Origin of the sequence: Celerinatantimonas sediminis (assembly GCF_046054195.1) — a bacterium.
Taxonomy (GTDB): domain Bacteria; phylum Pseudomonadota; class Gammaproteobacteria; order Enterobacterales; family Celerinatantimonadaceae; genus Celerinatantimonas.
In genome coordinates this window covers 287,866-403,208 of the sequence record NZ_JBEQCS010000001.1, presented here as the reverse complement: position 1 = coordinate 403,208, position 115,343 = coordinate 287,866, and the positions used below count along the sequence as shown (strand labels likewise).

The 115,343-nt window shown below is 44.4% G+C and carries 109 protein-coding genes and 5 tRNA genes (2 of these 114 only partly in view); 53 read left to right on the top strand and 61 right to left on the bottom strand.

Annotated elements, in window-relative coordinates; all coding sequences use genetic code 11:
* From fusA to argC, 44 genes are all read right to left on the bottom strand, one after another.
* Positions 1–1,121 carry the 5' portion of an elongation factor G gene (gene fusA / locus ABTQ23_RS01920; RefSeq protein WP_408613926.1) on the bottom strand. 979 nt of this gene lie to the left of the window's left edge, so the window shows 1,121 of its 2,100 coding nt (coding positions 1–1,121); the start codon lies at positions 1,119–1,121; the stop codon falls past the left edge of the window.
* 83 nt (positions 1,122–1,204) lie between these two features.
* Positions 1,205–1,675, bottom strand: coding sequence for a 30S ribosomal protein S7 (gene rpsG, locus ABTQ23_RS01915; RefSeq protein WP_408613925.1), 471 nt, complete (start codon positions 1,673–1,675; stop codon positions 1,205–1,207).
* Between the two features lie 92 nt (positions 1,676–1,767).
* A complete protein-coding gene (gene rpsL, locus ABTQ23_RS01910) occupies positions 1,768–2,142 on the bottom strand; it encodes a 30S ribosomal protein S12 (protein WP_131912226.1) in 375 nt (124 codons plus the stop codon).
* 240 nt (positions 2,143–2,382) lie between these two features.
* On the bottom strand, positions 2,383–2,664 hold the full coding sequence (gene tusB, locus ABTQ23_RS01905; protein WP_408613924.1) for a sulfurtransferase complex subunit TusB: 282 nt from the start codon (positions 2,662–2,664) through the stop codon (positions 2,383–2,385).
* Positions 2,664–3,020 (bottom strand): sulfurtransferase complex subunit TusC, encoded by a 357-nt coding sequence (gene tusC, locus ABTQ23_RS01900; RefSeq protein WP_408613923.1) that lies wholly within the window; start codon positions 3,018–3,020, stop codon positions 2,664–2,666. The genes tusB and tusC overlap by 1 nt, the downstream gene beginning before the upstream one ends.
* Positions 3,017–3,400: a sulfurtransferase complex subunit TusD gene (gene tusD, locus ABTQ23_RS01895; RefSeq protein ID WP_408613922.1), complete on the bottom strand. Its 384-nt coding sequence runs from the start codon at positions 3,398–3,400 to the stop codon at positions 3,017–3,019. Before tusD ends, tusC begins: the two co-directional genes overlap by 4 nt.
* Positions 3,400–3,783: a RidA family protein gene (locus tag ABTQ23_RS01890; protein ID WP_408613921.1), complete on the bottom strand. Its 384-nt coding sequence runs from the start codon at positions 3,781–3,783 to the stop codon at positions 3,400–3,402. The genes tusD and ABTQ23_RS01890 overlap by 1 nt, the downstream gene beginning before the upstream one ends.
* Before the next feature lie 139 nt (positions 3,784–3,922).
* Positions 3,923–8,122 carry a DNA-directed RNA polymerase subunit beta' gene (gene rpoC, locus ABTQ23_RS01885; RefSeq protein ID WP_408613920.1) on the bottom strand — a complete coding sequence of 1,400 codons (4,200 nt, stop codon included), beginning with the start codon at positions 8,120–8,122 and terminating at the stop codon, positions 3,923–3,925.
* Between the two features lie 80 nt (positions 8,123–8,202).
* Entirely contained in the window at positions 8,203–12,234 is a 4,032-nt protein-coding gene (rpoB, locus tag ABTQ23_RS01880; protein WP_408613919.1) for a DNA-directed RNA polymerase subunit beta, read from the bottom strand.
* 224 nt (positions 12,235–12,458) lie between these two features.
* A complete protein-coding gene (gene rplL, locus ABTQ23_RS01875; RefSeq protein WP_408613918.1) occupies positions 12,459–12,827 on the bottom strand; it encodes a 50S ribosomal protein L7/L12 in 369 nt (122 codons plus the stop codon).
* Positions 12,828–12,884: 57 nt separating this feature from the next.
* Complete coding sequence (rplJ, locus tag ABTQ23_RS01870) at positions 12,885–13,379, bottom strand: 50S ribosomal protein L10 (RefSeq protein WP_408613917.1); 495 nt, start codon at positions 13,377–13,379, stop codon at positions 12,885–12,887.
* 256 nt (positions 13,380–13,635) lie between these two features.
* Complete coding sequence (rplA, locus tag ABTQ23_RS01865) at positions 13,636–14,337, bottom strand: 50S ribosomal protein L1 (RefSeq protein ID WP_408613916.1); 702 nt, start codon at positions 14,335–14,337, stop codon at positions 13,636–13,638.
* Between the two features lie 4 nt (positions 14,338–14,341).
* Positions 14,342–14,770 carry a 50S ribosomal protein L11 gene (gene rplK, locus ABTQ23_RS01860; protein WP_408613915.1) on the bottom strand — a complete coding sequence of 143 codons (429 nt, stop codon included), beginning with the start codon at positions 14,768–14,770 and terminating at the stop codon, positions 14,342–14,344.
* Between the two features lie 125 nt (positions 14,771–14,895).
* Positions 14,896–15,441 (bottom strand): transcription termination/antitermination protein NusG, encoded by a 546-nt coding sequence (nusG, locus tag ABTQ23_RS01855; protein ID WP_408613914.1) that lies wholly within the window; start codon positions 15,439–15,441, stop codon positions 14,896–14,898.
* On the bottom strand, positions 15,442–15,822 hold the full coding sequence (gene secE / locus ABTQ23_RS01850) for a preprotein translocase subunit SecE (RefSeq protein ID WP_408613913.1): 381 nt from the start codon (positions 15,820–15,822) through the stop codon (positions 15,442–15,444).
* Positions 15,823–15,921: 99 nt separating this feature from the next.
* A tRNA-Trp gene (locus ABTQ23_RS01845) sits at positions 15,922–15,998 on the bottom strand.
* A gap of 155 nt (positions 15,999–16,153) precedes the next feature.
* Positions 16,154–16,537, bottom strand: a complete 384-nt coding sequence (gene gloA2, locus ABTQ23_RS01840; RefSeq protein WP_408613912.1) for an SMU1112c/YaeR family gloxylase I-like metalloprotein — start codon at positions 16,535–16,537, stop codon at positions 16,154–16,156.
* A 24-nt stretch (positions 16,538–16,561) separates the two neighbouring features.
* Positions 16,562–16,978 carry a hypothetical protein gene (locus ABTQ23_RS01835; RefSeq protein WP_408613911.1) on the bottom strand — a complete coding sequence of 139 codons (417 nt, stop codon included), beginning with the start codon at positions 16,976–16,978 and terminating at the stop codon, positions 16,562–16,564.
* 80 nt (positions 16,979–17,058) lie between these two features.
* Positions 17,059–17,982: a hypothetical protein gene (locus ABTQ23_RS01830; protein WP_408613910.1), complete on the bottom strand. Its 924-nt coding sequence runs from the start codon at positions 17,980–17,982 to the stop codon at positions 17,059–17,061.
* Positions 17,983–18,296: 314 nt separating this feature from the next.
* Complete coding sequence (gene tuf, locus ABTQ23_RS01825) at positions 18,297–19,481, bottom strand: elongation factor Tu (RefSeq protein WP_408613909.1); 1,185 nt, start codon at positions 19,479–19,481, stop codon at positions 18,297–18,299.
* Between the two features lie 95 nt (positions 19,482–19,576).
* Positions 19,577–19,652 (bottom strand) — tRNA-Thr (locus ABTQ23_RS01820).
* A gap of 2 nt (positions 19,653–19,654) precedes the next feature.
* A tRNA-Gly gene (locus tag ABTQ23_RS01815) sits at positions 19,655–19,729 on the bottom strand.
* Positions 19,730–19,767: 38 nt separating this feature from the next.
* Positions 19,768–19,851: transfer RNA gene (locus ABTQ23_RS01810), tRNA-Tyr, on the bottom strand.
* An 18-nt stretch (positions 19,852–19,869) separates the two neighbouring features.
* Positions 19,870–19,945: transfer RNA gene (locus ABTQ23_RS01805), tRNA-Thr, on the bottom strand.
* Positions 19,946–20,054: 109 nt separating this feature from the next.
* Positions 20,055–21,014 (bottom strand): bifunctional biotin--[acetyl-CoA-carboxylase] ligase/biotin operon repressor BirA, encoded by a 960-nt coding sequence (gene birA, locus ABTQ23_RS01800; protein WP_408613908.1) that lies wholly within the window; start codon positions 21,012–21,014, stop codon positions 20,055–20,057.
* Positions 21,001–22,041 (bottom strand): UDP-N-acetylmuramate dehydrogenase, encoded by a 1,041-nt coding sequence (murB, locus tag ABTQ23_RS01795; RefSeq protein WP_408613907.1) that lies wholly within the window; start codon positions 22,039–22,041, stop codon positions 21,001–21,003. Before murB ends, birA begins: the two co-directional genes overlap by 14 nt.
* Before the next feature lie 47 nt (positions 22,042–22,088).
* Positions 22,089–23,027: a type I pantothenate kinase gene (gene coaA, locus ABTQ23_RS01790; RefSeq protein WP_408613906.1), complete on the bottom strand. Its 939-nt coding sequence runs from the start codon at positions 23,025–23,027 to the stop codon at positions 22,089–22,091.
* A 156-nt stretch (positions 23,028–23,183) separates the two neighbouring features.
* Positions 23,184–23,432, bottom strand: a complete 249-nt coding sequence (gene rpsQ, locus ABTQ23_RS01785) for a 30S ribosomal protein S17 (protein WP_408613905.1) — start codon at positions 23,430–23,432, stop codon at positions 23,184–23,186.
* A complete protein-coding gene (rpmC, locus tag ABTQ23_RS01780; RefSeq protein WP_408613904.1) occupies positions 23,433–23,624 on the bottom strand; it encodes a 50S ribosomal protein L29 in 192 nt (63 codons plus the stop codon).
* Positions 23,624–24,034: a 50S ribosomal protein L16 gene (rplP, locus tag ABTQ23_RS01775; protein ID WP_408613902.1), complete on the bottom strand. Its 411-nt coding sequence runs from the start codon at positions 24,032–24,034 to the stop codon at positions 23,624–23,626. Before rplP ends, rpmC begins: the two co-directional genes overlap by 1 nt.
* Positions 24,035–24,045: 11 nt before the next feature.
* Positions 24,046–24,738 (bottom strand): 30S ribosomal protein S3, encoded by a 693-nt coding sequence (rpsC, locus tag ABTQ23_RS01770; RefSeq protein ID WP_131912206.1) that lies wholly within the window; start codon positions 24,736–24,738, stop codon positions 24,046–24,048.
* Positions 24,739–24,748: 10 nt separating this feature from the next.
* Positions 24,749–25,081 (bottom strand): 50S ribosomal protein L22, encoded by a 333-nt coding sequence (gene rplV / locus ABTQ23_RS01765; RefSeq protein WP_408613901.1) that lies wholly within the window; start codon positions 25,079–25,081, stop codon positions 24,749–24,751.
* 10 nt (positions 25,082–25,091) lie between these two features.
* Positions 25,092–25,370 (bottom strand): 30S ribosomal protein S19, encoded by a 279-nt coding sequence (gene rpsS / locus ABTQ23_RS01760; protein ID WP_131912204.1) that lies wholly within the window; start codon positions 25,368–25,370, stop codon positions 25,092–25,094.
* Positions 25,371–25,381: 11 nt separating this feature from the next.
* Positions 25,382–26,212 (bottom strand): 50S ribosomal protein L2, encoded by an 831-nt coding sequence (rplB, locus tag ABTQ23_RS01755; RefSeq protein ID WP_408613900.1) that lies wholly within the window; start codon positions 26,210–26,212, stop codon positions 25,382–25,384.
* Between the two features lie 15 nt (positions 26,213–26,227).
* Complete coding sequence (gene rplW, locus ABTQ23_RS01750; protein ID WP_408613899.1) at positions 26,228–26,530, bottom strand: 50S ribosomal protein L23; 303 nt, start codon at positions 26,528–26,530, stop codon at positions 26,228–26,230.
* Positions 26,527–27,132, bottom strand: coding sequence for a 50S ribosomal protein L4 (rplD, locus tag ABTQ23_RS01745; protein WP_408613897.1), 606 nt, complete (start codon positions 27,130–27,132; stop codon positions 26,527–26,529). The genes rplW and rplD overlap by 4 nt, the downstream gene beginning before the upstream one ends.
* A 17-nt stretch (positions 27,133–27,149) precedes the next feature.
* Complete coding sequence (gene rplC / locus ABTQ23_RS01740; protein WP_408613895.1) at positions 27,150–27,785, bottom strand: 50S ribosomal protein L3; 636 nt, start codon at positions 27,783–27,785, stop codon at positions 27,150–27,152.
* 30 nt (positions 27,786–27,815) lie between these two features.
* Positions 27,816–28,127: a 30S ribosomal protein S10 gene (rpsJ, locus tag ABTQ23_RS01735; RefSeq protein WP_005307944.1), complete on the bottom strand. Its 312-nt coding sequence runs from the start codon at positions 28,125–28,127 to the stop codon at positions 27,816–27,818.
* A 273-nt stretch (positions 28,128–28,400) separates the two neighbouring features.
* Entirely contained in the window at positions 28,401–29,588 is a 1,188-nt protein-coding gene (locus ABTQ23_RS01730; RefSeq protein ID WP_408613891.1) for a sugar transporter, read from the bottom strand.
* Between the two features lie 242 nt (positions 29,589–29,830).
* Positions 29,831–31,711: an argininosuccinate lyase gene (gene argH / locus ABTQ23_RS01725; RefSeq protein ID WP_408613890.1), complete on the bottom strand. Its 1,881-nt coding sequence runs from the start codon at positions 31,709–31,711 to the stop codon at positions 29,831–29,833.
* A 66-nt stretch (positions 31,712–31,777) separates the two neighbouring features.
* Positions 31,778–32,980 (bottom strand): argininosuccinate synthase, encoded by a 1,203-nt coding sequence (locus ABTQ23_RS01720; protein ID WP_408613889.1) that lies wholly within the window; start codon positions 32,978–32,980, stop codon positions 31,778–31,780.
* Positions 32,981–32,983: 3 nt separating this feature from the next.
* Entirely contained in the window at positions 32,984–33,904 is a 921-nt protein-coding gene (locus tag ABTQ23_RS01715; protein ID WP_408614049.1) for an ornithine carbamoyltransferase, read from the bottom strand.
* A 27-nt stretch (positions 33,905–33,931) separates the two neighbouring features.
* Complete coding sequence (gene argB / locus ABTQ23_RS01710; protein ID WP_408613888.1) at positions 33,932–34,720, bottom strand: acetylglutamate kinase; 789 nt, start codon at positions 34,718–34,720, stop codon at positions 33,932–33,934.
* Positions 34,714–35,757 (bottom strand): N-acetyl-gamma-glutamyl-phosphate reductase, encoded by a 1,044-nt coding sequence (gene argC, locus ABTQ23_RS01705; protein WP_408613887.1) that lies wholly within the window; start codon positions 35,755–35,757, stop codon positions 34,714–34,716. The genes argB and argC overlap by 7 nt, the downstream gene beginning before the upstream one ends.
* Before the next feature lie 684 nt (positions 35,758–36,441).
* Between argC and ppc the strand changes: the two genes are divergently transcribed.
* A complete protein-coding gene (ppc, locus tag ABTQ23_RS01700; protein ID WP_408613886.1) occupies positions 36,442–39,075 on the top strand; it encodes a phosphoenolpyruvate carboxylase in 2,634 nt (877 codons plus the stop codon).
* A gap of 250 nt (positions 39,076–39,325) precedes the next feature.
* On the opposite strand, the gene ribA is transcribed toward ppc, so the two are convergent.
* Both ribA and metF read right to left on the bottom strand, forming a co-directional pair.
* Complete coding sequence (gene ribA / locus ABTQ23_RS01695) at positions 39,326–39,934, bottom strand: GTP cyclohydrolase II (protein WP_408613885.1); 609 nt, start codon at positions 39,932–39,934, stop codon at positions 39,326–39,328.
* Positions 39,935–39,986: 52 nt separating this feature from the next.
* Positions 39,987–40,886, bottom strand: a complete 900-nt coding sequence (metF, locus tag ABTQ23_RS01690; RefSeq protein WP_408613884.1) for a methylenetetrahydrofolate reductase — start codon at positions 40,884–40,886, stop codon at positions 39,987–39,989.
* 360 nt (positions 40,887–41,246) lie between these two features.
* Between metF and ABTQ23_RS01685 the strand changes: the two genes are divergently transcribed.
* The 3 genes from ABTQ23_RS01685 (at position 41,247) to ABTQ23_RS01675 (ending at position 42,978) form a co-directional block, all read left to right on the top strand.
* Complete coding sequence (locus ABTQ23_RS01685) at positions 41,247–41,969, top strand: hypothetical protein (protein ID WP_408613883.1); 723 nt, start codon at positions 41,247–41,249, stop codon at positions 41,967–41,969.
* 26 nt (positions 41,970–41,995) lie between these two features.
* Positions 41,996–42,241 carry a hypothetical protein gene (locus ABTQ23_RS01680; RefSeq protein ID WP_408613882.1) on the top strand — a complete coding sequence of 82 codons (246 nt, stop codon included), beginning with the start codon at positions 41,996–41,998 and terminating at the stop codon, positions 42,239–42,241.
* A 137-nt stretch (positions 42,242–42,378) separates the two neighbouring features.
* Complete coding sequence (locus ABTQ23_RS01675) at positions 42,379–42,978, top strand: YhgN family NAAT transporter (RefSeq protein WP_408613881.1); 600 nt, start codon at positions 42,379–42,381, stop codon at positions 42,976–42,978.
* A gap of 34 nt (positions 42,979–43,012) precedes the next feature.
* Here the strand turns inward: ABTQ23_RS01675 and ABTQ23_RS01670 are convergent, their stop codons facing one another.
* Both ABTQ23_RS01670 and rsmD read right to left on the bottom strand, forming a co-directional pair.
* Positions 43,013–43,267 (bottom strand): DUF1145 domain-containing protein, encoded by a 255-nt coding sequence (locus ABTQ23_RS01670; RefSeq protein ID WP_408613880.1) that lies wholly within the window; start codon positions 43,265–43,267, stop codon positions 43,013–43,015.
* A gap of 17 nt (positions 43,268–43,284) precedes the next feature.
* A complete protein-coding gene (gene rsmD, locus ABTQ23_RS01665) occupies positions 43,285–43,860 on the bottom strand; it encodes a 16S rRNA (guanine(966)-N(2))-methyltransferase RsmD (RefSeq protein WP_408613879.1) in 576 nt (191 codons plus the stop codon).
* 264 nt (positions 43,861–44,124) lie between these two features.
* On the opposite strand from rsmD, the gene ftsY reads away from it, so the two are divergent.
* Genes ftsY through ftsX form a run of 3 tightly spaced genes read left to right on the top strand, consistent with a single transcriptional unit; the run spans position 44,125 to position 47,306 of the window.
* Positions 44,125–45,651 carry a signal recognition particle-docking protein FtsY gene (gene ftsY, locus ABTQ23_RS01660; protein WP_408613878.1) on the top strand — a complete coding sequence of 509 codons (1,527 nt, stop codon included), beginning with the start codon at positions 44,125–44,127 and terminating at the stop codon, positions 45,649–45,651.
* Positions 45,652–45,675: 24 nt separating this feature from the next.
* Positions 45,676–46,347 (top strand): cell division ATP-binding protein FtsE, encoded by a 672-nt coding sequence (ftsE, locus tag ABTQ23_RS01655; protein WP_408613877.1) that lies wholly within the window; start codon positions 45,676–45,678, stop codon positions 46,345–46,347.
* Positions 46,344–47,306: a permease-like cell division protein FtsX gene (ftsX, locus tag ABTQ23_RS01650; RefSeq protein ID WP_408613876.1), complete on the top strand. Its 963-nt coding sequence runs from the start codon at positions 46,344–46,346 to the stop codon at positions 47,304–47,306. The genes ftsE and ftsX overlap by 4 nt, the downstream gene beginning before the upstream one ends.
* A 38-nt stretch (positions 47,307–47,344) precedes the next feature.
* On the opposite strand, the gene ABTQ23_RS01645 is transcribed toward ftsX, so the two are convergent.
* Positions 47,345–48,142, bottom strand: a complete 798-nt coding sequence (locus ABTQ23_RS01645) for a DODA-type extradiol aromatic ring-opening family dioxygenase (protein ID WP_408613875.1) — start codon at positions 48,140–48,142, stop codon at positions 47,345–47,347.
* Between the two features lie 239 nt (positions 48,143–48,381).
* Between ABTQ23_RS01645 and manA the strand changes: the two genes are divergently transcribed.
* The gene (manA, locus tag ABTQ23_RS01640) at positions 48,382–49,584 is read left to right on the top strand and encodes a mannose-6-phosphate isomerase, class I (protein WP_408614048.1); all 1,203 of its coding nucleotides are present in this window, start codon (positions 48,382–48,384) and stop codon (positions 49,582–49,584) included.
* 416 nt (positions 49,585–50,000) lie between these two features.
* Positions 50,001–51,287 carry an ammonium transporter AmtB gene (gene amtB / locus ABTQ23_RS01635; protein WP_408613874.1) on the top strand — a complete coding sequence of 429 codons (1,287 nt, stop codon included), beginning with the start codon at positions 50,001–50,003 and terminating at the stop codon, positions 51,285–51,287.
* A gap of 40 nt (positions 51,288–51,327) precedes the next feature.
* Here amtB and ABTQ23_RS01630 read toward each other — a convergent pair whose 3' ends face one another.
* The gene (locus ABTQ23_RS01630; RefSeq protein ID WP_408613873.1) at positions 51,328–52,215 is read right to left on the bottom strand and encodes a LysR family transcriptional regulator; all 888 of its coding nucleotides are present in this window, start codon (positions 52,213–52,215) and stop codon (positions 51,328–51,330) included.
* Between the two features lie 131 nt (positions 52,216–52,346).
* Between ABTQ23_RS01630 and ABTQ23_RS01625 the strand changes: the two genes are divergently transcribed.
* On the top strand, positions 52,347–53,291 hold the full coding sequence (locus ABTQ23_RS01625; protein ID WP_408613872.1) for a glutathione S-transferase family protein: 945 nt from the start codon (positions 52,347–52,349) through the stop codon (positions 53,289–53,291).
* Positions 53,292–53,383: 92 nt separating this feature from the next.
* On the opposite strand, the gene ABTQ23_RS01620 is transcribed toward ABTQ23_RS01625, so the two are convergent.
* The 5 genes from ABTQ23_RS01620 to ABTQ23_RS01600 all read right to left on the bottom strand — a co-directional run bounded on the left by ABTQ23_RS01620 (position 53,384) and on the right by ABTQ23_RS01600 (position 64,769).
* Positions 53,384–54,937, bottom strand: a complete 1,554-nt coding sequence (locus ABTQ23_RS01620) for an OpgD/OpgG family glucan biosynthesis protein (protein WP_408613871.1) — start codon at positions 54,935–54,937, stop codon at positions 53,384–53,386.
* A 193-nt stretch (positions 54,938–55,130) separates the two neighbouring features.
* A complete protein-coding gene (gene recD / locus ABTQ23_RS01615; protein WP_408613870.1) occupies positions 55,131–56,948 on the bottom strand; it encodes an exodeoxyribonuclease V subunit alpha in 1,818 nt (605 codons plus the stop codon).
* Positions 56,945–60,487: an exodeoxyribonuclease V subunit beta gene (recB, locus tag ABTQ23_RS01610; protein WP_408613869.1), complete on the bottom strand. Its 3,543-nt coding sequence runs from the start codon at positions 60,485–60,487 to the stop codon at positions 56,945–56,947. The genes recD and recB overlap by 4 nt, the downstream gene beginning before the upstream one ends.
* Complete coding sequence (gene recC, locus ABTQ23_RS01605) at positions 60,477–63,767, bottom strand: exodeoxyribonuclease V subunit gamma (RefSeq protein ID WP_408613868.1); 3,291 nt, start codon at positions 63,765–63,767, stop codon at positions 60,477–60,479. Before recC ends, recB begins: the two co-directional genes overlap by 11 nt.
* Before the next feature lie 111 nt (positions 63,768–63,878).
* Positions 63,879–64,769 (bottom strand): transporter, encoded by an 891-nt coding sequence (locus tag ABTQ23_RS01600; protein WP_408613867.1) that lies wholly within the window; start codon positions 64,767–64,769, stop codon positions 63,879–63,881.
* Positions 64,770–65,342: 573 nt separating this feature from the next.
* On the opposite strand from ABTQ23_RS01600, the gene ABTQ23_RS01595 reads away from it, so the two are divergent.
* The 25 genes from ABTQ23_RS01595 (at position 65,343) to ABTQ23_RS01475 (ending at position 90,401) form a co-directional block, all read left to right on the top strand.
* Entirely contained in the window at positions 65,343–65,666 is a 324-nt protein-coding gene (locus tag ABTQ23_RS01595; RefSeq protein ID WP_408613866.1) for a hypothetical protein, read from the top strand.
* 605 nt (positions 65,667–66,271) lie between these two features.
* Complete coding sequence (locus tag ABTQ23_RS01590) at positions 66,272–66,790, top strand: Hcp family type VI secretion system effector (RefSeq protein ID WP_408613865.1); 519 nt, start codon at positions 66,272–66,274, stop codon at positions 66,788–66,790.
* A gap of 165 nt (positions 66,791–66,955) precedes the next feature.
* Positions 66,956–69,022, top strand: coding sequence for a type VI secretion system Vgr family protein (locus tag ABTQ23_RS01585; RefSeq protein WP_408613864.1), 2,067 nt, complete (start codon positions 66,956–66,958; stop codon positions 69,020–69,022).
* Positions 69,019–69,882, top strand: a complete 864-nt coding sequence (locus ABTQ23_RS01580) for a DUF4123 domain-containing protein (RefSeq protein WP_408613863.1) — start codon at positions 69,019–69,021, stop codon at positions 69,880–69,882. The genes ABTQ23_RS01585 and ABTQ23_RS01580 overlap by 4 nt, the downstream gene beginning before the upstream one ends.
* Positions 69,879–73,331: a T6SS effector BTH_I2691 family protein gene (locus ABTQ23_RS01575; protein WP_408613862.1), complete on the top strand. Its 3,453-nt coding sequence runs from the start codon at positions 69,879–69,881 to the stop codon at positions 73,329–73,331. The genes ABTQ23_RS01580 and ABTQ23_RS01575 overlap by 4 nt, the downstream gene beginning before the upstream one ends.
* Positions 73,328–74,032 (top strand): immunity protein TsiV2 protein, encoded by a 705-nt coding sequence (locus tag ABTQ23_RS01570; RefSeq protein WP_408613861.1) that lies wholly within the window; start codon positions 73,328–73,330, stop codon positions 74,030–74,032. The genes ABTQ23_RS01575 and ABTQ23_RS01570 overlap by 4 nt, the downstream gene beginning before the upstream one ends.
* Before the next feature lie 203 nt (positions 74,033–74,235).
* Positions 74,236–74,967: an immunity protein TsiV2 protein gene (locus tag ABTQ23_RS01565; protein WP_408613860.1), complete on the top strand. Its 732-nt coding sequence runs from the start codon at positions 74,236–74,238 to the stop codon at positions 74,965–74,967.
* Between the two features lie 183 nt (positions 74,968–75,150).
* Positions 75,151–75,858 (top strand): immunity protein TsiV2 protein, encoded by a 708-nt coding sequence (locus tag ABTQ23_RS01560; RefSeq protein ID WP_408613859.1) that lies wholly within the window; start codon positions 75,151–75,153, stop codon positions 75,856–75,858.
* A gap of 71 nt (positions 75,859–75,929) precedes the next feature.
* Positions 75,930–76,658, top strand: coding sequence for an immunity protein TsiV2 protein (locus ABTQ23_RS01555; protein ID WP_408613858.1), 729 nt, complete (start codon positions 75,930–75,932; stop codon positions 76,656–76,658).
* A 210-nt stretch (positions 76,659–76,868) separates the two neighbouring features.
* Positions 76,869–77,573, top strand: coding sequence for an immunity protein TsiV2 protein (locus ABTQ23_RS01550; protein WP_408613857.1), 705 nt, complete (start codon positions 76,869–76,871; stop codon positions 77,571–77,573).
* Positions 77,574–77,645: 72 nt separating this feature from the next.
* Positions 77,646–78,380 (top strand): immunity protein TsiV2 protein, encoded by a 735-nt coding sequence (locus ABTQ23_RS01545; protein WP_408613856.1) that lies wholly within the window; start codon positions 77,646–77,648, stop codon positions 78,378–78,380.
* 29 nt (positions 78,381–78,409) lie between these two features.
* The gene (locus ABTQ23_RS01540; protein ID WP_408613855.1) at positions 78,410–79,114 is read left to right on the top strand and encodes an immunity protein TsiV2 protein; all 705 of its coding nucleotides are present in this window, start codon (positions 78,410–78,412) and stop codon (positions 79,112–79,114) included.
* A 207-nt stretch (positions 79,115–79,321) separates the two neighbouring features.
* The gene (locus ABTQ23_RS01535; RefSeq protein ID WP_408613854.1) at positions 79,322–80,053 is read left to right on the top strand and encodes an immunity protein TsiV2 protein; all 732 of its coding nucleotides are present in this window, start codon (positions 79,322–79,324) and stop codon (positions 80,051–80,053) included.
* 185 nt (positions 80,054–80,238) lie between these two features.
* The gene (locus ABTQ23_RS01530) at positions 80,239–80,946 is read left to right on the top strand and encodes an immunity protein TsiV2 protein (protein ID WP_408613853.1); all 708 of its coding nucleotides are present in this window, start codon (positions 80,239–80,241) and stop codon (positions 80,944–80,946) included.
* A 137-nt stretch (positions 80,947–81,083) separates the two neighbouring features.
* The gene (locus tag ABTQ23_RS01525; protein WP_408613852.1) at positions 81,084–81,815 is read left to right on the top strand and encodes an immunity protein TsiV2 protein; all 732 of its coding nucleotides are present in this window, start codon (positions 81,084–81,086) and stop codon (positions 81,813–81,815) included.
* Positions 81,816–82,003: 188 nt separating this feature from the next.
* The gene (locus ABTQ23_RS01520; protein ID WP_408613851.1) at positions 82,004–82,711 is read left to right on the top strand and encodes an immunity protein TsiV2 protein; all 708 of its coding nucleotides are present in this window, start codon (positions 82,004–82,006) and stop codon (positions 82,709–82,711) included.
* A 72-nt stretch (positions 82,712–82,783) separates the two neighbouring features.
* A complete protein-coding gene (locus tag ABTQ23_RS01515; protein ID WP_408613850.1) occupies positions 82,784–83,509 on the top strand; it encodes an immunity protein TsiV2 protein in 726 nt (241 codons plus the stop codon).
* Between the two features lie 29 nt (positions 83,510–83,538).
* A complete protein-coding gene (locus tag ABTQ23_RS01510; RefSeq protein ID WP_408613849.1) occupies positions 83,539–84,243 on the top strand; it encodes an immunity protein TsiV2 protein in 705 nt (234 codons plus the stop codon).
* 71 nt (positions 84,244–84,314) lie between these two features.
* Positions 84,315–85,043, top strand: a complete 729-nt coding sequence (locus ABTQ23_RS01505; RefSeq protein WP_408613848.1) for an immunity protein TsiV2 protein — start codon at positions 84,315–84,317, stop codon at positions 85,041–85,043.
* Between the two features lie 203 nt (positions 85,044–85,246).
* On the top strand, positions 85,247–85,951 hold the full coding sequence (locus ABTQ23_RS01500) for an immunity protein TsiV2 protein (RefSeq protein WP_408613847.1): 705 nt from the start codon (positions 85,247–85,249) through the stop codon (positions 85,949–85,951).
* 163 nt (positions 85,952–86,114) lie between these two features.
* A complete protein-coding gene (locus ABTQ23_RS01495; RefSeq protein WP_408613846.1) occupies positions 86,115–86,903 on the top strand; it encodes a DUF2931 family protein in 789 nt (262 codons plus the stop codon).
* Positions 86,904–87,051: 148 nt separating this feature from the next.
* Entirely contained in the window at positions 87,052–87,756 is a 705-nt protein-coding gene (locus ABTQ23_RS01490) for an immunity protein TsiV2 protein (protein ID WP_408613845.1), read from the top strand.
* Positions 87,757–87,961: 205 nt separating this feature from the next.
* Entirely contained in the window at positions 87,962–88,693 is a 732-nt protein-coding gene (locus tag ABTQ23_RS01485) for an immunity protein TsiV2 protein (protein WP_408613844.1), read from the top strand.
* 184 nt (positions 88,694–88,877) lie between these two features.
* Positions 88,878–89,585, top strand: a complete 708-nt coding sequence (locus ABTQ23_RS01480) for an immunity protein TsiV2 protein (RefSeq protein ID WP_408613843.1) — start codon at positions 88,878–88,880, stop codon at positions 89,583–89,585.
* Between the two features lie 84 nt (positions 89,586–89,669).
* A complete protein-coding gene (locus ABTQ23_RS01475; RefSeq protein WP_408613842.1) occupies positions 89,670–90,401 on the top strand; it encodes an immunity protein TsiV2 protein in 732 nt (243 codons plus the stop codon).
* Between the two features lie 262 nt (positions 90,402–90,663).
* Here the strand turns inward: ABTQ23_RS01475 and ABTQ23_RS01470 are convergent, their stop codons facing one another.
* Positions 90,664–91,293: a LysE family translocator gene (locus ABTQ23_RS01470; RefSeq protein ID WP_408614047.1), complete on the bottom strand. Its 630-nt coding sequence runs from the start codon at positions 91,291–91,293 to the stop codon at positions 90,664–90,666.
* Positions 91,294–91,446: 153 nt separating this feature from the next.
* Here ABTQ23_RS01470 and ABTQ23_RS01465 point away from each other — a divergent pair, with 153 nt between their 5' ends.
* Positions 91,447–92,970 carry a YifB family Mg chelatase-like AAA ATPase gene (locus ABTQ23_RS01465; protein WP_408613841.1) on the top strand — a complete coding sequence of 508 codons (1,524 nt, stop codon included), beginning with the start codon at positions 91,447–91,449 and terminating at the stop codon, positions 92,968–92,970.
* Here ABTQ23_RS01465 and ABTQ23_RS01460 read toward each other — a convergent pair whose 3' ends face one another.
* Positions 92,971–93,663, bottom strand: a complete 693-nt coding sequence (locus ABTQ23_RS01460) for a GntR family transcriptional regulator (RefSeq protein WP_408613840.1) — start codon at positions 93,661–93,663, stop codon at positions 92,971–92,973.
* A 223-nt stretch (positions 93,664–93,886) separates the two neighbouring features.
* Here ABTQ23_RS01460 and ABTQ23_RS01455 point away from each other — a divergent pair, with 223 nt between their 5' ends.
* The 7 genes from ABTQ23_RS01455 to ABTQ23_RS01425 all read left to right on the top strand — a co-directional run bounded on the left by ABTQ23_RS01455 (position 93,887) and on the right by ABTQ23_RS01425 (position 101,683).
* Positions 93,887–94,378, top strand: coding sequence for a DUF6515 family protein (locus ABTQ23_RS01455; protein WP_408613839.1), 492 nt, complete (start codon positions 93,887–93,889; stop codon positions 94,376–94,378).
* A 584-nt stretch (positions 94,379–94,962) separates the two neighbouring features.
* Positions 94,963–96,615, top strand: a complete 1,653-nt coding sequence (gene ilvG, locus ABTQ23_RS01450; protein ID WP_408613838.1) for an acetolactate synthase 2 catalytic subunit — start codon at positions 94,963–94,965, stop codon at positions 96,613–96,615.
* Positions 96,612–96,869 (top strand): acetolactate synthase 2 small subunit, encoded by a 258-nt coding sequence (ilvM, locus tag ABTQ23_RS01445; protein WP_131911261.1) that lies wholly within the window; start codon positions 96,612–96,614, stop codon positions 96,867–96,869. Before ilvG ends, ilvM begins: the two co-directional genes overlap by 4 nt.
* 11 nt (positions 96,870–96,880) lie before the next feature.
* Positions 96,881–97,807, top strand: a complete 927-nt coding sequence (locus ABTQ23_RS01440) for a branched-chain amino acid transaminase (protein WP_408613837.1) — start codon at positions 96,881–96,883, stop codon at positions 97,805–97,807.
* A 71-nt stretch (positions 97,808–97,878) separates the two neighbouring features.
* Entirely contained in the window at positions 97,879–99,717 is a 1,839-nt protein-coding gene (ilvD, locus tag ABTQ23_RS01435) for a dihydroxy-acid dehydratase (protein WP_408613836.1), read from the top strand.
* Between the two features lie 49 nt (positions 99,718–99,766).
* Positions 99,767–101,293 carry a threonine ammonia-lyase, biosynthetic gene (ilvA, locus tag ABTQ23_RS01430; RefSeq protein ID WP_408613835.1) on the top strand — a complete coding sequence of 509 codons (1,527 nt, stop codon included), beginning with the start codon at positions 99,767–99,769 and terminating at the stop codon, positions 101,291–101,293.
* Positions 101,294–101,365: 72 nt separating this feature from the next.
* The gene (locus ABTQ23_RS01425; protein WP_408613834.1) at positions 101,366–101,683 is read left to right on the top strand and encodes a hypothetical protein; all 318 of its coding nucleotides are present in this window, start codon (positions 101,366–101,368) and stop codon (positions 101,681–101,683) included.
* On the opposite strand, the gene ABTQ23_RS01420 is transcribed toward ABTQ23_RS01425, so the two are convergent.
* Positions 101,680–101,958, bottom strand: a complete 279-nt coding sequence (locus ABTQ23_RS01420) for a hypothetical protein (RefSeq protein WP_408613833.1) — start codon at positions 101,956–101,958, stop codon at positions 101,680–101,682. The genes ABTQ23_RS01425 and ABTQ23_RS01420 overlap by 4 nt on opposite strands.
* A 386-nt stretch (positions 101,959–102,344) precedes the next feature.
* Between ABTQ23_RS01420 and ABTQ23_RS01415 the strand changes: the two genes are divergently transcribed.
* A complete protein-coding gene (locus ABTQ23_RS01415) occupies positions 102,345–103,310 on the top strand; it encodes a DMT family transporter (protein ID WP_408613832.1) in 966 nt (321 codons plus the stop codon).
* Positions 103,311–103,385: 75 nt separating this feature from the next.
* On the opposite strand, the gene ABTQ23_RS01410 is transcribed toward ABTQ23_RS01415, so the two are convergent.
* Complete coding sequence (locus ABTQ23_RS01410) at positions 103,386–103,682, bottom strand: hypothetical protein (protein ID WP_408613831.1); 297 nt, start codon at positions 103,680–103,682, stop codon at positions 103,386–103,388.
* A gap of 233 nt (positions 103,683–103,915) precedes the next feature.
* Between ABTQ23_RS01410 and ABTQ23_RS01405 the strand changes: the two genes are divergently transcribed.
* On the top strand, positions 103,916–104,440 hold the full coding sequence (locus ABTQ23_RS01405) for a hypothetical protein (RefSeq protein WP_408613830.1): 525 nt from the start codon (positions 103,916–103,918) through the stop codon (positions 104,438–104,440).
* 118 nt (positions 104,441–104,558) lie between these two features.
* Entirely contained in the window at positions 104,559–105,128 is a 570-nt protein-coding gene (locus tag ABTQ23_RS01400; RefSeq protein WP_408613829.1) for a GNAT family N-acetyltransferase, read from the top strand.
* 81 nt (positions 105,129–105,209) lie between these two features.
* Here ABTQ23_RS01400 and ABTQ23_RS01395 read toward each other — a convergent pair whose 3' ends face one another.
* Both ABTQ23_RS01395 and ABTQ23_RS01390 read right to left on the bottom strand, forming a co-directional pair.
* On the bottom strand, positions 105,210–106,346 hold the full coding sequence (locus ABTQ23_RS01395) for a glycerate kinase (RefSeq protein ID WP_408613828.1): 1,137 nt from the start codon (positions 106,344–106,346) through the stop codon (positions 105,210–105,212).
* A gap of 89 nt (positions 106,347–106,435) precedes the next feature.
* The gene (locus ABTQ23_RS01390) at positions 106,436–107,332 is read right to left on the bottom strand and encodes a LysR family transcriptional regulator ArgP (RefSeq protein ID WP_408613827.1); all 897 of its coding nucleotides are present in this window, start codon (positions 107,330–107,332) and stop codon (positions 106,436–106,438) included.
* A gap of 81 nt (positions 107,333–107,413) precedes the next feature.
* Between ABTQ23_RS01390 and ABTQ23_RS01385 the strand changes: the two genes are divergently transcribed.
* From ABTQ23_RS01385 to rep, 7 genes are all read left to right on the top strand, one after another.
* Positions 107,414–108,052 (top strand): LysE/ArgO family amino acid transporter, encoded by a 639-nt coding sequence (locus ABTQ23_RS01385; RefSeq protein WP_408613826.1) that lies wholly within the window; start codon positions 107,414–107,416, stop codon positions 108,050–108,052.
* Positions 108,053–108,115: 63 nt separating this feature from the next.
* On the top strand, positions 108,116–108,739 hold the full coding sequence (locus ABTQ23_RS01380) for a DUF1007 family protein (protein WP_408613825.1): 624 nt from the start codon (positions 108,116–108,118) through the stop codon (positions 108,737–108,739).
* Entirely contained in the window at positions 108,736–109,707 is a 972-nt protein-coding gene (locus ABTQ23_RS01375) for a nickel/cobalt transporter (RefSeq protein ID WP_408613824.1), read from the top strand. Before ABTQ23_RS01380 ends, ABTQ23_RS01375 begins: the two co-directional genes overlap by 4 nt.
* Before the next feature lie 127 nt (positions 109,708–109,834).
* Positions 109,835–110,200 carry a DUF2750 domain-containing protein gene (locus ABTQ23_RS01370; protein ID WP_408613823.1) on the top strand — a complete coding sequence of 122 codons (366 nt, stop codon included), beginning with the start codon at positions 109,835–109,837 and terminating at the stop codon, positions 110,198–110,200.
* 18 nt (positions 110,201–110,218) lie between these two features.
* Positions 110,219–111,154, top strand: a complete 936-nt coding sequence (ylqF, locus tag ABTQ23_RS01365; RefSeq protein ID WP_408613822.1) for a ribosome biogenesis GTPase YlqF — start codon at positions 110,219–110,221, stop codon at positions 111,152–111,154.
* Between the two features lie 245 nt (positions 111,155–111,399).
* On the top strand, positions 111,400–113,247 hold the full coding sequence (locus ABTQ23_RS01360) for a methyl-accepting chemotaxis protein (protein ID WP_408613821.1): 1,848 nt from the start codon (positions 111,400–111,402) through the stop codon (positions 113,245–113,247).
* 137 nt (positions 113,248–113,384) lie between these two features.
* Positions 113,385–115,343, top strand: partial view of a DNA helicase Rep gene (gene rep / locus ABTQ23_RS01355; RefSeq protein WP_408613819.1) — the 5' portion only. 57 nt of this gene lie beyond the right edge of the window; only the first 1,959 of its 2,016 coding nucleotides appear in the window; its start codon is at positions 113,385–113,387; its stop codon lies beyond the right edge, outside the window.

Sequence of the window (115,343 nt, the reverse complement as noted above, 5' to 3'; positions counted from 1 at the left end):
GACTTAATTTCTTTACGATCATTTGAGTGCATCTGCACCAAACGACCAATACGTTCACGTTTAAGTTTAACCGAGTTATAAACTTGGTCACCCGAGTTCACAACCCCTGAATAGACGCGCAAGAAGGTTAGTGTACCAACAAACGGGTCTGTGGCAATTTTAAACGCCAACGCAGAAAATGGTTCGTCATCTTTAGCATGACGTTCGACGGGGTTACCGTCTTCGTCTTCACCTTTAATTGATGGGACATCAATTGGCGAAGGCATAAATTCAATCACGGCATCCAGTACAGCTTGAACACCTTTGTTTTTAAATGCACTACCACATGTTGCGACCACGATTTCGTTATTTAACGTGCGGATACGCAAACCTGTTTTAATTTCATCTTCTGATAGATCACCTTCTTCAAGGTATTTTTCCATCAGTTCTTCATTGGCTTCTGCGGCAGATTCAACCATGTACTCGCGCATTTTTTCGGCTTTTTCAGCCAATTCAGCAGGAATATCAGAGTAGGTAAAGGTCATCCCACGGTCTTCTTCATTCCAGTTGATCGCCTTCATTTTCATCAGGTCAATCACGCCGACAAATGCATCTTCAGCACCAATATTGAGCTGAATAGGCACACAGGTTGCACCCAAGCGATGACGAATTTGATCACAAACACGATCAAAGTCAGCTCCGGCACGGTCCATTTTATTGACGAACACCATCCGAGGAACATGATACTTATCAGCCTGACGCCATACAGTTTCAGACTGCGGTTCAACACCTGAAGCACCACAGAAAACCACGACAGCACCGTCAAGCACACGCAATGAACGTTCTACTTCAATAGTAAAGTCTACGTGTCCGGGAGTGTCGATAATGTTGATTCGGTGACGAGGGAACTGTGCCTGCATACCTTGCCAGAAGGTAGTCGTGGCAGCAGAAGTAATGGTAATACCACGTTCCTGCTCTTGTTCCATCCAGTCCATGGTGGCAGCGCCATCGTGTACCTCACCAATCTTGTGAGACAGACCTGTGTAAAACAGGATACGTTCTGTCGTGGTAGTTTTACCAGCATCCACGTGAGCAACGATACCGAGATTACGGTAGAGCTCGATTGGAGTTGTGCGAGCCATTTTATCCTCTTACTAAGGGCAACCCCTTAGAAAAAATGCGATAAAGAAAAAGGCGGCAGCATGGAACTGCCGCGACAAGGAAATTACCAACGGTAATGAGCAAACGCTTTGTTTGCATCAGCCATACGGTGAACGTCTTCACGTTTCTTAACCGCAGAACCTTTGTTTTCAGCTGCGTCTAGGATTTCTCCAGCCAGACGCTGAGCCATAGATTTTTCACCACGTTTACGTGCTGCATCAACCATCCAGCGCATACCCAAGGTATTACGACGAATTGGGCGAACTTCAACTGGAACTTGGTATGTAGAACCACCAACACGGCGAGATTTAACTTCCACCGCTGGGCGCACGTTTTCCAGAGCTACTTCAAAAATTTCTTGGTGGCTTTTGCCTGATTTCTCAGCTGCAATATCCAGCGCACCGTATACAATTTTTTCAGAAATAGATTTTTTACCGTCAACCATTACTACGTTGACAAATTTAGCCAACAATTCTGATCCGAATTTAGGATCTGGCAGAATTTTACGTTGACCGATGACGCGACGTCTAGGCATCTTAGTATTCTCCGATATGCTTCAGGTTACCCCAAAACGAAAATTAAAAAACTTCGCAAAATGAATGTTTGGCCTTACTTAACGGAGAACCATTAAGATTTTGGCCGTTTCGCACCGTATTTAGAACGACCTTGACGACGGTCATTTACGCCAGCACAGTCTAATGCGCCGCGAACAGTGTGATAACGAACACCTGGTAAGTCTTTAACACGACCACCACGAATCAGAATAACTGAGTGTTCCTGCAAGTTGTGGCCTTCACCACCAATGTATGAAGTTACTTCATAGCCATTAGTTAAGCGAACACGTGCAACTTTACGCAGTGCTGAGTTAGGTTTTTTTGGTGTAGTGGTATATACACGAGTACATACACCACGACGTTGTGGGCACGCTTGCAAAGCCGGTACGTTGTTTTTAACAACTTTAGGGCTACGCGATTTGCGAACCAACTGGTTAATAGTTGCCATTGAAAATAGCTCCTGGTTCAAATTTTTTAAACATGTGAAAAATCCCCCGCAATTAGCGGGAGGCGAAATTTTATTCGCTTAAGCTAACAGAGTCAAGATATACGGCACGCTTTAATGAGTGATATCACAGGCAACAGAGCCACTTATTCACAAAACATCAAGGACCTTGGTTATGTGCTCTTTTAGAAAGCTAATTTTACTGCCAATTTAAGCTCTCGTCATGATATTTCACAGCCTTTGTCACCACGTTAGTGATTTATCATGCTCGGTGCTTAAGCTAACCCATTTGGCCATGTCCGCACTCTGATATGGTGCCTTAATATGAAGGCCGCGGGCATCTGTGTCATCAATGAGAATAAAGACTTGGTTTTGCTCGGCCAGTTTTTTGAGCGCTAAGATGAGATATTGCGTGAGGTAGACACCATCTTCGATTAATAGCAGCACGTCTTCTTTACCCATTTGGCAAAGGCAGCGCTCTAAATCGCTGCTCGGATAATGGCTATCGCGGTAAATATGCAGCATCAAAACCTCACTATCAGTGCGTTTTCTCTAAGCAATTTTGCAACGCCGGCATCATCAATCACTTGAACATCAATACTCAGCAAAGATGGCTCAACAGCGCGCGATAAAAGATCGCTCTCACTCACGTAGCAGTTTTCAATATCATAAAGGCTGAGCATGCCGTAAGTCGGCTCAATGTGACGCTGTAAAATAGCCTGTGGCTGTTGGCCTTTTAATAATTGCCAAACACCATCGCCTTCAAACAACACGCTTATCTGCTCACAAACCGCGGAAGCGGCTAACACTGCATCGAGTCCTTCTCGAGCAAACGAGCTGCCATGAGGGGCATGAGTAAGGATAAATAGCATCGATTTCATAGCTGCATGACCCTATCAGCTTGCTGCATAGCAATCGTCATTTCGGCAAGACCGGCCACCTGAAACGGTTCATGAATATTAAACATCGCGTGTTTTGCTTGCGATGAATCAATATAACCACGCCGCGCACCGGCACTCACGCACACTAATAGCTGACATTTAGTTTGCTCACAGAGCTCACACCAGAGCTTATAGATATCATTTTCATCAGATGCTGGTGACAAAAAGCTGTTTGCGTTGGATGTGCCATCTAAATAAAAGAACACTGACTTAAGAATATGCCCTTGCTCAGACACAGCTTTAGCAAAACGCAAAGCACTGGCACTACCTTGTTGACCGTAGGCCGCACTCGTCACCAGCAATGTATAGGTCAATGACATTATTTTAAGCAGGCAATCGCTTCAACTTCGACCAGAACATCTTTTGGTAAGCGCGAGACTTCAACACAAGAGCGCGCTGGCGGAGTTTCCTTGAAGTATGTTCCATAGACTTCGTTAAATGCAGCGAAGTTATTCATGTCACTTAAAAAACACGTTGTTTTAACCACAGTTGAGTGGTCGGCACCCCCTGCTTCTAAAACGGCCATCAGGTTATCTAACACCTGTTTTGCCTGTTCTTTAATACCACCTTCGACCAAAGTCATGGTTTTTGGATCAAGCGGAATTTGGCCTGAAGCATAAACAATCCCATCAACTTTAGTTCCCTGTGAATACGGTCCGATTGCAGCAGGTGCATCATCGGTAGATATAATCTGTTTTCCCATAATAAATTCCTAACATTATCAATGTTGCTAAAAAGTTAGTCTGTGCAGCTTCAGTGCTGTTGTCAATAACTAGCCACACAAAACAATAAGGCGACCCGAAGGCCGCCTTAAGCAATTAAAACCAATAAAAGGTTGTGCGTTATTCGCCCTGATCGGCTGCGTTAAGCAAGTCTGCCAGATTCTGTTCTGCTTCATCAGCAGTAATCTGTGGTGCTGGTTCGTTGCGGCTACGGCGTTGCTGATGATAAGCAAAGCCAGTACCTGCTGGAATCAATCGACCAACAATAACGTTTTCTTTCAGGCCGCGCAGTTCATCCTGTTTACCGCTTACTGCAGCTTCAGTCAATACGCGAGTAGTTTCCTGGAACGATGCCGCTGAGATAAATGACTCAGTTGACAGCGATGCTTTGGTAATACCCAACAGTTCGCGTTGGAAAGTTGCGCCCTGTTTGCCTTCAGACTCTAGACGACGGTTTTCGATGTTAACGCGTGCCACTTCAACCTGTTCACCAGGTAAGAAGTTACTATCACCAGCATTGCTGATGATACATTTACGCAGCATCTGACGAACGATCGTTTCAATGTGTTTATCATTGATTTTCACGCCCTGCAGACGGTAAACGTCTTGCACTTCGTTGACGATATAAGCAGACACCGCATGGATACCACGCAGACGCAAGATATCGTGTGGTGATTCTGGACCATCGGCAATTACTTCACCTTTCTGGACTTTTTCACCTTCGAACACGTTCAGGTTACGCCATTTAGGAATCATTTCCTCGTATGGGTCACCATCGGTCGGGGTAATAACCAGACGACGTTTACCTTTAGTTTCTTTACCGAAGCTAATTGTACCGTCGATTTCCGCCAGAATAGCTGGTTCTTTTGGCTGACGAGCTTCGAACAAGTCGGCAACTCGTGGCAGACCACCGGTAATATCTTTAGTACCGCCAGATTCCTGAGGAATACGGGCCAGTGCATCACCAATGCTAACCTGCGCACCATCTTCGAGGTTTACAATCGCTTTACCTGGCAAGAAGTATGATGCAACCACATCAGTACCAGGGATCAACAGATCTTTGCCATCGTCATCAACCATTTTCACCATTGGACGCATTTCTTTACCTGCGCCAGAGCGTTCGTTAGCATCCATCACGACGATGCTAGACAAACCTGTCAGCTCATCGGTTTGGCGACTAATGGTTACGCCTTCAATCATATCAACAAATTTAATATGACCTGCTACTTCAGTGATAATTGGGTGAGTATGTGGGTCCCAGTTAGCAACGATATCGCCTGCTTTAACTTCACCGCCATCTTGCGCTTCAAGGATACTACCGTAAGTCAGTTTATGACTTTCTTTAGTACGACCCATTTCATCGATGATGGTCAGTTCAGTTGAACGCGATGTGATAACCACTTTACCTTCAGCGTTTTTCACATATTTGGCGTTGTGCAGTTTCACAGAACCAGAGTTTTTCACCTGAATGTTACTTTCTGCTGCCGCACGAGATGCCGCACCACCGATGTGGAACGTACGCATGGTCAGCTGTGTACCAGGTTCACCGATTGACTGTGCGGCAACAACCCCAACAGCTTCACCAATACCAACCTGATGACCACGAGCCAAGTCACGGCCATAACATTTAGCACAAACACCGTAGTCAACCTGACAGCTAATGACCGAGCGAACTTTAACGTGATCAACTGAGTTAGTTTCTAAAATATCACACAGTTTTTCATCAAGCAGAGTGTTACGCTCAACCAAGACTTCATTATCTGTACCTGGTTTGATAACGTCTTCAGCAACCACACGACCCAGTACACGTTCACGCAATGGTTCAACTACGTCACCGCCTTCAATTAACGGAGTCATCGTTACGCCATCGTGAGTACCACAATCGTCTTCAACGATGACTAAGTCTTGAGCAACGTCAACCAGACGACGAGTCAGATAACCAGAGTTCGCTGTTTTCAGTGCCGTATCGGCCAAACCTTTACGAGCACCGTGGGTTGAGATGAAGTACTGCAGTACGTTCAGACCTTCACGGAAGTTCGCAATAATTGGCGTTTCAATAATAGAGCCATCAGGTTTTGCCATCAGACCACGCATACCAGCGAGCTGACGGATCTGAGCGGCACTACCACGAGCCCCAGAGTCGGCCATCATATAAATACTGTTAAACGAGTCTTGGGTTTCCTCTGCACCGTCACGGTTAATCACTGTTTCGGTTGAAAGGTTAGCCATCATCGCTTTAGACAATTTATCGTTGGCAGTTGCCCAGATATCGATCGCTTTGTTATAGCGTTCGCCTGCTGTTACCAAACCGCTTTGGAACTGTTCTTGAATTTCAGTTACTTCAGCTTCTGCATCACCAATAATCTGTGCTTTTTCTGGTGGGATTTCCATATCGTTAATACCGATAGAAATACCAGACAGCGTTGCATAGTGATAACCGGTGTACATCAATTGGTCAGCAAAAATAACCGACGCTTTAAGGCCCAGTCGACGATAACAAACGTTGATCAATTTTGAGATCTGTTTTTTACCCAGTGCTTTGTCCAGCAGTGAGAAAGGCAGACCATCAGGGAAAATCAGCCACATAATGGCACGACCAACGGTGGTGTCTTTTAATTCAATTTTTTCAATACGTGAACCGTCTTCAGCCACTTCGACTTCACGGATACGTACTTTGACTCGCGCATGCAAGTCAACCACGCCGGCACGATAAAGCTTCTCAGCTTCTTTCGGACCTTCGAGGTACATCCCTTCACCTTTAACGTTAATTTTCGGGCGAGTTGCATAGTACAAGCCCAAGACAACGTCCTGAGAAGGAACAATAATTGGATCACCGTTTGCTGGTGACAACACGTTGTTCGTTGCCATCATCAATGTACGGGCTTCAAGCTGAGCTTCCAACGTCAATGGAACGTGGACAGCCATCTGGTCACCATCGAAGTCGGCGTTATACGCAGCACACACCAATGGGTGCAACTGCATTGCTTTACCTTCAATCAGCACCGGTTCGAAAGCCTGAATACCCAAACGGTGCAATGTTGGTGCACGGTTGAGCATGACCGGATGTTCGCGGATAACTTCTTCTAAGATATCCCAAACTTCACCACCTTCGCGTTCGACCATTTTCTTAGCCGCTTTGATGGTAGTGGCAAGGCCACGAGCTTCGAGTTTGCCGTAGATAAATGGTTTGAACAGTTCAAGTGCCATTTTCTTAGGCAGACCACACTGATGCAAACGCAGGTATGGACCAACCGTAATCACTGAACGGCCAGAGTAATCCACACGTTTACCCAGTAAGTTCTGACGGAAACGACCTTGTTTACCTTTGATCATATCGGCCAAAGATTTCAGAGGACGTTTGTTAGAACCTGTAATCGCACGACCACGACGACCATTATCCAGCAGTGCATCAACGGCTTCTTGCAGCATACGTTTTTCGTTGCGCACGATAATATCAGGAGCCGCCAAGTCCAACAGTCGTTTCAGACGGTTGTTACGGTTAATCACGCGGCGATACAGATCGTTCAAATCAGACGTTGCAAAACGACCGCCATCCAGTGGCACCAATGGACGCAGATCAGGTGGCAATACAGGCAGAACGGTCAAGATCATCCATTCTGGTTTGTTGCCAGACTGATCAAACGCTTCCATTAATTTCAGGCGTTTAGTCAGTTTTTTACGTTTCGTTTCAGAGTTAGTTGAACCCAACTCTTCACGCATAACTTCGATTTCTTTAGCCAAGTCAATCTGGCGCAGCAAATCAAGTACCGCTTCGGCACCCATTTTTGCTTCGAATTCGTCACCGTATTCTTCTAATGAATCAAGGTACTGTTCTTCAGTAAGCATCTGACCACGTTCAAGCGTCGTCATGCCTGGTTCAGTCACTACAAATGATTCAAAATACAGAACACGTTCAATGTCACGCAGTGTCATATCCAGCAGCAAACCGATGCGTGATGGCAGCGATTTCAAGAACCAGATATGTGCAACTGGCGAAGCCAGTTCAATGTGGCCCATACGTTCACGACGAACTTTGGATTGAGTTACCTCAACACCACATTTTTCACAAATTACACCACGGTGTTTCAGGCGTTTGTACTTCCCACACAAACACTCGTAATCTTTTACCGGACCAAAAATCCGGGCACAGAACAGACCGTCGCGTTCAGGCTTAAAAGTCCGGTAGTTAATCGTTTCCGGTTTTTTTACTTCACCGAATGACCAGCTACGGATCTGATCTGGTGAAGCCAGACCAATTTTGATCCCTTCAAACTCTTCGGTCTTATTTTGTTGCTTAAGAAACTTAAGTAAGTCTTTCACGTTTCTCTCCAGTGTGGAGTCAAACCTAGCGGGAGGTGCAAGCACGCTCCCACAAAATTGATTCACCCGTTAAACGACGGCTATTCTTGATCCAGCTCGATGTTGATACCGAGCGAACGGATCTCTTTGAGCAATACGTTAAATGATTCTGGAATACCTGGTTCCATTTTATGGTTACCATCAACGATATTCTTATACATCTTCGTACGACCGTTCACGTCATCTGATTTAACAGTCAGCATTTCCTGCAACGTATAAGCTGCACCGTATGCTTCCAGAGCCCACACTTCCATCTCACCGAAGCGCTGACCACCGAACTGAGCTTTACCACCCAGAGGCTGCTGAGTAACCAGACTGTATGAACCTGTTGAACGTGCATGCATTTTATCATCCACCAAGTGGTTCAATTTCAGCATGTACATGTAGCCAACAGTGGTCTGGCGTTCAAATGGCATACCAGTACGACCATCGTACAATTGGATCTGACCAGAATCTGGAATATCAGCTAAACGAAGCAGTTCTTTAATCTCTGGTTCATGGGCACCATCAAACGCAGGGGTTGCCATTGGCACACCTTTACGCAGGTTCTGCGCCAGAGTCAGTAGCTCTTCATCGCTGTATTCATCCAAGTTAACCTGCTGACGAGTATGACCTAAGTCGTATACTTTCTGGATGAACTCACGGATTTTCGCCAGTTCAATGCCACGTTGATCTTTAAGCATTGCATCAATTTTCTCACCGACGCCTTTCGCCGCCATACCCAAGTGGGTTTCGAGAATCTGACCAATGTTCATACGTGATGGTACCCCAAGTGGGTTCAACACGATGTCAACCGGACGACCAGTTTCGTCATAAGGCATATCTTCACGAGGTACGATAATTGAAACCACACCTTTGTTACCGTGACGACCCGCCATTTTATCCCCAGGCTGAATCCGACGTTTCACGGCCAGATAAACTTTAACGATTTTCAGCACACCTGGTGCTAAATCATCACCTTGGGTAATTTTGCGACGTTTAATATCGAGTTTTTTCTCAAAATCAGCTTTGAGCTCATCGTACTGCTGAGCAATCTGTTCCAGATGAGTCTGGGCATCTTCATCGATAAGGGCGATTTCAAACCAGTCAGCTGGTTTCATGCGACCTAAATCGGCTTCAGATTTGCCAGCACCTAACAACACTGATTTAGCACGAGCTAAAATCCCTTCTTCAAAGATTTTAAACTCTTCTGTCAAGTCTTTCTTCGCTTCGCGCAGCTGTGCATCCTGAATATCGATTGCACGTTTATCTTTTTCAACGCCATCACGAGTGAAGACCTGGATATCAATCACGGTTCCGTAAGTTGAGTTCGGTACACGCAGTGATGTATCTTTCACATCAGATGCTTTTTCACCGAAAATCGCTCGCAACAGTTTTTCTTCCGGAGTCAGCTGGGTCTCACCTTTAGGTGTAACTTTACCAACTAAAATATCGCCCGGTTTCACTTCTGCGCCGACATACACAATCCCGGATTCATCCAGTTTGCTTAAAGCAGATTCACCAACATTCGGGATATCCGCAGAAATTTCTTCTGGCCCCAACTTGGTGTCACGAGCAATACAAGAAAGCTCTTGAATATGAATCGTGGTGAAACGATCTTCTTTAACTACATCTTCATTAAGTAAGATGGAGTCTTCATAGTTATAACCATTCCAAGGCATGAACGCGACGCGCATGTTCTGACCTAACGACAACTCACCTAAGTCAGTTGATGGGCCATCCGCTAATACATCACCTTTCATAACTGGCTCGCCTGTTTTAACAACAGGGCGCTGGTTAATACAAGTGTTCTGGTTTGACCGGGTATATTTAGTCAATGTGTAGATATCAATACCCGCTTCGCCTGGACGCAGCTCGTCTTCGTTAACTTTAATCACGATACGTGAAGCATCGGCATAGTTAACAAAGCCGCCACGTTTAGCCACCACAGTTACACCAGAGTCAACGGCAACCGCACGTTCAATCCCAGTACCAACCAGTGGTTTATCCGCACGAATAGTCGGAACCGCCTGACGTTGCATGTTCGAACCCATCAAGGCTCGGTTTGCATCATCGTGTTCAAGGAACGGAATCAGCGATGCCGCAACAGAAATAATCTGCTGAGGTGATACGTCCATGAACTGAACCTGATCCGGCGTCATATATGTGGATTCACCACGGTGACGACAAGGAACCAGTTCGTCAGTCAAACGACCGTCTGCATCAAATGGTGCGTTTGCCTGAGCAATGACATATTTACCTTCATCAATTGCTGACAAGAACTCAACATCATCAGAGATGACACCATCATTAACTCGGCGATAAGGTGTTTCTAAGAAACCATAATCATTAGTACGAGCATAAACCGCCAATGAGTTAATCAAACCAATGTTTGGTCCTTCAGGCGTTTCAATTGGGCACAACCGACCATAGTGGGTTGGGTGTACGTCTCGCACTTCAAACCCGGCACGTTCACGAGTCAGACCACCCGGACCTAATGCAGAAATACGACGTTTATGCGTCACTTCTGATAGCGGGTTGTTCTGGTCCATAAACTGTGACAGCTGAGATGAACCGAAGAATTCTTTAACCGCTGCCGAAATTGGTTTAGCGTTAATCAGATCCTGTGGCATCAGCGAATCAAGATCGCCAAGGCTCAAGCGTTCACGAACGGCGCGCTCTACGCGAACCAAGCCAACGCGGAACTGGTTTTCAGCCATCTCACCGACACTACGAATACGACGGTTACCAAGGTGGTCGATATCATCGACTTCACCATGACCGTTACGAATGTCGATCAGTGTTTTCATAACAGACAGGATATCGGTTTTATCCAAAATACCTGCTTCATTACCGTCTTCACGGCCAACACGGCTGTTGAATTTCATCCGGCCAACAGTCGAAAGATCGTAACGATCGGTACTGAAGAATAAGTTTTCGAACAACGATTCTGCAGCTTCGCGTGTTGGTGGCTCACCTGGGCGCATCATACGATAAATTTCAACTAATGCTTCAAGGCGGTTAGTTGATGAATCGCTGCGCAGGGTGTCAGAAATAAACGCACCATTATCCAAATCATTGGTATAAATGGTGGTTAGTTTAGTAAAGCCAGCTTGCGATAAACCCGCAACCAGCTCTAATGTTAATTCAGTATTGGCACTTGCAACTACTTCACCAGTTGATTCATCAACATAGTCATGAGCAAGTACTTTGCCTGCTAAATATTCCAGCGGAACTTCAAGCTCACTGACGTTTGCTTTTTCCAGCTTACGAATATGACGGGCAGTAATTCGACGACCTTTTTCTACCAATGTGTCGCCTTCGAGAAGAATATCGAAAGACGCAACATCGCCACGTAAACGTGAAGGAACAAGTTCCATCCAGACTTTGCCGTCACGGATTTCAAAATGAGTCGTATCGAAGAAATAGTTCAGGATTTCTTCGCTGCTCATATCCATTGCACGCAAAATAATAGTTGCAGGCAATTTACGACGACGGTCAATACGCACAAATAGGTTATCTTTAGGATCGAACTCAAAGTCCAACCAAGAACCACGGTAAGGGATTACTCGTGCGTTATACAGAACTTTCCCTGAGGAATGCGTTTTACCACGGTCATGATCAAAGAAGACCCCAGGACTACGATGCAACTGTGACACGATAACCCGCTCGGTACCATTAATCACGAATGTACCGTTTTCGGTCATGAGAGGAATCTCTCCCATGTACACTTCTTGCTCTTTGATATCCTTGACAGTGCCCGCTGGTGCATCTTTATCATACAGCACCAGCCGTAGTTTCACCCGCAATGGAGCAGAATAGGTAACTCCTCGGATTTGACATTCTTTAACATCAAATACCGGTTCACCTAAACGGTAACTCACATACTGCAACTCTGAATAGCCAGAATAACTAGCTATTGGGAAAACACTACGAAACGCTGCTTCCAGGCCATACTCGCCTTCAGGATCGACTTCGATAAATTTCTCGAAAGAGTCAAGCTGGATAGATAGCAGGTAAGGCGTATCCACTACTTGAGGACGTTTCCCGAAGTCCTTACGAATGCGTTTTTTCTCTGTATAAGAGTAAACCATATGGTTCCTCAGCTCGCTGATAAGTGACCCACTCTGTCCTTTGACGGGACAGTTCTAACTTACGTCATTTCCTAATTTGAAGTATGCAGAGAATGCATACTTAAGGCGCAAGATAACCGATTGAAATGACGTGAAATTACCGGCATCCTACAGCGCAAAAAGGCCGGTGATTAAAAAATCACCAGCCAATGCCTTATTCAGGCTGTAATCTACAGTATAGCAGATTACTTAACTTCAACTTCAGCACCAGCTTCTTCAAGCTGAGCTTTAAGCTGTTCAGCTTCTTCTTTAGAAACGGCTTCTTTAACTGGAGTAGGTGCAGCTTCAACCAAAGCTTTCGCTTCTTTAAGGCCAAGACCTGTTGCGCCACGAACAGCTTTAATAGCTGCAACTTTGTTCGCGCCAGCCGCTTTCAGGATAACGTCGAATTCAGTTTGTTCTTCAGCTGCAGCAGCTTCGCCTGCACCACCGGCAACAACAGCAGCAGCTGCAGTTACGCCGAATTTTTCTTCCATTGCTTCAATTAATTCAACTACGTCCATTACTGACATTTCAGCAACAGCTTCGATGATTTGGTCTTTAGTGATAGACATGACTCAAAATCCTAAATCTTATATAAAAATTTAAACAGTTAAGCAGCAAAATGCAAATTAAGCTGCCACTTGCTCTTTCTGATCGCGAATTGCAGCAATGGTACGAACCAATTTGCCTGCTGCAGCTTCTTTCATAGTAGCCATCAACTTCGCGATAGCTTCGTCGTAAGTTGGCAGTTTCGCCAGAACGTTTACGTCTGCTAATGCACCTTCAAATGCTGCAGCTTTAACTTCGAAGTTGTCTTGTGCTTTTGCAAAGTCAGCGAACAGACGAGCCGCAGCTCCTGGATGTTCGTTAGAGAATGCAATCAGGGTTGGACCTTTAAAGGTATCAACCAGACATTCAAAGTCAGTTCCTTCTACAGCGCGACGTGCTAATGTGTTGCGAACAACACGCATGTAAACGCCTTCTGCACGAGCTTTAGCTCGTAATTCAGTCATGGCGTCTACAGTTACACCGCGAGAGTCGGCTATAACAGCAGAAAGGGCACCTTTGGCAGCTTCGTTGACGTCAGCGACAATTTGCTTTTTGTCTTCGAGTCTTAATGCCATTGGCTTTACTCCTGGATTCCAAACTAGGCAAAAACCTAGTACTAATGATCCCCTGATCGGATTAATCAGGGCTCTGTACGGCTACAGATCCAGAATAAGTCATAAAACTATTCAGGGTTCTTTCACCGTCTGCGCAGGTTATTTAAGATGCAAAACATCTCCTGCGGTCTTGGACGTGGGTTAAAACTAACCCAGACCCATAAGATAAGGCGCGCAATTGTATATCAATTGCGCAGTCCTGTAAACCTAGAATTAATTAGGCTAACTGTTCTAAAGAAGTGACATCAATAGAAACACCTGCCCCCATAGTGGTCGACAGGCTTACTTTTTTGATGTATTGACCTTTAGATTGTGCTGGTTTTGCTTTACGCAAAGCACTCAGCAGCGCTTCTAAGTTCGCTTTGATTTTGGCATCGTCAAAATCAGCTTTACCGATGGTAGTATGGATAATACCATTTTTGTCGTTACGGTAACGAACCTGACCAGCTTTAGCGTTATTAACAGCTTCAGCAACGTTAGGAGTTACAGTACCAACTTTAGGGTTTGGCATCAGGCCACGTGGACCTAAGATCTGACCTAATTGACCCACAACGCGCATTGCATCAGGAGATGCGATAACAACGTCAAAGTCCATTTCGCCAGCTTTTACTTTAGCAGCCAAATCATCCATACCAACGATATCAGCACCAGCTTCTTTAGCGGCATCAGCGTTTGCACCTTGAGTGAAAACGGCAACGCGAACGCTACGACCAGTACCGTGTGGTAAAACTGTTGCACCACGGACGTTTTGATCAGATTTACGTGCATCAATGCCTAAGTTAACAGAAGCATCAACACTTTCAACGAATTTTGCAGTTGCCAGTTCTTTTAACAGAGCAATTGCTTCATTGATTGAGTAATCTTTGGTTGCATCCACTTTTTCGCGGATAGTACGCATACGTTTAGAAAGTTTTGCCATCGTCTTAGCCCTCTACTACCAGGCCCATTGCACGGGCTGAACCTTCAATTGAACGAACCATCGCATCTAAGTCAGCGCCAGTCATATCGGCTTCTTTAACTTTAGCGATCTCTTCTAGTTGCGCACGAGTAACGGTACCAACTTTCTCTTTGTTAGGAACACCAGAACCTGATTTGATCCCTGCTGCTTTTTTAAGCAGGAATGATGCAGGTGGCGTTTTTGTTTCAAAAGTGAAAGAACGGTCACTGTATACTGTGATAACAACAGGTACTGGAGCACCTTTTTCAAGGTTATCAGTACGAGCGTTAAACGCTTTACAAAATTCCATGATGTTCACACCATGTTGACCCAGAGCAGGACCAACTGGTGGACTAGGGTTAGCAGCACCAGCTGCAACCTGTAGCTTGATATAAGCTTCGACTTTCTTAGCCATAATTACCTCTAAATTGGGTTCAAACGCCTAGGTCAAGAGTTGACTTTAGCTTCCCGATATAACAAAAGGGCAGCGGATTATAAAATATCCTCTGCCCTATCTCAACCATTTCGGTGAAAATTCGATCAGCCTTTTTCGACTTGACCAAATTCCAGCTCAACCGGAGTCGCGCGACCGAAGATCAGAACCGATACTTTAACACGGTTTTTCTCATAATCGACTTCTTCAATAGTGCCATTAAAGTCGGCAAATGGGCCATCGATAACTCGAACCACTTCGCCAGGTTCGAACAATGTTTTTGGCCGTGGCTTATCAGCCGATTCATTAAGGCGATCTAAAATCTTAGCAGCTTCTCGGTCGCTAATTGGCGCAGGACGCTCTGGTGTACCACCAATAAAGCCCATCACCCGAGGAACATTTCGCACCAGATGCCAGCTTTCATCGTTCATATGCATCTGTACGAGCACGTAACCTGGGAAGAATTTGCGCTCGCTTTTACGTTTTTGACCAGCTCGCATTTCAACGACTTCTTCAGTCGGAACCAGAACTTCGCCAAATAAATCTTCTTTGTTGTGAATTTTTATATGTTCACGCAGGGATTTAGCAACACGGGATTCGTAACCGGAAAATGCCTGCACGACATACCAGCGTTTTTTCAGTTCTTCACTCATTTAAATACTTACCCCTGTTATAAAGCTCACTGCACGAACTAATAATCCGTCCAGCCCCCACAAGACCAGTGCCACAACTGCAGACACCGCAATAACCATCAAAGTTGTCTGCATTGCTTCTTGACGGGTCGGCCAGACCACTTTACGAACTTCTGTGCGCGCTTCTTTAGCGAAAGTCCATGCAGCCTTTCCTTTTGTTGTCAGCATCGCAACACCGAATGCCAGGCCAACAGCAATCACTACACCGATAACCCGAAACAGAACAGAAACTTCTTTTGAGTAATAATAGTTACCGACCACGGATGCGGCGAGAAGAATTACGACCAATCCCCATTTTAAGCCATCCATCGACCCGCTTTGGTTCTCTGTATTCGTTGACATAAACTACCTGTTATCCCACACTTTAAACAGCGCCACTAGCGCCTTATTGACTGTATCGACCGAATCGAGATGTATCGATTAGCGGCGCACGCGCACTTCTGGCAGGGGCGGAGGGACTCGAACCCCCAACCATCGGTTTTGGAGACCGCCGTTCTACCAATTCGAACTACACCCCTGTAAAGAAAGCCCCATATTATAGGGGCTTTCGCAAAAATTGTAACCCTTTGTCGAGTACAACTCTACTTATGCTATATGATACCAGAAATCTATTGCTCTGGCAGGGTGAAAAAGCAGATATCGGTCAACTTGTGTAAAATCAGAACCTTTTTAACTACGCCTCATAAAGCTCAAGCGGTAAGTCGTCGGGATCTTTAAAAAAAGTAAAGCGCTGATTGGTGATAGGGTCTATTCGTACTGCCTCAACTGCAATGTTGTTTGCCTCTAAATGAGCAATCACAGGCTCTAGAGAGTGAACCGAAAAAGCTAAATGGCGCAAGCCCGATGCTTCAGGGTGGCTGACCCGTGCCGGAGGATTAGGAAATGAAAAGAGCTCAATCTGCCCGCCGCCTGGCAACGCTAAATCCAACTTGTATGAGTCTCTTTCATGGCGATAATGTTCGTGAATAATTTCAAGCCCTAATAGTTGGTGATAAAAATATTTTGAACGCTGATAATCACTACAAATAATCGCAACATGATGAAAGGCTTTGAACATACAAACTCCGCATATGATGGCTACTCACCCTAATGATGAGTCAACTAGCCATGAGTTAATCTTATCCGCCACCGCAAATCTATCGCTCAAATAACACTCATCCAGTGGGTTTTCCCAATTTTCATCGGCAACTTGAACAAGCTCATAAATCAGTTTGCCTTCAGCAGAGCGACGTTCAATCGTTTTCTTGGGCATTTCACGATAAGAAGGAATGTGCCAACTAAGATATCTCAAACAATACTGACTGTTCGGATTACCTTCTTCCCCCCAGCCTAAATCAATCGATTTACACAGCGCCGGATTTCGCAATAGCAAGATATCTTCTACAAAAGGATATTTCAGGAGACCTTCATCATCAAGGCGGTTTCCTACATCCACATTATAAAAATGATTCCAAACGACCTGCCATCCGGCTGTCATTTGCAAAGGCATAAGTTGCATGAGACTGACTCCTAAATTAGGCTCATCCTAAAATCAAAAAGCCACCGACAAGGGCAGCTTTTTATAATAGAACCAATTACCTAAAGTTTTACCTTTTCACACATTGGTTGATCATTCTGTTGAAAGTTTTGGCATTTCCAGCTCTGCTTACCATCACTAATAGTCATACCATTTACCTTCGCCTGGCTCACATCTAAACCTTTAAACTCAAATGGCGCAACGGATGCAAACCACGCGGTTTTGCCATCACTGATAAAATTACCTTTCAGCACATGCAGCGTATTTGTGTCGAGCTGAACTTTAAAGGTCAATTTAGCAGCGCCATCGATTATTAGATGATCTTTATCTGCGACAACATAACGCGACAAACATTTAAATGAAGAAGCATCGACACTCGATTGAGCATGGCCTTTAAAATAAAGTTGGCTATCTACTTTAGCCCACCCCAAACACTTATTATAAAGATGCACACTTTGTTGATAGTTAACAATTAGCGGCTTATTTCCGGCGACAAAAAAGTAATGATGCGCATCATAGCCTTGGCTACGTGCACTATGAAAAGAATTTGCATCAGCACCCGCTAAAACCTTACCACTGGATAACAAAATCTGATTGGCATTTTTATAAAACGGAAAATTCAATTTACTAAATGTTTCGTGATCAATCGCAACGGTTGGCTGGCAAGACGCAAACGCACCAACATTCGTTAATAGAAAGCCATCTAGAATTCGTGCTGTGGAAGGCGAAAAATGCTCATCTAGCGCTCTGTCATTGCAATAAAAATGACCTTGAGATGTTGCGATCGCCATAAAGTTATTTTTAAAAACAACTTTAAAATCCTGCAGAGTGGCGCCTTTGACCGCCAATTTAGGTTTATTGGCATAACGTTGATAAACGATTTGTCCATCACTCACTTTATATGGATAAATCGATGCTTGAGCTGTAAACGTGGCGAAACCAAAGATAAGTGACACCCAATAGCGCCATCCAAAAGCTTTTAACATATAAAATCCTTGTTATAAATATCGGCTGAATATCTCAAAAATGGCAATAAATCATTTAATTAGAATGAAAATTTAGACAACTTTGTCCACTAAATGCCATTGAAGTGGATTATAAAGTATTTTATCTACAAATTAACTAATTAATAATAATTAGTTCTTTTACGCTAACGATAGCTATGAGCATGCAATTAAGGGCGGGAAAAATAATAGGGAAAAAATTGAGATGATAAGACAAGAAGATAAGCTTCACTGCAGTAAATGCAAAAAAGGCCGCATAAGCGACCTTTTTATCAATGCTTCACAATTTGTTGTGATTAAGCGATGATTTTAGAAACCACGCCAGCACCTACTGTACGACCACCTTCACGAATCGCAAAACGCAGACCTTCGTCCATTGCGATTGGGCAGATCAGTTCAACAACGAATTTAACGTTGTCGCCAGGCATAACCATTTCAACGCCTTCTGGCAGTTCAACGGCACCCGTTACGTCAGTTGTACGGAAGTAGAACTGTGGACGGTAACCTTTGAAGAATGGCGTATGACGACCACCTTCTTCTTTGCTCAGTACGTATACTTCAGCTTCGAATTGAGTGTGAGGAGTGATAGTTCCTGGTTTAGCCAGGACCTGTCCACGTTCAACTTCGTCACGTTTAGTACCACGCAGCAGCGCACCAACGTTTTCACCAGCACGGCCTTCGTCCAGCATTTTGCGGAACATTTCAACACCGGTACAAGTCGTTTTAGTAGTATCTTTAATACCAACGATTTCGACATCGTCACCAACAGTCAGGATACCACGTTCAACACGACCAGTTACCACAGTACCACGGCCTGAGATTGAGAATACATCTTCAATAGGCAGCAGGAATGGGTGGTCGATATCACGGATTGGTTCTGGGATGTTTTCATCCAAAGCAGTTGCCAATTCGACGATTTTTTCTTCCCACTGAGCTTCGCCTTGCAGCGCACCCAGAGCACTACCCTGAATTACAGGCAGGTCATCACCTGGGAAGTCATATTCAGTCAGCAATTCACGAACTTCCATTTCAACCAGTTCGAGCAGCTCTTCATCATCAACCATGTCACATTTGTTCATGAATACGATGATGTATGGAACACCAACCTGACGAGATAACAGGATGTGTTCACGAGTCTGAGGCATAGGACCGTCAGTTGCAGCAACAACCAGAATCGCACCATCCATCTGAGCAGCACCAGTGATCATGTTTTTCACATAGTCGGCGTGTCCAGGGCAGTCAACGTGCGCATAGTGGCGGTTAGGAGTGTCATATTCAACGTGAGAAGTGTTAATGGTAATACCACGTTCACGTTCTTCAGGGGCGTTGTCGATTGAAGCGAAGTCTTTCGCTGCACCACCATAGGTTTTCGCCAAAACGGTTGTAATCGCGGCAGTCAGTGTAGTTTTACCGTGGTCAACGTGACCGATGGTGCCAACGTTAACGTGCGGTTTCGAACGTTCAAATTTTTCTTTAGACATGATCGTCCCTCATACAAGGAGTCAACTGGTGTTCTAGCACCAAAGGTTGTTGATTAAATACGTAAATAATCGGTCTCAGGCAGGACAAAAAGAACTGGTGCTGATAGGCAGATTTGAACTGCCGACCTCACCCTTACCAAGGGTGCGCTCTACCAACTGAGCTATATCAGCGCTGGAGCGGGCAGCGGGAATCGAACCCGCATCATCAGCTTGGAAGGCTGAGGTAATAGCCATTATACGATGCCCGCTTTTAGTCTCTTTTCAGACCACCTCAAACCGAGAAAAATGGTGGAGGGGGACGGATTCGAACCATCGAAGCTTTCGCGGCAGATTTACAGTCTGCTCCCTTTGGCCGCTCGGGAACCCCTCCATATTTTTAACCTAACGATGGTGCCGACTGCCGGAATCGAACTGGCGACCTACTGATTACAAGTCAGTTGCTCTACCTACTGAGCTAAGTCGGCGTCGTTAAGTGCTGCGCATTCTAGGTAATCCGATTTTCAATTGCAACCGCTAAATTGAAAAAAAATCGACTTTAGCGATTAAATGCATACTTTTCATTCAAAAACCGCATTATTGTGGTCGCAAAGAGACCTCACCTGCGTTGAAAGAGCGCAAATTACCTTGCTGATTTAAAAGCAACTTACCTTGCGAGTCAATACCATTGACCTTGCCATTGACCACATGACCATCAGAAAAGATTAATTTCACACTTTCGCCATGGAAAATATCCAATTGATTCCAGCGCTCAATAAAAGGAGCAAGTCCAGATTGGCAAAACTGTTCATAAGCCTGCATCAAATGCTGATAGCAAGTTAACAGCAATGTGTTACGGTCAATAAACTGCTCGGAAAGTTGGCTCAAGTCGGTGACAGGTTGATCAATGGAGGCACTCACCTCGCCAAGGCGAACATTCAACCCGATGCCAGCGACAATGTGCAGCAACTGCTGAGGTTGGCCATTCATTTCAATCAAAATGCCTGCCAACTTGGTATATCCAGCATAGATGTCATTGGGCCATTTCAGGCCAATTTGTTCAAAACCTAATGTTTTAAGCGCTTCAGCTACGGCAACGCCCACCACCAAACTAAGCCCTTGCATGCTTTCAAAGCCGCCTTCAAAGGTCCAATGCAGCGAAAAAGGCAGTTGTCCAGCAACCGCTGAAGCAAAACCACGACCTCGTCGCCCGCGCCCAGCACTTTGATAATCGCAACTGATTAATTCACCATGAACGAGCTGTTCTAAGCGCTGCATCATCCAACTGTTAGTCGAATCGATTTCAGAGAAGACATGAACAGGCGCATCTATTTTGCCCTGTAACAGCGTTTCATCGAGCAGTGAGATAGGATGAGCCAGACAATAACCACGGCCTTTGACAGAATAGATATCCACACCCATGGCTTGTAATTGGTGAATATAACTGGCGATCGAGGTGCGAGAAACTCCCAAAGCATCCGCTAATACTTGGCCTGAATGAAAATGACCATCACTTAAGCGATGCAACAACACAAATGCTTTGTCATGACTTTGCATAGTTGGACAATACCTCTTGTGGGTTTACAAATCCTTCTGTACCGATAAATAAAACTTCAGGTTCAAGCTTAATCGCAAACTTCTGATAAACCTTATCCTGAACGTAACTAGCTAGACGAGCAATCGCCGCTCCGCTGGCATTACCTGATGCATTAGTTAGCACCAGAGCTTGTTTAACATGCACCCCGGCCCCATCCATTTCAAACCCTTTCAGAGCGCATTGGTCTATCAACCATCCGGCTGCAACTTTAAAGGTTCCGTCAGGTAACGGATAAATCGGGATCTGTTTATAATGCGGCTGAAAACGCTCGACCCAAAAACTATCGACAATTGGGTTTTTAAAAAAGCTTCCTGCATTACCAATTTTTTTCGGATCAGGAAGTTTGTCAGTTCGAGTCTGACATATCATATCAAACACTTGCGAAATGCTAACCGAATCAGAATCAAGTGATTGCAAAGATCCATAACTTAAATTAGGTTGCCAATGTTTGCTAAGTGAAATGCCCACCCGAGTCACAATGCACCCTTGCATTTGTGGCGTTTTGAAAATACTTGAACGATACCCAAACTGACACTGCGCATGGCTTAATCTTGAGAATTGTTGCGTGCGACTATCCCAAATTTCAACCCACTGGCAAAAGTCACTAAACTCAGCGCCATACGCACCGATGTTTTGCACCGGAGCTGCGCCAACCGAACCAGGAATTAATGCCAGATTTTCTAAACCACCGACATTGCGTGAAACAAGCCAGCGAACCAGCTCATGCCAGTTTTCCCCTGCTGCAGCTTCAACCACCCACGCATCATCAAGTTCAATCAGCCTTCGAGAGCGAAGCCGATTCACCACGAGGGTTCCGTCATAGTCTTTGACGAACAATAAATTCGAGCCTTCACCACAGCATAACCATGGCTTACCAGCGAGGCTTAGAGCATGGAGAGATTTAAGATCATCGAGATTACGAATCACCAGAACCTGGCCAACCTTCGAGGACACAGCGAAGGTGTGATAAGCTCGGGCATCGTTCATAAATATGTACCTTCGTTAAGACTGGCCTGAATAAACAGGCCTTATCATTAATGGCGCAGCAAAACTTGCTCCATGCGATGGCTGGCGCCTTTATGCAGGATCAAATCTGCCTTGTTTCGGGTATGCAGAATATTATCTTCAAGATTCACTAAATTGATAGTGCGCCAGATTTCGCGGGCTACCCGAACCGCTTCGTCATCATCCAGATCAGCATAATGGTTAAAGTAGCTGTCAGGATCGCTAAACGCACCTTTACGAAAATCTAAGAAACGTTGAATATACCACTGTTCAAGCTGAGAGATCTCAGCATCAACATAGATAGAAAAATCGAGATAATCTGAGACAAAACGCCGCACCCCTGCATCATCAGTTGGATTGGCCTGCAAGACGTTGAGCCCTTCGAGAATGAGAATGTCCGGCTGATCGATGACGCGATGCTGATTAGGCATAATATCGTAAGTGACATGCGAATACACTGGCGCTTTCACCTGACGTTGTCCAGCTTTAATATCCGCCATAAATCTAATCAATGTGCGCACATCATAGCTCTCTGGAAACCCTTTGCGATGCATAATGTTACGCTTTTTTAACTCAGCATTCGGGTATAAAAAGCCATCGGTTGTTACCAAAGCAACTTTGGGATGTTCACTCCATCTATCTAACAGCGCTTGTAAAATACGTGCAGTGGTACTTTTACCGACCGCAACGCTGCCAGCAATACCGATAAAAAATGGGATTTTATGACTATGACCAAGAAATTCGCCGGTCACTTTGCGACGATCCTGACGCGATTTTACGTAAAGGTTTACCAATCGCGACAACGGCAAATAAATATCACGGACTTCTTCTAAAGAGATCGCTTCATTAATACCACGCAGTCCTTGTAACTCGCCTTCGGTTAGAGTTAATGGCACAGAATTACGTAATCTTGACCAGCTTGAGCGATCAAAAGTGAGATAGGACCGTAGTTGTTGTTCTTCAAACATAAGTCGCTTCCTTGGCAGAGCTTGAAACATTACCTTAAAACAAAGGCTCTGACCACTAATGCTTATGGATTAATTGTGTCAATGTAAGGGCGAAGAGGATAGTTCGAATTTTTATTGGAAGGATATAAAGGGCCCCTAAAGGAGCCCTTTAATATTTTAGGCTTTTTCGACCACATCAACCAAAGTCCAAGACTTAGTCTTAGAAATTGGGCGGCACTCTTTGACAGTCACAACATCGCCTTCAGCAGCGGCATTGTTTTCGTCATGTACGTGCAATTTAGTAGTACGAGTCATGAATTTCCCATAAACAGGGTGTTTTACACGACGTTCGATCAGGACAACAATAGATTTGTCCATTTTGTCACTGATCACTTTACCTTGTAATGTACGGATAGTTTCGCTCATTTACGCACCTGCCTTCTGATTCAGAATGGTTTTTACACGTGCGATGTTACGGCGCACATTTTTCAGCAAATGTGTTTGAGCCAACTGACCCGTGCTTGCTTGCATGCGCAGGTTGAATTGCTCACGCAATAGGCTTAACAGCTCTGCATTCAGCTCTTCAACACTTTTGTCTTTAAGTTCGCTAGCTTTCATCACATCACCGTCCGAGTTACGAAAGTAGTACTAATAGGCAGTTTAGCAGCTGCTAGAGCAAATGCTTCGCGTGCCAGTGATTCTGGAACACCATCCATTTCGTACAGTACTTTACCTGGCTGGATCTGAGCGACCCAATATTCCACGTTACCTTTACCTTTACCCATACGAACTTCGAGAGGTTTTTCAGTAATAGGTTTGTCTGGGAAAATACGGATCCAGATTTTACCCTGACGTTTAATGTGACGAGTCATTGCACGACGAGCTGCTTCGATTTGACGAGCAGTTAGACGGCCACGACCGGTCGCTTTAAGACCAAAGTCACCGAAGCTTACTTGAGTACCTTTAGCAAGACCACGGTTACGGCCTTTATGAACCTTACGGAACTTAGTACGTTTTGGTTGCAACATTACCGTGTCTCCTATTTACCGCGACGATCTTTACGTTTTGGCTTAGCAGGAGCTTCAGGTTGCGCAACAGGCATACCACCCAGTACTTCACCTTTGAAGATCCAAACTTTAACGCCAATAATGCCGTAAGTTGTCGATGCTTCAGAAGTTGCGTAATCGATATCAGCACGCAGAGTGTGCAATGGCACACGACCTTCACGATACCATTCGGTACGTGCGATCTCAGCACCGCCTAAACGACCACTGACTTCAACTTTGATACCTTTTGCGCCCAAACGAATAGCGTTCTGTACTGCACGTTTCATAGCACGGCGGAACATAACACGACGTTCCAACTGGCTTGCGATAGAATCGCCAACCAACTGACTGTCTAGTTCAGGTTTACGAACTTCTGAGATGTTAATCTGAGCTGGAACACCAGCCAGTTTAGCAACGCGTTTGCGCAGCTTTTCAACATCTTCACCTTTTTTACCGATCACAACACCTGGACGAGCAGTGTGAATAGTCACACGGATGCTTTTCGCAGGACGTTCGATCACGATGCGAGCCACTGATGCATTTTTCAGTTCTTTAGTTAAGAATTGACGCACTTCGTGGTCACTATTTAAATTTGCTGCATACTCGCCTTTATCAGCATACCAGGTAGAGTTCCATGGTTTGACGATACCTAGGCGAATACCATTAGGATGTACTTTCTGACCCATTGCTTATCTCCTAGTTATCAGATACAACCACAGTAATGTGGCTGGTACGCTTGATAATGCGGTCTGCTCGGCCTTTTGCACGCGGACGTACACGTTTCAGAGTCGGGCCAACATCAATAAAGATTTTGGCAACTTTCAACTCGTCAATATCTGCACCTTCGTTATGCTCAGCGTTAGCGATAGCAGATTCTAAGACTTTCTTAACCAAAGCGGATGCTTTTTTGTTATTGAAAGTCAACTCTGCCAGCGCTTTCTCTACAGGCAGACCACGAATCAGGTCAGCGACCAGACGGGCTTTCTGTGGAGAAGTGCGGGCAAAACGGTGTTTAGCTAATGCTTCCATCACTTTCCCCTTAACGCTTTTTCGCTTTCTTATCAGCAGCATGGCCGCGATAAGTGCGAGTTGGTGCAAATTCACCCAGTTTATGACCAACCATTTCGTCGGTAACAAAAACTGGAACGTGCTGACGACCATTATGGACAGCGATGGTCAACCCAATCATGTTAGGGAAGATCGTTGAACGACGGGACCAAGTTTTAATTGGTTTTTTTTCCCCGCTTTCCACCGCTTTCTCTACCTTCTTCAGCAAGTGCAGGTCAATAAATGGACCTTTCTTGAGAGAACGTGGCATGGTGAATCCTCTTATTTCTTAGATGTACGACGACGTACAATATATTTATCGGTACGCTTGTTGCTGCGAGTTTTCTTACCTTTAGTAGGCAGACCCCAAGGTGATACAGGATGACGACCACCAGATGTACGGCCTTCACCACCACCATGTGGGTGATCAACAGGGTTCATTGCAACACCACGTACGGTAGGACGAACACCACGCCAACGGCTAGCACCCGCTTTACCTAACTGACGCAGCATGTGCTCAGCGTTACCTACTTCGCCCAGAGTTGCACGGCAATCAGCCAGAACTCGGCGCATTTCGCCACTGCGCAGACGCAGGGTGACGTATTCGCCTTCACGCGCTACGACCTGAGCATAAGCACCAGCACTACGAGAGAGCTGAGCACCTTTACCAGGCTGCATTTCAATTGCGTGAACAGTTGAACCAACTGGAATATTGCGCAATGGCAAGCAGTTACCTGCTTTAATTGGCGCATGAATACCGTTTGCGATTTGGTCGCCAGCCTGCATGCCTTTAGCAGCCAGGATGTAACGACGTTCACCGTCGGCATAACAAACCAGAGCAATGTTTGCACTACGGTTTGGATCGTATTCCAGACGTTCTACTTTTGCAGAAATATCGTCTTTGTTACGTTTAAAATCGATAATCCGATAATGCTGTTTATGGCCACCGCCGATGTGACGCACGGTGATCCGGCCGTTGTTGTTGCGACCACCAGATTTACCTTTGGAGTCCAACAGCGGAGCATACGGCTTGCCTTTATGCAGGTCTTTATTTACCACTTTAACGACGTGGCGACGACCAGCAGATGTAGGCTTAGTTTTAACAATAGCCATTTTAAGAAACTCCTCTTACTCTGCGCCGCCAACGAAGTCGATGTCTGCACCTTCAGCCAAAGTGACGTAAGCTTTTTTCCAATCGCTACGACGGCCTAAGCGCATACCGTGACGTTTACTTTTCCCTTTCACGTTCAGGGTACGTACACCGGTTACTTCAACTTCAAACATTTTCTCTACAGCAGCTTTAATTTCAGCTTTAGTAGCAGTTGTGGCAACTTTAAAAACGATTGTGTTGTCGTTTTCAGCAGACACAGTGCTCTTTTCAGAGACGTGCGGTGCCAAAAGTACTTTTAACAGACGCTCTTCACTGATCATTTCAGCCACTCCTCAATCTGCTTCACAGCATCCGCTGTGATCAACACTTTGTCGAATGCGATAAGGCTGACTGGATCAATACCAGCAACATCACGCACGTCGACGCGATATAAGTTACGCGCAGCTAAGAACAGGTTTTCAGAGACATCAGCTGTCACGATCAGAGCATCGCTCAGTTCCAGTTCTTTGAGTTTAGCGACCAGCTGTTTAGTTTTAGGTGCTTCGACCTCAAACTTCTCAACAACAACCAGACGTTCCTGACGAACAAGTTCAGACAGGATACTGCGGATAGCAGCACGATACATTTTAGTGTTGACTTTCTGGCTGTGATCTTGTGGTTTCGCAGCGAAAGTTACACCACCACTGCGCCAAATTGGCGAGCGGATTGTACCAGCACGAGCACGGCCGGTACCTTTCTGACGCCATGGCTTCTTACCACCGCCAGCTACCTCAGAGCGGGTTTTTTGAGCACGAGTTCCCTGACGGGCACCAGCTGCATATGCAACAACCACCTGATGAACCAGTGCTTCGTTAAACTCACGCCCGAAGGTAGTTTCGGAAACTTCAAGAGCGCTCTGAGCGTCTTTCAATACCAATTCCATTACTATCTCCTCAGACGTTATGCTTTAACAGCAGGTTTAACGATCACGTCGCTGTTGGTTGCGCCAGGGATTGCACCTTTAACTAGGAGCAAGTTGCGCTCAACGTCGACACGAACTACTTCCAGAGACTGAACAGTTACGCGTTCAGCACCCATATGACCTGCCATTTTTTTACCTTTGAAGACACGGCCCGGAGTCTGGTTCTGACCGATAGAACCCGGAGCACGGTGGCTCAAAGAGTTACCATGAGTCATATCTTGGGTACGGAAGTTCCAGCGTTTAACACCACCCTGGAAACCTTTACCTTTAGAAGTACCGGTAACGTCTACTTTCTTAACTTCATTGAAAAGATCAACTTTCAGCTCACCGCCTACTTCAATCTCTTCACTTTCTTCGCCGTTTAAGCGAAATTCCCACAGGCCACGACCCGCTTCAACACCAGCCTTAACAAATTGGCCAGCTTGAGGTTTGTTTATGCGGTTCGCTTTTTTAGTGCCAGTGGTCACTTGCAGAGCGCGGTAACCGTCTGATTCCTCGGTAATGACACGAGTCACACGGTTTGGCTCACATTCGATAACGGTAACTGGAATTGAAGCGCCATCTTCAGTGAAGATGCGAGTCATTCCAACTTTACGACCGACTAGACCAATCATTGTAAAAACCTCTTATCTTTCCAGCTCTGCTTAGCCCAAGCTGATTTGCACATCAACGCCAGCTGCCAGGTCCAAACGCATCAATGCGTCAACTGTTTTATCAGTTGGCTCAACGATATCGACCAGACGTTTGTGAGTGCGGATCTCATATTGATCACGCGCATCTTTGTTGACGTGTGGGGAAATCAGTACGGTAAAACGCTCTTTGCGAGTTGGAAGTGGGATTGGCCCACGAACCTGAGCGCCTGTACGTTTCGCAGTTTCTACGATTTCCGCTGTCGATTGATCAATCAGGCGATGATCAAACGCTTTTAAGCGGATGCGGATTCTTTGGTTCTGCATTGACCAGAGCTCCAAATAAAATAAAAAGAACCTAACGCACACCAACTCATCCATTTCCGAAATCCGGGGATGGTGGCGTGCGCGACGACTAACAGTTGCTTCCAAATCGGAAGCTTTGTTACCAGTTTCTAATTGAAACCGGGCGGACAGATTGTCCGACGACTTACTAATAAGCTGCGCCATTATACGTAGTGGCCAGCAAAACGCAAGCTAAAGCGAAGAAATTTTCATCAATCTATCTCGATGAATGAAAGCCCGGAGGCTTTTAACTCTCTAGGGCAGTTTGTGCCGCTCTCGAGCTGCATGTATAAATAGATGGGCATGCGAGAGGTAGTAACATCCCAAGCCAATAAATGCCATCAATGCAGCAACTTCTCCGATGTGGCTAATGCCGCGGGTGAGCACGACCTGGCCACCGATTAAGGTGCCAACCCCCACGCCAATGTTATAAATAGTCGAGTACAACGATGTGGCAACATCCACCGCTTGGTGAGCAATTTTTAGCACATTTAATTGCAGAGCAAGTGCGCTCCAAGTAATCGCCATCGACCAAATTAAAGATAATATTAATAGCATTCCCGAGGATGAAGAAAATGCCAGTAGTAATCCTGTTGCCATAGCTTGTGCGAGCATTGAGCCTGCCAATAACATAAAAGGATAGCGGTTGAGCGAACTAAAGAGGCCGCTGGCAATAATTCCCGCTACTCCAAAGATAAACAACACAACAGTCGCCAAGTGGCTGCCACCGTGGGTAACGGTTAAGATAAATGGCTCGATATAGCCATAGGCACAATAATGACCTGCAGTCAGCAGCAACATCAGCCAATACATTAATAATAGATTGGGGTTTTTAACCAAGCTCGGCAGTGAGCGCAATGAACCACTGTTTTTGCTCGCAAGCGCAGGCAGTTGAAACCACAAGAGAATAAAACACGCCAAAGCCAGTAAGCCAATCGCTAAAAAGGCAACTCGCCAATTAAACAGCTCACCTAAAATGCGCCCACATGGCAGTCCTAAAATGGCGGCCAAAGATGAACCAATTACCAATAAGCTTAGCGCCTTAGTTTGGCCATTTGCAGGTGCAATTCGCATCGCGATAGAAGCGGTGATTGCCCAGAAAATCGCATGGGCTACGGCAACCGCCATTCGAGCGAGGACCAGAATTGCAAAGCTCCAAGCAATCGTACATAGCAGCTGGCCCACAATGAACAAAACAAAGGCTCGCAGTACCATCACTCGCCGATCAATCTTGCGGGTCAGTAACATGCAAGGCAAGGAGGTTAGCGAAACCGTCCAAGCGTAAATAGTCATCAATAAACCAGCATCAGACACTGGGTAGTGATAGCTCTGGCTTATATCACTTAACAAGCCAACAGGCATGAATTCAGACGTTGAAAAAGTAAACGCCGCTACGGCTAGGCTAATCACAGGAAGCCAAGCTGATTGATGGATGAGTCGCACGGAAGTACTTCGTAAAAATGACAGCTTTCAGAGCGCGATAATAGTCCTGTTTTTCGCCTTTGACGAGTACTAAATAGCGGTTTTTTACAACTTAAATTTCACCAAAAATGAAGGCATTAACTACTTATCAATTTTCATACAAACAACTTATAGAAAGGTTATAAAAATACGCTTTAAAGCACATTTTAGCGATAAAAAAGCTCGCTAGTAATGCGAGCTTTGACAAAGGAGCAACGGGTAAATTATGCCACCCGTTCTTTATAGATTAATGAGCGTTGATATGGGATCAAATATTCCAAAGCAACCTCATCACAGGCGTGCTGACGTGAACAGACATCGCAGTCTTTCATCACTTTTTCCGGAAGGAAAGTTTTTGATGTCGGACTAAAGCCAAGCTTCATAAAGAACTCAGGGACTCGAGTAAGTACAAAGACTCGTTCTAAGGCCATCTGCTGAGCTTTTTTAATCATAAACTCAACCAATGATTTGCCCTGTCCACCTCTTTGAAAATCTGGATTCACACCTAATGAGCGAATTTCCGCAAGGCCTGTGTCATATAAATACAATGATGCGCAGCCCGTGATTCGCCCAGCTTGTTCAGTCACTGCAAACTCACCGATTGAACGGGTTAGCTCTCTTCTTGGTCGAGGTAGATTTTCGCCAACTTCTGACCAGTAGTTCACCAACTCTTCAATGCCATCTAAATCAGTCATGCGTGCAGCGCGAACATATAACCCCGGAATATCGCGGCTATCAAGGCGTTTTTCGGCTTCATTAAGGGCGAATTCAATCTGCTGCGGCGCAACGCCACCCAGAGCTGAGCGTTTTTCAAGCGTTGATGATAGCGACAAGTTAGGATAGACATCTTCTTCTATCTCAGGCGCCAGCGCTTTAAATTCAGCCAGACTCATCGCCTCTAGAGGCACACCTTTTTCGATGGCCTGCACAACAGCAATCCCAACGATATGGTGCGCTTCGCGAAATGGGATCCCTTTGCTAACCAAGTAGTCAGCCAATTCGGTGGCATTAGAATAGCCACCTTTGGCCGCTTCTTCGGTTTTCTCTTCGTTCACTTTCATGTCGTTGAGTACCAGCTCAGCCATGGCTAAACAATGTCCCCAAGTATCCAGTGCATCGAACAGACCTTCTTTATCCTCTTGCATGTCTTTGTTGTAGGCCAAAGGCAATGCTTTAAGAGTCGTTAATATGCCGCTTAGGGCACCAAAAACACGGCCAGTTTTACCACGCATCAACTCCAGAGCATCGGGGTTTTTCTTCTGTGGCATCAACGATGAACCCGACGTCACCTGATCAGAAAGCTCTAAAAAGGCTGATTCGCCAGAGTTATAGAAGATTAAATCTTCTGACATTCTTGAGATATGCACCATCGACATCGACGCGGTTGCAATCAGCTCAACCACATGGTCACGGTCTGAAACGCTATCTAGGCTATTGCGGGTGGCTTGTTCAAAGCCCAATTGCTGCGCGAGTTTTTGCCGATTAATATTATAGGCCGTACCCGCCAACGCACCGCAACCTAATGGGCAAGTATTCAGGCGTTTAAGTGCATCAGATAAACGTGAGTAATCCCGTTCAAACATCTCAACATAGGCCAGACACCAATGGGCAAATGTCACAGGTTGCGCACGCTGTAAATGCGTGTAACCAGGCAGAACCGTGTGCTGGTGTTCACGAGCCAAACGCACTAATTTTTGCTGGAGCATATCCAGCTGCCCAAGCAGTGTTACACCTTCTTTTTTGCACCAGAGCTTAAGATCGGTTGCCACCTGATCGTTACGACTACGCCCAGTGTGTAATTTTTTACCTAAATCACCCACTCGCGCAATTAACTGTGACTCAACCCAGCTGTGAATATCTTCAGCGTCTGAACCTAAAATCTGCTGCGGATTCTCATTAACCTGAGCCGCAAGCTCTTCAAGAGCCTGTTGCAGTTGTTCCTGCTCGGTTTCAGTTAAAACCCCCACTGTCACCAACGCTTTGGACCATGCAATCGACCCGATAATATCCTGATGTGCTAAGCGATAGTCAAACCGTAGCGAGTCATTAAACTGTTTGAATCTACTATCTGCTGCCTGACTAAAACGTCCGCCCCATAATGCCATTGATCTTCTACCCTTGTTGCACTTGTCGGTGCCGCATCAGCATTGCTCATGCGGCTCCTATTTGAATTATTTTTGCTTCATCGCTTTAATCCGGCTTGATAAAGAGTACAAGCGGATAAAACCTTCAGCATGTTTCTGGTTATAGACATCATCTTCACCAAAGGTTGCAAACGCTTCAGAATACAAACTATTAGGTGAACTTTTCGAAATCGCAGTGACATGACCTTTATAAAGTTTCAGCACGATATCGCCCGTTAAATCATCAGATAATGAGGTTGCCGCAGCCAGCAGTGAATCTTTAAGTGGAGTAAACCAACGACCATCATAAACTAGATGCGCAAACTGTTGACCGACGGTTTCACGCCAAGCACGGGTACGTTTGTCATAAACCAGTTCTTCCATCGCCCGCATTGCCGCAACCAGAATCGTGCCTCCGGGAGTTTCATAGCAACCACGAGATTTCATACCAACCAGACGGTTTTCAACAATATCGACCCGGCCAATACCATGAGTTGCACCCAGTTCATTAAGCGCACAAATCATTTCATAAGGACTTAATGATTTGCCATCTAATGCAACAACTTCGCCTTTTTCTAAGCTCAGAGTAATTTTCTGAGCCTGATCGGGTGCCTGTTCTGGTGAGTTAGTCCAAGTCCAAACTTGATCAGAAGGTTCATTCCAAGGATTTTCAAGCTCACCACCTTCGGTAGAGATGTGCCATGCATTAGCATCACGGCTATAAATTTTGGTTAAGCTTGCAGAACATGGAATATTGCGTTCAGCTAAATATGCCAGCAGCTCTTCACGAGAACGCATGGTCCATTCACGCCATGGAGCAATGACTTCCAAGTCCGGGGCCAATGCAGCAAAGCAGCCTTCAAAACGGATTTGGTCATTCCCTTTACCAGTACAACCATGCGCGAGCGCATCAGCGCCAACTTTACGAGCCACTTCAACTTGTGCTTTGGCAATCACTGGCCGAGCCATTGACGTTCCCAGCAGATAGGTGCCTTCGTAGATAGCGCCTGTTTTCAGCGTTGGATAAATATAGTGAGATGCAAATTCATCTTTTAAATCGACCACATGACATTCACTGGCGCCAGAGGCGATTGCTTTTTCTTCAATGCCTTTGAGATCGTCTTCACCCTGACCCACATCTGCACAAAACGCGACAACTTCACACCCATAGGTTTCTTTTAACCATGGAATAATTGCAGAAGTATCTAGGCCACCTGAATATGCCAGCACTACTTTTTTAAATTGAGCCATTATCTATAATCCTTGTTCTGGTTTAATCAGTGAAAGGAGCACTGCGTTTTGGGCATGCATCCGGTTTTCTGCCTGATCAAAAATAATTGATTGGGGACCGTCCATCACTTCCGAGGTGATCTCTAAACCACGGTGTGCTGGCTGACAGTGCAACACATGACCGATCCCATAGCGGTCAAGCATCTGTTGATTAATCTGATAAGGTAAAAAGCGATCTTTGACCTGTTCCAGTGGCGTGTCATCACCCATCGAAACCCAAGTATCGCCATAAACGACATCATAACCATCCAGCGCATCCAGCGAGTCGGAGACAACAATTTTGCCGCCGTTTGCTTTTGCTAATTCGTTTGCAGCTAACACAACTTGTGCATCTGGGCTGGAGCCCATTGGACAAATAGCCGCGACTTCCATACCTAAAATTGCGCCACCGAGCATCAGTGAATGGGTCACATTATTGCCATCACCAACATAGGCCAGTTTCACTTTAGAGAGATCATCATAGTTTTCGGCAATCGTCTGAAAATCCGCCAGCGCCTGACATGGATGATAAAGATCACACAGTGAATTAATAATCGGCACCGTGGCATATTGACGAAAATCTTGCAGTGTCTGATGGCTAAATACGCGAGCGACGATAGCATCACACCAGCGGCTTAAGTTTTTCGCATAATCTTCTATCGATTCGCGCTGGCCAATCGCCCCGTTTTGCTGATCCAGATAGACAGCGTGGCCACCTAAGCGATTCACACCGATGTCGAAAGTTACTCGGGTTCGCAATGATGGTTTTTCAAAAAGTGTGACAATGCTTTTACCGGCGAGCGATGAGCTATATTTCTCTGGATTAGCCTTAATTTTTTTGGCCAAGTCCAACAGCCCGATGATCTGCTCGCGGCTCAGATCTTTTAACGTCAACAAATGGCTTATTGGTTCCATATTCTTGTTATTCCCGCTTTAATGTTTATCTGTTGTGTTTGTAGCGCTGACAGTTGTACCAACCGACTCGCCCATTAATAATTTTGAAAGAGCATCAGCATCTTTCCAGCCTGCCAGAATAACCACCTGTTGCATGGCTTCTGATGCATCTAGCGCAGCTTTAACTTTCACCGCCATGCCGCCGTTGATGGTGCCAGAGGCGATGAGTTGTTCAGCCAATGGTTTATCAAGTGACTCAATTAGCTGACCGTCTTCATCAAGAACGCCCGGGACATCAGAAAGTAACACCAGCGGCCCTTGCAACATTTTGCCAATGGCAACCGCTGCTTGGTCGGCATTAACGTTGTAAAGCTGACCATCATCTCCAATTCCAATCGAGCTAATCACTGGCAAATAGTGTTGTTCTAATAAAGTCGTTAACAGCTCAGGGTCGCCACTATGACACTGACCAACCGCGCCAAATTTGGCATCTAACTGAGTGACTCGGCATAACCCGCCATCACCTAAGCACAAACCAACAGCCGCGCGGCCTTGGCGTAAAATGGCTGCCGTCAGTTTTTTATTCGCTGTCCCAGCAAGAGCCCCGGTGACATAATCAATCTGAGTATGAGGGGTCACGCGCAGCCCTTCGATTTTTTCACTGACCAGTCCTAAATGGGCAAGCAGCGATTCAACAATCACGCCACCACCATGAACCAGCACTAATGGCCGCTCCTGCACCGATGCCAATGCTTGGCAGAGATTTGCCAGTGCCGTTTCATTTTCGAAAATTGCCCCGCCCAGCTTTAATACAATCGGTTCTAACATGCGACATCTCCGGTCAGCGCTAAGGTACTGGGATAGCCATAATGAATGTTAAAGCACTGAATCGCTTGTGCTGAGGCGCCTTTTAACAAGTTATCTTCAGCGCTGAAGATAATCAGGTGATGCCCTTGCAATGACCAGTTCAAATCAACAAATGGCGTATTAGCAACCGCTTTAATAGCAGGCCAAACACCCGGTTCTAATAAGCGCACTAACGGTTTATCCGCATAGGCACTTTGATAGGCTTGGTTCACATCAGCCAATGTCACATCATCTTTAAGATCAACATGAATGGTCGCCAAAATACCTCTTGGAAAACTGCCCAGGTGCGGGGTAAAAATAACCTCGCGGCCTAAGTGATAACTGATTTCTGGCTGATGGCGATGAGTCCCCACGCCATAAGGATTAAGGCTGACTTCACAAAAGTTACTGGTCAATGAGGCTTTTCGCCCAGCGCCACTAACACCACTTGTGGCATCAATCACCGGAGTACAACTATCCGCTAACAAGCCCGCCTGCTGCAGCGGTTTTAGTGCGCTTAATGAAGCGGTTGGATAACAGCCTGGCAGGGCGATTAATTGCGCGTCACGAACAGCTTCCGCGCTCCACTCTGCTAAACCGTATACAGCTTTATCCAGCCAATCAGAATGATGATGTTCAAAGCCATAAAATTTAGGATAAAAATCAGCCTGATTAACTCGAAAAGCACCAGATAAATCAAAAACCTGACAACCGCAACCTAGAAACTGGGGAGCTAAATCATGGCTCACACTATGGGCGGTTGCTAAAAAGACTGCATCGATGTCAGCAAATGCTTGTGGGTCAATTGTTGACGCTAGAGGAGTTAAAGGTAAATCGACAATGCCACGCAGTTGTCCATAGAGCTGGCTAATCGGTTTGTGGGCATCTTGGCTGTTCTCAGAAACATATAACCCACACAATTTGGCGTAAGGATGACGTTCAACTTGAGCGGCCAGCTCTGCACCAGTGTAGCCACTTGCACCGACAATAATTACATTTAACGCTCTTTGTTCATTCATCCCTATCTCACCTTTCGTCCTACTGGTTTGCAAATCGAAATCCAATGCAATTTATAACTTTTACCAGCTCGTGGTATATGACAAATTACAAAGTAAGAGCAGAGGATATCACGGATAGTTATTTATGCAAATATATTGAATTTATATTTTATTCGGGTTATTTTTTATACGGCAATTAAACAGAACTAACATTCTTTTACTACAAGGACTAACCCGGAATATTACGATAAGAATAAATTTTCTATCCCATCGCTATTTATGCAATTTAGGCATGATGTATGCTTAACCATTGAAAACGCATTCACAGCGACCTCCTGCACAGAAAATTTCCTCTTTAAATGGTTTTTAGGGTTGAAACTAAAAAGTTAACGTCATATAACGGACTACTGTCGGTTTGAAACTGACCAATAAATAATATCTGTTTTGGGCGCAAAAACAGGGCTATATGAAAAAGATAATAACCTTTGCCCCCCTGCATGAAAATGACAATTTTAATAATAAGCATGATTCGTTAAATCGATCGCAGCCCTCTAAAATGGATGTTATGTTATAAAGATGTTAAATATTTATGAGCACATTTACCTTGAAGCCAGTAGGCAAGTCACCGGTGAGAGATTTCGGTTAAATCAGCAGTGCTGTCTGTAATTTAACTGCGGTCCTAGGCAAAGACACAGGAACCATAAAATGACACAAATAGATAAGACCAAAGCGCTACGCTCCAACGTAAGCTTTCTCGGTCAATTGTTAGGGAAGACGATACAAAATCACCTCGGCGAAGCACTTCTGCAAAAAGTAGAAACTATTCGTAAATTAGCGAAAGCATCTCGCCAGGGGGATAGCCAAGCAAGGGAAGAGCTACTTGATACACTGCGAAATCTAACCGACGAGGAGCTGTTACCGGTCACTCGGGCTTTCAGTCAGTTTCTGAACCTGGCCAATATCGCGGAGCAGTTCCACACCATTTCACGCAGCTCGAAGCAGTCTAATCCTGAAACCCCTATTCATTCTTTATTAAAACGTCTTAAAGAAGAAAATATTAGTGAACAAGAAATTCGCCAAGCGGTTGAATCACTAAATATTGAATTAGTCCTGACAGCGCATCCAACTGAAATTACCCGCCGGACCATGATCGCGAAATATGTGCGGATCAATGAATGTCTGGACTTTTTAGAGCTTGGAAATTTAAGTGACCGTGAACGCCGAATGTTGCACCATCGCTTAGAACAGCTCATCGATCAATCATGGCACACCAACGAAATTCGCCAGACTCGCCCAACTCCGGTTGAAGAAGCACGCTGGGGATTTGCGGTCATTGAAACATCACTGTGGCAGGCCGTTCCCGATTTTCTGCGAATTCTTAATGAAGAACTTCAGGAAAACCTTGGTTTTGAACTGCCAATCGATACCCAGGTGATTAAACTCACCTCGTGGATGGGCGGCGATAGAGACGGTAACCCATTTGTCACCTCGAAAGTGACCGAAGAAGTGCTGCACTCAAGCCGCTGGGTGGCAACCGATCTTTATCTCAAAGACTTAGACTTGCTCGTCAGCGAACTGTCAATGGCTGACTGTAATGAAGAATTACGCGCCGCCGTTGGCCCAGATACTGAAGAGCCATACCGCGCACTGCTGAAACATCTGCGCGTTGAAATGCGCGAAACTCGCGAATACCTCACTGCGGTTCTACAGCATCGCGAAACTCGTGCCAGCGATATCATCACTCAAACGAGCCAAGTTTGGGAGCCACTGATGCTCTGCTATCGCTCCCTCAAAGATTGCGGCATGGACCTGATTGCGGATGGGAACCTGCTTGATATGTTGCGTCGCCTGGCTTGCTTTGGCGTGCAGCTCGTACGCTTGGATATTCGCCAAGAAAGCACTCGTCATACCGAAGTATTCTCTGAACTGACCCGCTATTTAGGACTCGGTGATTACGCGCAGTGGAGCGAAGAAGATAAACAAAGTTTCTTATTAAGTGAGCTTACCAGTAAACGCCCACTTATTCCTCTGGATTGGCAACCATCGGAACCGGTGCAGGAAGTTCTCAATACCTGTCGCGTCATTGCTAAACAAAAACGCGAGTCGCTAGGTATCTATAACATCTCGATGGCCAGTGAACCATCGGACGTGTTGGCTGTACAACTACTGCTGAAAGACAACGGCTGCCCATTTATGCTGCCCGTCTCACCTTTGTTTGAAACCTTAGATGACTTAAATAAAGCAGCAGCCACGATTCGTCGCCTACTGTCATTAGACTGGTACCGAGGCATCACCAAAAACTTGCAATATGTGATGATCGGTTACTCTGACTCAGCCAAAGATGCAGGCATCATTTCATCCGCTTGGGCACAGTATCGGGCGATGGAAGAGTTAGTTGAAATCTGTGAAGAACAAGGCGTGAAACTGATTTTGTTCCATGGTCGCGGCGGGACAATCGGCCGTGGCGGTGCACCAGCACATGCTGCCCTGCTTTCGCAACCACCCGGATCGCTTAAAGGCGGACTGCGTGTTACCGAACAAGGTGAGATGATCCGCTTTAAACTGGGTCTTGATAAAGTCGCGATTGATAACTTATCCATGTATGTCAGCGCAGTATTAGAAGCCAACTTGCTGCCACCTATTGCGCCACAACCACAATGGCGTGAAGTAATGGATCAAATGGCTGAAACTTCATGTGAAGTCTATCGCAATACGGTTCGTAAAGACCCTGATTTTGTGCCTTATTTTAGAGCAGTAACGCCAGAGCAAGAGTTGGGTAAATTGCCTTTAGGTAGTCGTCCATCCAAACGAAATCCAAATGGTGGTGTTGAAAGCTTACGCGCAATTCCATGGATTTTCGCCTGGAGCCAGAACCGCTTACTGCTACCAACTTGGTTAGGTGCAGGAGAAGCGCTTTCTGAACAGCTGCAAAATGGTCACGAACAGTTAATTCGAGAAATGTGTGAATGGCCATTTTTCGTCAACCGTTTAGCCATGCTGGATATGGTCTTTATGAAAACCGAACCTTGGTTGTTCGAAATTTATAACAAAGAGCTGGTTCCAGAAAAACTTCGCTATATCGGCACCAAGCTGTGTGAAGAGCTCGCTCTGACCCGTGACATCATCGCTAAAGTGATGCCGCAATCAAGCTCTTGGACTAACGATGAATGGGTGGCTGAATCAATTGGCCTTCGCAACCCATATATCGACCCATTGAACGTGATGCAGGTTGAACTGCTGCGTCGTTCACGTCACAACAAAGAGATTGAACCAAATGTCGACCAAGCGTTGATGGTTTCAATTGCAGGGGTTGCCGCAGGTATGCGCAATACCGGTTAGTCGATTTTATTAAAATCCATAAAGATGAAGCCGCAATTGTTTGCGGCTTCTTTATATGCGCAACTTTTAAATACCATTCACAAGATAGCTGTATATAGAAGAGCAAAATATAGAAAAGCAAAGAGTAAAGCTTTCTTAAAAAGCGATGCAGAAAGTAAGAGATAACTTAAAGCAGATAGGGGAAATATCGTAAAAACAAACGTTAAAAAACAAAAGACGCTCAAATATGAACGTCTCCTAATCCATAGGACTATTTTTCAATTTTATCGATTTTTAACAGGTGTCCCATCTGCTTAGCTTTGGTCTGCAGATAGAAGTGGTTATAAGGATTGTCACCGACCTCTAAAGGCACTCGCTCAACAATCTCAATCCCGGCAGCTTCTTTCATCGCTTTAATTTTTTGCGGGTTATTCGTCATCAAACGAACTTTGTGAATCCCAAGATGAGCCAACATGGGCTGACACATTGAGAAATCCCGCATATCTGCTGCAAACCCTAGTTTAAGATTTGCTGCAACTGTATCGTAGCCTTGGTCCTGAAGGTCATAAGCACGAATTTTGTTAATCAGACCGATGCCTCGACCTTCCTGACGCAGATATAAAATAAACCCTTTGCCCTGTTCGCTAATGCGCCGCATTGCTGATTCCAGCTGATAACCACAGTCACAGCGCTGGCTAAAAAGAGCATCGCCGGTTAAACATTCTGAATGAATTCGACCCAATACTGCTTCATCACTGTCCCATTCGCCCATGGTTAAGGCAATATGTTCTTTACCTGTTTCAGGAATGATGAAGCCATGCATGGTGAAATTTCCCCAGCGTGTCGGCAAAAAAGATGAGGCAACAAATTCAACTGACATAACAATACCACTTCAAGATAATTCAAATGCGATGCTTAATCGGCAAGGCTCATTATTCTATCACCGAAGTGGGACGAACACCTAATGTATGACAAATTGCGTAAGTTAACTCTGAACGATTCAAGGTGTAAAAATGAAAGTCCTTCACCCCTTCGCGACTTAAAACCTTAACCTGGTCAATTGCGATGCTGGCTCCGACTAAATTGCGGGTTGTCTGATCATCATCAAGTCCTTCAAATTGCTGATGCAACCATTGCGGTATCTTCACATTGGTAAAACCGGCAAATTTGCATAAGGTTTTGTAGTTTGAGACCGGCAAAATCCCCGGCACAATATCTTGCTCAATCCCCACCGCAACACAGCGGTCGCGAAATCGCAGGTAAGATTCAACATCAAAAAAGAATTGAGTTATCGCACGATTTGCCCCTGCCTCAATTTTTCGCTTAAGCGCCAATAAATCAGATTGTGCTGATTTGGCCTCAGGATGAACCTCTGGATAAGCTGCCACCGAAATATCAAAATCAGCCACCTCTTTAAGCAATCGCACTAAGTCTTCGGCATAAACCTTCGGTTTATCGCTACCATCAGGTAAATCACCACGCAATGCAACGATCTGTTTAATACCGTTATCCCAATAGTCTTGCGCAATTCGTTTAAGCTCATCGGCACTTGTGGCAATGCAGGTTAAATGCGGCGCAGCTTTGAGCGAGGTACGCTGGGTGATCTCTTTAATAATGGAGTGAGTTCGATCTCGAGTACTTGCATTGGCGCCATAAGTCACTGAAACAAAAGATGGCTCGAGTGTTTTTAAGCGTTCCACTGAATTCCATAACGTCGTTTCCATTGCCGGAGTCGTTGGTGGAAAGAATTCAAAGGAAACACGAATATCACCATTCAGTTCACTCAGCTTCTGATTTAAGTTTTCTAATTGTTGGGCCGTTTGGAAAGACATTTCGTGCTCCAGAGCGATGGTTAAGTTAATTGTTTAAGATGTATAGATGTCTACACGTCCAAAAATAACTTATTTTTTAATCAAGTCAACATATATTCATTCTCATGATCAAAATTATGAATTTATTTCATAAACACAAAGATTAACCGCGATAGTGACCACAAATTAATAATAAAATACTGCCGTACAAATTTTATACTGCTATATTTAGCATAGACATGGTTTAACTGAGTTTGCTGTTAATTACGCACTTACTTATTAGTTTAGTTAAAAACACCGGTTTAGGTGTAAACCTAGTAAGTAAAAGGCAAAGCAGTCACTGGTTAATTTGTAGTCGGGTCGTAAGAAGAGAGTATTTTTGTGGTTAATCAGATATCGAGCACTGTCAGCCAAGGCCCGCAAATGCAGGCGTCTCAACAGGTGCTCCAGCCGATTCAGCAGGCTGCGAATGCACCTGATGATAGTGCTCTGAAACAAAATATAGCTCAAAGTATTGCGCAAGCAACCGCGCCTATGCCGTCGGTTCGCATAACAGGAGCGCTCCCTCAAGATGGTCAAAGCGGGGCGGATCCTAGTCGTGCCGAAGTTTCTCGTAGTGCCCCCAAACAAAGCCAACCTCGAGGTTATCAGCCTAGCCTCAACCCCATGCTTGATGATGTACAACTGAACAACACACCACGGCAACTTCCTTTAACTGATGCCATGGTGCAACAGTCGCGTCAGACGGCCGTGCTGATGCAAAGCGAGCAGCAAGTACAACAAGAACCACCGCGGGCCATTACTCAAGCAAGAGGAACAGGCCAAGGAACGAGCTCGCACGACAATACCCAACCTCGGGATGTAACCGAAGCCAATAAAAGTCAGCAGCGCCGCCAAGTACAATCAAATCGACAAATTGCCCAAGCAGCTATCCAAGCCCAAAGCCGCGCGCGCGAAAGTGTTTTTAATGTAAATCAGGCAGTCGATATGTCTAGCCGTTCTTTGCAACATCAACTGATGTTAGCAGCGATGGCCAGCGCTCCAGAAAATCTAGAACAATCAGACCGTTCACCGCCCTCCCGGCAGATTGAACAACAGGTGTAATTAACTTTGTATACCAGGACGTAGTTATGAGTGAACTCATTGGCAATTTAGAATTGATGCAGATGATGCTTGAACATGATGGTTTATTTAGCAAACAGGCGACCCTCGCTGAAATTATCGAAGTATTTTATGACCATCCACACCCCACCCCGTTGAGCACTCGCGATATTGTTTTTGCCAAACTAGACGAACGTTATAGCGAACCCGATAAAAGCACAGTCAGCGAATCAGCTGCAGTTGCTCAGGATATGCAACTGGATGGTTACTTATAACCCCTAATAAAATATTAAATCCTGCATGTTTTCTTTATATATGCTCTGCTAGACTACGCTCCCCTAGACAGGGCAATAATTTGTTTTTTGAATTATCTGCCAGCTAAGACTGGCTTATTTTTATTCCGAGGAGCTTTATGAGCCTGATTTCTGCGACATTAATGCTGTTTTTAATCATGGATCCGCTAGGTAATACGCCTGTTTTTATGGCGATCATGAAGCATATTGATCGAAAGCGTCAGGTTAAAATTCTCATCCGAGAACTGATATTTGCGCTGATTATCATGATGGCCTTTCTGTGGGCAGGCGAGCAGATCTTAAGCTTTTTGAATTTACGTCAAGAAGCGGTAAGTATTGCCGGCGGCATCATTTTGTTTTTGATAGCCCTAAAGATGATTTTTCCAGGCGAAGACGGCCTAGCGGGCTTAGCCGCTGGTGATGAGCCTTTTTTGGTTCCCATGGCTATTCCAATGATTGCCGGACCATCAATTTTGGCGACATTGTTATTAATGGCCCACCAAGACCCAACTCGAATGGGAGAATGGAGCCTTGCCCTAATACTCGCCTGGCTTGGTACATCAGTGATTCTTATAAGTGGCGGCTTTTTAACCCGATATTTGGGTGAGCGAGGACTGACGGCTATTGAGCGATTAATGGGGATGATTTTGATTATGCTATCGGTACAGATGCTCTTAGATGGTGTAGCGAAATACTTGCACTACGCGGCCAATATTTAGCCATATCAAGGCGCATGCAACCATGCGCCTTACATTACAACATCCGTTTACGAATGCCCATCAGGGCAAATACACCGAAAACAATCAGCCGCCAACCATCACCTTTATGCCAATGGCCACTGCTTTGCAGCGAAGATTTTAAAAGTAACATTTGCATCGAGTGTAAAAATAATACAAAAATACCGGCACCAATAAGCAACGGATAGATACGAGACATCGGCGTCCATGGGGAGCTAAGAATAATCACCCACATCACAATCATCAGTGCTTTTCCAATATTTACCATCATAGCTACTTTTGTGTTCCTTATTCAAACCTGTATAGGCGGCTGATCACTTGCCCGACTGATTTCTCGCGATACAATTGCCAAGGTACAGAAAGTTCATCAAATTCCTGCTCACTTTCAATATAGACCCAAGCACCTGGATTTAACCACCCTTGATGAATCAGTAATTCACAACATGGCACTATCATATTTTTACGAAAGGGCGGATCCATAAAGACTAAATCAAAGCCCTGCTCTGGCCGCTGCTGTAAAAACTTCAGTGTATCAACACATCGAACATCAAGCTGAGACTGAGGAACATTGAGCCGCTGTTGATTTTCTTTAAGCTGGCTGGCTGCTTTAGCAAATTTTTCCAGCGCAACCACATAGTCAGCTTGGTGTGAGAGCGCTTCAAAGCTCAAACTGCCACTACCGGCGAATAAATCTAGGCAACGACGATTCGCTATCCGCCCTTGCAGCCAGTTAAATAATGTTTCTTTCACGCGATCCGTTGTCGGGCGTAATCCTTCTGCGGCTAATACGGGAAGTTTTCTTCCGCGCCATTGGCCGCCAATAATCCGGATACTGCCGGTTTGTGATTTTTGCTGTCGCGCCATATTCAATAAGCCTTTATATCGAAGCAATTAGCATAACAAATATCATCCACATGATATTTTTAAGCTAAAACGGCCCATCACCACTTAAATTTGTGAGACAGACATTCATAATTGATGTTGATGCAAAAAGCGCCTCAAAATATCATCGGCAACTTAATAATGATACTATTTACGCCAAATATGCGTCGCATTGTACCAGTGTTCAAGCAGACGCAAAGGATCAATTAGCAACTCACAAGCTATCGTCGTAAGGTTTAGAAATTAATGGCAAAGAAAAAAGGTCTTTTTTCCTGGCTGCGCCGCAGTAAAGATGAGCATGAGCCGCAAGAGACAACACCATCATCACCAGAGCTCGAGCAATCATCCGTTGATGAAAACGCCTTAAATGAAAAAGGTGAAGCGCAGACTCAAGCCGAGGCTGAAGAAAAAGCGCGCCTTGAGGCAGAGGCGAAAGCCCAAGCTGAAGCCGAAGAACAGGCTCGCATTGAAGCGCAGGCCAAAGCCCAAGCCGAGGCCGAAGAACAGGCACGCATAGAAGCCGAAGCGAAGGCCCAAGCTGAGGCTGAAGAACAAGCACGCCGCGAGGCGCAGGCCAAAGCTCAAGCTGAGGCTGAAGAACAAGCACGCCTTGAGGCGCAGGCCAAAGCCCAAGCTGAGGCTGAAGAACAGGCTCGCATTGAAGCGCAGGCCAAAGCCCAAGCCGAGGCTGAAGAACAGGCACGCATAGAAGCCGAAGCGAAGGCCCAAGCTGAGGCTGAAGAACAAGCACGCCTTGAGGACGAGGCGAAAGCTCAAGCTGAGGCTGAAGAGCAAGCGTCAACAACCTCTGACAGTGGCGTTGAAAAGCCTGCCAAACGTCCCGGCTTATTTGCTCGGCTTCGCCAAGGATTAAAACGAACTCGCTCCAATATTGGTAGCGGATTTATCGGACTATTTCGCGGTAAAAAAATTGACGATGAGCTCTTTGAAGAGCTTGAAGAGCAGTTGCTCATTGCCGATATCGGCGTTGAAACAACGCAGAAAATCATCGATCACCTAACCGATACGGCAAGCCGTCGCGACTTAAAAGATGCCGAAGCACTCTACGACCTACTACGTGAGCAGATGCAGCAGATGCTAAGCGAAGTCGAGCAGCCGCTAGTGCCAGAAAATCCAGATGGCCCATTTGTCATTTTAATGGTCGGCGTTAATGGTGTCGGTAAAACCACAACCATTGGCAAACTGGCTAAACAGTATCAACAACAAGGCAAATCAGTCATGTTAGCCGCTGGCGATACCTTTAGAGCTGCGGCCGTTGAACAACTGCAAGTTTGGGGGGAGCGCAACCACATTCCAGTCATTGCGCAGCATACTGGTGCCGATAGTGCCTCGGTTTTATATGACGCATACAGCGCCGCACAAGCACGAGAGATTGATGTTCTAATTGCCGATACTGCGGGTCGATTACAAAATAAATCGAATCTGATGGAAGAGCTTAAAAAAGTGGTTCGGGTGATGAAGAAAATCAATCCGGATGCGCCACATGAAGTGATGCTTACCATCGATGCTGGCACAGGCCAAAACGCCATCAGTCAGGCAAAACTATTTAATGAGGCAGTCAACCTCAGCGGGATTACCTTAACTAAACTGGATGGAACCGCCAAAGGTGGTGTTATTTTCTCGGTTGCCGATCAATTTAAACTGCCAATCCGTTATATTGGGATTGGCGAAGGCATCGATGATTTGCGAACCTTTGAAGCCAAACCATTTGTCGATGCGCTGTTTAGCCATGAAGACGATGACCAAGAGTAACCCAGCCATCGATTAGGAATCGAGATGATCCAATTTAGCCAAGTCAGCAAAGTTTATCCGGGGCGCCATCAGGCGCTCCAGAAAGTGGATTTTCACATAAAAAAAGGTGAGATGGTCTTTCTAACTGGCCACTCAGGTGCTGGCAAAAGTACCTTGCTACGCCTAGCTACAGCAATGGAGCGCGCAAGCGCTGGCAAAATTGAGTTTGCCGGACAAAACATTACTCGCCTTGCTCCTCGAAAAATCCCACTGTTGCGCCGTCAAATTGGCATTGTCTTTCAAGATTATAAACTGCTCGCTGATCGCAGTGTTTTTGATAATGTCGCACTGCCATTAGTGATTGAAGGCTACGCCTTTCGCGATATTAAGCCGCGCGTATTGGCCGCTCTTGATAAAGTTGGCCTCAGAGACAAATATCAGTGTCTGCCAGCCATTCTCTCTGGCGGGGAGCAGCAACGTGTTGGGATTGCTCGCGCGGTTGTGAATAAGCCGCCGTTGCTGATTGCTGACGAACCGACCGGAAACCTCGATCCCCAGTTATCCGAAGAGATCTTTAAGTTATTCAGCGAATTTAATCGCAGCGGCGTTACCGTACTGATAGCAAGCCATGATTTAGCACTCATTGAGCGCATGGATTACCGCACTCTGACATTAAATGAAGGGCGTCTGGCCGATTCCAAGGAGCGTGACGAATGAGTATTGGAGCATCGATTCGACAAGGCCTATCACTGCCGCAACGCTTTATCGCCTTCTGGGTTCGCCATTTTCAACAGGGCACCGCAAGCCTCGGTGAAATTTGGCGAAATCCAGCCAGCTCACTCATGACGATTGTCGTCATTGGGGTATGTTTATCGCTGCTGGTGACATTTCATCTAGTGATTAAAAATGTTCGCCAGGCCGTTCCCAGCTGGCAACAAAGCGCCCAAATTAATGTGTTTGTTACTCCCGGAACAACGTCTGATGCGCGCAACACGCTCATGCAACAGATTAAAAACCTGCCATCGGTGAGCGATGTAAAACTTATCGATAAACAGCAAGGCTTAAAAGAATTTAAACAAGACTCCGGCTTTGGCAATGCACTTGATTTACTTGATGATAACCCGCTTCCTGACTTACTGGTTGTGACTCCAACAACAGATCAGCGCCAGAGCGGACAATTGCAACTATTGCAGAGTAAATTAGCCAGTTTAGCGAACGTTTCTCAAGCCAGGCTCGACGTTCAGTGGTTAAAACGACTTGAGAGTATTCTTAGCACCGCTCGACATGTATTGGAGTTGCTGATTACCCTGCTGTTGGTTTCAATTATCTTAACTGTGGGAAATACAATCCGCCTCAATGTCCTAAGCCAGCGAAATCAGATTGAGGTGATGAAACTGATAGGTGCCACGAATGCCTTTATTCAGCGGCCATTTTTATACATCGGTTTCTGGTATGGTTTTATCGGCGGATTATTAGCATGGCTGCTGAGCAATATTTTGCTGCTTTATTTAGGCAATTCAATTAGCAGCCTAGCAAGCTTATATCAGCAGCAGATTTACCTATCTGGACTTAGCTTTAAAGGCTTTTTAGAGTTAATGATCTTCGCCTCTGCCTTAGGGCTTATCTCTTCATGGGTCAGCGTAACTCACTACGTGAAAGCGATTGAACCTCGCTAAACAATAAAGGCACAACGTTGGTTGTGCCTTTATTGTTATTAATCAAATCGATAGCTTGATGCAGTAATGCCGCCAAACAGTTTATTTTCATAATAAATGCGGCTTGCTTTACCATCACTTGCAGCGCCGAGCGCAACCCACAGCGGCAGTAAATGCTCTTCACGCGGCTGAGCAATGCGCGCGCTAGGCGCTTGCTGCCAATGGTTTAACCGCTGGTGACGAGCTTCTTCATCATCCATCATCAGTGTTTCATAAAGCCAATCATCAAACTCTTTAGATGGAGCTGAGGCTGAAGCATCAAAGTGGCGCAAGTTGTGATAACTTAAACCACTACCAATAATTAACACCCCTTGTTCACGCAGTGAGCGCAGCGCTCTGCCCGCAGCATAATGTTGTTCAGTGTTTAAGTTCGCTTTTAACGAAAGCTGCACCACTGGAATATTCGCTTGTGGATACATAACCGCCAAAGGCGTAAACGTGCCATGATCATAGCCGCGCTGGCTATCATTTCGAGCTTTAATATCATGCTGACTGAGCAATTCAATTACCTGCTCGGCAAGCTCAGGTTGACCAGGCGCTGGATATTGAATTTGATAGGTATAATCGGGAAAACCATAGTAGTCATAAATCATCCCTGGTTTAGCTGAACCTGACACCGTAAAATCAACCGCTTCCCAATGAGCCGTTACAACCAACAGCGCCTTTGGCTGCTCAGTTAAAGAGGCTGGAATATCTTTAAGTGATTTAGCCAGAATATCGTAGGCATTGCCAAACTCTTTCATCCAAGGCCAAGGGCCACCACCATGTGAGACAAAGAAAGTTGGAAGTAAGCTCATTGTTATGCTCCCTTATATAAATTGGTATAAAGCAGGCTCTCGCTCTGCATCTCGATGAGGTAAAGATACAGCTTGGCTAAATGGGATGCAGCTTTAAATTTTTGAACAATGTATTTAGTGATCATGAGATTTGGGATCATCTCGCAATAATCATCAGCAAAGATGCTAGAATTGCTTTCGTTTTCGAAAATTACCCCGATCTATCATGAGTGTTTGGCTAGCGCCTAGGGAAGGATATGATGACAAAATCTCAGACTCAGTATTTTTATCGCATGCAAAACCCAATGCAGCATTATGCTTGGGGAACCACTGAAGCTTTAAATACGTTGTTTGGTATTGCCAATCCTGACGGGCAACCACAGGCAGAGATTTGGATGGGCGCTCATCCCAATGGTTGTTCACAGGTTCTTGAAACCAAAACCGAAGAAATGGTTAAACTGAGCGAGCTAATTGCTCGTGATCCGCAAAGTTACTTAGGCGAGCGCGTCTATCGCGAATTTACCGAGCTGCCTTTTTTATTTAAAGTGCTAAGCGCCGCTCAAGCGCTATCGATTCAGGTCCACCCAAGCTTAGAACAAGCACGCCAAGGCTACGCTAAAGAGCAAGAAGCTGGCATTGATATTAAAGCGCCAAACCGCAACTATAAAGATCCAAACCACAAACCTGAGCTTGTTTTTGCACTGACGCCTTATCAAGCAATGAATGGTTTTCGGCCAATTAAAACCATCATTGAATTATTTGAAAAAGTAAATGTTTCAACGCTCGCGGCGCGATTAAACACGCTCAAACAAAATCAGAATGAACAAGGCCTTGCGCAGTTTTTCACCGGTGTCGTTGGTCTTGATGGTGCAGATAAACATCATGCCCTTGAAGAGCTACTCGCATACACCAGAGCACATCAAGACGACGCACTATGCGCCTTGATTGACGAGCTTTCAGAGCACTATCCCGATGATACTGGCTTATTTGCGCCACTCATTCTCAACGTCATTACCTTGCAACCAGGGGATGCGATGTTCCTTTATGCGTGCACACCGCATGCCTACCTTAAAGGAACAGGCCTAGAAATTATGGCCAACTCTGATAATGTCATTCGAGCTGGCCTGAGCCCAAAACACATCGATATTCCTGAGCTTTTATCGTGCTGCGAATTTGTCAGTAAAGATCCTGCTCAATTATTGATTCAGCCACATCAACATGGTGATGGTGATATCTACCACATTCCAGTCGATGATTTTCGCTTTGCTGTTTATCAAGATTGTGATGAACGCCTGAGCTGTGATAGTGCTGAGATCATTTTTGCTATTGATGCCAACGTTCAACTCACCCATAGCGATGGCGACATAGTCACGATTGGCAAAGGTGAATCAGTCTTTATTCCCGCTTATACAGCGAGCTATCGATTAATGACCAGTGGCCAGGTGGCCCGAGCATATTGTTAAACAAAGTAGGGGCACACTTATTTTAAGTTGCCCCAATAAAGTGCAAAACAAAGCCCCTGAATCGATCCCATTTGGTGCAAATCAACGATTTTTTCTCCCTATAATATTTACACATTTTTACCATTAAAGAAAAATATATCCATTATTCATATAGATATTATCAATTTAAAGATTCTAATAATTTATGGCACATCTTTTGTAAATGCTCTAAGGCAAAGCGCTTTTGTGCTTTAATTTTGCGCCTCTTTGCAGAACACTCGCACTGCAATATGGCATTTATGAGAAAAAGAGGAACTGAGTACAAAGGCTGAGCCTCATTAACGTCTTATGTACCAGCATAAATCAATTGACTGGGTCATTGAGAAATAGCACATGCAGATTTCTCGATACCTTATAATCAAATGGATGAAGTAATAATGATAAAACGTATTGCCAAGTCAACATTGGTCGCAAGTGCGTTATTGCCCACCATGGCAATGGCTGGTACGACAGCCGCCAGTGGTGCCGATAATGCATTTATGATGATCTGTACGGCCCTTGTGCTGTTTATGACGGTTCCTGGAATCGCACTCTTTTACGGTGGTCTGTTACGTTCTAAAAACGTCTTATCCATGCTGGCTCAGGTGATGGTCAGTTTCGCGCTGATTTGCGTCTTGTGGTTCATCTATGGTTACAGCTTAGCCTTTACTCCAGGGGGCTCATTTTTCGGAAGCTTTGATGCGTTCTTACTTAAAGGCATCGCACCGGATTCAGTCTCTGGCAGCATCTATGAATATATCTTTATTGCTTTCCAATGTTCATTTGCCACTATTACCGTTGCGTTAATCGTAGGTGCTTTTGCCGAACGAATTCGCTTTAGCGCGGTTTTAATTTTCGCAGCGCTGTGGTTCACCTTTGCTTACCTGCCAATTGCTCACATGGTCTGGGGCGGCGGCTATTTAGCACATGATGGCGCACTTGATTTCGCTGGCGGGACAGTAGTGCATATCAACGCTGCAACAGCTGGTTTAGTGGGTGCTTACATGGTTGGTAAACGTGTTGGCTTTGGTAAAGATTCTCTCAAACCACACAACCTGCCAATGGTCTTCATCGGTGCGAGTATCCTTTATATTGGCTGGTTTGGCTTTAACGCAGGTAGTGCAGTTTCTGCCAATGCCACAGCCGGTCTTGCCTTCTTAAACACTGTGATTGCAACAGCAGGCGCTATTTTGTCATGGAGCTTTGTTGAGTGGTTCATCCGTCGCAAACCTTCACTGTTGGGCGCAAGTTCAGGTTGTATCGCTGGCCTCGTTGCAGTCACTCCAGCTGCGGGTACCGTAGGTGTCGGTGGCGCTCTGATTATTGGTTTAATCGCAGGTGTTGCAGGCTTTTGGGGTGTAACTTGCCTGAAAAAATGGCTGCGTGTTGATGATGCGTGTGATGTCTTCGGTTGTCACGGCGTATGTGGTATTGTCGGCTGTATCTTAACTGGTGTCTTTACTGCAAGCTCTTTAGGCGGCACAGGCTATGCTGAAGGCGTGACCATGGGACATCAGGTTTGGGTTCAGTTGGTAAGCGTTGTCATTACTCTGGTTTGGTCCGGCGTAGTTAGCTTTGTCGCACTTAAAATTGCTGACCTGATTGTGGGCCTGCGTGTTGATAATGAAGTTGAACGCGAAGGGCTGGATCTTAATAGCCACGGCGAAAACGCCTACAACTCATAATCATTTAAGTTAAGATGAAAAGGGCTCGCAGAGCCCTTTTTTAATGGCTGCTACATGGCCAGTCTTGCTCCAGATAAGCACTGAACTCATCGATAAAGTAGCGCGCTCGAACCGATAGCTGCTGACGATTTGGGTACACGGCATTAATGGGCACGTGGCCAAAATTATAATCAGATAAAAGCTGCACTAACTCAGCAGAATCTAAAAAAGGTTTGGCCGCAAACAGCGGACATAACGCGACACCAATATTTCGACAGGCTAGCTCCGCGCTGGCTCTGGCACTATTGACATAAACCACCGGTTTTAAATCAAGCAAATATTGCTCACCATCGAAGCTTGCAACCCACCGTTGGCGTTCACTTTTTAAGTTGCTATCAAAGACCATCGGAAAGCCCGTTAAATCATCCGGCTTCTCAATTCTAACGCCTTCAACCATCTTGGGCGATGCCACTAACACGGAACGACTCACACCCAGTTCACGCGCAATCATGGTCGAATCTTTAAGATGGCCAATCCGAATGGCTAAATCAAACCCTTGACTGACTAAATCGACGTATTGATCGCTTAGCAGTACTTCAACATTCATCTTCGGATAACGTTCAATAAACTCACTGATAAATCCCATCATCACTTGTTCACCGAAAGTGTTCGGCACCGAGACCCGCAACCGTCCGGCCATCTGCTGTTCACCTTCGCGCAAGCCCACTTCCATTTCACTGATTTCATCAAGGATCTGACGCGCTCGTTGATAATAACGCTGACCTGCATCGGTAAGAGTGAAACCTCGAGTCGAGCGCGAAATTAATCGCACATTCAATGACTCTTCAAGTTGGCGAATATGGGTGCTCATCAACGCTTTGGTTTTATTTAACTTCGCCGCGGCAGCTGTGTACGAGTGCAGCTCTGCAACATGCACAAAGCTATTCATTAAATTGAGTTTATCCATGATTGTTAAATAATTTTGAACATTATTTCAATAAAAGCAGAAATTGTTTAATCATGCCACTATCGTTACCCTAAAACCATAGAATTTGTACAACAAAACAAAGATGGAAGCGTATGTTAGTCAATGGTCAGTGGCAGAAAAAATGGGATCCAGTCCAGAAGCAGGATAAAGATGGTCGGTTTATCCGTCAAACCAGCAGCTTTCGACAACGTCTGGACGCTACATCTGTCGCGAGGCTAAAAAATGGCGAACGTCCCTATACATTGTATGTTGCGCTAATTTGTCCGTGGGCCACCCGCGTATTAATTGCGCGCTCACTATTTGGCCTAGAAGATTACCTTCCCGTAAAAATTGTTGCGCCCACACTCACCGACTATGGCTGGCAATTTACGGATTTTCCAGGAGCCACAGCCAAAAGCGAAGTAGAATTTAACTACATGCACGAGCTCTATACATTGAGCGATCCACACTTTACTGGCCGCGCAACTGTGCCAGTGCTTTGGGATAACGAGAAACGCTGCATCATCAATAATGAGTCGGCTGATTTACTAAAAATCCTCAACGATGACTTGCGAGAGCTTCATCAAAGTGACTTTAACCTACGCCCAGAGTCATTCAGTGCACAGATGGATGAACTGGATGAGCGCATCTATCGCAAATTAAATAATGGGGTTTATCAGGCGGGCTTTGCTCAATCACAAAAAGCTTATGATGAAGCCTATCAGAACATTTTTTCGATGTTAGATGAACTCGAAGAACGCTTAGCCCACCAGCGTTACCTATTTGGCGAGCAACTTAGCGAAAGCGATATTCGATTATTTGTCACCTTGGCGCGCTTTGATGTTGCCTACTATGGAATTTTTAAAGCAAATCGCCAACGTATCAGCGACTTCACCCATTTGAATCGCTATTTTCACGACCTCATCCAAATTGATGCCTTTGCCAAAAATACCAATATTGAGCATATCAAAACTGGGTATTACTCAATTAAAGCGCTCAATCCAACCCAGATCATTCCAGATGGTCCAGATTTAGATTGGTTTAAATACCTAAATTAACCGAAGTTGTGCCAGATGACTCTGGCACAACGTTTATTTGCCTAAATTCCTCTCAGATTGCTGCAAAACCAATCACAAAAGGTCAACAGCCCCTAACGATGGGAGCGATTAAACAGCGGAGTGTATAACCGATTCAGCCAACGCTCAGAGATGAGTTTGCCATCATAATAAAGAGCAACCTCGCCAGGGTTTGGTTTAGATGCATCGATATCAAACTTCACACGCAAAATGCCATTCGCCAGTGGTTTTGTTTCCACGTGCTCAGGAGCAATTCGCGAAAACGTCGTTTTAACCTTTACTTTATCAAGCTCTTTTGAGTGAAGCACTTTAAGCGCCCCGCCTTTAAAATCAATCACCACTTTAATCGGGCCATCATGCGGTGGCATGCCTGCTAACCCGCCTTGACCGATTCGAGTTGCCACCACTTTGGCAAACTTATCAGACGATTTAGGCAAAGGCCTGTCATTCCAGAGCATTCGATATTTAAAATGAAGATCTCGCCCAGGCGTGATGGCCTGAGCCGGTTTATAATAAAGCACAATGTTATCGTTGGTTTCTCGAGGCGTTGGCAGCTCAACTAAATGCACATGACCGTTGGCAAAAGTACCATCAAGCGGTTCAATCCACACTGATGGTCGGCGCTCGTAAAAGACCAAGCCATCCTGATAATGGTCAAAGTTGCGATCGCGCTGCATGAGCCCAAATCCCGCGACATTTTTTAGCGCAAACGTATGGTTGTATGGCTGATGCGGGTTATTCAAAGGACGCCAAATAAACTGATGATGACTCGTTTGAATGGCTAAGCCATCGGAGTCATGCACTTCGCCGCGCCAATCAAAGACGCTATTACGATTGCTCTGCGAGTACCAATACATACTCGAAAGTGGTGCAATGCCAACCTGTTTAACACTGTGGCGAAAAAACAGATGGCTATCAATCGTGACCGTTTGGCCTTTTTGCGCATTGTTGTTAAGTGTCAGCTGATAAGCTCCGGTGACACTTTTAGATTCAAGCAACGCGTAAACAATTAGTTGATCGGGATTTTTGCCATCCGCTTGCAACCAAAAATGGGTAAAGTATGGAAATTGCTCTTTCACACCAGCAATCCCGGAGTTAAGCGCTAAAGCACGGGCAGATAACCCTTCCTGTTTAAGATTACCGCGCATGCGAAAATAAGACGCGCCTAAAAAACTTCCCCAAAAATGAGACAAATCAGGCTCCATCACCGAAAACCCAGCATAACCGATATCTTTGGGTAACTTGGCCAGCGGGCTATCTTTGGGCATTGTGAAATTTTCCCGCTGATAAACAAACGGGTAAACTTTGCCATCTTTAATTTGCGCGATATGGACCGAACGGGGAAATAACCGCCCTAAAGGATAAAATTGAATCGGCATCTTGCCAACATAGACGGTTTTATTAGGTTTGTATTTAACATGTAACAGCGCTTCATAATCAATAGAGTGAATAATATCGCTGTATTGATTTGAAGGTTCTTTATAGGGTTTGGCGCTGAGCGCCTTTGCCTGGTTGATTAGCTCGGCATAGCTAAATGGCGAACCGGAGCGCTCTAAAAGCAGCTCATTGGCCCAAAGCGAGCTACAACTAAGCGTCCAAATTACAACGGCTAGCAGGTAACGAGTCATTTTGGTTTCCTTTTGAGAAATCTAAAAAGCAGTTTGACCTACTCTTTTATCTTTGCCAACGATGACCGAAGTTCTCAATTGATAGTGAGGGGCGGTTGGCCTTTGGGTTGTTTGAATAAAATTAAACCACAAAAGCGTAGCAGCCCCTAGAGTCATTAGCGCACCTAGCGTTAAGAATTTCGCGCAGATGAGCTTAAGTCATTGCGGCTAAACGCTGCGTTAACCCAGAGCGGCGTTTAGTGCGATGGGCACAGGCGCGTTTCAGGCTTGGCTCATCACAAATCAGTGAAAAGTGGTTTCGAGCCCGGGTAATCCCGGTATATAAAAGCTCACGAGTTGGATTTGCTCCGCCATGAGCAGGCAGTAACATCAGTACTTCGGCAAATTCACTGCCCTGACTTTTATGCACTGTCATAGCAAACGCAATTTCATGCTCTGGCAGGCGAGCGGGCAACACCCAGCGAATGCCATCCTCTGTTTCAGCGCTTTCAAATGCCACCATCAACGTACCATCTGAATTTTTGGCAAAAATACCAATATCGCCGTTATATAACTGCTGCACATGGTCGTTGGCTTGCACCATCACCGGAATTCCAGAGCACCAGCCCGAGGACTCATCTAACAACTGTTGCGAAAATAACTGCCGCTGCAAGCGTTGATTAATGCCTTCTACGCCAAAATCACCTTGGCGCAGCGCCACCAATAATTGAAACTGATGAAAGGCCTGAAAAACATTCTTAAGAGGCTGGCCTTCACGCAACATTTTCAGATAAACCGAACATGCTTGAGTGCAACGCTCCAGCATATAGCGATAGCTCTGCTCACTTAAAGCGCGCCAATCAATATCACTAAAGTGGGTATCGTTAAGATAGCGCATCGCACGCTCGCCATTGCCCTGATTCACTGAACGAGCCAACTGGCCGATTCCTGAGCGCTCATTAAAGCGATAACTTTTACGCAGCATCACCAGATTATCGGCAACCACCGGCAGTACCTCGCTACCCGCTATAAGCGATGCGGCGCCGCAGCGGTTTAAATAATCAACAAGTGACGGACTTAGCCCCGCATCAATGAATTCACAGATATCGGCCAAGACCGATCCGGCTTCAACCGATGCCAACTGATCGCGATCGCCTAATAGAATCACTTTCGTGTCCGCTGACAGCGCATCGAACAGATGGGTCATCAAGGACAAATCAATCATTGATGCTTCATCGACCACCAGCAAATCCACCAGCAATGGATTGTGAGCATTATGCACAAACTGACTGCGTCCGGGGATAACGCCTAACAGACGGTGAATAGTACTGGTGTGATAGGGAATAGCCTCAACCACTTCAGCAGGGCTTGATGATAACGCTAAGCGCGCTTGGGCAATCGAATCACTGAGCCGCGCCGCCGCTTTACCCGTGGGAGCCACCAGCGCGACTTCCAGTGAATGCCCTTGGGTTTTAATCGCGAGCTCTTGAATAAGCGCCAACAATCGGGTCACCGTAGTCGTTTTACCGGTTCCTGGGCCACCACTGATGACCAATAACTGGCGCTGACAAGCCTGCGCTGCAGCAACCCGCTGCCAATCTGTTTGCGCACTTACCTCACCAAATAATCGATTTAAAATCGGCTTCACTTTCGAGGGTGCAAAACCTTTGGTAACTGGCGATACAGCTAAACGCTCGGCTAACAGACGCTCATATTGCCAGTAGCGATTTAAGTACAATCGCTGCAGATCAAAGACCAGCGGCTGATTTGCACCAACCAGCGAGCTTTCATTTAGCCAGCGCTCCCACTCGGAGCTCTCGCAATCCACACCATAACTTTCAAGCTCTGCGCACAACATATCAATCGGCAGACAACTGTCCCCTCGACTTAGCGCTTTACTGGTTAAAGCCGCAGCCAGCGCAATCGCAGGTTCAGCACCCAAACTTTGCATGAATTTGGCAAAGTGCCAATCCAGTGAGCGTAGATGTTCTTGTTCGCGAAGTTGAGTTAACACATTTTGCCAGTCACTCATGCGCCTTCTCCTTGAAACAAGTCATCCAGAGCGTTAAGAAACGCCTCGGATGGTCTTGAGAAATAAACGCCAGTTTGCGTTTGAGTGTTAGCCTGATTGGTAACGCCGCGCATAAAAATATAATACACACCGCCAAAATGTTGTTGGTAATCATAGTCCTCAATACGCTGAGCTAAGAACCGATGCAGCGCGAGCGCATATATTTGATACTGAAAATCATAGCGATGTTCAATCATCGCTTGCTCCATCGCAGCGCGATTGTAATCACTAGCGCTATCGCCTAAATAGTTTGATTTATAATCGAGCACGTAATAACGGCCTTCGACACAAAACACCAAGTCGATAAACCCTTTGAGCATCCCTTGAATTTGCTCAAAACGAAGCGGATGAGCTTGTTGGCTGAGCGCATCATAACGGCTCAGCATTTGATTGAGTTGGCTTGCCTGAAGCAAACCAAGAGGCATCACAAATTCCATCTCGGCCAAGCGAGCCTGAGGCAAAATTTGTCCTAAGCAAAACGCGTCATGAGCGCCTTCATCATCAAGAGGGACACCGAGCACATTGGCTCGAAGCTGACAAATCACATCCAGCCATTTTTCGTCATATCCGGCACGCGCCATCAATGGTAGCAGCATGGATTGAACCTCTTCAGCATCGGCTTGAAAGTCAATTAATTCAAAAACGCTGTGTAAAAACGTTCCGGCCTGAGCCCCGCGTGCAAAATGAAAAACATCAAGAATGTCATCTTCACTATCTGCTTCATCATCGATGATAGTTTTATCCAGCCAAGCCAACTCTGCTGAGGCATCCCACTGCCCATGTTGAGATGACAATGCCGAATAACTGGTCAACCACCAGTTAGAGCGAATCTTGCGAGTCAACTGACGCGCCGTTAAGCTCTCAAAGCTATCATGACTCTCAACCAATGGCTCGGGCCAATGATCAACGGTGTTGCTATAACCAATATCCGGACAGCTTTGCGAAAGCTTATCAAGCGAATCCATTAATGTGGCCTTAGTGCCCTGTTCACCATGCTGCAATAAAAATCCAAGGGCACTATTTTCAATGCTGGTTGTTCCTTTTTTATTGGCTCTGGCGCTCAACGCCCCAACCCCCACACTGCAGTGGTATTTAGAGCGAGTCAGCGCGACATAAAGCAGTCGCAAGTCTTCAGCAAGTCGCTCTTGATCTGCGCTTTGTTTGGCATCATCATTGCCATCAAGTGCCAAAGTTAGCTCGCCGTTATCGTGATAAATAGCCTCTTTGGCACTGCGATAACTGAGCATAAATGGCAACGACACAATCGGATACTCAAGCCCCTTACTCTTATGAATCGTCACAATCTGCACCCGTTTTGCGTCACTTTCTAAACGGATTTGCGTTTCATCAGCGCCGCTTTCAGGGCTAAGTAACTGTTGAGCGAACCAGCGTAGCAGGGCTGCGGGAGAATCCAGTTGCTGCGCTTGGCTTTGCAATAGTTCGCCTAAATGCAACAGATTCGTTAATTGGCGCTCACCGGCGCGCTCCGTTAAAATCCGTGCGGCAATATCACGCTGTTCTAACCAGCGATAAAGCATCGGCAAAATGCCGCGGCGCTGCCAAATGCGCTGATAATGAAGGTATTCATCCACACATTGCTGCCAGCGTAGCTCATCTAAATTAAGCTCTTCGAGCTGACTAATCTGATACCCCAACAATGGCACAGCTAATGCTGCGCGTAACATTCGCTCATCATTAGGATTTAGCGCTGCCGCCATCTGCAAATAAAGCTGATAGCCTTCATCACTTTCAAAGACGCTATCGCGGTTGGCTCGCAGCACGTAGGCAATCGACAGTTTATCTAAAGCCTGCGCAATCAATTGCCCTTCCCGGTTGGTTCGAACCAATACTGCAATATCTTTAGCCTGCACCGCTCGCTTGCCAGCAGCGCCTTCATCGAGTTGTCCTAATTGCAGCCACTGATGAATTTGTGCGCTACAATCGCGAGCTTGCAACTGCTGATAATCACGACTATTTAAACTTGGAGCACCGTTATCCGCAACCCGAAACGACAGTGCCGGAACGCTCTTATCATCGATACTCAACCCTTGGCTTTGGCGATTTTTTTCACCGCTATCAACGGCAATAAACTCAATGGCATCACGATAAATAAAAGGATTGTCATGAAACAAAAACAATTGATTGACCGCATTGACCATCGCGCCGCTTGAGCGATAGTTAGTCGGCAAGGTGTAATGGGCGCTCACCTGTCGGCGAGCCTGCATATAAGTAAAAATATCCGCGCCGCGAAAGCCATAGATGGCCTGCTTAGGGTCGCCAATCAAAAACAGGCCCGTATCAGCACTCTCATCGAGCGCATAAATGGTGCTAAAAATTCGATATTGCTGCGGGTCTGTATCTTGAAACTCATCGATCATCGCCACCGGATAGCGACTGCGAATATGCTGAGCTAAAACGTGCTCATTATCAGTGCTTAACGCATCGGCAAGAATCGTTAATAGATCGTCAAACCCAAGCTGTTGCAGCTGCAATTTGAGCTGTGCAAAGCGCTCACGGATCTGCGGAATCAAGCGTTTTAAAAGCAATGATTTAAGATCAACGTCATCTTCGAGCAGCTTATCTACTGCACTAATTAACGGATGGGCTGGCAGCTCACCGGTTTTAGTCTTTTCCCCCAGCATAATTGACCCAAATCGAGCAATATTTTTAGGCAATTGCTCATTTTGAGTCGGTTCACTGGCGAACTGATGCATTTCATCTAACCATTTGGGCAAATTACGCTTGCTGTAGCTGCGCTTATCAAGGTCAGCGGCATCAAGTGCCTCAAGCAGACCATCAAACTCGGTTTGCCAACGCAACTTAAATTGGCTGATAGCCGCAAGCCGTTCATTAAACCAATCGGCAGGATCGGTATCGACATTGATACCACTGAGATTCAGTTGTGGCTGTGAGAGCACACTTTGCAACGAACTCAACAGCGCTTTAGGCTCGCTCCAAAAGCTCATTACCCGTGCAATTAAACTTTTTGCAAGAGGATAAAAGCGGCTACGCCAACAATCTTCTACGGCTCTAAGTCGCAGCGTTGATTCAGAGGTTAAAAATTCACTTTCAAAGGCAATCCCGCTTTCAAACGCATGCTCTTTAAGCATTCGCTGACAAAAGCCATGGATGGTAAACACCGCCGCTTGGTCCATATTCTGTTCAGCAAGCAGTAACCGTTCCGCATCCATGGCGCGATCACAGCTTTGTTCAATCAGATGGCGCGTTAGAAAATCATCCGAATGACCACGTAAAAAATCCAAGCGAGCTTGATGGATACGCGCGCGAATGCGTCCGCGAAGCTCGGCAGTTGCCGCCTCGGTAAAAGTCACCACCAAAATTTGGTCGATGTTAAGCGGCGCACGATGCGCATCATCGCCAAGCAACAACCGTAACACCAAAGCGCTAATGGTAAACGTTTTGCCAGTGCCCGCACTGGCTTCAATTAACCGCGCACCAGTTAATGCAAATGTGGTTAGCTCTAAACGCTCACTCATCATCAAACTCCGTCACATAACGCTTCATCGGCACCAACAATTTAATCACCCATGGTTCAAGCTCCTGCCAGGATTGGCTAAAGTCATCACCCAACCACTGATAAATATAACGATTATTCACCTCGCCAAATTCCCCTTGATAATGAGTAAGGGCGCGATTAAGCGCATCTGAGAGCACCGCACTATCTTCACTAAGGCTTGCGCGGGTGTCATCCCAAGCATGTTCGACATACAACCAGAGCGCTTGCGTTGGGAACAAAAATGGCTCCTGCCAGGCAATTTTAAGTGCAATCAGCCATTGGCTTAAATATTCTGCCGCCACAGATGGCTCTATAGGTGAAAAGCTAATTGCCTCATCAATGCCTAAAAGATAATTGTCGGTAGGAATCGCATCACTTAAACAGGCCATGAGATAATCGAGCCAAGCCAGTAATTTATCTTGAGCGCGCAATTTACCAGGGCGAAAACCAACTAAAGCCTCTGCGCTTTGGCTCGTTAGCCAGCCATGAATCGCCGGAAGTTCAACTGATAGCGGCTCAAGGCGCACCGCCCAACGACTCGGACTTAACGCTGGCAATTGCGCTAATCGGCCCACTAACGGGTCAAGTGACTGCCAACGTTTTTCAACACTCAAGGAGCCAAATTCGCCATGCGGTAAATGACCACTGGCTTTTAAGCGCTGGCTAACCTCATCAAACGCGCTATCTTGCAAACGCGCACCAAGCAATTGCTCATCCAATTGATAACGAGCTAAGCCACTTAAATTAAAACTCTCAGCCTCAACCAATTGCTCTTCTAAGTTGGGGTAATAAATATTTAATCGCCGTTTGTACAGCCATTCGCTAGGGGCTCGCACAAACTGCTGTAAATCTTGATAACTTAACGGCTCATCAAGTGGCATCGGTTGGGTTAATTTTTGCTCTATCACCGGATGGCTTTTATCAAACTGCCCATCCAGTGCGCGAGCCGCTGAAAGCCAGCGAGGATGATAGCTAAAGTAATTTTCCCCAGGGCGAAAATACTCTGGACTAAATGGCTGCAACGGATGCTCTAGGGTTAAATGAGCGAGCAAACGCTCGGCTGACTGGTCACTATCAAGTGGCAAATCGCTCTCAAGGGCAAAGCTTTGCCCCAAATAATCGCGCAGCTCACTGACCAATACAGATGGCTCAAGCGGGCTATTATCATTGACACTTCGCCCGACATAACTGATATAAAGCTGCTGCTGAGCGGCCAACAGAGCCTCTAAAAAGAGGTAGCGATCATCTTCTCGGCGGCTACGATCGCCCCGCTGCATGGGATTTTCCGCCATTAAATCAAAACCGACATTGGGAACATTACGCGGATAATCGGCATCATTCATTCCGAGCAAGCAAACCACTTTAAATGGAATGGCTCGCATCGGTAGCAATGTGCAAAAATTGATGGGACCGGCCAAAAATCGCTGGCTACCAGAGGCGTTACTTAACTGCGCGCGCGCATAATCGTGGATGATCATCGCATCAATATCGGCGCGATAGTCACAGCTTTCAGCACTTTCATACAACTGTTCAATCAGTTGTTGCAAACGCTGTTGATCGAACAGTTCAGGCTCATCAAACTCATAAAAAGTGTCGACTATCCACAACAGGCGCTGCTGCCAAAGCTGGTAATCGGCATTTTCCAAAAGGGCATTGCGAAGTGTAATGAGCGCATCGATAAAATCGGCTAATAGACCCACCAGTTCGGCGCTCAAACCTTGGCTTTCAGGATAAGGCAACACATCTTTTACCAAGGTGTCACTTGCCATTGCATAACCCAACAGCATTCGTTTTAAGCCAAACAGCCATGAGTTTTGCTCACTGTCATCAGGATTTGACCAGCGCTGCATATCAGTTTTATCAAGCCCCCAGCGCACGCCTGATTCAATCACCCACTGGCGCAGCTGGGGCAACTTCTCTGGAGCGATACCAAAACGGCGGCCAATGGCGGGCACCTCAAGCAGTGTTAACAATCCACTGGCACTTGAGCGCGATGTCGGTAGCGCTAACAGCTCGATAAAACTTTGTAATAATGGGCTTTCATCGCGGGCACTGCGATCAGAAATCGCATAAGGAATATAGTGCGCCTCATCGACAGAGCCAAAAACAGCTTCGATGGCGCTGCTATAGGCATTAATATCCGCTGCCATCACTATCACATCACGGGGAGTCAGCTCAGGGTCGGCTTCAAACATAGCTAACAGCGAGTCATGCAACACTTCTAATTCGCGCCGAGCGCTATGACAGCTCATAAATCGGACGCTGTTATCTTCAAACTTAGCGAGCCGTTTATGCTGGCTGTCTTGCCAAGCCATTGGGTCGATTGGATTTTCTAAATGTAATATATCGCGTTGCAAGGTGGCTAATATCGTCTCGCCGACAGGCTCAATAAATAGCTCTAAATCAAGCTCCTGTTTATCCGTTTCGGCCAGCAGTTCCAGGTAATCGCTCCCCAATTTCCCCATTGATGCCAATAGCGGGTTCCCTGCTAAAGCTAGCTCATCGCGCACATCCCCCCAATATTCGCGGCTAGGGTTGCCAAAAAATAGATGAATATCGATATGATGAGCTAATGCCTGCAACGCTTTTAAATAAGCGGGCGGCAGAGCAGAAATACCAAAGATAAAGACTCGCTCAGGCAAACCACTCACAGGGGTGCCAAGCGTTAAGCGCTCAATAAAATCGCTGAATAAATTGCCGCGATGATAAGGGCTATCCATCTTGGCAACCGTATCATCGACTAACAATCGCCAAAGCTTGGGCTGCCAAGGTTGGGTTTTACTAATTAATTCAAGATCATCACCGGCTTCCCAACTGCTCATCCAGTTCGGCCGATACACAAGATATTGGTCAAATAAGTCCGCAATTTTTTCGCACAGTTGCCACAGCTTGCGCGCTTGATTTTCAACGTTATCGGTAAGGTATTGAAATAACGGGGCAAAACTTGCGTCATCACGTTGCTCAGGCAAGATGCGCATTAACCGCCACGCCATGGCCTGCTTATTAAACGGACTTTGCTCAGGCACATCATCCAACACAACATGAAACATCTGCCAGATAAAGCTCGCGGGAAGCGGAAAATCAATATTGGCGCTCACCCGCAACTGCCTTGCCAGTTCCAATTTAAGCCACTGCGCCATACCAGGGCTTTGCACAAGGACTTGCTCGCGCATCAGTGGATTCGATAATCTATTTTGCGCCATTAACGGACCAATCAGTCCGGCAAGCACATCCAGCTGATTGCTCTGATAAAAATATAACATGGTGATGTCGTTTAACGATTTTGAATAGATTAAGAGTAACGTTTGCTAGATGTTGAGAAAAGTGAAAATCATCGAAGAAGAGAACTGGGGCCAAGCTTAAGCCCCAACCGATTAAAAGATATAGGCGATTCTGAAATTCATCCCAAGTTGTTGCTGATAACCACCAGTGCGATGAAAATCATGGGTAAGTTGGCCACTGAACTGAATTTTCTGAGTCACCATTTGCTGATATTCAATGCGTCCTTGACCGTAATCTGTTTTTAAACCGCTATAGGAACCATCAACCTTTTGTTTCCCGCCCCAATAAGCAGCGTAACCAATCGCCAACCGGGTGGACTGGCTAAAACTAAAGACATAGTTGCTTTGCAAACTGTAGGTTGGATCCTGCTCAAGTTTGCTATTGCCATAATAGTCGTCATTGTCACCATAAACGATAGCCCCAAGGTTTAGTTCCAGTGACTGATTGACCCATAATGGTTCGATATAACCGACCTGCAAATCCCAACGCCAGCGATTTTGGCCAAGATTGACCGCTTTATTTTTGTCATATTGACCAATAGGAACATACACCAGCGGTGTAATGCCTAAATAACGGCCATAGTTACCAGCATTCGGTTGATTAACGAGCCATAACGTACCGCCCACGATTGGGTCTGCAATACCCGTTGCACCGCTGATAGCCGTGTCACTGTTTTGGTGGACATCATAGATTTTCCCGAACGGAACTAAGATTTGAGGATCAATGGTAAATCCGCCCACATCCATGAAATGGATCGCACGGAAAATACCGATTTGGGAACGCAAACTCGTTTTGTCAGAATAGGTTGGGCTAGGATCTACCTTTAATTTGTCAGATTCACTATATTGGCCATACAACGCGACTAAGTTCATCCCATCGGGCAGCGCAATATAGTCACCAACATTCACATCTGCAGCATGACTTGCAAGTGAGCACCCCAAAAGAGCGGCACCTAGTGCACATAACAGGGAGTTATTTTTCATCTCTTTCATCCTTGATTTGGTTATCCGTCCTCTTTGAGACTTAACTTGAGTGTAGTTAACAAATCATGGCTTTGAGATTTTAGTGTGGTGAAGAAGAGTGCTTTTTCTGCAGATAAAAAAATAACGGCGAACCATTGGCTCGCCGTTATCATATGTAATTCTTTGGTTAGCTTTTTGTTGATTAAACCCAGCTAAGAGTTTCAACAAAAACTGCAGCAGAAGTCGCGCTGAACAATGCAGCTAACAGAGCAACCTCTTTCAACGTATTTTTTGTTTTGCGGCTCATAAACGCCTCCTTCTTCGTGATCCTTGTCACAAATTATAGCGTAAAAATTGATCAGAGTGCAAGTTTTTGTGATGAACATCACAAATATTTTTCATTCTAAATTTTTAGCCTCGTTGCCAAGAAATACCTAAAAGCTTTTCTCTGATCTCCTAAATAAGGATGACGTTACATAATTTCAACCGTATTTTAACAAATCATTTTTAACAGTTGGATTTATTCAACACATACAAATGATTGCCGCTATAATTGGAGCACGAAAACTTATTTAACCAAGAGATATTATTTCAGTGGCCAAGTCGTTACCGCCTTTACAACTGACTATGCGTATCGAACCCGGTTGCCTCGGCCCTGACGGCGTTGAGCATGTAGAGAGGTTCTGCCAGTTTGCATTAGAGCCATTTAATCGACTCGGCGGACAAGCGCTGCAATGGACTCTTATCCCTCGCTATGACAAGCAACTGCCAGAGATAGAATACTGGCTAGGTCAGCACCGACTGAGTCACACCCAAGCTAAACGATATCTCGAACATTGGTCATTAAATTTAGATGAAGAAGAAGAACATATCAGCGAACTGCTGAGCGAATTGATTGACCAATTCTGGCAGCGTTAATTACCTTTGATTGCCACAACACAGTTTTTAGATTTTATCCTTCTTTATAGCAATCATGTTCTGCATATAACAGAGCCTCTGTAGCCAATTTATAGGCTAGCCATACCAGCTTATTGGTAATATTTGCGTTTTTTAAGAAAGTACCTTGAACAAGGTCAATCGCAAACTGTCGAGCCAAACTGCAGCCGTTCACCAGAACTTACTTAGCCGATTACAATAAGCTCGCTGTTCAATTAAGCATTCAATACATGAGGATTTCTCTAATCTGAAACCGATTAAGCTTTCAACAAACACCTAAAGATTCGAATGAATCAATGCTGTTTTAATTGTCTAAATAATCACTCGCTCAGTTTCAAAATGGTATAAAAAACCGCCGAAGTTTGCCTTGAGCTCAATGATTGATTAAAAAACGACCGAGCAATTTCTTGCTCGCTGGGCAACTTCTTGCTCGATCTGGGCAACTTCTTGCTCAGCATTCACAATGAGATTTTTCTGTAAAATTGAATTTTTAATTAAAACAAGTAGTTATAGTTTTGAAAAAGCTGGCATGGATGTTGACTTACTTTTTATGTTTTCATCAATAAAAAGATAAGAGGAATACATCCATGCCAACTCCTTGTTATATTTCCATCGAAGGAAAAACTCAAGGCAATATTACTGCCGGTGCATTTACTGCTGACTCTGTCGGCAACATCTATGTGGAAGGCCACGAAGATGAAATGCTGGTCCAGGAATTTAAACACATTGTCACCGTGCCAACCGACCCTCAATCCGGTCAGCCTTCTGGCCAACGGGTGCACAAACCGTTTAAATTTACCGTAGCTCTGAATAAAGCCGTTCCACTGCTGTACAACGCCCTGGCGTCTGGGGAAATGCTCACCACAGTGACCTTAAACTGGTATCGCACATCTGTCGAAGGTAAACAGGAACATTTCTTCACCACCACCCTGACTGACTCCACCATCGTCAATATTGATGCCCAGATGCCACATTGTCAGGACCCTACTAAAACAGATTTCACACAGCTGATTGAAGTCTCCCTGTCGTATCGCAAAATCGATTGGTCACACGATATTGCCGGCACATCAGGCTCAGATGACTGGCGCGCACCGCTGGAATCTTAAGCTCCGTTGGCTGAGCTTCTCGCTCAGCCATCTCATTCACCATTGGTTTCACAGCATATTCGCCGTTATTTCGCGGCTTTTCGCGTGATAACGCACTCGTTTCCCGGTTCTTGTTCCAAGAAAACCGGTGCGGTAGCTATGGCAATTTAACAGGACAGTTCGATTATGGCAGAGCAAAGCGGATTACAATTTACCCTGAGTATCGAAGGGCTCAGCGACACTAGTTTGCAGGTCATCGCCTTTGACGGCCAGGAGGCCTTAAGCTCCCCCTTTGCCTTTACCCTGGAACTGGCCAGCCGCAATGACCAACTGGATGCCACCACCATTATCGACCAGAATGCCTCTCTCACACTTTGGCAAGATGGCGAAGCGCAGCAATGCTGGTATGGCATTGTCAGTGCCTTTACCCAGGGGGATACCGGCTTTCATCACACCCGCTACCAACTGACCCTGGTGCCAGCGCTCAAACGCCTTACCCTGCGCCAGAACAGCCGGATTTTCCAGCAGTACAATGCCCAGCAGATTATCTCGATTTTACTCCAGGAAATGGGCATTACCGATTACGCCTTTGCCATCACGGACACCCACCTCACCCGCGAATACTGCGTGCAGTATCGGGAGAGTGATTTAGCCTTCATCGAACGGCTGGCCGCCGAAGAGGGCATGTATTATTACTTTGTCCATCAGGATGGCAAACACACCGTGGTGTTTACCGACAACACCCAGCAGGCGCCTCAGTTGGGAGTGACGTTAGAATACAATGCCACCGCCGGCGGCTATCAACGCAATCCGTTTGTGCGGGCCTTTCGTCGCCACTATCAAACGGCCCCCACCAGCGCACAGCTCAAAGATTACAGCTTTAAAAAGCCCGCCTACAGTTTTTTACAAACCGCCGACAGTGGCCTGGACCCGGCCAGCTATGAACACTACGACTACCCGGGGCGCTACAAAACGGATAGTCAGGGCAAACCGTTCAGTCAATACCGGTTAGACGCCCTGCGCCGCAATAGCCAAACCGGCGAAGGGGACAGCACCATCCCCCAACTGGTCAGTGGTTACACCGCCACCATGACCGACCATCTGGATGAGCAGTGCAATCGCAGCTGGTTACTGGTCAGTGTGCACCATCAGGGCCAACAACCCCAGGCACTGGAAGAAGCCGGCGGGGACGGGGCAACCACCTACACCAACCAGTTTCAGGTGTTGGCCAGCAACCTGCCCTGGCGGCCGACCCCCAACCCAAAACCACGGGTGGATGGACCGCAAATCGCCACCGTGGTGGGCCCGTCTGATGAAAAAATCTACTGCGATAACTATGGCCGGGTGAAAGTGCAATTTCCCTGGGACCGCTATGGCAATGGGGATGACCAAAGCTCCTGCTGGATACGAGTCTCTCAAGGATGGGCGGGCAGCCAATATGGGATGGTGGCCATTCCCCGGATAGGCCATGAAGTGATTGTCAGCTTCTTAGAAGGGGACCCGGACCAACCGATTATCACCGGGCGAACCTACCATGCCACCAACCTGCCACCCTATGAATTGCCGGCGAATAAGACCCGCACCGTGCTGCGTACCGAAACCCATCAGGGCAGCGGGTACAATGAACTGCGCTTTGAAGACCAGGCAGACCATGAAGAAATCTTTATCCATGCGCAAAAGGACTTCAACAGCAACATCGAGAATGACCGCAAGACCGAAATTGGCGAAGACGACCACTTGACCGTGACCCGCAACCAGTTTCAGCGGGTGAAGGGCGATGCCCATCAGACCGTGGATGGGGAGAGCCGGGTGCATGTCAAAGGCCAGCAAACGCAGTATGTGGAGAAAACACTGCATATGAAGCAAGGCCTGTCGATGTTGGTGGAAACAGGCCAAGAAATCCACCTCAACGCAGGTAGCAAAATGGTGCTCAAAAGCAGCTCCGAAATAACCCTCACCGCTGGCGGCAGTTTTATCAAAATTGACGCCTCCGGTGTCTCCATCGTCGGCCCAGCGATTAACTTAAACTCAGGCGGAAGCGCCGGCTCTGGCAGCGATTATGCTGGCAGCATTGCAAAATTACCCACCCTTGTCAGCAAACCGGACGCCCCTGAGGAAGCCACCATCAACGATGTGCAAGCAAGCGAAGTGTCCGAAGATCCACTGCTCAAAAATCAGCAAGTCGAAGCGTTAACAGGGCAAGATGGTGCCTGTGAACAATGCCAAGCCGCAGAAGATGAGTCCGAGTCATGAGTCTCGTTTTTCCCGAGATGGAACTGATGCAGGACGAATCACTGTATCTATTGGTCGATGGCGGGCAAATCAAAGCACTGGCCGAGCAGTTATACGACATTGATGGGCCACTGGTGTTAGAGCCTATCTACCTGTTTGAACCTTATGACCAGCTCAGGGCTGTTTCGCCCTACCTCATTCAAGCAACACCAGAGGTTCAGGACTGGTTTGCCCAGCAATCGCAACCAACGGCTGGCTTTTTCCTCAGCTCCTCGCTAAAACTTGAAGCACTGGCCGATCACCTCCGCCAATTTATCAAAGTGCATCCACCGTATGGTGGCTTAGCCTTTTTTAAAATGGCCCACTCCGAAGCCAGTTGGGTGTTATTGAATACCCCTTGCGAACATTACTGGCAGTCCATCTCATCCGTCTGGTGTCTCACCCGTGAAGGGCTCAAACAGATGCGCAACCCTTTTTCTCAAAGCGCTGAGCTCGCCACCGACACCATGAGCGATTGGCTGACATTAAGCGACCAGCAATGGCAACAACTGGGAGACATCACATGGCGCAATACTCGAGAACACATCCAAGCGCATCTGCGCCAATGGTTCCCAGAGTTGATAGCCGCCCATGATCATCCCATCCAGTGGATTGATGAGCAAGCCAAGGTTGCCTATCAACGTGGCATGACCACGGAGCGCGACCTGCTGCTGTACTTTAATATCATTGGCTATTTGGGCGAGCGCGCGGTAACCGATATCGACGCCTACCCAAACATTTATCAACTGCTCACGAAGCCCAGCGAACAAACCCCATCTCAGCGGGTTGATCAGGCCGAGTTACTCGCAGAGCACGCCGCAAAACAGGACCCACACGCATGAGCACAACTTCCGACTCCCCTGCTCGCGCTGCCGCAAAAGCCGGTGGCCAAAGCGATGTAAAATCTGCAAGCAAGCAATGCAAATTAAAATCGGGAACCATTGCCATTGTGCCCGTCCGCTACGCCTTGGATGATGTGGATGAAAGCACAGGCAAGCAAAACAATCCGCTGCCCAGCAACGAGCCATGGCACCCGCCGTTTAAAGTCCATCACTCGTTTTATACCTTGCGCCAGCTTCGGGATGGTTGGCTCTATGTTTATAGTGAGCAGAATAAAACGCTGCATGAATATCAGGTCAGCGGCGCTGACTTAATCAAATATGACTGGGGAACAAACGCGCCCGACCAAACCCCCGATGAACGTGGCACCCCAGGAGTAAGCGCCACCTATATCGAACACTCCGTTAAAGAGACGCTGTATCTAGCCTTTGCCCATCAGCGTTGGACATGGCGAATTTGCGAACACATGCGCTCGGATGTCACGGCTCGCAATCAGTGGATGCGCCGATTAAGCCTCGGCCATTACCATGCCACCATGGAACACCAGCACACAGCCGATATCAGTCTATTAGGCGAGCGAGTGGCGGATATTAGCTCATCCTCTCAATCGGTGCCATTGGATGCATTTAGCGGCACTTGTACGCCGCTCAGCCCGCTTTACATGCCAGATGATAGTTCAACCAATCAAGCCGACTCGGATAAATCCAACTTAGTTGCGGTTAAAGCTCCTAACAGTGAAGCCACCTACACTGCCGGCTTAGATAAACAAAGCGCCCTATTTGTTGCGTTGGATGATGTATTGGCTGATACCTCGGATAGTTTTTTACAACTCAACCATCATTGGATCAATCGGCGAGCCGTGATTGGCGATGATGAGAACCAGAAAAAACTGCAAACAGCGGAAATTATCCGCAGCCTTGGCCGCGCCAGAGTGCCTGTGAAGGAACTCCCGCCCCAAGTAAAAAATGACATTGAATCTCAGCTAGATTTTGAAAATACACTGACTGCGTATCTATCGGCTCTGCACACACGCCAAGCCAACCTGAAAGGAAGTCAAGGACTTGCAATAATGACAGCAAGTCAGGCCTCTCAATCACAAATCCAAAATATCAGAAGCCAATTAAAAAAGAGATGGAACTATGAGGTTCCAGATCCACTGAGCTTAACCAGCACGAAAAGCTGTGATGACTTTTTAAAAAAATATGGCCATATCTATGACTGTGAAACGATCGTTCAGTGGGAAAAGTTGGATAAATTCCTAATTCAAATCGGAAACGAGATCCAACAAATCAACCAAAAAATAGAGCTATTTTTTGAAGAATTTACCAGTATTGTTGAGCAACTAGGCGTTGAAACCGAACGCTTTGGCATAGATACACAAACAGAAGATGGTCAACATTACTTATATAACCTGTTTTTTCAGATATTAGCCTGTGTGACACAAGCCACCGTAACATCTGATTTAGAAAAAAGACTTAAAGAAATCCTTTCCATCAAACACCCTAAAAATTTACTGGCATTATCTGGGTTTAGTTTTTCATATTCGCTTTGGGACCAACTCAATAAGGCCACTGTACAAAATAATTATTTCAATGTCAGCCCGTCCAATATAGATGTCATCATCGGACGAATGAGTACCTGGCATGCCCTAACGACGACCAAAAAAATCATCGAATCCAAATTCTATAAAGAATTTTTACAACCTATTCAAGAAACCGTGGACGCCTTTTGCAAGTTGGGAAGCACATCAAACATCAAAAAAATGATGAATAAAGTCACAGATATGGTACTGCCCTATCAGTGGATAAACAAGAACACACCCGAAGCACTGCTTGGTAATCTAAGGTTCGTTTTTGTCAAAAGTATCTTATACGATGCGCCAATCGTCGTTGACCCCGAAGCTGTCAAGAAATATAACTCTGTCAGCTCATCCATCGAATCATTAAAATTAAATTTAAAAGAATATGTTCACAACACGATGGTAAAAAAAGGGAAAGTTATTAATCCTGACAAGGTTAAACGACAACAAGCCAAAATAGACACCCTGAAATATCAAAAAGAACTATTAGAATCATCGCTTATAAAAACTACGAATGAAAAAATCATGAATGAAGTCAAAGTAAAAACACAGGATTACTTCAATCAGAAGATTGATTCATGGGGAGAACGAACCAAAAATATATGGGATAAAGCTGGCAAGTATGATGGTATATCGGCGGTACTAACGATGTGGAATCTAATGGCTGAAATAGCCAATATCCAAGGCGAGCTGGGAAAAGATAAGAGCCCATATCATGTCGAAGTCATCAAAAAAATATCAAGTGACTTTGCGTGGTCAGTCAGTGCGATTTTTCAATTATATAAAAATCAAGCATGGACTGAATTGAAATCTATTGATTCAGACCTAATCGAGTTAAGCATAACAAAATTGGAGGTAACTATAGGGAAAGAATCCCTCGAATTTTTAACAGTGACTGAAATATTAGCCCTAACTAGAGTCGTCGCAATAGCCACAGGGCTGGCTTGTCTGTTAGATAGCTTAACCTTACTGAAAAAAACGATGAATAAACTTGAAAGCCCGCTGGCGAGATTAGGATACAGCTTCCAATTCATATCAACATTAGGCATTGGAGCTGTTTCCGTCGGACAATTTATGGCGACCATAATGATAAATTCTCCTATAGCTGCTATGGCCGCAGCATGGATGACGGTTGTAGGCGCTATTGCAAGTGTCCTATTAGTTCTAGGCCTGATAATGGTCTGCCTATTCTCTTACTCTAGTATTCAGAAATGGCTGGAACAAACCACCTGGGGCATTCATCCCAATAAAAATTGGTCACTGAGCGATGCCCTAAAAAAATTTATCAGCCTTATCTATGAGCCAATTGTCCAAACGGAAAAACTTCCCCTTTCTAAAGAAGAAGCAATAAAATTGAGTCAATCTGGGAAATCACCAGATGAAATAATATTATTTCATAAATGGAGAATAACCATATCACTGAACACTCAACTTGTTGAAGGGGCGACAATCGGACTAAAAATCATTTATCAATCAGCCAGCGGTCAATCAAAGGTTATCGATGAGTCAAAAGGCCAATGGCAAGCGCTCAAGAACGATGAAAAATCGAGTAATATCCGTCAATACATAGTCGAGTTTATGGGACATTCCCGTATGGGATGTAACATCGGCATATGCTTTGGCATCATATATAATCTCGGATATGATAAAGAAGGTGTATATTACTTTGGTAAACTCGAAGCAGGTGTTGCTGAAGCGACCAGTACAGTCCATATGAAACAGACTAAAAACCTTGAAGCATCAGTTCATCAAGCGCATCTCGATGAAGAACTCTATGCATTTAAACCACTAAATATGCAGTTCACCCAAATCAAGATGGCAGACGTAGACAAAAATATTCCCATGCGTTCCATAGGCAAACCGACATTATGATAACAGCAGAAGAAAAGGCCAAAATAGAAAATGCCCCTATTTTATTTGAATGGGAAATATTGGTTCCCTTAGGCCCTAATATGCATAAGGTCCGATTAATTTATGCACTAACTGTGTTTATTCTCTGTCTAGGATTTGCTATATACCTTAACGGAAATATCCTCCTTATTATTAGCGCGATAATTATCCCCTCAGCCATCCAATTTTTTATGTGGGCAGACTATCAGTATCATTACTATCTCACACGCTATGGTTACTATTATACTCGTTATCAAAAAGTCCCTGAATTTGGCTATAAACTGACAGCGATATTTATGGTATTAGGGGTGATTGTTGCCATTGTTGGCACCATGGTCATTGGTCCTATGGCTTTTGTGGGTGGCGGCATGTTTCTATTAACGGGTATCCTTGGGAAAGGATTACCATTAGGGCCCGATATGACAAGGAATTATAGAATAATAAATCCAAAATTTAAGTATGTTCTATTTGTAATGGAAGAACCAAGTCAATTATGGATAAAAACTGATCCCATGCAAATAAAATATAACTATATCATTAATTATTCTAAAAAAGATGAACAAAAACTCATCAATATCTTCACAAAAATCTTGTCCAACCCTGAAACATATCATATTAAAAGCGATGAAGAATATTCTAAAAATCCCAAAGCACAGGAACTCATAAAAAATAGAATTGATTAGATTTAAAAAGCAACGGACAGCCACTACAACTAATCCATTTATTTTAACTATTTAAAAAATAGAAATATATCTAATGCCATTGGAATTTAAATTTTTCATTGAGAAGACCTCCCTCTGTCTGAAAAAAGCAAACAATCGGATGCACTCTATGAGTGGGAGGTAATGGTTCAATCATTCCATCTTCACCTCGATAAAAGGCAAATATGAATTTAGATGATAGAAAGTCAAAGATAGACTCAGCAGCGGCTTTGCTGAAGTGGAAGATTATCGTTCCATATCATACAGAGAAGGTTAGACGACTTATGACTCTGTTTATTTTTTTAGTTTTTTTTACTATATTAATAGTTACTGGCTATATATACAAAGATTTAGTAGGCATTATTTTCCTCGCAGTAACGACAATTTTAATGAGTTGGATAATGTATTTTGTGATAATGGCCAATTATCTATATTCATATAAATTTACGAAGTATGGATATGTTTATGAGTATTACCAAAAAGTACCAAAAATTATGTACTACATTGCTCATTTTGTCATGGCGACAGGTGGAATTGTCGCCATTGTAGGATTTATCGTTGTTGGTCCAAAGGCATTTATTGGAGGTGGAATATTCTTACTGATAGGCTTAGCTACAGGCAAAAAAAACATGATCCCATCACCCAAAATAACTTATAAATATTTCAAGGATGGTGAAGAATATTTCATTTTTGATATTCAAGATGAAAATAAAATAATAATAATTAGCAACCCTTTTAATTTTAGAAATTATCATTCTATTAATGCTGATAACAATATAAAGGATAAAGTTAATAAGGAAATTAAAAAATTAGCCAAGAACTGTGAGTATTATAAATCCAATTCTTTTATTGAAGCATGTAATCATCCTAAATATTGTGAAGCTATAAATAGTGCAAACCAACAACTGCAAGGTTAACAACGTATATTGATGTTTCTTTAAATTAACCTTGAGTTTGGTGTATCAAGAGATTACCAAAAGGTAATCAACAGCTACGATGAACTTCTAATTACGATGAATTATTTCACCATCCTGCTTATCTTAATACTTCAGCACAAAGGTATCTAATAGCCCACGATAACGAGTTAGGCTGAGCGAATAGTGAACCTCACACAAGAAGAAAAGGCCAAAATAGAGTCCGCCCCTATTTTATATGAATGGGAAACATTGGGATATATTGAACGACGTATACGTATAGTTCGTCTAATTTTATCCATTACTATATTCTTCTTTTTCCTAGGATGTGCCATATACACTGAGCTATATATTACTTTTATCATTCTTGCAATTGTAATGTCTTTTGGTACTCAATTTTTTATGCTCGCGGACTATCAGTATCATTACTATCTCACACGCTATGGTTACTATTATACGAGTTACCAAAAAGTCCCTGAATTTGGCTATAAACTGACAGCGATATTTATGGTATTAGGGGTGATTGTTGCCATTGTCGGCACCATGGTTGTAGGTCCCATGGCTTTTGTGGGGGGCGGAATGTTTCTATTAACGGGTATCCTTGGAAAAGGGTTGCCGCTAGGGCCCGATATGACAAGAAATTATGGGAAAATCAATCCAGAGTTCAAATATGTTATGTTTGTCATTATCAAACAAAGGCGGTTATCTATAAAAACTGACCCTTTAAGGACCCGAGAAAACATTTATTTAAATTATCCAGAAGCTCAAAAGGAAAAAATAATTTCTGTTTTTTCTAAAATCTTATCAAATCCCGAAACTTATCGTCTGAAAGATGAGGATGATTATTATGAACATCCTAAATTTAAAGAACTCATGAAAAATAAAGTTGAGTAAATATAAAAGCGACTGACAATCACAGTAAATATCTCATTCGTTTTTAAAATTTAAAAGACAGAAAACTATCAATGCCATTGGAATTCAAAACTGTTGTTAGCAAAGAAAGGTTTCCGCGATATGAAAAAAGCAAACAGTCGGATGCACTCTATGAGTGGGAGGCAATGGTTCCATTTATTTCTCGTCGGGCGAGGTTGTTTCTCACGATTGCTTTGGAATGCTTCATTATATTTGTTTTTTTAATTATAGGCGGATTGAATCTATTGGGAATTTCTACAACATTCCTTTCGACAGCAGTCTTGATATTTATTATTTACGGGGTTGCTGGGGCCGATTTGCACTATCAGTATCGGATCACCCCTTATGGCATTGAGAGCAGCTACTATCAAAAAGCCGTCAAAGCCGCTTATAGTATCAATACTTTTTTTTGTGTGATTGGCATACCCGTGTGCATCATCGCTTTTTTGGTGATGGGGCCTTTAGCCTTTGTCGGGGCTGGCGGGTTCGCCTTAATGGCATTCAAACCGCCAAGACCCCATGGGAAGATTTTTTTCCATGCCGTTGATTACGACGCTGAATATGTTCTTTTCTTTCAAGAAAAAACCAATAGATTATTACTCATCGCCATACCGCATGACTATCGCATCGAGTTTAAGGGGTTTGTCGGCACTCAAAAAGAGGTGGTTAAGGCCCAATTAATGTCCTTATTTCATGTCCATGGTTACTATGAAGTGACCAATTCCGAAGAGTTATACAGCCACCCCGCTTTTCCAGAGCCTGCACATCCTCGAAGAGAGTGATAGGTTCCCCTGCACGACGCCCATGATCCATGATACTGGTTGGCGATTGCAGTGGCATAGCGCGCATATGAACACAAAATAAGGGCACATGAATAGTCGCATAGATGGTCACCTTTGGTGAATACATAAATTGCAACACACAAATTAGAAAAAGAAATATGTCAGACTAGACAAAAATATTCCCATGCGTTCCATAGGCAAACCGACATTATGATAACAGCAGAAGAAAAGGCCAAAATAGAGTCCGCTCCTCTTTTATATGAATGGGAAATATTGGTTCCCTTAGGCCCTAATATGCATAAATTCCGATTGATTTTCTCATTAACAGCCTTCTTCTTTTTGATTGGCTGTGGCATATATGCCGATGAACTTATTTTCTTTACAATTCTTGCTATTTTCATACCACCTATCTTTCAATTTTTTGTGGGTGCAGACTATCAGTATCATTACTATCTCACGCGCTATGGTTACTATTATACCCATTATCAAAAAGTCCCTGAATTTGGTTATAAACTGACAGCGATATTTATGGTGTTAGGGGTGATTGTTGCTATTGTCGGCACATTTGTTGTTGGCCCCATGGCTTTTGTGGGGGGTGGCATGTTTCTATTAACGGGGATCCTTGGAAAAGGGTTGCCGTTAGGACCGGATATGACGCGGAATTATAAGATTATAAATCCAAAATTTAAGCATGTTCTATTTGTAATGGAAGCACGAAGTCAATTATGGATAAAAACTGACCCCATGCAGATAAAATATAACTATACTATTAATTATTCTAAGAGTGATGAAAAAAAAATCATCAATATCTTCACAAAAATCTTATCCAACCCAGAGACATACCATATTAAAAGCGATGAAGAATTTTCTAAACATCCCAGAGCACAGGAACTTATTAAAAATAGAATTGATTAGATTTAAAAAGCAACGGACAACCACAGCAACTAATCCATTTTTTAACTATTTAAAAAAATAGAAATATATCTAATGCCATTAGAATTTAAAGTTTTCATTGATGACGAAGACCTTCCTCTGTATGAAAAAAGCAAACAGTCGGATGCACTCTATGAGTGGGAAGAAATGGTTCCACCTATTCCACCTTATTCTCGGTGGCTTGTTCCTGCCATTGCGGAATGCTTCGCATTCATTGTTTTTTTATCGATTGGGGGAATTGATTTAATTGGGATTAGTTTTATCCTACTAACGACGCCTCTTCTACTTTTTCTTGGCTACGGCGTTATCGGGGCCGATTTGCACTATCAGTATCGGATCACCCCTTATGGCATTGAGAGCAGCTACTATCAAAAAGCCGTCAAAGCCGTCAAAGCCGTTTATAGTATCAATACGTTTTTTTGTGTAATTGGGATACCCGTGTGCATCATCGCTTTTTTGGTGATGGGGCCTTTAGCCTTTGTCGGGGCCGGTGGGTTTGCCTTAATGGCATTCAAGCCGCCAAGACCCCATGGGAAGATTTTTTTCGATACTGTCGATTACGACGCTGAATATGTTCTTTTTTTTCATACGAAACTAAATACACTATCACTCACCGCCATACCGCATGACTATCATATCGAATTTGAAGGGTATGTTGGCACTCAAAAAGAGGCGATTAAAACCCAATTGATGTCTTTATTTCATGTCCATGGTTACTATGAAGTGACCAATTTCGAAGAGTTATACAGCCACTCTGCTTTTCCAGAGGCTGCGCACCCTCGAAGATAGAGTATGCGTTCGATAGGCAAACCTACATTATGATCACAGCAGAAGAAAAGGCCAAAATAGAAAATGCCCCTCTTTTATATGAATGGGAAATTTTACTTCCCTTAGGCCCTAATATGCATAAAGTCCGATTAATTTATGCACTAACTGTTTTTATTCTCTTCCTAGGATCCGCTATATACTTTAACGGAAATATCTACCTTATTATTAGCGCGATAATTATCCCCCCAGCCATTCAATTTTTTATGTGGGCAGACTATCAGTATCATTACTATCTCACACGCTATGGTTACTATTATACAAGTTACCAAAAAGTCCCTGAATTTGGCTATAAACTGACGGCTATATTTATGGTATTAGGGGTGATTGTTGCTATTGTCGGTACCATGGTCGTTGGCCCCGTGGCTTTTGTGGGTGGTGGCATGTTTCTATTAACGGGTATCCTTGGAAAAGGGTTGCCGTTAGGACCAGATTTGACGCGGAATTATAAGATTATAAATCCAAAATTTAAGCATGTTCTATTTGTAATGGAAGAACGAAGTCAATTATGGATAAAAACTGACCCCATGCAGAGAAAATATAACTATATTATTGATTATTCTAAAACAGATGAACAAAAACTCATCAATATCTTCACAAAAATCTTGTCCAACCCTGAAACATATCATATTAAAAGCGATGAAGAATTTTCTAAACATCCCAGAGCACAGGAACTCATTAAAAATAGAATTGATTAGATTTAAAAAACAACTGACAATCACAGCAACTAATCCCTTTGTTTTAACTATTTAAAAAATAGAAATATATCTAATGCCATTGGAATTTAAAGTTTTCATTGATGACGAAGACCTTCCTCTGTATGAAAAAAGCAAACAGTCGGATGTGCTCTATGAGTGGGAAGCAATGGTTCAATCATTCCATCTTCACCTCGATAAAAGGCAAATATGAATTTAGATGATAGAAAGTCAAAGATAGACTCAGCAGCGGCTTTGCTGGAGTGGAAGATTATCGTTCCATATCATACAGAGAAGGTTAGACGACTTATGACTCTGTTTATTTTTTTAGTTTTTTTTACTATATTAATAGTTACTGGCTATATTTACAAAGATTTAGTTAGCATTACTTTCCTCGCAGTAACGACAATCTTAATGAGTTGGATAATGTATTTTGTGATAATGGCCAATTATCTATATTCATACAAATTCACTAAGTATGGGTATGTTTATGAGCATTACCAACAAGTACCACGAATTATGTACTACATTGCCCATTTTGTCATGGCAACAGGGGGGATTGTCGCCATTGTAGGATTTATCGTTGTTGGTCCAAAGGCATTTATTGGAGGTGGAATATTCTTACTGATAGGCTTAGCTACAGGCAAAAAAAACATGATCCCATCACCCAAAATAACTTATAAAGATTTCAAGGATGGTGAAGAATATTTCATTTTTGATATTCAAGATGAAAATAAAATAATAATAATTAGCAACCCTTTTAATTTTAGAAATTATCATTCTATTAATGCTGATAACAATGTAAAGGATAAAGTTAATAAGGAAATTAAAAAATTAGCCACGAACTGTGAGTATTATAAATCCAATTCTTTTATTGAAGCATGTAATCATCCTAAATATTGTGAAGCTATAAATAGTGCAAACCAACAACTGCAAAATTAATAAAGTATATTGATATTTCTTTAAATTAATCTTGATCTTTCTTTACTGATAATATTATTAAAAGTTAGTCACCGGCTACAATGAACTTTCTAATTACGATGAATTATTTCACCATCCTGCTTATTTTACTATTTCAGCACAAAGACATCTGATAGCCCACGCTAACGAATTAGGCTGAACGAATAGTGAACCTCACACAAGAACAAATTGCCCAAATAGAAAATGCCCCTATTTTATATGAATGGGAAACTTTGGGATATCCTGGAAAACATATGCATAGAGTTCGTCTAATTTTATCTATCGCTATGTTCTTCTTTTTCCTAGGATGTGCCATATATACCGAGCTATATATTACTTTTATCATTGTTGCGATTGTAATGTCTTTTGGTACTCAATTTTTTATGCTCGCGGACTATCAGTATCACTACTATCTCACGCGCAATGGTTACTATTATACGAGTTACCAAAAAGTCCCTGAATTTGGCTATAAACTGACGGCAATATTTATGGTGTTAGGGGTGGTTGTTGCCATCGTCGGCACCATGGTCATTGGTCCTATGGCTTTTGTGGGTGGTGGCATGTTTCTATTAACGGGTATCCTTGGAAAAGGGTTGCCGCTAGGACCAGATTTGACGAGAGAGTATAATGAATTCCATTCTGACTTCAAATATATATTATTTATCATAACAGAAAAAAATCAAATAAGCATAAATACTAACCCTATGAGAATAAGATTGACTGATATGATAAATTATCCACCAGAGGAGCAAGATAAATTAATATCTATTCTTTGTAAAATTCTTTTAAAACCTGAAATATATTATGTTAAAAATGATGATGAATATGTCAACCACCCTAGAATAAAGGAATTAGTAGAAAGTCAGGTTGATTAAGAACATCAAATGGAATTTAAAATTTTCATTGATGACGAAGACCTTCCTCTGTATAAAAAAAGCAAACAGTCGGATGTGCTCTATGAGTGGGAAGCAATGGTTCAATCATTCCATCTTCACCTCGATAAAAGGCAAATATGAATTTAGATGATAGAAAGTCAAAGATAGATTCAGCAGCGGCTTTGCTGGAGTGGAAGATTATCGTTCCATATCATACAGAGAAGGTTAGACGACTTATGACTCTGTTTATTTTTTTAGTTTTTTTTACTATATTAATAGTTACTGGCTATATTTACAAAGATTTAGTAGGCATTATTTTCCTCGCAGTAACGACAATTTTAATGAGTTGGATAATGTATTTTGTGATAATGGCCAATTATCTATATTCATACAAATTCACTAAGTATGGGTATGTTTATGAGCATTACCAACAAGTACCACGAATTATGTACTACATTGCCCATTTTGTCATGGCAACAGGGGGGATTGTCGCCATTGTAGGATTTATCGTTGTTGGTCCAAAGGCATTTATTGGAGGTGGGATATTCTTACTGATAGGCTTAGCTGCAGGCAAAAAAAACATGATCCCCTCACCCAAAATAACTTATAAAGATTTCAAGGATGGTGAAGAATATTACATTTTTGATATTCAAGATGAAAACAAAATAATAATAATTAGCAACCCTTTTAATTTTAGAAATTATCATTCTATTAACGTTGATAACAATGTAAAAGATAAAGTTAATAAGGAAATTAAAAAACTAGCCAAGAACTGTGAGTATTATAAATCCAATTCTTTTATTGAAGCATGTAATCACCCTAAATATTGTGAAGCTATAAATAGTGCGAACCAACAGTCGCAAAATTAATAAAGTATATTGATATTTCTTTAAATTAATCTTTATCTTTCTGTACTGATAATATTATTATTAAAAGTTAGTCACCGGCTACAATGAACTTTCTAATTACGATGAATTATTTCACTATCCTACTTATTTTACTACTTCAGCACAAAGACATCTGATAGTCCATGCTAACGAATTAGGCTGAACGAATAGTGAATCTTACAGAAGAAAAAATTTCTCAAATAGAAAATGCCCCTATTTTATTTGAATGGGAAACACTGGTGCCTTTAGGCCCTAATATGCATAAATTCCGATTAATTTTCTCATTAACAGCATTCTTCTTTTTGATTGGCTGTGGCATATATGCCGATGAACTTATTTTCTTTACAATTCTTGCTATTTTCATACCACCTACCTTTCAATTTTTTGTGGGTGCAGACTATCAGTATCATTACTATCTCACGCGCTATGGTTACTATTATACGAGTTACCAAAAAGTCCCTGAATTTGGCTATAAACTGACGGCAATATTTATGGTGTTAGGGGTAATAGTTGCCATTGTCGGCACCATGGTCATTGGCCCTATGGCCTTTGTGGGAGGCGGAATGTTTCTATTAACGGGTATCCTTGGGAAAGGGTTGCCGCTAGGGCCTGATATGACCAAGCACTATAATGCGTTCCACTTTGAATTTAAATATATTTTATTCTTAGTCATTGAGACTAAAAAAATTTGGTTAACAACAGAGCCGATGAAAACAGACTATACTATTTGCTTATATTACTCTTCTAAATATCAGAAAGAGATAATATCTGTTTTAACTAAAATTTTATCGAGCTCTGAAATTTATCGGGTTAAAACTACTGATGATTGGGCAGAACACCCAAGATTTAAAGAGTTAAAAGAAAACAAAATTGATTAGATTTAAAAAGCAACGGACAATCACAGCAATTAATCCATTTGTTTTAACTATTTAAAAATAGAAATATATCTAATGCCATTGGAATTTAAAGTTTTCATTGATGACGAAGACCTTCCTCTATATGAAAAAAGCAAACAATCGGATGCACTCTATGAGTGGGAGGCAATGGTTCCAGTCGCGCCCCCATGGTTGAAGTGGGCGGTACCGTTGGGTTTGGAATGTGTTGCTTTAATTCCTGTTTTAGTCGCAGGAACATTTGATATATTGGCTATTGGTTACTTGACTCTATCACTTGCGCTTTTACTATTTCTTACCTATGGCGTTATCGGGGCCGATTTGCACTATCAGTATCGGATCACCCCTTATGGCATTGAATGCAGCTACTATCAAAAAGCTGTCAAAGCCGTTTATAGTATCAATACCTTTTTTTGTGTGATTGGGATACCCGTGTGCATCATCGCTTTTTTGGTCATGGGGCCTTTAGCCTTTGTCGGGGCGGATGGGTTTGCCTTAATGGCATTCAAGCCGCCAAGACCCCATGGGAAGATTTTTTTCCATTCCGTTGATTACGATGCTGAATATGTTCTTTTTTTTCAAGAAAAAACCAATAGATTATTACTCATCGCCATACCGCATGATTATCGCATCGAGTTTAAAGGATTTGTCGGCACTCAAAAAGAGGCGATTAAGGCCCAATTAATGTCCTTATTTCATGTCCATGGTTACTATGAAGTGACTAATTCCGAAGAGTTATACAGCCACCCCGCTTTTCCAGAGGCTGCGCACCCTCGAAGATAGAGTATGCGTTCGATAGGCAAACCAACACTATGATAACCGCAGAAGAAAAGGCCAAAATAGAGTCCGCTCCTCTTTTATATGAATGGGAAATTTTACTTCCCTTAGGCCCTAATATGCATAAAGTCCGATTAATTTATGCACTAACTGTTTTTATTCTCTTCCTAGGATCCGCTATATACTTTAACGGAAATATCTACCTTATTATTAGCGCGATAATTATCCCCTCAGCCATCCAATTTTTTATGTGGGCAGACTATCAGTATCATTACTATCTCACACGCTATGGTTACTATTATACAAGTTACCAAAAAGTCCCTGAATTTGGCTATAAACTGACGGCAATATTTATGGTGTTAGGGGTAATAGTTGCCATTGTCGGCACCATGGTCATTGGCCCTATGGCCTTTGTGGGGGGCGGAATGTTTCTATTAACCGGTATCCTTGGGAAAGGGTTGCCGCTAGGGCCTGATTTGACAAGAAATTATGGAAAAATCAATCCAGAGTTCAAATACGTTATGTTTGTCATTATCAAACAAAGGCGGTTATCTATAAAAACTGACCCTTTAAGGACCCGAGAAAACATTTATTTAAATTATCCAGAAGCTCAAAAGGAAAAAATAATTTCTGTTTTTTCTAAAATCTTATCAAATCCCGAAACTTATCGTCTGAAAGATGAGGATGATTATTATGAACATCCTAAATTTAAAGAACTCATGAAAAATAAAGTTGAGTAAATATAAAAGCGACTGACAATCACAGTAAATATCTCATTCGTTTTTAAAATTTAAAAGACAGAAAACTATCAATGCCATTGGAATTCAAAACTGTTGTCAGCAAAGAAAGGCTTCCACGATATGAAAAAAGCAAACAGTCGGATGCACTCTATGAGTGGGAGGCAATAGTTCCATTTATTTCTCGTCGGGCGAGGTTATTTCTCACGATTGCTTTGGAATGCTTCATTATATTTGTTTTTTTAATTATAGGCGGATTGAATCTATTGGGAATTGCTACAACATTCCTTTCGACGGCAGTCTTGATATTTATTATTTACGGGGTTGCTGGGGCCGATTTGCACTATCAGTATCGGATCACCCCTTATGGCATTGAGTGCAGCTTTTATCAAAAAGCCGTCAAAGCCGCTTATAGTATCAATACCTTTTTTTGTGTGATTGGGATACCCGTGTGCATCATCGCTTTTTTGGTGATGGGTCCTTTAGCCTTTGTCGGAGCGGGTGGGTTTGCCTTAATGGCATTCAAGCCGCCAAGACCCCATGGGAAGATATATTTCCATTCCGTCGATTACAATGCTGAATATGTTCTTTTTTTTCATACGAAACTAAATAGACTATCACTCACCGCAATACCGCATGATGATCGCATCGAATTTGAAGGATATGTTGGCACTCAAAAAGAGGCGATTAAAACGAAATTGACGTCCTTATTTCATGTCCATGGTTACTATGAAGTGGCCAGTTACGATGAGTTATTTAGCCACCCCGCTTTTCCAGAGGCTGCACACCCTCGAAGAGAGTGATAGGTTTCCCTGCACGATGCCCATGATACTGGTTAGCGATTGCAATGACATAACGCACATATGAATGCAAAATAAGGGCACACGAATGGTCGCATAGATGGTCATCTTTGGTGAATGCATAAATTGCAACACACAAATTAGAAAAAGAAATATGTCAGACTAGACCAAAATATCCCTATGCGTTCCATAGGCAAACCGGCATTATGATCACAGAAGAAGAAAAGGCCAAAATAGAAATGCCCCCTCTTTTATATGAATGGGAAATTTTACTTCCCTTAGGCCCTAATATGCATAAATTCCGATTGATTTTCTCATTAACAGCCTTCTTCTTTTTGATTGGCTGTGGCATATATGCCGATGAACTTATTTTCTTTACAATTCTTGCTATTTTCATACCACCTATCTTTCAATTTTTTGTGGGAGCAGACTATCAGTCTCATTACTATCTCACGCGCTATGGTTACTATTATACCCATTATCAAAAAGTCCCTGAATTTGGCTATAAACTGACAGCGATATTTATGGTATTAGGGGTGATTGTTGCCATTGTCGGCACCATAGTCATTGGCCCTATGGCTTTTGTGGGAGGCGGCATGTTTCTATTAACGGGGATCCTTGGAAAAGGGTTGCCGTTAGGGCCCGATATGACAAGAAATTATGGAAAAATCAATCCAGAGTTCAAATACGTTATGTTTGTCATTATCAAACAAAGGCAGTTATCTATAAAAACTGACCCTTTAAGGACCCGAGAAAACATTTATTTAAATTACCCAGAAGCTCAAAAGGAAAAAATAATTTCTGTTTTTTCTAAACTCTTATCAAACCCCAAAACTTATGGAGTTAAAGATGAGGATGATTATTATGAACATCCTAAATTTAAAGAACTCATGAAAAATAAAGTTGAGTAAATATAAAAGCGACTGACAATCACAGCAAATCTCCCATTCGTTTTTAAAATTTAAATGACAGAAAACTATCAATGCCATTGGAATTCAAAACTGTTGTTAGCGAAGAAAGGTTTCCGCGATATGAAAAAAGCAAACAATCGGATACATTAGTATGAATTTGCTTATGAATACCAAAATGATTAAATCGCTCGCAATTAAAATCACCCTCTTAGTTGCATTGGTGCCACTAGTCGCCTGCCAAGCCCAGCCAGAACACACCAGTGATAGGGATCGTTGGCTAATCGGATATGTGGCCCCCAGTATTTACCCGGTGGAAATCAATAATATGAATGCTATGGATAAAAATGGCGAACCAATGGCAGCTATCGCAACGCAAATTAAAGCTGTAGGCCAAAGTATTCAATCGGTCCGCCAAACATTTCCCCATTATGATGGCTATGCCATTCCTTTAAGTGTATTTACGACTCAAGAAACCGGGCAAATGGGCATGGGGACTACAGAACTCCCCGATTATTTTGAGATCAACTGGACCTCGTTGGTCAACTTAAAGCTATATCAGACTCGCGTTAACATCACAAAAAAAATTCAGGATATCATTAACCATGGTACTATGTCGGCCCCAGTTGATAGACCCAGCGAACAAGAAGAATGCCATTACTTTGTCTTTAATTTTGGCTTCCTACCGGATGGCCGAGTGAAATTGTGGTTAGGCGGCTGTGGCCCATTTAAATATGTTGGAACGATTACTCCTTATAAAGCAATCTCGGAAGAAAAATTAGCATATTTTAGTCAGGAGGACATTGATGAGCAAAAACATTTTAGTCAACGAGCAACAGATTTAGGTTACCCTGATCCCCGTTATCATACCCCTTGGAATAAGGTCAATAAAGTGTTACATCGTGAATATGATATCCAACATAAAAAATGGAATGTCATTGAAGGGACGCATTAGTATGAATGTCATAGCTAAACAGGGCGAACCCATAGCGACAATTAGAATGCAAACCAAATTTATAGAACAAAAAGCGACTTAAGTAAGGTATTTGGAAGCCTTGAATAACGGGAATATTCATACGGCTTCCGTGTAAACAATCGGCATTATGATAACTGCAGAAGAAAAGGCCAAAATAGAAAATGCCCCTATTTTATTTGAATGGGGAATATTGGTTCCCTTAGGCCCTAATATGCATAAATTCCGATTGATTTTCTCATTAACAGCCTTCTTCTTTTTGATTGGCTGTGGCATATATGCCGATGAACTTATTTTCTTTACAATTCTTGCTATTTTCATACCACCTATCTTTCAATTTTTTGTGGGTGCAGACTATCAGTATCATTACTACCTCACACGCTATGGTTACTATTATACAAGTTACCAAAAAGTCCCTGAATTTGGCTATAAACTGACGGCAATATTTATGGTGTTAGGGGTAATAGTTGCCATTGTCGGCACCATGGTCATTGGCCCTATGGCCTTTGTGGGGGGCGGAATGTTTCTATTAACCGGTATCCTTGGGAAAGGGTTGCCGCTAGGGCCTGATTTGACAAGAAATTATGGAAAAATCAATCCAGAGTTCAAATACGTTATGTTTGTCATTATCAAACAAAGGCAGTTATCTATAAAAACTGATCCTTTAAGGACCAGAGAAAACATTTATTTAAATTATCCAGAAGCTCAAAAGGAAAAAATAATTTCTGTTTTTTCTAAAATCTTATCAAATCCCGAAACTTATCGAGTTAAAGATGAGGATGATTATTATGAACATCCTAAATTTAAAGAACTCATGAAAAATAAAGTTGAGTAAATATAAAAGCGACTGACAATCACAGCAAATATCCCATTCGTTTTTAAAATTTAAAAGACAGAAAACTATCAATGCCATTGGAATTCAAAACTGTTGTCAGCAAAGAAAGGCTTCCACGATATGAAAAAAGCAAACAGTCAGATGTACTCTATGAGTGGGAGTCAATGGTTCGATCATTCCATCTTCACCTCGGTAAAAGACAAATATGAATTCAGATGATAGAAAGTCAAGGATAGATTCATCGGCGGCTTTGCTGGAGTGGAAAATTATCGTTCCATATCATACAGAAAAAGCTAGACGACTTATGACTCTGTTTATTTTCTCATTATTTACTTTCTCATCAATAGCTCTAAATTATTATTATTATAATTTACTAGGAGTTTGTGCCCTAGTAGGTATGACTCTCTTAATGAGTTGGGTAACCTATTATGTGTTGATGGCCAACTATCTATATTCATATAAATTTACGAAGTATGGATATGTTTATGAGTATTACCAAAAAGTACCAAAAATTATGTACTACATCGCTCATTTTGTCATGGCGACAGGTGGGATTGTCGCCATTGTAGGATTTATCATTGTTGGTCCAAAGGCATTTATTGGAGGCGGGATATTCTTACTGATAGGCTTAGCTGCGGGGAAAAAAAACATGATCCCATCATCCAAAATAATCTATGAAAATTTCAAAGATGGTGACAAATATCTTCTTTTTTACATTCAAGATGAGAATGAAATGCTAGTTATTAGCGACCCCTTTGACTATGAAAAGTCCCATTCTATTTATGTAAATAGTAAGATTAAAGAGCAAGTAAAAAAGGAAATCATTAAATTGGCTAAATATTGTGAGTGCTATGAAACACATTCATATATTGAGGCACATAACCACCCTAAATATTGTGAAGCTATAAATAGTGCAAACCAACAACTGCAAGGTTAATAAAGTATATTTATGTTTCTTTAAATAATCTTGAGTTTGGTGTACTGATAATTTTATTAAAAGATGATCACCGGCTACAATGAACTTTCTAATTACGATGAATTATTTCACCATCCTGCTTATCTTACGGCTTCAGCACAAAGACATCTGATAGCCCACGCTAACGAATTAGGCTGAGCGAATAGTGAACCTCACACAAGAACAAATTGCCCAAATAGAAAATGCCCCTATTTTATTTGAATGGGAAATAATTGTCCCTTTTGGCCCAACAGTTCCCATAATAAGACTGATACTATCACTAGTATTTTTCGCTGTTTTTATCGGATTAGGGATATATACAACCGCATATTTTCCATTCTTCACTTGCGCTATTTCTATACCCGTTAGCATTCAATTTTTTGTGATGGCTGACAACCACTACCATTACTATTTAACGCGCTATGGTTACTATTATACTCGTTATCAAAAAGTCCCTGAATTTGGCTATAAACTGACAGCGATATTTATGGTGTTAGGGGTGATAGTTGCCATTGTCGGCACCATGGTCATTGGTCCTATGGCTTTTGTGGGAGGTGGAATGTTTCTATTAACGGGTATCCTTGGAAAAGGGTTGCCGCTAGGGCCCGATATGACAAGAAATTATAGAAAAATCGACCCTAAACTCAAGTATGTCATGTTTATCATCACCGAAAAAAGAAAAATATCTATAAAAACTGACCCTTTAAGAACAAGAAATAACCTTCATTTAAATTATCCAGAAACCGAAAAAGAAAAAATAATTTCTGTTTTTTCTAAAATCTTATCAAACCCCGAAATTTATCGTGTGAAAGATGAAGATAGCTACCTTGAACATCCTAAATTTGAAGAACTCATAAAAAATAAAGTTGAGTAAATATAAAAGCAAACAATCGGATGCACTCTATGAGTGGGAAGCAATGGTTCAATCATTCCATCTTCACCTCGATAAAAGACAAATATGAATTTAGATGATAGAAAGTCAAAGATAGATTCAGCAGCGGCTTTGCTGGAGTGGAAGATTATCGTTCCATATCATACAGAGAAGGTTAGACGACTTATGACTCTGTTTATTTTCTCATTATTTACTTTATCATCAATAGCTCTAAATTATTATTATTATTATTTACTAGGCGTTTGTGCCCTAGTAGGTATGACTCTCTTAATGAGTTGGGTAACCTATTATGTGTTGATGGCCAACTATCTATATTCATATAAATTTACGAAGTATGGATATGTTTATGAGTATTACCAAAAAGTACCAAAAATTATGTACTACATTGCCCATTTTGTCATGGCAACAGGTGGGATTGTCGCCATTGTAGGATTTATCGTTGTTGGTCCAAAGGCATTTATTGGAGGCGGGATATTCTTACTGATAGGCTTAGCTGCGGGGAAAAAAAACATGATCCCATCATCCAAAATAATCTATGAAAATTTCAAAGATGGTGACAAATATCTTCTTTTTTACATTCAAGATGAGAATGAAATGCTAGTTATTAGCGACCCCTTTGACTATGAAAAGTCCCATTCTATTTATGTAAATAGTAAGATTAAAGAGCAAGTAAAAAAGGAAATCATTAAATTGGCTAAATATTGTGAGTGCTATGAAACACATTCATATATTGAGGCACGTAACCACCCTAAATATTGTGAAACTATAAATAGTGCAAACCAACAACTGCAAGGTTAATAAAGTATATTGATGTTTCTTTAAATTAATCTTACGTTTGGTGTACTAAGAGATTACTAAAAGGTAATCGACGGCTACAATGAACTTTCTAATTACGATGAATTATTTCACCATCCTGCTTATTTTACTATTTCAGCACAAAGACATCTGATAGCCCAAACTAACGAATTACACTGAACAAATAGTGAACCTTACAGAAGAACAAATTGCTCAAATAAAAAACGCGTTAGAGAGGGAAAATACTCGTTTATCTAAGAGATAATTATCTTTTTGAAGCAATTAAATGCACGCCAAAACCCATTAACGCAGCCCCTGCCAAAGACTCGAATAAACAACTTACTTTTAAATAACCGCGTTTAAATGCGCTTAGTGAAAATAGACAAGCGACAGCGCTGTACCAGCAAAGCGATAACAAAACCATCACCGCCACCTCAGCAATACCAAGGCTCACACTGACATGTGCCGGCATTGCCGCCGCCAACATACTGGCAATAAAAATCGCTGTTTTCGGATTGGTTAAGTTAGTGATAAACCCCTGACAATAATAATATTTATACGAGTGCTGAACATGAGCCCTATCTAGCTGTTTTCGATTCGATGGCTTAAGCGCACCATAGAGCATCTTGCTTCCCAGATAGATTAAATAGCAGCCTCCGACGAGTTTAATCGACCAAAAGGCCCACGGCGCAATCACAAATAAAGCGGTAATACCAAAGGCAGCGGCCAACGCCCACACAAAAGTGCCTGAGCAGATGCCAAAAACACTCATCAAAGCAGCCGTTCGCGAGGCTCGCAAAGCAACAGTAACCGTCAGCCACATATTCGGCCCGGGAGTTACTACGGCCAGCGCCCAAAGTGCACCGACACTTACCAACAACGCAAAATAATCCATCACAACTGCTCCTTGTTTAAAACCGTGCGTATTTCATTAAAGCGCGATGAACAGTATCCGACAAGTAGATTTAAAGCGCACTGGTGAATGCCATAAGACTTTTTCTCACCGCTCTGGCATAATTGATATAAAAATCAATAGAAGTTAATCGCAATGGAAAAACTAGCTGTTGTTTATTCACGCGCATCAATTGGATTAAGTTCACCACTGGTGACAATTGAGACACACTTGGCCAACGGGATCCCAGCATTCACGCTAGTGGGTCTGCCTGAGGCTTCGGTTCGCGAAGCGCGTGAGCGAGTTCGCAGCGCTATTTTAACTAGCGGCTTTGAATTTCCAGCGGCGCGTATCACTGTGAATCTAGCACCTGCCGATCTGCCCAAAGAAGGAGGCCGTTTCGATTTAGCGATTGCGATTAGCATCCTCATTGCATCAGCTCAGCTTCCCGAGGCACCCGTCAAGCAGTTAGAGCTACTGGGCGAGCTGGCTTTATCCGGTGAAATTCGCCATATTCCAGGCGCCATTAGTGCTGCAATGGCGGCAGTGGACGCCCGCCACAAATTGATTTTGCCACCAACCGATGCAGGCTCAGCGGCGCGAGTTGAAAAAGCACAAATCTATGCGCCTACAAGTCTTGGTGAGCTCGTCGCTTGGCTAAGCGGGCAACAATCACTTAACCTCACCGAGCCTGAAGAATTGCCGCTACAAGGTGGCATACCAAACTGTGGCGATCTGCGCGATGTTATTGGTCAGAACAGTGCTAAACGGGCATTACTTATCGCGGCGGCCGCTCGCCATAATCTATTAATGCTCGGGCCACCAGGAACGGGCAAAACGATGCTGGCAAGCCGTCTACCTGGAATTTTGCCGCAGCTTAGCAGCGCTCAGGCAATCGATGTTGCAGCCATTGAATCACTTGGCGCAAATGAGCGAGATTTAAGCCACTGGTACACGCCTCCCTTTCGCAGCCCGCATCACAGCGCATCAGCAGTTGCGTTAGTTGGTGGAGGCAGTAAGCCCCGCCCTGGTGAAATTTCACTGGCTCACCATGGCGTTTTGTTTTTAGATGAAATGGCCGAGTTTCCTCGTGTAGTTCTTGATGCTCTGCGCCAACCACTCGAATCTGGCGTGGTCCATATTTCCCGGGCAATGCAACAGGTGACATTTCCTGCTGATTTTCAGCTGATTGGCGCATTAAATCCAAGCCCCAGTGGCTATTATCAAGGCCATCAAGCCAGATCAAATGTCGATCAAATTCTGCGTTATCTTAGCCGCTTATCTGGCCCATTTTTGGACCGCTTCGATTTAAGTGTCGAGGTCACAAGCTTGCCCCCGGGCAGTTTAAATCAAGGACCGACAGGCAAAAGCACGTTAGAGCTTCGCGAGTTAGTTTACAAAGCCCGGCAGCGGCAATTAACTCGACAAGGATGTTTAAATAGCGAGCTAAGCGGCGCCATGCTCCGTGAAATAGCACCTTTAAATAACACTGAAGCGACTTTTCTAGAACAGGCGATAGAAAAGCTCGGGCTCTCCATTCGAGCTTATCATCGCATCTGGAAGGTTGCGTTGACCATCAGCGACCTAAGCCAACAACCATTAGGTCACGCCCAACTGGTTGAAGCACTCGGTTATCGAGCCATGGACCGATTGCTAAACCGCCTGACTCAAACCGTTTAATTACTGCTCAGCAAACCAGTCAGGATAACGTTCGCGAATCGATTCCATCACCTGTGGGAAATCATTTAAATGTTGCTGAATCAAAGTTTGAGCCTTTTCGGCATCTTTGCTAGCTAGCGCATCAATAATTGCCTGATGTTCAACTAAAACCTGTTCCATGGTCGATTCACGGGTCAAGTCAAGGTAGCGGACTCGGTCCATCACCGCTTTGACTGTTTCAATTGTATCCCATGCTAAAGGGCAATCTGCTGCGAGCGCCAATTGATGGTGAAAGGCATCATCGTGATGCAGAAATAGCTGATAATTTTGAGTGTCAATTGCATGTTGTTGTTGCGTTAACAGATAACTTAAAAACTCTATCTGTTCGGCACTAATCGACGCAGTTAGCCGTCCAATCAATGCACTTTCGAGGCTAGATCGGATCAATTGTCCATCCATCACACTCTTTATCGAAATCTGCGTCACATACGTGCCACGCTGAGGATACACTCGAACCAGAGAGCATTTAGCAAGCTGAATAAACGCTTCTCGCACTGGCTGGCGAGAAACATTCATAGAGGATGCAATCTCTTTTTCAGAAATAGCTCGCCCTGGTTCCAATTTACAGCTAATGATTGCCTGTTTAAGGTATTGGTATATTTGTAAACTCACTGCCGGACGATCAGCAATGGTAAAATCAGAAAATTCGTTCATAAACGATGCAGTTATCTATTTTTGTGACATTTGAAAACAGCAGATTCCACCTCCAAATGCCTGCTTTAAGAAACGTTTTTCCTAAGCATTTATAATTTACGTTCTTTTACTCTATCCTAACTAGACCTTGCAACCAAGGTTATATAATAGATTTAATATTTTTATTAATATGCGTGATGGTCGACTCACCGCAGCCTGAAAGTTCAAGGGAGCATAGATCGTTATGAAAAAGGCAAATCACTCATTTATTCGCATCAGCGCGTTGCTGACTGCTATTATTGCAGGCACAACAATGATTGCGATCCCAGCGCAAGCCCAGCCTGGTGGTCCACCAGGACCTGGCGGTCCTGGGTGGTTCTGGGCAGGCCCTCATCACCACCATGGCCCATTTTTACCTGACGATGTTGCATGGTCAATTGTCGCAGGGGTCACCTACGCGATTATCGATGGTAATTACTATCGCCGCGAAGGGCCTCGCTATGTGTATGTCACACCGCCGACCCAACAGCCTGTGCAAAAAGTAATTATTGAACACAGCAATAGCAGCGCCGATAAGGCCAGTACCACGATTCTTCCCGGCACTATCGTTGATAAACTGCCGAATCAGGTGAAAAAAGTCACCGTGAATAATAAAGTCTATTATGTTGCGGGAGATATTTGGTACGTGGCGATGGCAAATGGCCAAGGGTACGTTGTAGTCCCCGCTCAGCTGTAATTTTTTGCCTTGCTTGAGCTTAAGTTAAAGCAGCAGTACTAGCTGATAAAAGGCTTATTGGTGCTTTAACTTAATTGTTCGACTATCTTAAAAATCTGCTTTGGTTAAAAACATCAAAGCTCACCGCCTTTCATTTGAGCCATATTTCTCTGGCGCTAGCATCTTAAATAAGCAAAAATTCAGAAAAAATCACTGTTCGTCAAATGGGCAATATCTAAGAATATTACTTATCCAGATGCTTTAATTAAAGTTAAACATTTCCCAATCATTTTAAAAATTAGTGATTCTTACTAATTTTCTTTTTGATGCTGCAATAGCCATACAAATTTTATACAAAATTAGTCTTGCGCCTAACTGCGGGGTGTGATACTTCTAAATACATCAAATGCAAACACTCATCGCTAAAGAAGATTTAAATATAATGAAACTTGTTGCTCTAGTCCTAAACGTCGTCGTCCAGGTGGTGATTATTCACTCGCCTGCGGGGCGTTTGTCGTTGCAACAAGCATAAGACAGGCGATTACTAAACCCCCGCACCGAAAGGTCCGGGGGTTTTTTTTTACATAAGAGTAAAGGGATCAACCATGAATGGTGCGCAGCTTATCGTAAACACGCTCAAAGCAAATCAGGTTAGCCAAGTTTTTGGCTATCCAGGCGGAGCGATTATGCCGTTGTATGACGCTCTGTATGATGGAGGGCTTGCTCATCAGCTAACTCGCCACGAACAGGGTGCCGCCATTGCAGCTATCGGCTATGCGCGAGCCAGCGGCAAAGTTGGGGTATGCATCGCCACATCAGGCCCTGGCGCAACAAACCTCATCACGGGCTTAGCAGATGCCATGATGGATTCAATCCCAGTTGTTGCCATCACTGGCCAAGTTGGCAATCCGGTTATAGGTACCGATGCGTTTCAAGAAGTTGATGTTTTGGGGTTATCGCTTGCCTGCTGTAAGCATAGTTTTTTGGTTAATGAGCCACAGCAGTTAGCGGCGACCTTGGATGAAGCATTTCAAATCGCTCAATCCGGTCGCCCTGGCCCTGTTATCATCGACATTCCTAAAGACGTTCAGCTCGCAACCATCACCACCAGCAATCCCAAACTTAGCCCGATTAATGACCCGCAACCAAGCCTCGATTTAGAGCTTATAGAACAAGCGCGAAGTTTGCTAAAGAGCGCGCAGCATCCCGTTTTCTACATGGGTGGCGGTATCGGGATGGCAAACGCTGTTGATGCTGCTCGCGAGTTTATTCATGTAACGCAGATACCATCGGTCACCACACTCAAAGGCATTGGCACAGCACTACCTGATACACCTTACTTTATGGGCATGCTGGGAATGCACGGCAATCCGGCGGCGAATTTAGCCGTTCAACAAAGTGATTTGCTGATTGTCGCAGGAGCCCGCTTTGATGACCGAGTCACAGGCAAACTCGATACCTTTGCGCCTAATGCCAAAATTATTCATATCGATATCGATGCCGCTGAAATCGGCAAACTGCGCAGCGCAGATGTAGCCATTAGCGATGATTTAGGCGAAGTTTTGCACGCTTTAGCGATGCCATTAACTATCACCGACTGGCAACAGACAACCGGTGAACTTATTGAGAAACACCGCTGGCGGTATAACCATCCGGGCAATGGCATTTATGCCCCGGCACTACTTAAACAGCTCAGCGATAAACTGCCAAGCCGTCACGTTATTGCCTGCGATGTTGGCCAGCATCAGATGTGGGTTGCCCAGCACATGCAATTTTCCCATCCAAGTGATCACATTTCTAGCTCTGGATTTGGCACGATGGGTTATGGCCTGCCCGCGGCTATCGGCGCAAAATTTGCGCGCCCCGAGCAAACCGTCATTGCGGTCAGTGGCGATGGCTCATTTATGATGAATGTTCAAGAGCTTGGCACGATTAAACGCGCCAAGCTTGCGGTCAAAATAGTCTTAATCGACAACCATCGATTGGGAATGGTTCGCCAATGGCAGGATTTGTTCTTTAATGGCCGTCAAAGCGAAACCGTTCTGGATGATAATCCCGATTTTATAACATTAGCTAGCGCCTTTGATATTCCAGGCGAAACCATCACCGAAAAGGATCAAATTGCCAACGCACTTGATCGCATGCTCAACAGTGAAGGTCCCTACCTGTTGCATGTGGCTATCGACGAAAAAGAAAACGTCTGGCCACTGGTTCCACCCGGTGCAGCTAACCATCAAATGCTGGAGGATCAGGCATGAATCAGCACACATTTGAAATGCAAACCCGGTCAGCACCGGAAGTATTAGAAAGAATACTACGCGTTACTCGTCATCGCGGTTTTACTGTAAAATCGATGCAGATGGACGAGCTGGGTAGCGAACAGGCTATTCGAATCCGTTTTACCGTTTGTAGTGAACGGTCAATATCATTGCTCTTTAACCAATTAAACAAACTTATTGATGTCGCCCAGATCAATGAGCTTTGCAACGATCAACAACAAAAGTGGGCGTAAAGGAAATACATATGTCAGACTCAAAATCTTCTCTTATCTGGTTTAACGGCGAAAACGTTCCACAAGAAAAAGCCACCGTTAGCGTCTTAAGCCATGGTCTGCACTATGGTACCTCTGTTTTTGAAGGTATCCGTGCATACAAAACAGATAAAGGCACTGCAGTATTCCGTCTGCAGGACCATGTTCAGCGGTTATTTGATTCAGCTAAAATCTACCGCCTGCAACAGCCATACACAAAAGAACAAGTAGAAGAAGCGATTCGCGATAACGTGCGAGTGAACGGGTTTGACAGTGCTTATATTCGTCCTCTGATTTTTGCCGGCAATGTCGGTCTGGGCGTAGGTTCAGCACAGGGTAAAAACTGTGAAGTGATCGTTGCATCAATGCAGTGGGGAGCTTATTTAGGAGAAGAGGCTCTGGAACAAGGGATCGATGTCTGTGTAAGTTCTTGGAGCCGGGTTGCACCAAACACCTTGCCAACCGGTGCGAAAGCAGGTGGTAACTATCTGTCTTCACAGCTCATCAATGAAGAATCACATCGCCATGGTTATGCCGAAGGTCTGGCACTGGATGTCAATGGCCTGTTAAGTGAAGGCTCTGGTGAAAACGTCTTCTTGGTTAAAAAAGGCAAATTGTACACACCACCTCTGAGCGCTTGTATTCTGCCTGGGATCACTCGTGACACCATCGCTCACCTGGCAAATCGTCTGGGTATCGAAGTGGTTGAACAGAATATCGCGCGTGAAGCACTGTATCTGGCTGATGAAGTATTTATGTGCGGAACAGCGGCTGAAATCACACCCGTTCGCAGCGTTGACGGTCAACAAGTTGGTATCGGTAAATGCGGCCCTGTGACCAAACAGCTGCAACAGGCATTCTTTGGTTTGTTCAACGGTGAAACTGAAGATACTGAAGGTTGGTTGGATTACATCAACTAAGACTTATCGCCGGAAAAATTCTTTTCCGGCTTTTTTTTCGATAAAAAACAAAAAAGCAAAAGGATCAGATTATGCCAAAATTGCGTAGTGCCACAACCACCGAAGGACGCAATATGGCCGGAGCAAGAGCTTTATGGCGCGCCACCGGAACCAAAGATGAAGACTTTGGCAAACCGATTATCGCTGTTGTGAACTCCTATACTGAGTTTGTCCCGGGTCATGTCCATCTTAAAGATTTAGGAACACTGGTAAGCGATGCTATCTACCAAGCTGGTGGGATCGCCAAAGAATTTAATACCATTGCCGTCGATGATGGTATTGCGATGGGTCATGGCGGGATGCTCTACTCACTGCCATCTCGAGACCTTATCGCTGATTCAGTCGAATATATGGTCAATGCGCACTGTGCCGATGCCATGGTCTGTATCTCTAACTGCGATAAAATCACCCCCGGAATGTTAATGGCAGCAATGCGCATCAACATCCCTGTTATTTTCGTCTCTGGCGGACCAATGGAAGCGGGCAAAACCAAACTGTCAGACCAGATCATCAAATTGGATTTGGTTGACGCAATGGTCATGGCTGCCGATAAAAACATTACCGATGAGCAAAGCGAACAGGTCGAACGCAGCGCTTGCCCAACCTGTGGTAGCTGCTCAGGGATGTTCACTGCTAACTCGATGAACTGTCTAACCGAAGCACTGGGGCTATCTCAACCGGGTAATGGTTCACTCCTTGCAACCCACACAGACCGACGTGAACTATTTATCAATGCCGGGAAACGCATTGTTGACTTAGCCAATCGTTATTATAAAAATGACGATGCATCAGTATTGCCACGTAATATTGCTTCTCGCGCAGCCTTTGCCAATGCAATGTCACTTGATATCGCGATGGGCGGTTCAACCAATACCGTGCTTCACTTGTTGGCTGTGGCTCAAGAAGCGGGCGTTAATTTTACCATGAAAGACATGGATGCCCTGTCTCGAAAAGTCCCTCATTTATGTAAAGTGGCACCATCGTTGCAGACCTATCATATGGAAGATGTGCATCGCGCTGGCGGTATTATCGGCTTGTTAGCTGAGCTCAATCGCGGCGGCCTGCTCGATACGTCTGTTTCTAATGTGATGGGTGAAACACTTGGCGATACCCTTGCCAAATGGGATGTCATCACCACCGATGATGAACAAGTTAAAACCTTCTATCGCGCAGGACCTGCTGGCATTCGCACCACCAAAGCATTTAGCCAAGAGTGTCGCTGGGATGAACTCGATACCGACCGTGAAAAAGGCTGTATCCGCAACATCGAACATGCTTACAACCGTGAAGGCGGCTTGGCGGTCTTAAGTGGGAATTTGGCAGCCGATGGTTGTGTGGTTAAAACAGCGGGTGTTGACGAATCTATCTTCAAATTCCAAGGACCTGCGGTTGTTTTTGAAAGCCAAGATGACGCAGTTGAAGGCATCTTAAATAACCAGGTTAAAGCTGGCGATGTGGTTGTCATTCGATATGAAGGCCCTAAAGGTGGCCCGGGCATGCAAGAGATGCTCTATCCAACCAGTTATCTGAAATCAGTTGGCTTGGGTAAAGCCTGCGCGCTGATTACCGATGGCCGTTTCTCAGGGGGAACATCCGGATTGTCGATTGGCCACGTTTCACCAGAAGCTGCCAGTGGCGGCGTAATTGGTCTGGTTGAAACAGGCGATAGCATCGCCATTGATATTCCGAACCGTAGCATTGAGTTACAAGTTGATGATGCAACTTTAGCCGCTCGTCGCAGCGTAAAAGATGCCAGTGGCTGGAAACCGGTTAACCGGGATCGCCAAGTATCAACTGCGTTAAAAATGTATGCTCACTTTGCCACCAGTGCCGATAAAGGCGCAGTACGTGACAAAAGCAAATTAGACTAATCGCCACTCTGGCAGTGCGCTGCCAGAGTCCCAGCTATTGAGTACTGTTATGCAAGAATCTGTCGTGTCGGCCAACGATTATTTGCGCCGAATCTTATTGTCGCCTGTTTACGAAGTGGCTCAATTTACTCCTCTGCAAGCGATGAACCGTCTGAGTGCGCGTCTTGGTAATGCCATTTTCACCAAACGCGAAGATACTCAACCTGTGCATTCATTTAAGTTGCGCGGAGCCTACAATAAAATTGCCCAGCTCAGCAATGAGCAAAAAAGCAAAGGGGTGATAGCCGCATCCGCTGGCAACCATGCGCAGGGCGTGGCGCTATCAGCCAAACGCCTTGGCATAAAGGCCATTATTGTAATGCCCGTAACGACTCCGGATATTAAAGTGAGCGCAGTTCGAGCTAACGGAGCTCAAGTTGTGTTGCATGGTGACAATTTTGATGAAGCCAGTCGGCACTGTCAGCAACTGACAAATCAATATGGCTATACGATGATCCCGCCGTTTGATGACCCAGATGTCATCGCAGGCCAAGGAACCATCGGCAAAGAGTTGATCGACCAAGATAGCCACTTAGACGCGATTTTCATTCCGGTTGGCGGCGGTGGATTAGCAGCAGGGATTGCTGTGTATATCAAGCAGCTGTTACCCAATATTAAGGTAATAGGCGTTGAGCCACACGAAAGTGCCTGCTTAAAAGCGGCCCTTGAAGCGCAAGAGCCAACCACACTGGATAAAGTCGGTTTGTTCGCCGATGGCGTTGCCGTACGCCGCATTGGTAGCGAGACATTTCGTCTTTGTCAGCAGTACATCGATGAAGTTGTGACGGTTTCTAGCGATGAAATCTGCGCTGCGATGCAAGATATCTTTGATGATACCCGAGCAGTTTCTGAACCCTCAGGCGCCTTAGCGCTGGCTGGTTTAAAACGCTATGTGGGCGAATATCAAATCCGCGATAAACGCTTAGCGTTTATTCTCTCTGGTGCCAATATCAACTTTCATAATCTTCGTTATGTTAGCGAACGCAGTGAACTTGGTGAGAAAAAAGAAGCGATTTTAGCGGTTACTATTCCTGAACGCGTGGGAGCTTACTTAGAATTTGTTGAGTATCTTGGTGGCCGTGCGATTACTGAGTTTAACTACCGCTATGGCAATAGCGAGCGGGCTAATATCTACGTTGGGATTAAAGTTGCTGACCGCGAGCTCGAACTGCCGCAAATCATCAATACGTTGCGTCAAGCTGACTATCAAGTCGTTGATTTAAGTGATGATGAAATTGCCAAATTGCATGTTCGCCATATGGTTGGCGGCAAAGCGGGTAAACCACTTAAAGAGCATATCTTTAGCTTTGAATTTACCGAGCAACCCAGAGCACTGCTGCGCTTTTTACAAACCCTCGGGCAAAAATGGAATATCACGCTATTTCATTATCGCAACCACGGGGCTGCTTACGGTCAGGTATTAATTGGCTTTGAAGATAACGGCGAACCGATATCGACGCTCACCGGCTATTTTGATCAGATTGGTTTTAGCTATCGCTGCGAAACCGATAACCCTGCCTGTCAGTTTTTCTTGTAATTGATTGCCCTCTTTCACTCGCTCGGCGCTTAGGTTAGGCTAGAGCGAGTGAATTATTACGGGTAATAACCTATGAAATCATTGCTCATCATAGTGGCCATTGTCGGCTCAGTCTTTTTAGGGTGGAATTTAGCTCAGTTGCATCCAGATTGGGGCTATTACAATCAAGGTTCACCCGTGGGATGGCCGATTTTACCCATTCTCAGCACCATTGTTGTCGCGGTTTTATTTGCAGTTTTGTTGTTTATTGGCCTTGGCTTGGTGCTACTGCTTGGCGGCATTGGCCTAGTCTGTTTAAGCGCGTTTATCCTACCGGCCTGGGTCCCTCTATTGCTGCTGATTGTGCTTATTTATGCACTCATCCACCGCCGCGATAGCAGGGTGCCTTAATTGGAATAGATAAATCCGGCTTTGTTAAGCGCTCTTTCAAAGCGTTGTTGCTGAGAGCTATTTAAGCCACTAACCGATAATCCCAGATAATGAAACCACTGATTGGCATGCGATGTATCGAAATGGAATCGGGTACTTACCTTGGCGTTATGCTGGCAAGCGCTCGTTAAGCACTGCAAAATTTGATCGCCAGCATTGTCATATCCATCGTCATTAAATAACTGTTTTAAAATCCGCAGCGGAAACAAATACATTTTATGATTCATGGAAAACATGCTTTTCTCTTTTTACTAAATTAACCAATCCCCTCGTTGGGGCGCTAACCTTACCCTGTATATTAAGTGAATAGAAGCAATTATTTTGCCACTTTTCTATAAGGTATTTGTAAAATCGCCGCTTACCAGCATTATCTTTTTGATCAATAACAAAATAAATTTCTACTCAAATTCACGAAAAATTATCTATCGAGAACAGACTGTTTAGTTTTTGACGCTTTTTTATGGCTAATCGATGAATTTTTAATCAAAAATTGATTTCACAACTAGAGAATAAATAGTACTGGCGTTATTCTAACTTGACTCGGTCATATCCTGTTCAAAACACAGGAATACTGTTCTTTTGTCTCAATTTAAGAGGGCTTTCTTTCTAGAGAGTAGTATTCATGAACAAAGGTTATTTATATATTCTTTTGGCGACCTTCTTCTTCAGTTCTATGGAGATTGCACTTAAGCTGGTTGCGAATCAATTTAATCCTATCCAGATCAATTTTATACGTTTTGTTATTGGCTCAATTGTACTCTGGCCAATGGCGGTAAAAAGCCTCAAGGCAGCTCATTTAAAGCTTCGTTATTTTCATCTGCCATTTTTTGCGGTAACCGGATTCTTATGTGTTGTCGTCAGCATGACGTTTTTCCAAATGGCAATTGTTTATGCACACGCATCACTCGTTGCTATTTTATTTAGCTGTAATGCTGCTTTTGTCATTCCGCTGGCACATCTATTTTTAAAAGAGAAAATGACACTAGTCAGTGTTAGCTCGCTATTTCTAAGCTTGGTAGGAATGTACTTCATCGTCAATCCGGAACATATTCCGAACGTCTTAGGGGTTAGTTTCTCTTTGCTAGCGGCCATAACTTTCGCACTTTATGGCATTCTTGGCCAAATCGGTCGGCGCCGTTATGGCTTTAATGGGCTGAGCCTAACGTTCTTTAGCTTCGTTGCTGGCTGCATTGAGATGTTTGTGTTGATGCTGCTCACGCATATTCCAGCCATTGCAGGCTCTCTAACACAGATGGGATTCACTGATTTTGCCAATATTCCATTTGTCCAAGGCATCACGTTACAAAGCATTCCATCGCTAATTTATTTAGGCGTTTTCGTAACAGGTTTAGGTTACAGTTTGTACTTTATCGCCATGGATGAAACATCAGCATCGACTGCTTCTATTGCCTTTTTTATCAAACCTGCCCTAGCCCCTCTGATGGCAACCTTTATTTTAGGTGATGCGTTGCATGAAAATACCATCGTGGGCATCGTCTTCATCGTGGTTGGCTCTTGTTTAACCTTTATCGCGCAAGGATATCGCCAATATCATCAGCGCCACAGCCACGCTCACCAATACGAATAATTTACTGATATAAAACAAAACAGGCACTCATTGAGTGCCTGCCTTTGGTATAAATCAGCGAGTTTAAGATAACAATTAGTTACTGCTGTTTACGACAGTATCACCGTTGTTATTTGTTTTAGGGGCTGCTGTGCTGGCATCGTCGCCTTGGGTATTTTCAGTGCTAGCAGAACCTTCAGAAGTTGCGCTATCAGAGTCAGTTGCACTGTTATCGGTGCTGGCCGCATCTGATGCACTGCTATCAGATGATTGCATCTGCGAGCTTGACTGAGTCGAGCTTTGAGATTGATCTGCACTATCATCATTACAAGCTGCTAAAGACAGCGCACCAACAAGAATCACTAAAGGTAAGGCCAGTTTTTTGATGTTCATAGTTATCTCCGAACGTCATTTGTCATTATGGTTACACACCGTCATTGTTTGGTGTGATGGCATCCATTTAAGCAATCTTGTAATTACTCAACAATATCGACTTAATTGATTTTTATATCGGAAAACCAAGATATTGGCCGATTGGGGCTTGCTCTGTCACCCATCATTCATATCTTGCGACTAAACTTTAATCAAATCGATAATTCTTTTATTCAGACTAAATGGCAAAGCATATGGATAAGCGAAGCGACCACCCCATTCAATTGAGCATCATTAGCACCTGTAAATCTCAGCAGATTAGGCTATTGTTCAATGCTTGGCAGGCCATTAAGCAAAACGGAATTGAGTCGGAACTTATCTGGCTTGGACAAAGTGATGATGAGCAGCTGCAGATGTACCCAGACCTTCGTATCGTGAGGCTCAGCCATCGTAGCAATCGCAATGGTTGCTGGCAGGCAGGCTTGCATATGGCCAGAAGCTCACAGCTATTACTGATTAGTCGTTTTACCCCCACCTTAAGCCGAAGGACTTGCGATAAAATTGCCCGATTATTAGCTCATCCGCAATCATCGGGTTCTAAGCTCGCTCACCCACGGCAATGGTTGGCGGGACTTGCTGTTTTACATGGTCACTATCAGCTGGCGATGCAGCTCTTACCCATGTGTCTGATTGACTACGACGCACTGATTGATGCACGCAACCACATGCCCAAACATTGGTACCAACGCTTTAATGGCTATGACTTGTCATCTGTCTGATAGTCATACGAAAAATAATGCTGTAATCGCGTTATTTTAAATCGAACAAAGGGAAAAATCGCACGTCAGAGTCTATGCTTGCTTGAGCGGCTAAATTCAACGAGCGAGATGACGGGTTATGCTACACATACCAAAATTAGTCAGTGAGCGAGCCATTACCACTATCTTAAGGAGCGAGCAGTCGCCCTTATTAGCTAATTTTTATGCCCGAAATCAGACCTTCTTTAAACCTTGGTTCCCCACTCGCCCTAGTTATTACTTTAGCGATGATTACTGGCGCGGGCGCCTCGATCAAATCTATAAAGCATTTTTAAGCGATGAAGCCATCTATTTTTGTGCATTGAGTCTTGATGAACAACAAGTGTTAGCAGTCGCCAATTTTACGGCGATTCAAGAAGGTGCTTTTAAAGGCTGCCAATTACATTTCGCACTGGATGAAGCCAATCAAGGACAAGGATTGATGCTGGAAATTCTCAGCCACAGTCTAAATTTTGTGTTTTGTGAGTTAGATCTGCACCGGGTGAGCTGCTGCTACCCTCCGCGCAATAAACGCGCGCACAATTTGTTAAAACACCTGGGCTTTGAGCAAGAGGGGTTTGCTCGCTCGTATCTCCGACTCGATGGGCGCTGGCAGGATCATCACCTAGCATCACTGATCAATCCGCTGCACGACAGCCACTTTTTTTAAGCCTAAGAGCTTTAGCTCAAAGGCTGGCGTGGCAAAACGCGTTGAACTGAACCGATTAAACTAAAAAATAAACTGTCTTCACTATTTGGCCGCGAGTTGCCAAAGCGCAGCAATATTTCGAGCACTACTGGTTAAATCCGCATCGGCGCTCGCCAAGATGGCGCTGAGTTGATCGACCCGATTCACACAGCTAAAAATAGCAACGATGCCATGCTCATAAAGTTTTTCGTAATTCTCTCCCAGTGAGCCGCCAATCGCGATAACCGGCACATCATATTTTTTAGCCCGCTGGGCCACACCAAATGGTGTTTTTCCAGCTAAAGATTGGCCATCAATACGCCCTTCACCGGTAATCACCAAATCAGCATCTTGCAGAGCGTCATCAATTTGCAACGCATTCATTAACAGCTCTACTCCGGGGGACAAAACAGCCTTCAAAATTCCGGCAAATGCCGCGCCTAAACCACCTGCAGCGCCGCCACCTTCAATGTTCAACAGATCAAGGCCATGTTGCTCATGGCAGCGTTTAGCAAAATGGTTAAGTGCGTTATCTAATTCAACGATGGCACTGTGATCGGCCCCTTTTTGGGCGCCAAAAACAAAGCTTGCGCCATTTGGGCCGCACAACAAATTATTTACATCGAAAGCCACTTCAATCGATGTATCTTTAAGACGTGGGTCAAGGGAGCTCAAATCAATGGTCGTCAGTTTGCCAAGAGCCGCCCCTCCAGGGACAAGATCATGGCCTTCAGCGTCAAGCAGTTTGGCACCGAGTGCTTGTAACATGCCGCTGCCGGCATCGTTACTGGCAGTACCGCCAAGCCCGACCAAAATATGGCTAGCCCCTTCATCAAGGGCGGCGATAATGAGCTCGCCGACACCGTAACTGGTAGTCAGTTTCGGATTGCGCAGCGATGGCGCTAATTGCTCTAAGCCACAGGCTGCAGCCACTTCGATCACGGCGGTTTGACCATCGCTCAGCATGCCAAAAAAGCTATCCACATCCGTCATGCGAGCGCCATGAACTTTGGTGCGCACCACTCGCCCACCACTTGCTGCAACCAGAGCCGCCACGGTCCCTTCGCCACCGTCAGCTAAAGGAATGGGATGATAATCGGCGTTCGGGAATATTTGGCTAAATCCGTTGATAATCGCTTCAGCTGCATGAGGAGCCGATAGGCTTTCTTTAAAAGAATCAGGCGCAACGACAATTTTCATGATAGAGCTCTCCGAAAAATGAATAAGATAGCCTAACGGCTGTTGAGCTTTAGTAAGTTTGGCTAATTCTGTTACAAAAAGCTAACAGATTATTCCATGTCTAGACAACCTCTAGCATTGGCAATAAGCGACTCACTCACCGACTGCATTAAGTGTGTGCTAAATTGCCAGTAATGCCAGTAAAGAGGCACTTTGAGCGCAAATTCTGGCAATAAATTGACCAATGTCCCGTTATCCAGTTGCGATTGCACCTGTTGTCGCGCTATCAAACAATAGGCATAGCCAGAGCAAGCCATTGCCACAAAGGCCTCTGATGAGCGCACGATATGACACGGATAATCCCCAGCTGATAAGCCAAAGAGACTCTCAATATAGTTAAAATGCATATCATCATGGGGATCAAAAGCGATAGCAGGCGCTTGTTTGAGCTGCTCTTTATTCGGTTTGCCAGCAGCGAAATAACGCGCTTGAAACTCAGGTGATGACACGCATAAGTAGGTTAAAGCACCCAGCGGTTCACTTTGTGCCCCATTAACTGCCTTACTTTGATTAGTCACAGCTCCCAGCGCCTCACCTGAAATTAGCCGTCGCCAAGTCTGTGACTCATTTTCAACATACAGCTGCAATTGAATTTGCGCGTTATGCAGCCATGGGTCGAGTGCTGGTAAAAACCACGTTGCTAAGCTGTCAGCGTTCACAGCCAACGCGAGGCTCGGGCAACTTTGCTGAATATCAAGGCGCTGCGCCAGTTGCTGTTCAAGCTGTTGCACCTGCTGATAGTGGCTAAGCAACTGCTGGCCGATCGCGGTGCACATCGGTGGCTGTGAGCGCACTAATACCGGTTCTCCCATCAACTCTTCTAGATGGCGAATCCGTTGTGATACCGCCGATTGACTCACCGCTAAACGCTTGGCGGCGCGCTCAAAGCTTTGCAAACTCACCACTGCATGCAGTGCTTTTAATAAATTGTAATCAACTCGCATCATAAGAATTACTAATGATAATTAAATATTATTAATTATATTTAATTTAGATCTTTTTATAAGCTAATACCAATTAGAGAATGAATGAGAAAACCAGTGGCAACATTTATCCAAGGTTACCTGTTGATGTTAGGGCTGATTATGCCGATTGGGATGCAAAATGCGTTTGTGCTCAATCAGGGGATTATGCGCCGTTACCAGTATTGGGTTGCGACCATCTGCACTCTGGCAGACCTCGTTCTGGTGAGTTTATCCGTTTGTGGATTGGGGCAACTGCTAAACCAAGCCATCGTTTTAGAGCGCATATTGCTAGCGCTTGGCAGCGCATTTTTATATTACTACGCGTATAGCTGTTTAAAGCGGGTCTGGCAAAATAACTATCAGACCCAAAGCGAAAGCCCTAAATCACGCCAATTTCACCAAGTGCTATTAACAACGCTGGCGATTACTTTGCTTAATCCGCATGTGTATCTGGATACGGTATTAATCTGGGGAAGTTATTCGGTATCGGTCGGTGTCGCTAATAAACCGTGGCTGGTCGCAGGCGGCGTAACAGCTTCACTATGTTGGTTTTTTTTACTCGCAGCGATGGGCAGTTATTTAGCCAAATGGTTGATGCGCCCCAAAGCCCAGCGCACCTTGGATTTCACCATCGCCGTGGTGGTGACTATTCTCGCCAGTCAACTCACTCACAACTTGTATCTGCAGCTATTTGCACAATGAACATTCAATTGACGAAAGCATGGTGTTACATTATAACGATATTTTATCCTGTTTTATTTCATTATGCGCATTATCGTTCTTTTAGCTCTACTTATCGTTCCGAGTATAAGTTTTGCTCATCCCCACTCTTGGATTGAACAGTACACCACCATTGAAGGTAAAGATAACCACATTACGGGGCTGAAAATGGTTTGGAGTTTCGATGCCATTACGACAGCCTACACGCTTGATGGGGAAGATATGTCTAAAGCCCATCGGCATGTCACGCTGCAAAAGGTGGGAGCTAGTATTATTGCGCATATGATGCCGGATCATTTTTTCACCTATTTTTATCGCGATTCAAAGCCCGTGCGTTTCGAGATGGTCCATCAATACCATGTCACCATGCCCAAACATAAAATGATCCTCTATTTCACCATTCCATTAGCTAAGCCATTAGCATTGGATAATCATGAACTTAAGCTATTGATTTTTGACCCATCCTACTATGTGGATATGTATTGGGATAATATTCATTCGATTAAATTTTCACCTAATTTGCAAGGACACTGCAAATTTCATATTGAACAGCCGCATCCAACCGCCAAGGACGTCAGTTATGCCATGTCACTTCCGCCTGATGCCGATCCAGACTATAAGCTAGGGCAAGTTTTCACCCAAAAATTAAAATTTAGGTGTTCCCAATGAAACACATTACTCAGCGCCTGATAGCCTTACTTTTAGTTGTTTTATTAATCAGTGCCTGTTGGCATTTCTGGCCAATTATCCTTTTGCAAAGCATGCAAATGCAGCAACTCATCTACAACCATTTTGATAACCTATTGATAGCGCTGAGCGAACATCACTGGCATAACGCTTGGATGCTTTTGGCCCTAAGCCTGATTTATGGCGTGTTTCACGCCGTCGGCCCCGGCCATGGCAAAGTTGTTATGGCAAGCTATCTATCAACCCATCGACAAAAACTCACCACCAGCATTGTTCTGACGATGACAGCAGCAATGATGCAAGCATTGGTTGCTATCACCTTAGTCACTGTATTGCGCTTTGTACTCACGCAAACCGCCCATCAGGTCAATAACAACGCGATGAACATCATTCATATGAATAGTCTGTTGGTGATTGCACTGGGTATTTGGTTGGCCGTTTGCGCTTTAAGAAAATGTTTTGCCAAACAGCATAAAATCCACTACCAGCAGTTTTCCCAGTTATCAGCAAATCGTCCATCTGCGGTTTTACGTCCAGCACAAAACCATCCACCCATGTGCAGCTGTGGTCACCACCATAGTGTCACTCCCGCTCAGTTAGCTGATGCTCACAATTGGCGTGATTATGTGGCGCTAGTTGTCAGCATAGGGGCGCGCCCATGCAGCGGGGCATTGCTGGTCTTAACCGTCAGCGCCTTGATGGGGGTTTACTGGATTGGGGTGATCAGTGCCATCGTGATGGCGTTAGGAACAGGCTCGACCACCTCGGCTCTTGCGGTTATCACGGTTACCGCTCGCGGGTTGATGATTCGGGTCTATGGCCAAAAAGAGGTTTCCCCCTACTTGCTAGCACTACCCGCCGCACTTGGTGCATTAGTGCTGATTATTTTAGGGGTGACGCTGTATCAAATGCCGCCGCTTGCCGGAATGCCCGGATTTTTAGCCCATTAATAACGTATCGCTGCGCAATACACAGCGTCATTGGCAGTGAACGACTAAAATAGGTAATTCAAGCAGCGCCTTCAATGGCTATCTGCTACAATTTGCCTCCTTTAATCGCACTGCCAGGATAAACGCTATGAATGACACCGTGCAAAGTTTCTATGATCAATCCAGCGAAGTTCGCTACCAACTGACTTTAGCTGCAATCCGTCGCAATCAAACGCTTTGGACTCTTAAAGATGACCAAGGCTGCATCATGGTTTCTAGCGATGAAGAACAGTGTTTACCCATCTGGCCAGATGAAGCCACCGCCACCGCTTGGGCAACTGAAGAACATGCCCATTGCGAGCCGCTGGCGATTGAACTTGATGCGTTCTTAGAGCGTTGGGTCAGTGGCATGAGCGAAGATGGCTACTTTGTCGCGGTCGGTCCAAGCCTTGATGCTGAAAGTTTAGTCGAGCATCCGCAAGACTTAGCCGACGCCATCACCCAGACCAAATAAATCACCAGGAGAGCATCAATGGCCATTCAGTGGTACCCAGGGCATATGCACAAAGCACAAAAACAGATCCGCGAAGTCATGCCCAATGTTGACTTAGTCATTGAAGTCCTTGATGCTCGTTTGCCTTATAGCAGTAATAATCCGTTGGTATTTGATCTGCGCGACGGAACGCCTTGTTTAAAAATTCTCAACAAGAGCGATTTAGCCGACCCAGAACAGACACAAAAATGGATTGATTATCTTCAGCAGACCCACAATGTCAGAGCGGTTGCGCTAGATCAGCAAAAGCAAGCCCAGGTGCAATCGATTCTGGCCTTGATTCGGCAAATGGTTCCTGGCAAAGGTAGCGCAGATAAACCCATTACAGCACTTATTTGCGGTATCCCCAATGTGGGTAAATCGACGCTGATTAATACCCTCGCCGGGCGGATTATTGCCAAAACAGGTAATGAACCGGCCGTGACCAAAGCCCAACAGAAAATTCGGCTCGACGGCTATATTACGCTGCTCGATACTCCCGGAATTTTATGGCCGAAGTTTGATAACGAAAATAGCGGCTATCGTTTGGCAGCAAGTGGCGCCATCAAAGATACCGCCATTAGCCATGATGATGTTGCCGCCTTTGCTGGTGAATATTTGCTGGAATATTATCCGCAGCGCCTACAAGAGCGTTATGGCTGGCAGACGCTGCCCAATGATGAAATTGACCTGCTCGAAACACTTGGCCGCCAACGCGGTTGCTTGGTTCGTGGCGGACATGTGGATTTCACCAAAGTGGCCACCATCTTACTCAGCGAGCTTCGAGAAGGAACATTAGGCCCCATCACCTTAGAGCATCCCGAACAGATTGAAGCCGAAGAAGCTCACTTTGCAAAGTTGCGCCAAGAAAAAGAAGAACAGAAAAAACAATACAATCAACAGCGCCGCGCAAAAGCGAAAAAACGCCGCCGCTAAAGCGTGATAATCGCAAGAGCCAGCCAGGCTCTTGCGAGATCCCCACCTTACTTGAGCCTGTCACGCCTCAATAATTGACTGAAAAATCATTAAAATCAGAACTTCAATAAAAGTTATCTTCGATCAATTCACATTCGACATTTGTCATAAATTTGTCATAGCCACTCGATACGCTGAGCAAGTCATATTTGCAATGACAAAAAAGTAATCATTGCAACGCAAGCTCTTTTTGCATGGAAGTCGTTATGTCTATCAAGCACAAGCTCGTTATCGCGGTCACATTGATTTTAGCTCTGCTCTCCATCGCCCAAGCATGGCAACAACTGCAGAATATGCAGCGTAATGTTACAGAAAATATTCAACATCAAGCCAAACAGCTTTCCACTACCGCCGCAACGCAGCTCTCCATCTGGCTCGATGATAAACTCAGTACGCTTAAATCCGTCACCGATAAAACCCCAGCCAATAAAGAGTTTCAGTTAGAGCTCTATCAAGCGCAAAAAGCAGCGGGTTTTTCTAGCGTCTATTATGGCAATGAGCAAGGCCAGATGGTCGCCGGCGATCCAAATTATGAAATTCCTTATGGCTACGACCCGCGCGTGCGGATCTGGTACATGGGCGCTCAGCAGCAAAGCCCCTATTTCTCGCAGCCCTATACTGGGACCGACGGTACGATGGTGATGTCCATATCGATAAAATCGCCCACAGGAGTTTATGCCGCCGACCTGCCACTAACGGTGATGAGCACTCAAATGAAAGCACTCAGTAACTCAGAAGTGCAGGCATTTATCATCGCTGATGATGGCACCTTGTTGGTCTATCCCGATAATAAGTGGTTAGAACACAATATCAGCGAGCTGGATAAGACACTCACCGACAAACAGTTAAAAAAACAAAATGAGCTGATTAAAGCCACCATCGATAAGCGGCCAGTGCTGGTTAATTTTACTCATATTCCCAACACCCATTGGTCGATTGCCTTAAGCTTTGATAAAAACAAAGCATTTGCTCAAGTCCATCAGCAACTTATCAGTAGCATTCAAAATACCACCATCATGTTTGTTGTCGTCGCCTTAGTGCTCTACAGCCTAATTTCTATCTCGTTCAGGCCGCTCAAACAACTTGAAGCAGCGATTAATGAACTGGGCCAAGGCGAAGCAGATTTAACCGCGCGCTTAAACCTAAAACGTCGCGATGAAATAGGCCGGCTTGGAACAAGTGTTGATATCTTTTTAGAGCGGCTTCATCAGCTATTACTTGGAGTAAAACGCGACTCCAATGCGCTGGCGCAACATGTTCAAGAGGTGACTCATTATGCCAGCCAATCGACTCAATCAGTCGTTCATCAACGCCAACAAATTAGCGCCATGGCTGACTCATTTAATGAAATTACCGAAAGTGCCCGCCATGTTGCAGACAATGCCGAACAGACCAATGTCAGCGTACAAAGCTCACAAGCAAGTTGTGAATCAGGTAAACAGGTGATTGAACAAAATCAGCAACAAATTCTGCAGCTTGTCGAACAACTGGAAGCCAACGCCAGCAGTATGGGTGCATTAAAGCAGAGCAGTCAAAAGATCACCGTCATTCTGAGCATTATTCAAGGCATTGCCGAGCAAACGAACCTGCTGGCCCTTAATGCGGCAATTGAAGCAGCTCGCGCGGGCGAGCATGGCCGCGGTTTTGCGGTGGTTGCCGATGAAGTTCGCAATCTATCCAGACGAACCCATGAATCAACCGAGCAGATCCAAGGCGTGTTAAATGAGTTGCAACAACATACCAATCAAGCAGTCAATGCCATGCAGCAAAGCCGTGAACAGGCGCGGCGCAACGTTGAGCAGGCAAACGCGGCAACGGCCGCTCTTGATGAAATCAACCAAACGATTGAAACCATCTTCGATATGGCCAATCAAATTAGCAGCGCCGCCGAACAGCAACATCAAGCGACCCAAAGTGTACGAGACAACAGCCAAGTGATTGAACAAACCTGCGAAAAACTGCAAAAAGATGCTGATAATAATGAACATCAAGCCAAAGAGTTACATCGAATTACTGAGCGTCTTAACGGCGAAGTCGCGCAATTTATTCTTTAGTTTGAGGCTGTCACGCGCTTTAAACAGATTTGAGCATAGCGAAAGATAACCGTGCATAAACTTGGCTTAGCATAATCGTCATTGGTATTGTTCTAAGCTCTTGGTAGAATGCCTCTGCAAATGGTAGGAGGCTTTTTTTGAAACTCAACAGCGCCCAGCAACAAGCCGTCGAATACACTAGTGGCCCATGCCTTGTGCTAGCAGGTGCTGGCAGTGGTAAGACGCGTGTCATAACCAACAAAATTGCCTATTTAATTGAACGTTGTGGGTATCATGGTCGTCATATTGCGGCGGTAACCTTTACCAACAAAGCCGCCCGAGAAATGGCAGAGCGGGTTCGTCATACCATTGGCCGCGAAAAAACTCGTGGCTTGACCATTTCAACCTTTCATACCTTAGGCCTTGAGATCATTCGCCGGGAGCATAAAGCATTATCGCTCAAAGCGAACTTTTCGCTGTTTGATGACCAAGATCAGATGGCACTCTTAAAAGATCTCAGCGAGGTTGAGCTTAACGGTGATAAAGACCTGCTTCGCCAGTTGCAGCATCAGATTGGCCGCTGGAAAAATGATCTTATGTTACCTGGCCATTTTCAGGTAGAAAATGATGCCAAAATTCAGCTATTTGCCCAGCTTTATCAGCGCTACCAAAACCAAATGCATGCCTATAATGCACTGGATTTTGACGATCTGATCCTAATGCCTACGCTACTTTTAAAAACCAATGAACAGGTTCGCGCCCGTTGGCAAAAGAAAATGCGCTATCTGTTGGTGGATGAATATCAAGACACCAACACCAGCCAATATCAGCTGATTAAGCTGCTCGTTGGAGAGCGGGCCTTTTTCACCGTGGTTGGCGATGACGATCAGTCTATTTACTCGTGGCGCGGCGCAAACCCGGAAAACCTCTCACAGCTCAAAGCTGATTTTCCCAATCTTAAAGTGGTCAAGCTTGAGCAAAACTATCGCTCAACACAGCGCATTTTAAAATGTGCCAACATTCTCATTGAAAATAACGACCATCTCTTTGATAAACGGCTGTTTTCCGAGCTCAATTATGGCGAGCCTATCAAAGTCATTATGGCCAAAAATGAGGAACAAGAGGCCGAACGAGTCATCGCCGAGCTGATGGGCCATCGCTTTATTAATCGCACCCAATACAGCGACTATGCGATTTTATATCGCGGCAATCATCAGAGCCGACTACTGGAAAAAGCGCTGATGACCAACCGCATTCCATATAAAATTAGCGGCGGGCAATCGTTCTTCTCGCGCAGTGAAATCAAAGACTTAATGGCTTATCTGCGGTTAATGGTCAATCCGGATGATGACAGTGCGCTGCTTCGAATTATCAATGTTCCGCGCCGGGAGATTGGCCCAACCACGCTTGAAAAAATCGGCCGCTTTGCCAATGAGCAGCATATCAGCCTATTTGCAGCAGCTTGTGACACATCACTGCAAAATTCGCTGCCCGCTCGCTCGCGCTCGGCCGTTGAGTTTTTCTTTCGTTGGGTAGTCGAGCTTTCCGATCGCGCCACAAGAGGAAATACCGTTGAAGCGGTACGCGATCTGGTGCGCGATATTCACTATGAAGACTGGCTGTACGAAACCAGTCCCAGTGCTCGCGCTGCCGAAATGCGGATGCAAAATGTTTCGACATTATTCCGCTGGGTAAGCGACATGCTCGAAGGCGATGAAGACAATCCGGCGATGAGCTTAACTGAGGTCGTAAACCGCCTTATTTTGCGCGATATGATGGAGCGCGCAGAAGATAACGAAGATGCCGACCAAGTACAGCTGATGACACTACATGCCTCTAAGGGTCTTGAATTTCCTTATGTATATCTTATCGGGATGGAAGAGGGCTTATTGCCTCACCAAAGCTCTATTGATGAGGACATGATTGATGAAGAGCGCCGCCTTGCTTATGTTGGGATCACTCGTGCTCAGCGAGAGCTTACCTTTACGCTGACTCGTGAACGACGTCAATTTGGTGAACTGATTCGCCCTGAACCGAGTCGCTTCTTAATGGAACTGCCGCAAGATGACCTGCAATGGAGCAACCGCCGAGTTGAACAATCTCCTGAGCAGCGCCAA

Bases quoted from the DNA above. Each gene is read 5' to 3' on its own strand.
- rpsG (WP_408613925.1), bottom strand. From the start codon at position 1,675: ATGCCTAGACGTCGCGTCATCGGTCAACGTAAAATTCTGCCAGATCCT.
- rpsL (WP_131912226.1), bottom strand. From the start codon at position 2,142: ATGGCAACTATTAACCAGTTGGTTCGCAAATCGCGTAGCCCTAAAGTT.
- tusB (WP_408613924.1), bottom strand. From the start codon at position 2,664: ATGCTGCATATTTACCGCGATAGCCATTATCCGAGCAGCGATTTAGAG.
- tusC (WP_408613923.1), bottom strand. From the start codon at position 3,020: ATGAAATCGATGCTATTTATCCTTACTCATGCCCCTCATGGCAGCTCG.
- tusD (WP_408613922.1), bottom strand. From the start codon at position 3,400: ATGTCATTGACCTATACATTGCTGGTGACGAGTGCGGCCTACGGTCAA.
- ABTQ23_RS01890 (WP_408613921.1), bottom strand. From the start codon at position 3,783: ATGGGAAAACAGATTATATCTACCGATGATGCACCTGCTGCAATCGGA.
- rpoB (WP_408613919.1), bottom strand. From the start codon at position 12,234: ATGGTTTACTCTTATACAGAGAAAAAACGCATTCGTAAGGACTTCGGG.
- rplL (WP_408613918.1), bottom strand. From the start codon at position 12,827: ATGTCTATCACTAAAGACCAAATCATCGAAGCTGTTGCTGAAATGTCA.
- rplJ (WP_408613917.1), bottom strand. From the start codon at position 13,379: ATGGCATTAAGACTCGAAGACAAAAAGCAAATTGTCGCTGACGTCAAC.
- rplA (WP_408613916.1), bottom strand. From the start codon at position 14,337: ATGGCAAAACTTTCTAAACGTATGCGTACTATCCGCGAAAAAGTGGAT.
- rplK (WP_408613915.1), bottom strand. From the start codon at position 14,770: ATGGCTAAGAAAGTCGAAGCTTATATCAAGCTACAGGTTGCAGCTGGT.
- nusG (WP_408613914.1), bottom strand. From the start codon at position 15,441: ATGAGTGAAGAACTGAAAAAACGCTGGTATGTCGTGCAGGCATTTTCC.
- secE (WP_408613913.1), bottom strand. From the start codon at position 15,822: ATGTCAACGAATACAGAGAACCAAAGCGGGTCGATGGATGGCTTAAAA.
- gloA2 (WP_408613912.1), bottom strand. From the start codon at position 16,537: ATGTTCAAAGCCTTTCATCATGTTGCGATTATTTGTAGTGATTATCAG.
- ABTQ23_RS01835 (WP_408613911.1), bottom strand. From the start codon at position 16,978: ATGCAACTTATGCCTTTGCAAATGACAGCCGGATGGCAGGTCGTTTGG.
- ABTQ23_RS01830 (WP_408613910.1), bottom strand. From the start codon at position 17,982: ATGTTAAAAGCTTTTGGATGGCGCTATTGGGTGTCACTTATCTTTGGT.
- tuf (WP_408613909.1), bottom strand. From the start codon at position 19,481: ATGTCTAAAGAAAAATTTGAACGTTCGAAACCGCACGTTAACGTTGGC.
- birA (WP_408613908.1), bottom strand. From the start codon at position 21,014: ATGCAAAGTCATGACAAAGCATTTGTGTTGTTGCATCGCTTAAGTGAT.
- murB (WP_408613907.1), bottom strand. From the start codon at position 22,041: ATGAACGATGCCCGAGCTTATCACACCTTCGCTGTGTCCTCGAAGGTT.
- coaA (WP_408613906.1), bottom strand. From the start codon at position 23,027: ATGTTTGAAGAACAACAACTACGGTCCTATCTCACTTTTGATCGCTCA.
- rpsQ (WP_408613905.1), bottom strand. From the start codon at position 23,432: ATGAGCGAAACTATCCGTACATTACAAGGTAAAGTGATCAGTGACAAA.
- rpmC (WP_408613904.1), bottom strand. From the start codon at position 23,624: ATGAAAGCTAGCGAACTTAAAGACAAAAGTGTTGAAGAGCTGAATGCA.
- rplP (WP_408613902.1), bottom strand. From the start codon at position 24,034: ATGTTGCAACCAAAACGTACTAAGTTCCGTAAGGTTCATAAAGGCCGT.
- rpsC (WP_131912206.1), bottom strand. From the start codon at position 24,738: ATGGGTCAGAAAGTACATCCTAATGGTATTCGCCTAGGTATCGTCAAA.
- rplV (WP_408613901.1), bottom strand. From the start codon at position 25,081: ATGGAAGCATTAGCTAAACACCGTTTTGCCCGCACTTCTCCACAGAAA.
- rpsS (WP_131912204.1), bottom strand. From the start codon at position 25,370: ATGCCACGTTCTCTCAAGAAAGGTCCATTTATTGACCTGCACTTGCTG.
- rplB (WP_408613900.1), bottom strand. From the start codon at position 26,212: ATGGCTATTGTTAAAACTAAGCCTACATCTGCTGGTCGTCGCCACGTC.
- rplW (WP_408613899.1), bottom strand. From the start codon at position 26,530: ATGATCAGTGAAGAGCGTCTGTTAAAAGTACTTTTGGCACCGCACGTC.
- rplD (WP_408613897.1), bottom strand. From the start codon at position 27,132: ATGGAATTGGTATTGAAAGACGCTCAGAGCGCTCTTGAAGTTTCCGAA.
- rplC (WP_408613895.1), bottom strand. From the start codon at position 27,785: ATGATTGGTCTAGTCGGTCGTAAAGTTGGAATGACTCGCATCTTCACT.
- rpsJ (WP_005307944.1), bottom strand. From the start codon at position 28,127: ATGCAGAACCAAAGAATCCGCATCCGCTTAAAAGCGTTTGATCATCGC.
- argH (WP_408613890.1), bottom strand. From the start codon at position 31,711: ATGGCATTATGGGGCGGACGTTTTAGTCAGGCAGCAGATAGTAGATTC.
- ABTQ23_RS01720 (WP_408613889.1), bottom strand. From the start codon at position 32,980: ATGGCTCAATTTAAAAAAGTAGTGCTGGCATATTCAGGTGGCCTAGAT.
- argB (WP_408613888.1), bottom strand. From the start codon at position 34,720: ATGTTAGAACCGATTGTATTAAAGCTGGGCGGGGCAATTTTCGAAAAT.
- argC (WP_408613887.1), bottom strand. From the start codon at position 35,757: ATGAATGAACAAAGAGCGTTAAATGTAATTATTGTCGGTGCAAGTGGC.
- ppc (WP_408613886.1), top strand. From the start codon at position 36,442: ATGACACAAATAGATAAGACCAAAGCGCTACGCTCCAACGTAAGCTTT.
- ribA (WP_408613885.1), bottom strand. From the start codon at position 39,934: ATGTCAGTTGAATTTGTTGCCTCATCTTTTTTGCCGACACGCTGGGGA.
- metF (WP_408613884.1), bottom strand. From the start codon at position 40,886: ATGTCTTTCCAAACGGCCCAACAATTAGAAAACTTAAATCAGAAGCTG.
- ABTQ23_RS01680 (WP_408613882.1), top strand. From the start codon at position 41,996: ATGAGTGAACTCATTGGCAATTTAGAATTGATGCAGATGATGCTTGAA.
- ABTQ23_RS01675 (WP_408613881.1), top strand. From the start codon at position 42,379: ATGAGCCTGATTTCTGCGACATTAATGCTGTTTTTAATCATGGATCCG.
- ABTQ23_RS01670 (WP_408613880.1), bottom strand. From the start codon at position 43,267: ATGATGGTAAATATTGGAAAAGCACTGATGATTGTGATGTGGGTGATT.
- rsmD (WP_408613879.1), bottom strand. From the start codon at position 43,860: ATGGCGCGACAGCAAAAATCACAAACCGGCAGTATCCGGATTATTGGC.
- ftsY (WP_408613878.1), top strand. From the start codon at position 44,125: ATGGCAAAGAAAAAAGGTCTTTTTTCCTGGCTGCGCCGCAGTAAAGAT.
- ftsE (WP_408613877.1), top strand. From the start codon at position 45,676: ATGATCCAATTTAGCCAAGTCAGCAAAGTTTATCCGGGGCGCCATCAG.
- ftsX (WP_408613876.1), top strand. From the start codon at position 46,344: ATGAGTATTGGAGCATCGATTCGACAAGGCCTATCACTGCCGCAACGC.
- ABTQ23_RS01645 (WP_408613875.1), bottom strand. From the start codon at position 48,142: ATGAGCTTACTTCCAACTTTCTTTGTCTCACATGGTGGTGGCCCTTGG.
- manA (WP_408614048.1), top strand. From the start codon at position 48,382: ATGACAAAATCTCAGACTCAGTATTTTTATCGCATGCAAAACCCAATG.
- amtB (WP_408613874.1), top strand. From the start codon at position 50,001: ATGATAAAACGTATTGCCAAGTCAACATTGGTCGCAAGTGCGTTATTG.
- ABTQ23_RS01630 (WP_408613873.1), bottom strand. From the start codon at position 52,215: ATGAATAGCTTTGTGCATGTTGCAGAGCTGCACTCGTACACAGCTGCC.
- ABTQ23_RS01625 (WP_408613872.1), top strand. From the start codon at position 52,347: ATGTTAGTCAATGGTCAGTGGCAGAAAAAATGGGATCCAGTCCAGAAG.
- ABTQ23_RS01620 (WP_408613871.1), bottom strand. From the start codon at position 54,937: ATGACTCGTTACCTGCTAGCCGTTGTAATTTGGACGCTTAGTTGTAGC.
- recD (WP_408613870.1), bottom strand. From the start codon at position 56,948: ATGAGTGACTGGCAAAATGTGTTAACTCAACTTCGCGAACAAGAACAT.
- recB (WP_408613869.1), bottom strand. From the start codon at position 60,487: ATGATGAGTGAGCGTTTAGAGCTAACCACATTTGCATTAACTGGTGCG.
- recC (WP_408613868.1), bottom strand. From the start codon at position 63,767: ATGTTATATTTTTATCAGAGCAATCAGCTGGATGTGCTTGCCGGACTG.
- ABTQ23_RS01600 (WP_408613867.1), bottom strand. From the start codon at position 64,769: ATGAAAAATAACTCCCTGTTATGTGCACTAGGTGCCGCTCTTTTGGGG.
- ABTQ23_RS01590 (WP_408613865.1), top strand. From the start codon at position 66,272: ATGCCAACTCCTTGTTATATTTCCATCGAAGGAAAAACTCAAGGCAAT.
- ABTQ23_RS01585 (WP_408613864.1), top strand. From the start codon at position 66,956: ATGGCAGAGCAAAGCGGATTACAATTTACCCTGAGTATCGAAGGGCTC.
- ABTQ23_RS01580 (WP_408613863.1), top strand. From the start codon at position 69,019: ATGAGTCTCGTTTTTCCCGAGATGGAACTGATGCAGGACGAATCACTG.
- ABTQ23_RS01575 (WP_408613862.1), top strand. From the start codon at position 69,879: ATGAGCACAACTTCCGACTCCCCTGCTCGCGCTGCCGCAAAAGCCGGT.
- ABTQ23_RS01570 (WP_408613861.1), top strand. From the start codon at position 73,328: ATGATAACAGCAGAAGAAAAGGCCAAAATAGAAAATGCCCCTATTTTA.
- ABTQ23_RS01565 (WP_408613860.1), top strand. From the start codon at position 74,236: ATGAATTTAGATGATAGAAAGTCAAAGATAGACTCAGCAGCGGCTTTG.
- ABTQ23_RS01555 (WP_408613858.1), top strand. From the start codon at position 75,930: ATGCCATTGGAATTCAAAACTGTTGTTAGCAAAGAAAGGTTTCCGCGA.
- ABTQ23_RS01550 (WP_408613857.1), top strand. From the start codon at position 76,869: ATGATAACAGCAGAAGAAAAGGCCAAAATAGAGTCCGCTCCTCTTTTA.
- ABTQ23_RS01545 (WP_408613856.1), top strand. From the start codon at position 77,646: ATGCCATTAGAATTTAAAGTTTTCATTGATGACGAAGACCTTCCTCTG.
- ABTQ23_RS01540 (WP_408613855.1), top strand. From the start codon at position 78,410: ATGATCACAGCAGAAGAAAAGGCCAAAATAGAAAATGCCCCTCTTTTA.
- ABTQ23_RS01535 (WP_408613854.1), top strand. From the start codon at position 79,322: ATGAATTTAGATGATAGAAAGTCAAAGATAGACTCAGCAGCGGCTTTG.
- ABTQ23_RS01525 (WP_408613852.1), top strand. From the start codon at position 81,084: ATGAATTTAGATGATAGAAAGTCAAAGATAGATTCAGCAGCGGCTTTG.
- ABTQ23_RS01515 (WP_408613850.1), top strand. From the start codon at position 82,784: ATGCCATTGGAATTTAAAGTTTTCATTGATGACGAAGACCTTCCTCTA.
- ABTQ23_RS01510 (WP_408613849.1), top strand. From the start codon at position 83,539: ATGATAACCGCAGAAGAAAAGGCCAAAATAGAGTCCGCTCCTCTTTTA.
- ABTQ23_RS01505 (WP_408613848.1), top strand. From the start codon at position 84,315: ATGCCATTGGAATTCAAAACTGTTGTCAGCAAAGAAAGGCTTCCACGA.
- ABTQ23_RS01500 (WP_408613847.1), top strand. From the start codon at position 85,247: ATGATCACAGAAGAAGAAAAGGCCAAAATAGAAATGCCCCCTCTTTTA.
- ABTQ23_RS01495 (WP_408613846.1), top strand. From the start codon at position 86,115: ATGAATACCAAAATGATTAAATCGCTCGCAATTAAAATCACCCTCTTA.
- ABTQ23_RS01490 (WP_408613845.1), top strand. From the start codon at position 87,052: ATGATAACTGCAGAAGAAAAGGCCAAAATAGAAAATGCCCCTATTTTA.
- ABTQ23_RS01485 (WP_408613844.1), top strand. From the start codon at position 87,962: ATGAATTCAGATGATAGAAAGTCAAGGATAGATTCATCGGCGGCTTTG.
- ABTQ23_RS01475 (WP_408613842.1), top strand. From the start codon at position 89,670: ATGAATTTAGATGATAGAAAGTCAAAGATAGATTCAGCAGCGGCTTTG.
- ABTQ23_RS01470 (WP_408614047.1), bottom strand. From the start codon at position 91,293: ATGGATTATTTTGCGTTGTTGGTAAGTGTCGGTGCACTTTGGGCGCTG.
- ABTQ23_RS01465 (WP_408613841.1), top strand. From the start codon at position 91,447: ATGGAAAAACTAGCTGTTGTTTATTCACGCGCATCAATTGGATTAAGT.
- ABTQ23_RS01460 (WP_408613840.1), bottom strand. From the start codon at position 93,663: ATGAACGAATTTTCTGATTTTACCATTGCTGATCGTCCGGCAGTGAGT.
- ABTQ23_RS01455 (WP_408613839.1), top strand. From the start codon at position 93,887: ATGAAAAAGGCAAATCACTCATTTATTCGCATCAGCGCGTTGCTGACT.
- ilvG (WP_408613838.1), top strand. From the start codon at position 94,963: ATGAATGGTGCGCAGCTTATCGTAAACACGCTCAAAGCAAATCAGGTT.
- ilvM (WP_131911261.1), top strand. From the start codon at position 96,612: ATGAATCAGCACACATTTGAAATGCAAACCCGGTCAGCACCGGAAGTA.
- ABTQ23_RS01440 (WP_408613837.1), top strand. From the start codon at position 96,881: ATGTCAGACTCAAAATCTTCTCTTATCTGGTTTAACGGCGAAAACGTT.
- ilvD (WP_408613836.1), top strand. From the start codon at position 97,879: ATGCCAAAATTGCGTAGTGCCACAACCACCGAAGGACGCAATATGGCC.
- ilvA (WP_408613835.1), top strand. From the start codon at position 99,767: ATGCAAGAATCTGTCGTGTCGGCCAACGATTATTTGCGCCGAATCTTA.
- ABTQ23_RS01425 (WP_408613834.1), top strand. From the start codon at position 101,366: ATGAAATCATTGCTCATCATAGTGGCCATTGTCGGCTCAGTCTTTTTA.
- ABTQ23_RS01420 (WP_408613833.1), bottom strand. From the start codon at position 101,958: ATGTTTTCCATGAATCATAAAATGTATTTGTTTCCGCTGCGGATTTTA.
- ABTQ23_RS01415 (WP_408613832.1), top strand. From the start codon at position 102,345: ATGAACAAAGGTTATTTATATATTCTTTTGGCGACCTTCTTCTTCAGT.
- ABTQ23_RS01410 (WP_408613831.1), bottom strand. From the start codon at position 103,682: ATGAACATCAAAAAACTGGCCTTACCTTTAGTGATTCTTGTTGGTGCG.
- ABTQ23_RS01405 (WP_408613830.1), top strand. From the start codon at position 103,916: ATGGATAAGCGAAGCGACCACCCCATTCAATTGAGCATCATTAGCACC.
- ABTQ23_RS01400 (WP_408613829.1), top strand. From the start codon at position 104,559: ATGCTACACATACCAAAATTAGTCAGTGAGCGAGCCATTACCACTATC.
- ABTQ23_RS01395 (WP_408613828.1), bottom strand. From the start codon at position 106,346: ATGAAAATTGTCGTTGCGCCTGATTCTTTTAAAGAAAGCCTATCGGCT.
- ABTQ23_RS01390 (WP_408613827.1), bottom strand. From the start codon at position 107,332: ATGATGCGAGTTGATTACAATTTATTAAAAGCACTGCATGCAGTGGTG.
- ABTQ23_RS01385 (WP_408613826.1), top strand. From the start codon at position 107,414: ATGAGAAAACCAGTGGCAACATTTATCCAAGGTTACCTGTTGATGTTA.
- ABTQ23_RS01380 (WP_408613825.1), top strand. From the start codon at position 108,116: ATGCGCATTATCGTTCTTTTAGCTCTACTTATCGTTCCGAGTATAAGT.
- ABTQ23_RS01375 (WP_408613824.1), top strand. From the start codon at position 108,736: ATGAAACACATTACTCAGCGCCTGATAGCCTTACTTTTAGTTGTTTTA.
- ABTQ23_RS01370 (WP_408613823.1), top strand. From the start codon at position 109,835: ATGAATGACACCGTGCAAAGTTTCTATGATCAATCCAGCGAAGTTCGC.
- ylqF (WP_408613822.1), top strand. From the start codon at position 110,219: ATGGCCATTCAGTGGTACCCAGGGCATATGCACAAAGCACAAAAACAG.
- ABTQ23_RS01360 (WP_408613821.1), top strand. From the start codon at position 111,400: ATGTCTATCAAGCACAAGCTCGTTATCGCGGTCACATTGATTTTAGCT.